Raw genomic sequence first — 115343 nt, 5'->3', positions numbered from 1 at the left:
TGAGCGCCGAATTCGCGTCGTAGCCCGCGCTCTTGTCGAGCGTGCGGTTCGCATTCGATCCCGACGCGTTCGCGTAGGCCTTCGCCATCGCGTTCATCGCGGCCATGCTGCCTTCGTTGCCGCTGACGTCACCGCCCGCCGCCGAGCCGCCCATGGCCGCGCCGCCCATCGCCAGGCCGCCTGCCGCTCCCGCCGCGCCGCCCGAACCCTGGGCGCTGCGCATCAGTTGCTTGAGCATCATGTCGGCCACGCCGATACCTTTGGTCGACATTTGCTGCGACATCTGCTGGTCGAGCATCGCGGTGAAGGACTTGCTGTCGTTCGAATCGAACGGGCTGTCCGACGGCGTCGCGTCGCGCATGCTTTTCAGCATCATTTGCGTGAACACTGCGTCGAACTGCTTCGCCGCCGCCTTCAGGTTTTCCGGCGTCGCGCCGTTCGCTGCCTGCGCTTTCAGGGCGGAGAAGCCCTGCACGTCGAGAGCGAAGCGGTTGGACAAATTGCCGAGACCACCGCTCGTGTCCGTCGATGCCAACGTGTTGCTGGCGATACCGGTTCCGTTCGAGTTCATAGCCCGTCGTCCTTAGATAATTTCGAGGTCGGCGCGCAACGCACCCGCCGCTTTCATCGACTGCAAGATCGAGATCAGGTCCGCCGGCGTCGCGCCGAGCGCGTTGAGCGCCTTGACGACATCGGCGAGATTCGCGCCTGCGCTCAGCATCTTGAGTGCGCCCGTGTCCTGCTTCAACTGGATCTGCGACTGCTTCGCCGCGACCGTGTTGCCGTTCGACAGCGCGCCCGGCTGGCTCACCGCCGTCTGCGTATTGATCACCACCGACAAATTGCCGTGCGCAACCGCGCAGCTTTGCAGCGTGACCATCTGGTTCATCACGATCGAGCCGGTGCGTGCGTTCAGGATCACCTTCGCGGCAGCCTGCGCCGGACGCACGTCGATATTCTGAAGCTGCGCCATGAACGACACTTGCTCGGACGGATCGGCGGGCGCGCGCAGCTGGATCGTGCGGCCGTCGAGCGCGAGCGCCGTGCCCATGCCGAACTGGTTGTTCACCGCCGCGACGATCTTCTGCGTCGTGTCGAAGTCCATGTCGCGCAGTTCCATTTGCATGGTCCCGCCCGCTTGCGTGATGGCGTTCGGCACGGCGCGTTCGACAATCGCGCCGCCCGAGATGCGGCCGACCGCCAGCGTGTTCACCTGAACCTTGCTGCCGTTTGCGCTCGCACCCGCGCCGCCGACCACGAGATTGCCCTGCGCCATCGCGTAGACCTGGCCGTCGGCGCCCTTGAGCGGGGCCATCAGCAGCGTGCCGCCGCGCAGGCTCTTCGCGTTACCGAGCGACGACACCGTGATGTCGATCGCCTCGCCGGGACGCGCAAACGGCGGCAGCACGGCCGTCACCATGACGGCGGCGACGTTCTTCAACTGCATGTTCGACGTGCTCGACGAGTTCAGCGTGATGCCGAGGTTGCCGAGCATGTTGGTCAGACTTTGCGTGGTGAACGGCGTCTGCATCGTCTGGTCGCCCGTGCCGTCGAGACCGACCACGAGGCCGTAGCCGATCAGCGGGTTGTCGCGTACGCCCTGGAACGACACGAGGTCTTTCAGGCGTTCGGCGTGAGCCGGTTGCGGCAGGACGACGGAGACAGCGGCCGCGGCGAGCGCGATGGCGAAAAGCTTGGTGAGGATGGTCATGGTCAGAACGGCGCCAGGTTGAGGAAGAAGCGCTGGAGCCAGCTCATGTTCTGCGCTTCGTCGATGTAGCCCTTCGCCGAGTATTCGATCTTCGCGTCCGCGATCTGCGTCGAGTAGACCGTATTGCTGCCGGAGATGGTCGTCGGGTTGACGACGCCGGAGAAGCGCACGAATTCATTGCCCTGGTTGATGAGCATCTGCTTTTCGCCGCTCACCATCAGGTTGCCGTTCGGCAGGACGCCCGTGACCGTCACGGTCAGCGTGCCGCTGAACGTGTTGGCCGCAGTCGCGCCGCCCGACGACGTGAACTTGTTCGCGCCCGTGGCGGACAGGTTCGAGTTGTTGAACAGACCGCCGAAGATACCCGGCGAGATCGGTACGCCGAACGCCGCGTTGCTCGCGCGGTTCGTATTCGCCGCCGACGACTTCGTCGCGTTGACGTTTTCCGAAATCACGATGGTCAGGATGTCGCCGACATTGCGCGGACGCTGGTCTTCGAACAGCGGCCGGCCTGCATAGCCCGCGTTATAGATCGCGCCGGCCGACTGGGAATTCATCGGCGGTGCGGGCGGGCGGGCGGTCATCGGCTGCTGGGTGATCGGCTCTTTCGGCACGAGGCCGCACGCCGCGAGCGAAGCGACGAACGTGAGCGCGAGTACACAGCGGGCGAAGGAATTGAATGGCGACATCTTTTGGGTCCGTCTCGTCTTTCTAGCCGGACTTAAACCGGCATCTGGCTCAGCGTCTGCAGCATCTGGTCGGACGTGGTCACGGCCTTGCTGTTGATTTCATACGCGCGCTGGGTCTGGATCATGTTGACCAGTTCCTGCACGACGTTCACGTTCGATGCTTCCGTGTAGCCCTGTTGCAGCGAGCCCGCGCCGTTCAGGCCCGGCTGCGTCACGTTCGGCGCGCCCGATGCGCTCGTTTCCATGAACAGGTTTTCGCCGCGTGCCTGCAGGCCCGTCGGGTTGATAAAGGTCGCGAGCTGCAGCGCGCCGACTTGCGTGCTGGCCGTGCTGCCCTGCTGCGTGATCGACACCGTGCCGTCCGAGCCGATCGTGATCGACGTGGCGTTTTGCGGGATCGTGATGGCCGGGCTGATCTGGTAGCCGCTCGACGTGACGAGCTGACCCTGCGAGTTGGTCTGGAACGAGCCGTCGCGGGTGTAGGACGTCGTGCCGTCCGGCATGGTCACCTGGAAGAAGCCGTTACCGTTGATGGCGACGTCCTTCGAGTTGCCGGTCTGCTGCAGGTTGCCCTGCGTGTAGAGGCGTTCGGTCGCGACTTGCTGCACGCCGGTGCCGAGCTGGCTGCCCGACGCGAGTTCGGTCTGCTGCGTGGAATTCGCGCCCGGCTGGCGGACGGTCTGGTAAAGCAAATCCTCGAACACCGCGCGCGAGCCCTTGAAGCCGTTCGTGGCGACGTTGGCGAGGTTGTTCGAAATCACGTCCATCTGCGCTTGCTGCGCATTCATGCCGGTTGCGGCGATGTAGAGAGAGCGGTTCATGTCTTGATTCCTGCGTAATCTTGCTTTAACTGAAGTTGAGCAGCTTGTTGGCTGACTGTTCGTTCTGGTCGGCCGATTCGAGCAACTTGGTCTGCATCTGGAACTGGCGCGCGTTCGTGATCATCGTCACCATCGCCGATACCGGGTTGACGTTGCTGCCTTCCAGCGACGCCGGCGCGACCACGACGGACGGATCGGCGTCGGCGGGGTTGCCGTCGGCGGTCCGGAAGAGGCCGTCGTCGCCGCGCGAAATCGTGCTCGGGTCCGGATTGACCAGCTTCAACTGGTCGATCGTCGCGATGGCCGTCGGCGGATCGCCTGGCGTCAGCGCGGACACCGTGCCGTCCTTGCCGATCGTGACTTGCGAACCCGGCGGAATGGACATCGGTCCGCCGTTGCCGAGCACCGGCAGGTTATTCGCGGTGACGAGCTGGCCGTTCGCGTCGACGTGAAGATTGCCGGCGCGCGTGTAAGCCTCGCTGCCGTCGGGCGCCTGCACGGAAAGCCAGCCCGAACCCTGCACCGCGACGTCGAGCGGGTTGCCGGTCTGTTCGATCGGGCCCGGCGTGTAGTCGGCGGACGGAGTTGACGAGAGAACGAACGTCCGGGTCGTCGGATCCTCGCCCACGCCGTTCTCGAAGTTCATCGGCACGGCGCGGAACGCCGACAACTGCGCGCGAAAGCCCGTGGTCGAGGCGTTGGCGAGGTTGTTGGCGGTTACGCTTTGCTGTTCCAGCGCTTGCGTCGCGCCGGTCATCGCGGTGTAGATCAGACGGTCCATAGATGTAAGTCTCTCCTGCTTTCGCTTCAGTCAATCCGTCGATTAGAGGTTAATTAAGGTCTGATCGACGGTTTGTTGCGTCTTGATCGTCTGCGCGTTCGCCTGATAGTTGCGTTGCGCGGTGATCAGATTCACCAGTTCGCTCGTCAAATCGACGTTCGAGTTTTCCACCGCGCCGCCTTGCAGCGTGCCGTGATTGGTCGAACCCGGCACGGCGATCTGCGGCGCGCCCGATGCGGCGGTCTGCTGATACATGTTGCCGCCGAGGTTCACGAGGCCGTTCTGGTTGTTGAAGTTCGCGAGCACGACCTGGCCGAGCGCCTGCGTCTGGCCGTTCGAGTAGTTGCCCGTCAGCACGCCGTCGGTGCCGACCGAGAAACCCGTCAGCTGGCCGGCCGTGAAGCCGTCCTGACCGATGTTCGTCAGGCCGCTGGTCGCGCCGTACTGCGTGGTCTTCGACAGATCGACGGTCAGCGCCTGCGTGGAAGCCGTCGTCGTCGCGCCGTTCGGGATCGTGATGTTGAACGAGCTGGTGCCCGTCAGGTTGCCCGACGAATCGAACGTCACCGTGCCGATCTTGCCGTCCGTCACCGTGCCGTCGGACGCGCCGACTGCCGTGGCCGGATCGCCGGTCGTGCCGTAGGCGTCCCACGAACCCGTCGTGTTCTTCACGAAGTAGAGCGAAACCTTGTGGGTGCCGCCGAGCGAGTCGTACACGTCGATCGAGGTGGACGTGTTGTAGGTCGTCGAATCCGTCGCCTTGAAGGTCGTGGTCGGGGCGGTGTCCTGCGAGTTCAGGTTGAACGACGCGTTGATGTTCTTCGTGGCGGTCGGCGCGAGGTTCGACGTCGGCACCGACAGCGGCACCGTGCTCGCGCTGTTGAGCACGCCCGTCGAGCTGGCGGCGTAGCCCATCAGTTGCAGACCCGCGCTGTTGACGATCTTGCCGGTGTTGTCGAGGTGGAACACGCCGTTACGCGAATACACCGACGTGCCGTTGTTCGACATCTGGAAGAAGCCGCTGCCGTTGATGGCGACGTGCAGCGCCTGGTCGTCGGTCGTGATCGTGCCCTGACCGAACTGCTGCTGAACTTCCGACAGGCGCGAGCCGATCCCGACCTGGTTGCTCACCGAGGTCGCGACCGAGTTCGCGTACATGTCGGCGAATTCTGCCTGGCCTTGCTTGAAGCCAACGGTGTTCGCGTTGGCGATGTTGTTGCCGATCACGTCGAGGTCGCTCGATGCACCCGACAAACCGCTCAATCCTTGTTGGTAACCCATGACGGTCTCCGTTTCCTAAATTCGCTAGTTAAATAGTGTGTGTGGCTTACTGGATGCTCGAAACACCCGTGAGCGCCACCGTCGATCCGTTCGCGAGCTTCAGGCCCGCGGTGCCGTCGGCTTGCTGCACAACGCTCTGGACTTGCGAAGCCGCGAGCGTCGTCGCGGTCGCGGCGACGCCGTTGACCGTGCCTTGCGCGGTGATCGTGTAGGTGCCGTCGGCGAGCTTGTTGCCGCTCGAATCCACCGGCGTCCAGCCTGCGAGCGACACGACGCCGGCCGATTGCGCGCCCTTGTCGAGCGTGTTGACGATCTGGCCCGCCGAGTTCTTGATCACGACTTGCAGGTCGCTCACGCCCGCCGCGAGCTTCACGCCGAAGCCCGACGACACGCCGTTCGACACGGAGACCGAGTTGCCCGGCGCGAGCACGGTCGAACCGATCAGCAGGGCGGCCTGCGCCGACTGGCCGGCGGACAACTGGGTCGCGAGCGAGGTGAGCGAGGTGTTCAACTGGCCGATGCCCGTCACCGTGTTGATCTGCGCGAGCTGCGAAGTCATTTGCGAGCTGTCGGCCGGGTTGGTCGGATCCTGGTTCTTCAACTGCGTAACGAGCAGCGTGAGGAACGTGTTCTGCAGGTCCGACGAAGACGTGCCGCTGGTAGAAGAAGTCGACGACGACGAGGACGCCGACGAAGTTCCGTTCATGGTATCGAGCAGCGTCTGCGACACGGTGGTGCCGTTGCTGCCGATCGTGGTGTTGGTAGTCACTATGTTTGTCCTCAGGTTCCGATCGTCAGGGTTTTCAGCATCAGCTGCTTGGCGGTGTTGAGCGTCTCGACGTTCGCCTGATACGAACGCGACGCGGAAATCATGTTGACCATTTCCTGCACGGGATCGACGTTCGGCATGGTGACGTAGCCGTCTGCATTCGCCGCCGGATTGGTCGGGTCGTAGCTGGTTTTCATCGGTGTCGGATCGTCGATCACGCCCGTCACCTGCACGCCGCCGACCTGCTGGCCGGACGCGGTTTTCGCGCCGCCGAGCGGGTCCACCGCGAACACGACCTGTTTCGCCTTGTAAGGCTGGCCGTCAGGGCCGGTCGTGCTGTCCGCGTTGGCTAGGTTCGACGCCGTCACGTTCAGGCGCTGCGCCTGAGCCGACATCGCCGATCCGGCGACGTTGAAGATGTTCATCAAAGATGGCATGGCTTCTCCTTGGTTACGTTCAGCCGTTCGACGTAATCGCCGAGAGCATGGTTTTGAGCTGCGTCGACAGAACGGTCATGCCGGACTCGAAGTGCAGTGCGTTGTCCGCGAACTGCACGCGTTCCGAGTCCAGATCGACCGTATTGCCGTCGAGCGACGGCTGCGACGGAACCCGGTACGCGAGACGGCCGTAGTCGTCGCTCGAACCGCCGCTCGCGGTCAGACTCGTCGTGCCGGACATGTGTCCCGCCGAAGTCGCCGCCATCGACATCCCGCTCGATACGCTGACCGGCTGCGCCATCGCGAGCGTGCCGGTGTTCGACGCGGCCATGCCGGTCGATCCGCCGCCGCTCTTCTTCAGCGCGCCCGCGAGCGAGGTCGAAAAGTCCACATCACGCGCTTTGTAGCCGGGCGTGTCGGCGTTTGCGATATTCGACGACAGCAGTTCCTGGCGATAAGCGCGCACATCGAGCGCCTCGCGGCCAAAAGCGAATTCCTTGTCGAGTTTGTCTAGCATCCCGGGTTCTCCTTAAGCGGTATCGGGTCCGAACGGCGCGCCTCGCGTGAGTGCGGACGCTGCAGCGGCCATAACCACGGACCTTTTTGCATGAGACGAATCTTAGAAGCGACACGCAAGATGCAATCGGACGAATAACCGGGGAAGCCGGCCTCTATTCGACGCTTGTATTCGCCGGGCGATATCTAGAATTCGTCTCGTGGCTCGATGGCTGCACGTTTTCATGGATTCCGGCCGCACCGTCAGGCCCCAACGGAGATACACGATGAGCAGGTTCGCTTCGCAACCGACGAGCGCCACGGCGCTTGGCGCCGGAAAACCGGATGCCGCACGCCGGGCGGACGCGCAGCCGAGCCGAGGCTGGCGTCGCCGGGCGATGTCGCTCGCGTTCGGATCCGCGCTGGCATTGGGTTTCGCGGCGCAGTCGCACGCTCAGAGCGACGGCCCGATCGCCATTCCGGGCAACGCCGAAACCAATCCCGCCGCGGTCGCCGCGATGGTCGAGCGGGTGGGCAAGCCGCACACCGCCGCCGTCGATACGACGCCCGCGCTGCAGGCTGTGGCACGTTCGAGCGGTTATCGGTCGGCCGCGAACGCCGCCGACGCCGCCATGCGCGCCGCCGCGATCGCGCTCGACGCGCGCGCCGAAGCCGCCGACGATTCCACGGCAAACGCGGGAATGATCGTGATTCCGGGTCCCGGCGAAGCCCGCCAGGCCGCCGCGCCCAAAGCCGCGCCAGCGTTGCCGATGACGCAATCCGCGCAATCCGCGCAGTCGGCGCCGTCCGAGTCAGGGATGATCGAAATTCCGGGGAACGGCGAGCCGAAAGCCGCCGCCAGTTCACCCAACGCTATTAATAAGAGCGCAAACGCAGGCGACCCACTGCCGCGCCTGACGCAAACGCGTGCTTCGTCGCGCGATGTGATGCCGGTCGTCGTGAGTTCCGACGCCTCGGACGCGGCCCCCGCTCGCGGCGGTATCCGGCCGATCGCCGCCGCGCCCGCCCAACCTGTCGCGGCGGGCATGATGCAGGCGTCGATGCGCACAACGCTGCCCGGCGCCGCGCTGAACGCGCCCCGGCGCATTCCCGCGCAGCCCATGCCCAATGCCGCCGCGAACGCCGCAGGCTCGCAGGACGGCGACAGCATCCGCGCCGCCGCGCTCGCGTTTTTGCAGCAACAGGCCGCCGGATTGCCAGGCAAGGTCGAAATCACCGTGATGCCCGCGTTTCCGCGCGGCCTCGCCGCCTGCGACACGCTCGAACCGTTCATGCCGACCGGCGCGCGCCTCTGGGGCCGCACGACGGTGGGTGTGCGCTGCGCGGGCGAACATCCGTGGACGCTTTATCTGCAGGCCCGCGTCGCGCTCAACGCAACCTATTTCCTGGCCGCGCGCGCCATCGCACCGGGCGAAGTGCTCACGGCCGCCGATCTGGTCGCCCGCGACGGCGATCTCGCCAGCATGCCGCAGGCCGTCGTGACCGATCCGGCGCAGGCCGTCGGCGCCACCACGCTGTCGCGCGTGCCCGCTGGACTGCCGCTGCGCACCGACATGCTGCGCAGCGCGTCGTCGGTGGCGATCGGCCAGACGGTCCACGTAGTCACGAACGGCACCGGTTTCGCCATTTCCGCCGAAGGCAGCGTAATGAACAACGCGGCGCCCGGCCAGCAAGTGCGGGTGAAAACCGCTGGAGGCCAGATCATTTCGGGCATCGTCAAGGATAGTCAGACGGTGGAAATCCGTTTGTGAGGACATCTGGCCGAAATCGGGCCAGAAGCTGTTTCATTTTGTTGCAATTGTCTTACCGCCCCTTCCAGCAAGGCTTTGAGAGCATTGGGAGAGGTTCGGGGAGATCTGAATGGCCGCATTGGTTAAAGTTTGATGCCATGCCGCCGATAAAAGGATCAACTCGTCAGGGAAGACCATCGTGAAAATCGATTCGAAAAGCACCACTCCGCTCGCAGGCGTCGATAGCCTGCAACGCGCATCGCTCGGCGATGCAAAAAGCGCCACTGGCGCAGAACAAGATTCGCAAGTGTCGGCTCCGTCCGGCCAAGCGCAATCGACGGTCAGCTTGTCGGCGTTGTCGTCCGACCTGCGCGCGTCCAATTCGTCGGATGTCGACACCGCCAAGGTGGAGTCGATCAAGGCCGCCATGCGTGACGGCTCGCTGACGATGGACTCGAGCAAGATCGCCGATGGCCTGCTCGGCACCGTGCGCGACCTGTTGAAAACCCCGTCGACCGGCGGCTGATGGTGAGCAGCCGGGCGATTTTTTTAAACCTTGATCGTGTATCGCGCGGTCTCGCGTTTTAGAGAGTTGTCATGAAAGACGCCCTGCTAGCCACCGTTATCGAAGAAAATGCCGCCGTTCTGGCGTTCGAGTCGCTCCTCGCATTCGAGGAAAAAGCGTTGACCGCGGCGTCGCCGCTGGAAGCGCTGCCGTCGCTGATCGAGCGGAAAACCGCCTTGACGGAGCAGATCGCCGCGCTGGAAAAGCGTCGCGATGTGATCCTCGGCGCGCTCGGATTGGCCGCCGGGTTCGTCGGCATGGAACAGGCGGTGATCGGCGAGGAAGCGCTTACCGAGCAGTGGTCGCTGTTGCGCGCCGCCGCCACCCGCGCCCGCGACGCCAACAACGCCAACGGCGTCCTGATCCGCACCCGCATGGACTACAACCGCCGCGCGCTGGCCGCCATGCGCGTCGCGCCGGAGAAATCCGCGTTCTACGGACCGGACGGCAAGGTGCCCGGCCTGCTCGGCGCTTAAGACAGGTAATAAATACACGACCCAACCCCGCCCGCGCGGGGTTTTCTCGTTCGAGCGCGATAGCGGACGCTAACCCAGCGCCTCGATTCCCCGAAATACCCCCGTTTCTCCGCCCTACTCGCCCGATGCTCCACGCGCCGGCGCGGCAATAATCGCTGTCATGGGAAAAGGCATTCCGCCATCCCGCCGACTTTTATTGAAGCGCCGCCGCCGTGTCCGAAGACAGCGATCTCGAAAAGACCGAATCAGCCACACCCAAACGCCTTGAAAAGGCGCGTGAGGAAGGCCAGGTCGCGCGCTCGCGCGAGCTGGCCTCGTTCGCGCTGCTCGGCGCGGGTTTCGCGGGCGTGTGGGGCATGTCCGGCCCGATCAGCGCGCACATGCAGTCGCTCATGCGCGGCGCGTTCACCTTCGATCACGCCAAGGCGTTCGACACGCACCAGATGATGATCGGCGCGGGCAACGCCAGCAAGGAAGGCCTGCTGAGCGTGCTGCCGGTGCTCGCGATGGCCGGTTTCGCCGCCCTCGCCGCGCCGATGGCGCTCGGCGGCTGGCTCATCACCACGAAACCGTTCGCGCCGAATTTCGGCCGCCTCAATCCGATCAGCGGTCTGTCCCGCCTTTTCTCGCTGCAGGGCCCGGTCATGCTCGGCATGTCGCTGCTCAAGACGATCGTAGTCGGCGGCATGGCCGGCTGGACCATGTGGCGTCACAAGGAAGAAGTGCTCGGTCTCGTCACGAAGCCGCTGAATCTGGCGCTTGCCGAGACGATGCATCTGATTATCGTGTGCTGCGGCACCGCGATCGCCGGACTGTTCCTGATCGCGGCGATCGACGTGCCGTATCAGATGTGGTCGCACCTGAAAAAGCTGCGCATGACGAAGGAAGAGGTCAAGCGCGAGCATCGCGAAGCCGAAGGCGATCCGCACGTGAAGGGCCGGATCCGCTCGCAGCAGCGCGCCGCCGCTCGCCGCCGGATGATGACCGAAGTGCCGAAAGCCGACGTGATCGTGACCAATCCGACGCACTTCGCCGTCGCGCTGAAGTACACGGACGGCGAAATGCGCGCGCCGAAGGTGGTCGCGAAGGGCGTCAACCTTGTCGCCGCGCGGATCCGCGAACTCGGGCGCGAGAACAACATTCCGCTGCTCGAAGCGCCGCCGCTCGCGCGGGCGCTGTATCACAACGTGGAACTGAACCGCGAGATTCCGGGCGCGCTCTACGGCGCGGTCGCGCAAGTGCTCGCGTGGGTGTATCAGTTGCGCCGCTTCAAGACGGAAGGCGGCGACAAGCCGGAAGAACCGGCCGATCTGGACGTACCGAAAGAACTCGACAAGGGCGGCGTCTCCGACGACGACGCCGACCAGGAAGCCGCCGACGCGCTGGCCGACGACGACAACCAAGCTAATGGAACTGCTGTATGAACGCACGCGCCGGATTTTTCTCGAAGCGCCCTGACGCGCTGGGCCCCCAGAACCTGAGAGCCCTCGCGGGTCCGGTCCTGATCTGCATGATCCTCGGCATGATGATTTTGCCGTTGCCGGCGTTCCTGCTGGATTTGCTGTTCACCTTCAACATCGCGCTTTCCGTGATGGTGCTGCTCGTCAGCATGTACACGCAAAAGCCGCTCGATTTCGCGGCGTTCCCCGCCGTGCTGCTGTTCTCCACGTTGCTGCGCCTGTCGCTGAACGTGGCGTCCACGCGGATCGTGCTGCTCGAAGGTCATACGGGGCCGGATGCCGCCGGTCAGGTGATCGAGTCGTTCGGGCACTTCCTGGTGGGCGGGAACTTCGCGGTCGGTATTGTCGTGTTCGTGATTTTGATGATCATCAACTTCATGGTGATTACGAAGGGCGCGGGGCGGATTGCCGAAGTGGGCGCGCGCTTCACGCTCGACGCGATGCCCGGCAAGCAGATGGCGATCGACGCCGACCTGAACGCCGGCCTCATCAACGAGCAGCAGGCGAAGAAACGCCGCCTGGAAGTCGCGCAGGAAGCCGAGTTTTACGGTTCGATGGACGGTGCGAGCAAGTTCGTGCGCGGCGATGCGATTGCCGGTTTGCTCATCATGGTGATCAATATCGTCGGCGGGCTGATTGTCGGGATGCTCCAGCACGACATGGATTTCAGCCACGCGGCCACGAACTACACGCTGCTCACCATCGGTGACGGCCTCGTCGCGCAGATTCCGTCGCTCATCATCTCGACGGCCGCCGGCGTGATCGTGTCGCGCGTCGCGACCGAGGAAGACATCGGCACGCAGTTGACCGGCCAGTTGTTCAACAATCCGCGCGTGCTGATGATTACCGGTGTGATTATCGGCGTCATGGGCCTGATTCCGGGCATGCCGCACTTCGCGTTCATGCTGCTCGGCGGTGGATTGATCTACGCCGCGCGCTCGATGAACCAGCGCGCCGCCGCGAAGAAAAAGCTCGGCATCGTGACCGATATCGCGCCGGTCGCCGCCGCGCCGGTGGAAAACGCGGAAGCAAGCTGGGACGACGTCGCGCTGATCGACCCGCTCGGGCTGGAAGTCGGCTACCGCCTGATTCCGCTCGTCGATCGCAACGCCGACGGCGAACTGCTCAAGCGTATCAAGGGTATCCGCAAGAAATTCGCGCAGGAAATCGGCTTCTTGCCGCCGGTCATCCATATTCGCGACAACCTCGAATTGCGTCCGAACGGTTACCGGATCGCGCTCAAGGGCGTCGAAGTGGGCGTCGGCGAAGCGTTCCCGGGCCAGTGGCTCGCGATCAATCCCGGCCAGGTTTCGGCCGCGCTGCCGGGCGCGCAGACGCAGGATCCGGCGTTCGGGCTGCCCGCCGTGTGGATCGACCAGAGCATGCGCGAACAGGCGCAGGTCTACGGTTATACGGTCGTGGACGCGAGCACGGTGGTCGCGACGCACTTGAATCACCTCGTCGTCACGCACGCAGCCGAACTGCTCGGCCGTCAGGAAGTGCAGGCGCTGCTCGACCGGATCGGCAAGGACACGCCGTCGCTCACCGACGACCTCGTGCCGAAGGTGCTGGCGCTCACGACGCTGCAGAAGGTTTTGCAGAATCTGCTGGACGAAGGCGTGCCGATCCGCGATATGCGCACGATTCTCGACGCGTTGCAGGAACACGGCCCGAAGGTATCCGATGCTCACGAACTGACCGCCGCGGTGCGCCTGGCACTTGGCCGCGCGATCACGCAGCAGTGGTTCCCGGGCAGCGGCGACTTGCAGGTGATGGGTCTCGATCCGACGCTCGAACGCGTGCTGTCGCAGGCACTGTCGACCGGCCCGAATCCGGGTCTCGAACCGGGCCTCGCGCAGACGCTCTTGAATTCGACGCAAAACGCGATCATGCGCCAGCAGAATCTCGGCTTGCCGCCCGTCCTGCTCGTGCAGCACGCGTTGCGCGCCATGCTCGCGCGCTTCCTGCGCCGCAGCCTGCCGCAGCTGAAGGTGATCTCGTATGCGGAAGTGCCGGATACGCGCAATATCAAGGTGGTGAATCAGATCGGCGGTTGAGCGCGGATTTGAATGCACACAAAGCTGCACACGGAACCGGGCCTGATGGCCCGGTTTTGTTTTATAGGGAAGGCAGGCGAAGCGTTGCGGCACGGGCTATCGAAGTTTCATCCCGACTGATCCAGCGCGTTTATCCGCAGCCCCGCGCCGCCCCATCCCCCGAATTGCCCTCAATTCCCGGCCTTTATCCCCCGATGGTCCCGAGGCGACTTTCGCAATAATGATCTCAATGGGAAACGGTCAAGGACAAAGCGTCCAGGTTGACCGTCCGCAAGATCAGAGTTGTCAAACCTCATCGGGGGCATGCTTGAACATTCGTAAATTTATTGGCGCCACTAGCCGCGACGCTCTCCGTCTCGTTCGCGAAGCGCTTGGCCCCGATGCGGTCGTCCTGTCCAACCGGACGCTCGAAGACGGCACGGTCGAAATCGTCGGCGTCGCCGACAGCGATCTCGCCGCCGCGCATTCCGGCCCCGCCGCCGCGCCTGCCGCCGCGCCCGCTTCCCGGCCCGCCGCCGCGCCATCGCCGTTCGGTTCGAACCCCGGCCGCGCCGTGCTCAAGCCGCAATCGCTCACGGCCCTGCCGACGAAAGCCGCGCCTGCGCCGGCTGCTCCCGTCGCGAATCCCGGCATGAATCCTTACGCAAGCGGCGACGTGTTCTCGTCGGTGTTCGGCGCGACGTCGGATGAATCCGACGAACACGGCGACGACAGCGACGACCACGCACCGATCGCTTCGTCCATTACCGACGAATCGCCGCGCACGATGGCCGAATCGAACCCGTGGCTGATCGAACATGCTCGCCGCGTCGCGCAGTCGGCGGCGCTCGCATCGTCGGCACCGGCGACGCGTTCGCTCACGCCGTCCGTTGCGATCGCGAAGGGTCTGGGCGTGCCGGTCGAAAAGACCGCTGCCGCGCCGGCTCAGCGTCCGATGCCGATGGCGATGCCCATGCCGATGCCCGCTTCGATGCACGCTTCGATGCACGCCCCGGCGCACGCACCGATGGACGCAGCGCCGCTGAAAGTGGAAACGCCTGACTGGGCGCGCGAAGCCGCGCAACTCGCCGCACGCCGCGCCGCGCTGAAATCGGCGCAGGCCGCAGCGCACTCCGGCAACCCGCAAGCCGCCGCGTCGATGCAGGAAGGCGCATTCGCCGGTCTGCCCGCCAGCGCCGCGCAAGCCGTGACGGACGCGATCCGCTCGCGCATGGAACAAGTCGTGAACGACACCGTGATGAACGAGTTGTCGTCGATGCGCGGCATGATGGAAGAACACTTCGCGGGCCTCTTGTGGGGCGACCGCCAGCGCCGCAGCCCGAACAACGCCGCGCTCACCAAGCGCCTGTTCGCCGCCGGATTCTCGGCGCAGCTCGTGCGCATGGTGATCGACAACATGCCGGAGATGGAAACCGCTGAATCGGCGATGGAATGGGTTCAGCAAGTGCTCGAAACCAATCTGCCGGTGATGGACAGCGAAGAAGCGATGATGGAACGCGGCGGCGTGTTCGCGCTGATGGGCCCGACGGGCGTCGGCAAGACGACGACCACCGCGAAGCTCGCCGCGCGCTGCGTGATGCGCTTCGGCGCGAGCAAGGTCGCCTTGCTTACCACCGACAGCTACCGGATCGGCGCGCATGAACAATTGCGCATCTTCGGCAAGATTCTCGGCGTTTCGGTCCACGCGGTGAAAGACGCGGCCGACCTGCAACTCGCGCTGTCCGAATTGCGCAACAAGCACATCGTGCTGATCGATACGATCGGCATGAGCCAGCGCGACCGCATGGTGTCCGACCACATTTCGATGCTGTGCGGCGCGGGTCTGCCGGTGCAGCGCCTCTTGCTGCTGAACGCGACGAGCCACGGCGACACGCTGAACGAAGTCGTGCAGGCCTATCAGAGCGCGCCGGACCAGCCGCCGCTCGCGGGCTGCATCCTGACCAAACTCGACGAAGCGACCAATCTGGGCGGCGTGATCGATACGGTGATCCGCTACAAGCTGCCGGTGCATTACGTATCGACGGGTCAGAAGGTGCCGGAAAACCTGTACGTCGCCACCAAGCGGTTCCTGATCAAGAGCGCATTCTGCATTCCGCGCGACGGCTCGCCGTTCGTGCCGCAAGACGAAGAAGTACCCGCATTGCTGTCCGCGCTGTCCGCGCGCGCCGCCACCGAACTCCATGAGGTCCACTTTGGATAAGCTCGTACTCGACCAGGCGGAGGGCCTGCGAAGGCTGCTCACGCATAGCGGGTCGCGTGTGGTGGCAGTGGCGGGCGGGCCAGCGGGAATAGGCTGCACGTCGACTGTCGTGAACCTCGCCGCCGCGCTCGCGCAGCAAGGCAAGGACGTGCTGGTGATCGACGAACGGCAGAATTCAGGCTCGATCGCGTCGCTGGTGGGTTTGAAGGACACGGGCGCGCTGGCTGCCGTGATGGCGGGCAAGCGCTTTTTACAGGACGCCGTGACGCGCACCGAACTCGGTTTTTCGCTGATCGCCGCAGCCCGCGACGAACGCGTGAGCCACGATGCCGCGCGCAGCCGCGTGCTGCTCGACGGTCCCGCCGACATCGTGCTGATCGACACGCAACTGGATCGCAACGGCGCGTTGTCGTCGCTCGCGGCTCAGGCGCAGGACTTCTTGATCGTCACGCGGGTGGCCGCGGCCGCGATCACCGAAGCCTACGCTTGCATGAAGCGCCTGCACTACGCGCACGCCATCGCACAGTTTCGCGTGCTGGTGAACCACGTTCAGAACGCGGCCGACGCATCGGTCGCCTTCGATAACCTCGCGGGCGTCGCGAGCCGGTATCTGGCGGTGTCGCTGAGCCAGGCCGGATATGTCGCCGAAGATGCCCGTGTGGCACGGGCGCGCGAACTTGGACGGTGCGCGGTCGACGCGTTCCCGGCCACCGCCGCCGCCCGCGATTACCGCTATATCGCAGCAGAACTGCAGTATTGGCCGATGCGTCCCGCGAAAGCGGCGCGCGGTCTGGACCTCACGGCCGAGCCGATGAGTGAAGTTGACATGACGGGCACGCGTGCCGGGACATCCGCGGAATTAGCCGCGAAATTTGCCCCGACACACCGCGCCGAGACCGCCTCCGCCTTTGCCATGAGCAGCGCGGTTTCGGTGTGATACAGGAACAGGGGATTACGATGTACAACGCCCAAGGAAAACTCTCTCAAGCCGACGTGCTGACGCGCTATGCGCCGCTCGTGCGACGGCTCGGCCTGCAGCTCGTCGCTAAAATGCCGGCGAGCGTCGATCTCGACGACCTGATTCAGGCCGGCATGATCGGCCTTCTTGATGCGGCTGGCCGCTACAAGGAAGATCAGGGCGCTCAGTTCGAAACCTACGCGAGCCAGCGAATCCGCGGCGCGATGCTGGACGAACTGCGCGCGAACGACTGGCTGCCGCGCAGCATGCGCAAGACCTCGCGCGAGGTGGAATCGGCGGTTCACAAGGTTGAACAGAACCTTGGCCGGTCGGCGAGCGAGACGGAAATCGCCGAGCACATGCAAATGCCGCTCGACGAATACCAGACCATGCTGCAGGACTTGCACGGCAGCCAGTTGATCTATTACGAAGACTTCGACCGCTCCGCCGACGACGAGCCGTTCCTCGACCGCTATTGCGTCGACCGTTCGGATCCGCTCTCCGCGCTGCTCGACGACAGCCTGCGCTCGGCGCTGATCGAAGCCATCGACAAGCTGCCGGAACGCGAAAAGCTGCTGATGAGCCTGTACTACGAACGCGGCCTGAACCTGCGCGAAATCGGCGCGGTGATGGAAGTGAGCGAATCGCGGGTTTGCCAGTTGCACAGCCAGGCCGTCGCGCGGCTTCGCGCGAAACTGCGCGAACAGGCGTGGTCGGGCGTCGCAGCGTAACTTCAGCGGTTTGCCGGACCCGCGTCCGGTTCGAAGCCGCGCCGCACGGCGGATTCCGTGCGGTTACGGCCGGACGTTTTAGTTTTAACGCGGTGCATCGCGCGGTTGGCGGCGCGCATTGGCGCGGCGATATCCTGTAACGGCGCGTACGCGCCATCCGGCACCGCGTGATCCTGCACCGTCAGAGGCGTCGCCAGCACGCCGTGGATATCGTCCGCGCTCGCCTGCACGTCGTTCTGCCTGGCCACGTCGCGCGCCACGACAAGTTCGTTGCCACCGTACCGCTCTTGCGCACGCGTCGCGCCGGCAGGTCCGCGAAGGCTTGCAGCAGCACGTCTGCCGGCCGCATGGCCGCAGGTGTCGGTCACGTCCTTGAAACCATCGAGGTCGATCAGCCGCAGCGCCGTCGCGCTCAGTGCCGTTTGCGTTGTTGTCGTCGGCCGCGCGGCCGATGGAATGCTCCAGCGCAAGACGGTTCGGCAGCCGCTCAGCGGATCCGTCCCCGCCTGCCGCGCCAGATTCCGGGTCGCCGTTCCCATACACGGCCTACGCCGAGCGCAGCGGGCTGATTCGCCATTCACCGCGGCTCGAAAGTCGCGATCGCCGTGGCGCGGCATGGACGAGCAGCACGCCACTCGCGAATGCGAGGCGACGCGTCGCCTGCTTTTTTTCAGCGTCGCGAGTCAGCGAATGCCCGAACACGGTCTCGATGGCTAGCCCTCCGAGCCTGCTTTAAAACCCCCCACGAAATCTCCGCCGATATGGCGCGCGTAGTTCTGCCTGCGCCCGACGTGGGCGCGATAAAACCGATATTCCGAGCCTGAGCGCGCAGATACCGAACGATCGCGAGTTTTTGGGATGAGGTGAAACGTGAGGCGCGACCGGTGCTATTGCACGGATCGGCTCCGGGAGGCGCGGCGGCATCGAATGCGTGCCACCGCAAGGGCCAAGGAAGGGAAAGCGTTGCGCCCGGGCACGCGGGCGCGAAAGAAATTGCTGGCGTTACACTGCGGCCAGACGGCGTCCCATCATCGTGCCGACGTTCGCGACGTCGGCGCGGAATTGCGGCGAATCGAAGAGGTCCGCCGTCGGCTGCGCGGTCAATTCCTGCAAGTTGTTCAGCAAGGGAACCAGTTCCGCGATGCCAAGCGTCTCGATTCCGTGCCCGTACACCTTCTTCAGGTGCCCGGCGGCTTTTACCAGCCCGTCGACCGAGAACTGGCCCGCCGACGCTTCGCCGCGCACCATCACTTCCCACTCGTAGTAGCCGGCCGCGATGATCGGACTCGATCCGCTCGACGTCTGCGCCGCGTGCTTGCGAAAGCAGCTCATGTAGCCGCCCACCAGAACCAGCGGAGCCTGCGCGGCGAGATTCATGTACATCGCGACATCGTTCAGGAAAGTCACGTTCCACGCGCGATACGCCATGAGCGACGAGAAATCGACGCGATCGCGGACCATCATCACGTTGCTCGGCTCGCCGATGAAATTGTTCGCACCGGCGATCATGTTCTGCACGAGAAACTTGCGATCGATCAGCGCCGTCTCGCCCGTGGCGATCAGTGAAGGCGGCACATGGACGATGTTGTCGCCGCCGTCGATAAACACCCGCTCGTGAAACGCCATGACCGATTCCGGATGCTGCCCGAGCGCGCCGATCAGCACCTCGACCGACTGCGGCATCAGCAGATCGTCGTCGTAAAGCCACTTGACGTACTGTCCGCTCGCTCGCTCCCAAAGCCGCCGCGAATTGGCCCGGCCGTCACGAAAGCCGTGGTGAAAGTACTGCACGCGCGGATCGTCGATACCTTCGACGATGTCGCGCAGCACACCCTCGGTCGTGTCGTCCCCGACCAGGATTTCGATATCGGCGAAGCTCTGCTCCTGGGCGCTCGCGATCGCCTTGCGCAGATAATCCGGTTTGTACGCGGGAATGAGAATGCTGACCGTCGCCATATGAAATAAACCCTGAAGAAATAAGTCTGCGCGCCTGACATCCCGGCGAGTCGCACTCGACGTAAGAACGGATGCTGCGCACTTTTGCCAGCTCACAGCATATCGGTTAGCCCTGCAACCTATCCCGCGAACAAGCCTGCGTTCTCCTGCCAATTCACCCCTATGCGCGCGCACGGGCCGATATCCATTCGTCGGAAATAGCCGGTTTTAGGGCGGTTGATTGGTCGATCGGGCGCGCTCGGCGAACGCTACCCTTCAGGTTGTGTTGCCGGTGTGCCGCATGCGGACATCCGCTATCCTGCTTCCATGGACCGTTTCGTCGCGGTCGTTCCAGCAGGGACAGGCGAATCGCCCGGCTGCGTTGTAAAGCACGTCTATTCGATTCGGGGCGCGGTCTCGCCATCACGGATCGGCTGGCCGTCCGCCCACTCAAGCGGTTCAAGATGACAAACTTACTGACGACGCCCGATATCTATCTCAATGCCATTGTTGCGGTTCCCGGCGACGTCGTCGAACAAAACGATGCGGCGACGCTCGGGATTCCAGCCGGAAACTACGAGCGGATCGTCAGGAAAATCGGCGTGCATCGCCGGCCGGTCGCGGCTCCCGGCCAATACACGAGCGACCTGGCCTACTCCGCCGCGCGCGCGTTGATCGCGCAACGCCCCGAGACGCTGGTCGGCGCGCTGGTCGTCTGTACTCAGACGCCGGACCATTTGATTCCCGGCGTTTCGTCGCGGCTTCACGGCCTGCTCGCGCTGCCCGCCGATTGCTTCGTGCTCGATATCAACCAGGGCTGCTCGGGATTCGTGCTGGGCGCGCAGACGGTCGTCGCGCTGCAGAAGGCTTTTCCCACGGAAAAGAGCGCGCTCCTGATCAACGCCGATACCTACTCGCGCCTGCTCCGGCCCGACGACCTCACCACGCGCGTGCTGTTCGGCGACGCGGCGGCGGCATCGGAATTCTCCACGCGGCCCGAGGGCTTGCGCTTCATGTACTGCCGCAGTTTTGCCGACGGCTCGGGCTACGATTCGTTCGTCGCGCGCGGGTCGGCGCTGCGGCCGAGCGACGACACGCCCGGCATCTATATGGACGGCACCGCGATCTTCAATTTCGCCATCGGCGCCGTGCCCGGGGCCGTTCGCCAGGCGCTCGATGACAACGGGCTCCAGGCGAGCCAGATCAGAAAATTCATTTTTCATCAGGCCAACAGCTTCGTCACGCGCCAGCTCACCCACAAGCTGGGCCTGAGCGCCGAGCAGGTTCCCGAGAACTGCGCGGACATGGGCAACACGGTCTCGGCCTCGATCCCCATCCTGCTGTCGGAACAGATTCCTCAACTCGTGCGCGGCGACCTCGTCATGGCGGTCGGCTTCGGCGTCGGCTTGTCGTGGGGCGTCGCGCTCTTCGAGTACGTCGGATAAGCGTCGGATAAGCGTCGGATTACCGTCGGTTCTGCAAAAACACCAACGCTCACCGGCGATGAATGTCGCCGGTGAGCGTTGGTGTTTCCGAACGCGGCATTCGCGCAGCGTTGGAGTCCGCCGCCGCGCCACGCTCATCGCGCGGCGCGGCGGCAGGTAGTCGGGAAATCAGTAGAAGTACAGGCAGGTGTCCCAACGGTCCGGCGTGTGGTGCCGCAGTCCCACGCGGTAATCCGGGTTCAACGACAGCACGTAGTCGCTCAGGTCGAGCAAATCCGTCGACCGGTGATAGGCCGAAATCGCCAGCTTGGGCTTGTGATTCTTGATGGCGTTTCGCGCGCCCTTGAGCGCGGAAAGCTCCGAGCCTTCGATGTCCATCTTGATGAACGTGGGTGCGTCGTCGATGATCTGGTCGATCGGGCGCACGTCGATCAGATCCGCGCTGACATAAGACGAGTCGGCGGGCTTGACGAAGCCTCCATGACCGCCTTCGTGATTGAACGGCACGCGCGTTTCGCTTTCGCCCACGCCGCACGGAACCAGCGAGATCCGCGATCGTAGCGGCGTACCGTCGAACCCTCGCAAGACACCTTGAAGCGTCTTGATGTTGATGCGGTCGGGTTCGATCATCCACGAGCGCTTGAAATCGCCCCTGGTCGTGCCGACCAGCCCTTGCAGCGACTCGCCGATCGACGCGCCGCAATCCACCATCTTTTCCTGGTTGCTGAATTCGAGCAGGCCGGAGCGGAAATACAAGGTGGAATAGGGCCGCTCGACTTGATGGTAATGCTCGGGATCGCACGTCAGGTGGAAATTAAGCACGGCATGCAGCGTTTCCACCGAAAAGGAATCGCCCATCCGGCGCGCCAGTTCCTGATATTTCGACACGCTGCGGGCAATGGAAGGACCCCAGTCGTCGACCCGGAAGTCGACCTGGCCTTGCAGGCCGAACGCGCGCACGGCCTGCTCGAAGTTCACATGGGCAATACCTTGCGCGCGGCAGATCTGGTCGAAGAACCGCTTCGGACCGTCGTAGCGGCACGTGTTGATCGCCACGATGTCGCGGTCATGCTTGAACCACTCGATCAGCTTGTCCGTCGAGATGATCGGCACTTCGTAGTACAGCTCACCTTTGTGGCAACGAAAATCGTCGACAGCGCCGATCACGTCGCAATTCGACGTTTTCGCGGTCAACAGGTGCGAGCCGAAACCGCGCGTACCCAGGATGACGACTTTGGTTGCCTTGCCGTGCTTCGCGACAATGTCGCGGACGTCCTGGGGAATGCCGAACAGCGGATCCGCGGCGAGGCTTTCCGACGCAGCCAGGAAAGTTTCCGCTGCCGCCTGCGGATCGAACGTACCGCCTGTTTTGAAGTTTTCAAGCATGATCGAGTTCTTCGCTTATTCAGTGTTTGTAGGGGTAAAAGTTCAACGCTTAAGCGTCGAGTCCGTTTTTTTGTCTTGTCGCTGCAAACGCATGCTGCTGATAAAACTGATGACCGGTTTCGTGCCCGCTTGCGCGAGACGCTCTTGCGGATGAAGGCCCGGTCAGGCCCCGTAGACGAAAATGGGTTCGTCGTAGCGTGTATCGAAAACCGTCCGGCTCGGCAGGTCCTTGTCGTAACGGCGCGGCCACCCCAGTTCGCAATTGCGCCCGACCTTGATTCCCGACGCGACCAGCGCACCCATCCGAAGCGTGCTGTGTGCACCGATGTCCGCGCCGTCTCCAACCACCACGCCCATTTCGAGCCAGCACGATGCGCGCAAATGAGCGCCGTTGCCGAGCCGCGCGCCCGCGTTCACGACGGCGTTGTAATCCACGCGTACCTTGGTTCCCATGCACACGCCGGCGCCAATGAAGGCATTGGGACCGATGACGGCGTCCTTCGCCACCACCGCGCTCGGGCTGACGAACGGTTCGAGCTTGAATCCGCGCGCCATGGCCGCCTGCATCAATTCCATCCGCTTGAAGTTGCCGAAACGCTCGTCGAATGCCACGAACATCGCGCCTTGGGCCGGGTCCAGTGCATTGAACACATCCAGGTCGAAGACGTAACCCGGGCCCTGCGTCACCACGATTTTTTCGACTGATTCGTCCGGCCGCGCGTCTTTCCAGCCCTCGAAGGCCTGGTCGAGATAGTCGCCGCCTCCCACGATCCATCTAGACTTCATGATCTGTTTCCATCAGGGTGGTGTACCAGCGCTCTACGATCCGGTTCATCGATTCATAGGCGCCCTGAGTCGGTAACGGTGCATCGGCGTGCAGCGTGGCCTGCACCATTTCCATGATCTCGACGTCTTCGCCCACGACTTGCTTGCTGCCGTGCATCTGCGCCAGCAACGCCTGGCTGGAGAACGCGTACGGCTGCTTCTTGCGCGTCGAAAACCAGTAGATTTCCAGATCCGTCCTGTCGGGCGAGACGGGAATGTGATGCTCCAGCGTGAACGAATATCCCCCGTTGGCGCTCGCGATATGCAGGTTCGGAAACGCCAGCCAGTTGTAGTAGCAATCCTGATCGCGCCAGCGCTCCACCATGTCGAACCACGGGAAGTGCTGCATGTCGGGAATCTCCGCATCCGCGCCGCCGAAACTAAAACGGCGCATCTCGCGGCGCATCGTGGCGGTCGTGGCATCGGTCAGCGGATGCCGGGATTCCTCGAACTGCGCCTCGTCGATCTGAGGCGTGAACGTGACCGTCTGCGCGAGACTTCTTGGATGCACGAAGCGCGGGTGATTGGCGTCCCGCAGATTCTCGTAGGCGAGCTTCCAGTTGAATTTGCCATGCCACGTGGTCTGCATGACCTCCGTGTCGTAGGTGTTCGAGCTGCTTTCCAGCAGTTCGAGGAATTCACGCGGGAATTGCTCTCCGATCGGCATGGGTTGCGGATCGAGATTGATGAAGAGAACGTTACCGACCGCCTCGAGCGCGAATTGCCTGAGCTTCAGCCCCTGCTTTTGCGATTCCTCGAAGCGATAAATCGCGTCGCAGCCAGGAATGTTCGCAACCTGCCCGTCGGCGTCGTAACGCCAGGCATGATATGCACAGACGAGCGGCCTGCAGCCCACCGGATCTTTCTGCAGCGGCGCATTGCGATGCAGGCAAACGTTTTCGAACGCGCGCAATTCACCCTGAAAATTCTGGATGACTACCGGAATGCCGGCGATCTTCTTCGCGATGAACGCATTGTTCTTGGTGAGCAAGGTCTTGAGTCCCGCAAAAAGCCAGACCTTGCGAAAAATCTTCTTCTGTTCGAGCTCGAAGATTGACTGCGAGAGGTAATACTTTGGATGCATCCGCGAGCGCATGGCCGGCATTCCTAATGCGTGTTGCTTTGAAAAATCACCCGCGCCGGATTGCCGAAGACCGTCGCGCCCGCGGGAACGTCCTTCACCACCACGGCACCCGCGCCGACGATCGCGCCTTCGCCCACCTGGATGCCGGGCAAGATCGTGGCATGGGGATGAACCGTCACGAAGTTGCCGATGCGCGCACCGCCGCCGACAAAAACCATCGCCCCGACCTGCGCATAATCGCCGATCCGCACGTCGTGGCCGATCACGGTAAGCGTATGGACGTTGGCGAAATCGCCGATCCACACATCCGGGCTGACTTGCACGCGATGACACAAGAAGCTGCCAGTGCCCAGATGCACGCGCGGATTCACAAACGCGCCCGTGCGGATCGGAATGAACTGCGCGCCCTTCGACAGCAACGGTTCGGCGTATCGCTGACGGGCGCGCGGATCGCCGACTGCACAGACGAAGGCTTCGTCCGGTTGCGGTACATGCGTCATCGGATCGCCGACGACGGACGCGTCGCAGCCCAGTCCGTCGAGCACATGCGGGCGGTTGTCCAGAAAACCTTCGACGAACCATTCCTGTCCGTTGGCCGGGTCGTCGTTCATTTGCGCGAGCACTTCGCGCCCCCAGCCGCCAGCACCGATGATGAAAGTCCGAAGCATCACAAAATCGTCCCGCCATCCATGACGAGACTCGTGCCCGTGACCCAGCGGCTCGCGTCGGACAGCAGATAGAGCGCCGCGTTCGCCACGTCCAGCGACGTGCCCAGACCGAGGGGCTGGCGCGCCGTCTGGGCGGCCAACTCAGCCGCGTTCCACATCGGCGTGGCGACGCCCGCGGGCGAAATGCCGTTGACGCGAATCTTGCGTTTCGCCTGCTCCAGCGCGAGACACCGGATGATGGCGCCAAGCCCTGCCTTCATCGCCGAATACGGTCCGACGCCGCGCGTGCCGATATGCGCGGCCGTGGAAAGCATAAAGATGATCGAACCTTGATTGGCGATTGCATTGGCGTGCAACAACCGCTGCGTCAGCATGACAGGCGCGAGAAAGTTGACGGAATACATCTCCGTCATGATCTGTTCGCTCAACTGACGTACCGGGCAAAGCCGTTGCTGGCCGGCGCAATGCACGAGGCCGTCGATCGCCGGACTGGCGCGGACGAGTTGCTCCTGATCGGCTGCGACCGAGAGGTCGGCCACCACTTGCACATGACCTTCGCCGGGGAGTTGATCGAAAGTGGCTTGCAGGCGAGCCGCGTCGCGACCCGTGACGATCACGCGCGCGCCTTGTTGAGCGCAGCTTATTGCGGTCTGCTGACCGATTCCCGATGACGCTCCGGTCACCAGAATCGTCTTGCCTTGCAGGGAAAAGGGACGTTTTGCCGGGCCGGTCATGCGTAAATATCCATGGGAATTGTCAAACCGCCATCGACGACGAAGTAATTGCGCGTGACCCAGCGGCTGGCATCCGACAGGTAATACACAGCAGCATAGGCGATGTCTTCGGGTTCACCCAAGCCGAGCGGAGCGAGTTCCAGCAGATCGCCCATATTGCCGCCGCTTTGCCCCAGGCCGTCGAGGAGCGGCGTGCGAACGTAGCCGGGCGCGATGCAGTTCGCGCGGATACCCTGCTTCGCCACTTCCTGGCCGAGCGAGCGCATCGCGCCGAGCAAAGCCGCTTTACTCGCGGCATAGGCGCTGGACGCGAGCGGGCCGACATGCGACGCGATCGAGCCGATAAACACGATCGAGCCCTTCTGCGCGATGCGCTTTTTCGCCAGGAGGCCGCGGGTCAGCAGCATCGGCGCGTAGGTGTTGCTGGCGAACATGCCTTCCAGATGCGACTCGCTGATCATCCGGAAAGGCGCGAGACGCGAAACGCCCGCCGCGTGTACGACACCGTCGAGCACGCCCGCTTCCTCGATCACGCGATCGCGGTTGGTGGATTCGGTCAGGTCGGCCACGATGAGCTTGTGGCCCTCGCCTTCGAGCGCATCGGCGGTGGACGCGAGCCGCGTCTCGTCGCGCCCGGTGATCACGACTTGCGCGCCCATCTGTGCGCAAGTCAACGCTGTTTGCCGTCCGATTCCCGATGAAGCACCTGTCACCAGGATGCGTTTCCCGCTAAGCGAAAACGGATCTTCTACGCTCATGATTTGATCAATTCCGGAAACTTGGCCGATTCGATATCCACGATCACACTGCCCCACGACAAGCCGATGCCGAAACCGCACAGCAGCAGCCGGTTCTTGCCCGCGTTCAGCGCTTCGTTCAGGCGAGCCGTCATGGTGACCGGCAACGACGCGCCGCTGGTGTTGCCAAAATCGTGCAGCGTGCTCGGTACTTTTTCCACCGGCAATGCCAGCTTCTTGCGGATCGTCTCGTTGATCATCCGGTTGGCCTGGTGGAAGACGAAGTAATCGATCGTCTCCTTGCCCATGTCCGAATACGCCAGCAGCCTTTCGACCGCGGGCGGAATACGCTGCGTCGAGAAGCTCAGGACCGCGGGGCCGTCGAGCGTCAGGTCGAGGGGCGATCGCCAGAAGCCGTTATCGTCCTTGTGCGCGGTCATGTGCTGAAAACCGATGGGCTCGCGATGACCGCCGACCGGCAGAATGATCGCCTTGTGGCCGCTGCCGTCGCTGTTCAGGTCGAAGTACATCGGCGGCGCGTCGGCGTCGAATTCGAGCGCTGTCGCCGTGCCGGCGTCGGAGAAGATCGGATCCTTGACGGTGCCCGACTTATCGCCGACCAGCACCAGCCCTTTTTTGACCGCGCCCGAGGCAATCAGGCTGCCGAGGATCTGCAAGCCAAACGGATAACCGGAGCAGCCGAGATTCACATCGAAGGCGATGGTGGTATGCGAAAGCTTGAGCCGGTCCTGCAGGATGATCGAGGTCGCCGGGATGATGTAATCCGGTGACTGCGTGACCACGATCAGCGCGTCCACCTCCTCGCGCGCCCATTGCAGATCGCCCAGCAGCTTTTCCGTGGCCTCGAACGCGAGATCCGAAAAGCACTGCCATTCAGGGCAGAGGCGACGCTGCTGAATGCCGATATTGCGCACGAGCCGCTCGCGCTCGGAGCGGATCTGCGGCGGCGCATCGTCGATGTTATGAACGATGCGCTTGGGCACGCAAGTCGCCATGCCCGCGAAGCGCACGTTGCGCAATGTCGAAAGCCCCATGGCGTCTTATCCGAGCAGGTTGCGCAAATCGCCGAGCGTGACGCACTTCTTGATGTCGTCGCCGGAGATGGTCTTGTTGTAGTCGGTGTCGAACATGACGATCACGCCGAGCGACGCGAGCGAATCCCATTCGGGCAAGCTCAGCAGTTCGGTGTCGAGCGTCGCGTCCACGGATTCCTGAAAATCGACAGCGATCAGGAATTGTTCGATGAACTGTTCGGCGGTGGGGATCTGGGTAATGGTGGACATCAAAATTCTCGGTAATTGAGCGCTTGCGTGGGCGAATGGCACTCGTTGTGAACAGGCGGCTGTCGTCGGCAGTCGCGCTCAGGTTTGTTTGAGGTTCCGTGGAGCTCACTCACCTCGTCCTGCCTACAAACCGCGCCGGGCGTTCATGGCGGCCGGCTCGCTGCCGGCTGCCGGAAACCTGACAAAACCAGATCGGAGACAGATGATGCAAATATATCGACCGGCCAGTAAATCAATTCGGCTAACAGAGGGCGATTTCCCTGCCATTTAGCTAGATGCAAGGTTGATCGGCCGGACCGGATGCCCACTTCGGCTTTCACCTATTAATCGTACGAAAAGCCGGTGCGTAAGCGCCTTTTACCGGATTTTCGACGCGCAACGCGCGTGCCGCGGAGGACGCAAACGTTTGTCTTCACGTCAGACAGGGGTTTGTGGAGGAAGGTGGCGTGGTTCTTTGCCAGACCGTTGGCGGGCACGGAGAGAACACGCATCCCGAGAACCTGACAGACGCGATAAATCCGCTCGAGCCGACGGCACACGCTCGTGAGAGGAATTCGAATAACCTGGGATTTTTGCAAGCAAGCAGTTCGCGTTGGAAAGCAACGGAGCCGGCTCGGTGATCGATTGAATCGCGACTGAAGCGCGACTGAATTTCGATTGAATCTTGGTGCGCCCGGCTGGGATCGAACCAGCAACCCCTGCCTTCGGAGGGCAGTACTCTATCCATTGAGCTACGGGCGCGTGCGGAGCAAGACCGCTGCGTTCGTCGTGGAGAAGCTGGCGAGGCAGGGCGATGCGAGTCCGAGAGAATACCCGTTTTCCCGCGATTCGTCCATCCGACGGCCTTGACCGGGCTTTCGCGCTGCCCCGGAACACGACGCGCCGATGCGGGTATACGCCCGCCAGCCAACGCCCGCCGGGCGCGCCGCCCGTTAAGTGTTCCGTCTATAATCGTCCGTGCTGGTAGGAAGTGTCGTTGCTGTCACGCTGTCGCTGTACCGCTCACACACAAAAACGGGAGACGAGACAAGCATGAGCGAAGCACCCCACGGAGCCCCGATCAAGACGCCCGGCCAACTCATCGCAGCAATCATCGCCGGATTCGCCGTCCCTATCGTCATCATCATTCTGCTCGCCGTGTACGTGAACAATAACGTGCGCACGGGAGCCGGAACCGACTCGCTCGCCGAGGCCGAAGTCACCGCCCGCATTAAACCCATCGCGCAAGTCGATATTCGCGACGCCAACGCGCCTCGCGTCTTCAAAACCGGCGAGGAAGTCTTCAAGGCCGTCTGCTCGACGTGTCACGCGGCAGGTGTCGCCGGCGCGCCGAAATTCGGCGATGCAGGCGCGTGGGCGCCGCGCGTGGCCGAAGGTTACGACACGCTGCTGCACAACGCGCTCAACGGCAAGGGCGCGATGCCCGCGCGCGGCGGCACGAGCCCCGACGACTACAGCGACTTCGAAATCGCGCGGGCGGTCGTCTATATGGCGAACAACGGCGGCGCGAAATTCGACGAACCCGCGCAACCCGCGCCCGGCGCAGCGGCTGCGGCGGCTTCGGCCGCGACTGCTCCGGCCGCTGCAAGCGACACGTCACAAGCCGCCGCTGCGGTCGCCGCGCTGGCGTCCGTGCCGCAAACGGCGGCGGCGCCCGCCGAAAGCCAGAGCGCGGATGCATCGCAGGCGGGCAAGGCGCTCTACACGCAAGTGTGTCAGGCCTGCCACGCGGCCGGCGTGCTGAACGCGCCCAAGTTCGGCGATAAAGCCGCTTGGGCCGAGCGCCTGAAAGATCCGATCGACACCGTCTACAACTACGCGCTGCACGGCAAGGGCGCGATGCCGCCGAAGGGTGGATCGACGGCATCGGATGCCGATGTGAAAGCCGCCGTCGACTACATGGTCGCCGCTGCGAAATAACGCAGCGGTTCTCAAGGTCTTATGCCGCCGGCTTCTGCAAAAGCGCCTTGAGCATCGCCATGCGGTCTTTCGGCGTCATCGGCGCTTCGTCTTCGGTGGGCGGCGGGGCGTCGTCGAGCAGCATTTCGGGGATAAACCGCGACGCCTCGCACACCACGGTTTCCCGCGCGCGCTTGCGCTTCTTGCACCAGTTCAGATGCAGGCTGCGCTGCGCGCGCGTGATCGCGACGTACATCAGCCGTCGTTCTTCCTCGATCCGCCCTTCGTCCACCGGGCCGTCGTCGGAGCCGCCACGGTGCGGCATGATGCCTTCCTCGACGCCGACCAGAAACACGTGCGGATATTCCAGTCCCTTCGATGCGTGCACGGTGGAAAGCCGCACGGCGTCGGGATTTTCGTCCTTGCCTTCGAGCATCGACATCAGCGCGACTGTCTGGATCAGGCCGAGCAGATTCTTGCCTTCATCGCCGAAACCGTCGGCGTTGTCGTAGCCGGTCGCTTCCGGGTCGCCCGCTGGCTCGGGCTTCGTGCCCTTTCGTTTCAGCCATTCGCAGAACTCCAGCACGTTCTGCCACTTCGACTGCGCCTGCCGTTCGTCGTAGGCGTCGTACAGATACGCCTCGTAATGGATCGCCTCCATCAAGTCGTCGAGCACGGACGACGCCGGATCGCGCCCCGCGCGGTCGGACAGGCGCTGCATCCACTCGCAAAACGTGCGCAGCGGCTCGACCTGGCGCGCGGACAGCCGCGCCTCGATCCCGCCCATGAACACGGCCTCGAACAACGATACCTTCGACAACCCCGCGAACGCGCCCAGCGCTTCCAGCGTGGTATTGCCGATCCCGCGTCGCGGCGTCGTGATCGCGCGGATGAACGCGGGATCGTCGTCCGGATTCGCGATCAGGCGCAGGTACGCAATGATGTCCTTGATCTCGGCCTTGTCGAAGAACGACTGACCGCCCGACAGCACGTAGGGAATGCGCTCGCGGCGCAGCACCTGCTCGAAGATCCGCGCCTGAAAATTCCCGCGATACAGGATCGCGTAATCGCGAAACGCGGCGCGGCGCTCGAATTTGTGCGCGGAAAGGCGGAACACGACGGACTCCGCCTCGTGTTCCTCGTCGTTGCAGCCGGTCACGGTGATCGTGTCGCCCATGCCGTGCTCGGACCACAGCTTCTTCTCGAACAGCTTCGGATTGTTGGCGATCACGTTGTTCGCGGCGGTCAGAATCCGCACCGTCGAACGGTAGTTCTGTTCCAGCTTAACAACGTGCAGTTTCGGGAAATCCTTGCCGAGCTGCGCCAGATTTTCGATGGTCGCGCCGCGCCAGCCGTAGATCGCCTGATCGTCGTCGCCCACGGCGGTGAACGCCGCGCGCGGCCCGGCGAGCAATTTCAGCAACTCGTACTGACAGGTGTTCGTGTCCTGATATTCGTCGATCAGCAGGTAGCGCAGCCGGTTCTGCCACTTCTCGCGGACCTGCTCGTTCTGCGCGAAAAGATGCGCGGGCTTGAGGATCAGATCGTCGAAATCGAGCGCCTGATAGGCGTGGAGCGTCGCGGCGTAGCTGCGGTAGACGATCGCCGCCTGATGCTCGTCCTCGTTCGACGCCAGCACGGACGCCTGATCCGGCGAGATCATGCCGTTTTTCCACAGCGAAATAATCGACTGCACTTTACGGATCAGGCCCTTGTCGGTCGTGCCGAGCTGCTCCTGCACCATGCCGAAGCAATCGTCGGAATCCATGATCGAGAACTGCGGCTTCAGCCCGACGTGCTCGGCCTCTTGCCGCATGATCTGGACGCCGAGCGAGTGAAACGTGCAGATGGTCAGCTGATTGACGGGCACCTTGCGCCCTTCCTTGCCGGGCGTGGTGAGCGTCTTGCCTTCGAGCAGCTTGGCCGTGCGCTCGCGCATTTCCAGCGCGGCCTTGTTGGTAAAGGTGAGCGCGGCGATATGCTTCGGCTCGAAACCCTTGCCTTCAATCAGATGCGCGATTTTTTGCGTGATCACGCGCGTTTTGCCGCTGCCCGCGCCGGCGAGCACGAGACACGGACCATCGAGATAGCGCACCGCTTCGTTTTGCGCGGCGTTGAGACCTGCGGACATCGTTTGGACTTTGAGAGCGTTGGGCGGGCGGCGCGAGGCAGCCGCCGGATGGGCGAGCGCGAAAAAACCGGGCGAAATTTCACGCGTCACGTGGACGGCGCTTTTTCGAGAGGGCGATGTTAACACGGATGAAACCCGCGCCAATCCGCCCTTTTTTTGGATCGGCGATGGCGGGTTCGCGACGGCGGATGCGGCGGATGCGCGGCGTTTGCGCGGCGGATGTGCGACGGATGCGCGGCGTTTGCACAGCGGATGCTTGCGGCGGACGCGACCTGCGCGCGAACGAAGGAACGCGTCGTCGTGCCACAATATCGGGACAGTTTCAGCGCTTCACTGCCCTTCACTTTTCCACACTGGATGCCTGGATGACCACACTACTCAACGTCGGCGTGATCGGTTACGGCCTGGCTGGCGCGACGTTCCACGCGCCTGTCATCGAACATTGCGGGCGCGCGCGCGTCGCGGGAATCGCGACGGCGCAGGCCGAACGCGCGCAGGCCGATTACCCGAACGCCGCGATCGTGTCCGATTTCGATGCGCTGATCGCACGCGACGACATCGCGTGCGTCGTCGTCGCGACGCCTAACGACACCCATTTCGACCTCGCCCGGCGTGCGCTGGAAGCGGGCAAGCACGTGGTCGTGGATAAACCGGTGACGCTTTCTTCGGCGGATGCCCGCACGCTCGCCGATCTCGCCGCGAGCCGCAAACTGCTGTTCGCGCCGTTTCACAACCGGCGCTGGGATGGCGACTTTTTGACGTTGCGCGCGCTGATCGAAAGCGGGCGGCTTGGGCGTATCACGCATTTCGAGTCGCATTTCGACCGGTTCCGTCCGAAAGTGCCGCAGCGTTGGCGCGAGGAAGCATCGCGCGGGGGCGGTCTGCTGTTCGACCTCGGACCGCATTTGATCGACCAGGCGATAACGCTGTTCGGCTTGCCGCAGACGATTTACGCGACCGTGCGCGCCCATCGCGATCACGCGCACGCGCCGGATTACGTGCATCTGCTGCTCGGTTACGGCGATAAGGAAATCGTGCTGCACGCGAGCGCACTCGCCGCGCTCGAACCGCCGCGATTTACGGTTCACGGGACGCGAGGAAGTTATGTGAAGACCGGACTGGATGTGCAGGAAGACCAGTTGAAGGCGGGTTTGCGTCCCGGCGATGCCGCTTTCGGCAAGAATCCGCCGGGGCTTTTGCGCGAGGTGGACGGCGATCACGATTTGCGGCAGGAATTCGCTACGCGGGATGGGGCTTATGCGGAGTTTTATCGGGCGTTGGCCGCGTCGGTTTTTGAGGGGAAGGCGTTTCCCGTCGCCGCGCAGGATGCGGTCGATGTGATGCGCATTATTGAGCTCGCTGTCGAGAGCAGTGAGAAGGGGATTCGAGTCGGGGTCTGATTTTGCTGGCGCCGTTTTGCTTTTGTTTGCACGTGGTTCTTGGGAACTTGCACCGGCCTTGGTTTGCTGGCGCTTCAGTTTTTGTTTGCCTGTGATTGCTGGAAACTTGTTTTCGTGTAGGTCAATTACCATGCCGCTGTGCGCGGCAGCAGTCACTTTCTTTGGCTAGCTGCAAAGAAAGTAACCAAAAGAAAGCAGCTTATCCGTCTAAGTGTCCACCACGAACCGTAACCGGGAGTGGTGCGATAAAACAGCCGTGACATCGCACCGCGAAACAGAGCGGAGCCGCTCATCCATCCCGGCAGGCACGAAGTGCCTGCCGGTAAGGCATAACCGCAGAAACCTAACCGACGGCAAACCGACGGTTCCGTTGTGCCCATCGTCCGCGCGCAGCGAGGACGGAACTGACAGGCGCTGTGCCAATACCAGCGAATGCGAGTTGACCGAGTCAGCGTGCGCGCCTATCCGCGCAGTTATTCGTGGTGGACACTTCGGCGGATAAGCTGCTTTCTTTGGTTACTTTCTTTGCAGCAGCAAAGAAAGTGACTGCTGCCGCGCATAGCGGCGTGCTAATAGACCTACACGAAAGCAAGTTCCCGAGAAGCACAAGCAGACAAAAGCACAAGCGCCAGCAAACCAGAACCCCGAGCAAGCTCCCAGAACCCGCGTCAAAATCAAACGGCGTAAACCCCCACCCCAAGCGCCAGCGCCAGCGCCCCCAAGTTTGACAAGCCCATTTCGGTCGCGTAAATTCGGCCGCACGCGTCGGGAGAGCGCGTTCGCTGAACAGCCGAACGCCGCCGAAGGGGCACACCCACAAACTCTCAGGCAAAAGGACCGGCCGCGTCGAAGTGAACCCCGCAGCATTGCGCTCGCGGAAAACGCTTCGCACTCTGGAGAGCGGCAGCGGCCACGGCAAAACGCCTAAGCCAGTTGCCCACCGAAGGGGCGCGCGCACAGCCAGTCATCCAGACCCGGCAGCGCAATCTCTCAGGTACCGAGGACAGAGGGGTCATGTACGAACTCCGCTCGCCTTCCCGCGAGCTTCGCCGGCGCACGTTTCTCGCGCGCCGTGAAGCCGCGAGGTCAGCAAGCGCATGTCCACGCATGGCCTTTTTCGTTTTCGCGCACCGCCCGAGGCCCCGATGACCGAACTTCAACACACGCCCCTCCACGCCGCTCACCTTGCGCTCAACGCGCGCATGGTCGATTTCGGCGGCTGGGACATGCCCGTCAACTACGGTTCGCAAATCGACGAGCATCGCGCCGTCCGCACCGACGCCGGCATGTTCGACGTTTCGCACATGCGCGTCGTCGATTTCACCGGCGACAGCGCCCGCGCCTTCTTCAAATTCGCCATCGCGAACAACGTCGACAAGCTCACCGCGCCCGGCCGCGCGCTCTACTCGTGCCTGCTCAACGCCGACGGCGGGGTGATCGACGATCTGATCGTGTACTACTTCGCCGACGACAACTACCGCGTCGTCGTGAATGCCGGCACCGCCGAAAAAGACATCGCGTGGTTCGGCCAGTTGAACGCGGAAGGCGGCTTCGGCCTGACCATCACGCCGCGCCGCGATCTCGCGATCGTCGCCGTGCAAGGCCCGAACGCGCGCGAAAAAGTCTGGCAAGTGCTGCCGGACACGCGCGCCGCCACGGAAGCCATCAAACCGTTCAACGCCGTGCAATTTCCCGTCACGCCCTTCGGCGACGTGATGCTCGCGCGCACCGGCTACACGGGCGAGGACGGCTTCGAGGTGATCGTCCCGGCGACGCAGGTCGAAGCGTTCTGGAACGCGCTGATCGCGCACGGCGTGAAGCCCGCCGGACTGGGCGCGCGCGACACGCTGCGCCTCGAAGCGGGCATGAATCTGTACGGCCAGGACATGGACGAAAACGTCTCGCCGCTCGACGCGGGTCTTGCCTGGACCGTCGATATGAAAGAAGAACGCGCGTTCGTCGGCCGCTCGGCGCTGGAGGCGAACGGCTCGAAATCGAGTTTCGTCGGATTGATTCTGCAGAAGGAAAACGGCCGCGCGGGCGGCGTGCTCCGCGCGCATCAGAAAGTGATTACGCCAGCGGGCGAAGGCGAGATCACGAGCGGCACTTTTTCCCCGTCGATGCAGGAATCCATCGCGTTCGCGCGCGTGCCCGCGGGCGTGCAGCCGGGCGATGTCGTGCATGTCCTGATCCGCGACAAGCAACTGCCGGCAAGCGTGGTAAAACTGCCTTTCGTGCGCAACGGCAAGGTTCTGGCGGCGCTCTGAGCGGCCCGCGCGCACTCACCCCGAATTCAACGAACCACGACAGGAGCATCCGAATGAGCATCCCGGCCGAACTTAAATACACCGAATCGCATGAATGGATCCGCACTGAAACCGACGGCACGCTCGCGATCGGCATCACCGATCACGCGCAGGAAGCGCTCGGCGACGTCGTGTTCATCGAACTGCCGGCTGTCGGCAAGACCGTCTCGGCGGGCGACGCCATCGCGGTGATCGAGTCGGTCAAGGCCGCCTCGGACATCTATGCACCGGTTTCGGGCGAGATCGTCGCGGCGAACGATGCGCTCGCCGCCGCGCCCGACCAGGTCAACGGCGCGCCGTATGAAAGCTGGCTCTTCAAGATCAAGCCGGCAGGCGACGCCAATGTCGACAAGCTGCTCGACGCCGCCGGTTACGGCACGTCCATCGGCGCCTGATTTTTTAATCGACGACGCGGTTTTCCGAAGGCTCGAAAGAGACCGCGTCCGCAGGAAACTCCCATGAAGCTCGAACATCCGGATCACCCGATGAACCGCACCTCCCTGTCCCTCGCCGCGCTCGAATGCCACGATGCCTTCGCGCAGCGGCATATCGGCCCGGATACGGCCGATGAGCGCGCTATGCTCGACGCGCTCGGCTTTGCCACGCGCGCGGCGTTCATCGACGCGGTGATTCCGGAGTCGATCCGCCGCACCGAGCCGCTGCCGCTCGGCGCGTTCACGCAGCCGAAAAGCGAGGCGGAGGCGCTCGCGTCGCTGCGCAAGCTCGCGGATCAGAACCTCGTGTTCCGAACCTATATCGGTCAGGGCTATTACGGCACGCACACGCCCGCCGTCATCCTGCGCAACGTGCTCGAAAATCCGGCGTGGTACACGGCTTACACGCCGTATCAGCCGGAAATCTCGCAAGGCCGTCTGGAAGCGCTGCTGAATTTCCAGCAGATGATCGTCGATCTGACGGGTCTCGCCATTTCCAACGCGTCGCTGCTCGACGAAGCCACGGCCGCGGCTGAAGCCATGACGCTGCTACAACGCGTCGGCAAGCCGAAATCGAACGTGTTCTATGTCGCCGACGACGTGTTGCCGCAAACCATCGAAGTCGTGCAGACGCGCGCTAAACCGGCGGGCATCGAAGTGAAAGTCGGTCCGGCGGCGGACGCGGCTTCGGCCAACGCGTTCGGCGTGCTGCTGCAATATCCGGGCGCGAACGGCGACGTGCGCGACTATCGCGCGCTCGCCGACGCGATCCACGCGGCGGGCGGTCACGTGGTCGCCGCCGCCGATCTGCTGGCGCTCACGCTCATCACGCCGCCCGGCGAATGGGGCGCGGACGTGGCGATCGGCAATACGCAGCGCTTCGGCGTGCCGATCGGCTTCGGCGGCCCGCACGCGGCCTACATGGCGGTCCGCGACGAATTCAAGCGCCAGATGCCGGGGCGCCTCGTCGGCGTGACGGTGGACGCGCAGGGCAACCCGGCGCTGCGTCTCGCGCTGCAAACGCGCGAACAGCATATCCGCCGCGAAAAGGCGACGTCGAATGTGTGCACGGCGCAGGCGCTTCTCGCGATCATGGCGAGCATGTACGCCGTGTATCACGGTCCGAAGGGACTCAAGACCATCGCGCTGCGCGTGAACCGCGTGGCGTCGATTCTCGCGGCCGGCCTGCAAAGGCTCGGCTACACGATCGCCAACGACACTTATTTCGACACGCTCACCATCGAGAGCGGCGCGAACACGACGGCGCTGCATCAGGCGGCGTCGGCAGTGCATGTGAATCTGCGTCACATCGGCGCGACGCGGCTCGGCGTGTCGGTGGACGAAACCACCACGCGCGACGATCTCGGCCGCCTCTTCGCGCTGTTCGCGGAAGTCGCGGGCAAGACGGAAACGTTCGATATCGACGCACTCGACGCCGCCGCGCAAGACGCGCTGCCGCGCGAACTCGTGCGCACGAGCGATTACCTGACGCATCCGGTCTTCAACCGTCACCACTCCGAGCACGAAATGCTGCGCTATCTGCGCAGTCTCGCGGACAAAGACCTCGCGCTCGACCGCACGATGATCCCGCTCGGCTCGTGCACGATGAAGCTGAACGCGACGTCCGAAATGCTGCCGGTCACATGGCCCGAATTCGCGCAGATCCACCCGTTCGCGCCCGCCGAGCAAACCGTCGGCTACCGGACGATGATCGACCAGCTCGAACAGATGCTCGTGGCATGTACCGGTTACGCGGCGGTGTCGCTGCAGCCGAACGCGGGATCGCAAGGCGAATATGCCGGCTTGCTCATCATCCACGCGTATCACGCGTCGCGCGGCGAAGGGCATCGCAATGTCTGCCTGATTCCGGCGTCCGCGCACGGCACCAATCCGGCGTCGGCGCAGATGGCGGGCATGCAGGTGGTCGTGGTCGCGTGCGATTCGAACGGCAACGTCGATATCGACGACCTGAAGGCGAAGGCCGAGAAGCATTCGGCCAGTCTTGCGGCAATCATGATCACGTATCCGTCGACGCACGGCGTGTTCGAGCGCAACGTGCGCGAAATCTGCGACATCGTGCATGCGCACGGCGGCCAGGTCTACGTGGACGGCGCGAACATGAACGCGATGGTCGGCCTGACCGCGCCGGGCCAGTTCGGCGGCGACGTCTCGCACCTGAACCTGCACAAGACGTTCTGCATTCCGCACGGCGGCGGCGGACCGGGCGTCGGTCCGGTCGCGGTCGGCGCGCATCTCGCCAAGTTCCTGCCGAACCAGCATTCGACCGGCTACGAGCGCGACGAAGCGGGCATCGGCGCGGTATCGTCGGCGCCTTACGGCTCGGCCGCGATCCTGCCGATCTCGTGGATGTATATCGCGATGATGGGCGCGAAAGGTCTCATTGCCGCGACCGAAAGCGCGATTCTCAACGCCAACTACGTCGCGAAGCGCCTCGCGCCGCACTATCCGGTGCTGTACAGCGGCGCGGGCGGACTGGTCGCGCACGAGTGCATTCTCGATGTGCGCGCGATCAAGGAATCGAGCGGCATTTCGGTGGAAGACGTGGCGAAGCGGCTGATCGACTTCGGCTTCCACGCGCCGACCATGAGCTTCCCGGTGCCAGGCACGTTGATGGTCGAACCGACGGAATCGGAATCGAAGGAAGAACTCGACCGGTTTATCGACGCGATGATCGCCATCCGCGAGGAAATCCGCGCAGTGGAAGAAGGCCGCGCCGATCGCGACGACAATCCGCTGCGAAACGCGCCGCACACGGCCGCTGTCGTGGTCGCCGATGAATGGCGTCACGCGTATCCGCGCGAAGCGGCGGCCTATCCGGTGAAGTCGCTGGTGGCGCGCAAGTACTGGCCGCCGGTCGGCCGCGCCGACAACGCCTATGGCGACCGCAATCTCTTCTGTTCCTGCGTGCCGCTCGCCGAGTACGAAGACTGATGCACGGCGCCCGGACGCGTCGTCCGGGCGCTTTTGCAGCGGGAGCCGAAGAACGGCTAACATCTCACCCCGAACCAAGCCAATCAAGGAGTTCTGCATGGCGCTAAAGGTGCGAGTGGTGAATGTGAAACAGCTCACGGCGTCGGCATTGCTTACGGCGTCGGCGCTTGCGGCGTCCGCGCTCGCGGTATCGCAGGCACACGCCGCGATGAACTTCTGCGCCGCGCCCGCGATGCAGACGAGCGAGCGCACGAATGCCGATCCCGGCGTCAAGGCGCTGCTGAAATCCGTGCAATCGCACGTCAACGACCAACCGAAGGCGCGCGCGCAACTGCACACCGAAGGCACGCTGCCGCACGAGGGGATCTACGACGAAAGCGTCGAGGCGGAGAAGGATCTCGGCTTGATGCGCGATGCCGCGCTCGCGTGGCGCGCGACCGGCGACGAGCGTTATTTGCGGCTCGTCGATCGCTTCCTGTTCGCGTGGACGACGACCTATCGGCCGAGCTTCAATCCGATCGACGAAACGCATTTCGAGTCGCTGATCCTCGCCTACGATTTGACCGCGAGCGCGCTGCCCGTCAAGACGCGCAATCCGGCGAACGCGTTCATCACGAAGCTCGTGACCGGCTATATCGCGGATATCGACAAACAGCCGCGTCCGCTGCAAGGCACGTATCGCAACAACTGGCAGAGCCACCGTATCAAGCTGATCGCGATGGGCGCGTTCACCACAGACGACCGCAAGCTCATCGGCGCGGCGCAGCGTCTGTTCGTCGAACATATCGGCGACAACATCGCGCCGGACGGCTCCACGGTCGATTTCGCCGAACGCGACGCGCTGCATTACGTAACCTACGATCTGCAACCGCTCGTCACCGCCGCGCTGGCCGCGCGCCGCCACAACCGCAACTGGGTTGCCGAACGCGCGTCGTCGGGCGCGACGCTCGCCGCCGCGCTGAACTGGCTCACGCCGTATGCGCTCGGCACGAAGACGCACGACGAATTCGTGAAGTCGTCGGTTCCCTTCGACGCTAAACGCCGGGAAGCCGGTTTGCCCGGCTACACCGGCCAGTGGGACCCGAAAAACGCGGCCGAACTATTCCATCTCGCGGCGCGCATGGACGGCCGCTATGCGCCGGTCGCGCTGCGCCTCGCCGCCACGCCGCCCGCGTGGCTCGCAGTCTGCCTGCCGCTCGCGGCGCGCTGACCCAAAGCAATTTCAGCAGGAGCAATTCATGGCAGTGAGCGTCTTCGACCTCTTCAAAATCGGCATCGGTCCGTCCAGCTCGCATACGGTCGGTCCGATGCGCGCGGCGCTGATGTTCGCGCAGGGGCTCGAACGCGACGGCCTGCTCGACGCCACAGCGTCGGTGAAATGCGAGTTGTACGGCTCGCTCGGCGCGACCGGCAAGGGCCACGGAACGGATCGCGGCGTGATGCTGGGCCTGATGGGCGACGCACCGGATACCGTCGATGCCGACACCATCGTGCCACGTCTCGCCGCCGTGGTTCAGTCGAAGAAGCTCGCGCTCCTCGGCACGCATGACGTGCCTTTCGTGATGAAGGAACACATCGCGTTTTATCGGCAGGCGCTGCCGGAGCATCCGAACGGCATGAAGCTGCACGCCTTCGACGCCAACGGCGCGCTGCTGCGCGAGGCCACGTATCTGTCGGTGGGCGGCGGTTTCGTCGTCACGGCGGGCGCGGCGAATACCGCCGTGCTGAACGCGCACGAGCAGTTGCCGTATCCGTTTCACACCGGCGACGAACTTCTCGCGATGTGCCGCGAATCCGGCAAGACCATCGCGCAGTTGATGTGGGAAAACGAGCGCGTCTGGCGCAGCGCCGACGACATCCGCGCCGGCTTGCTGCATATCTGGAGCGTGATGCAGGCGTGCGTCGCGCGGGGCTGCGGGATCGGCAATCCGGACGCCGACGGCAATCTCCCCGGACCGTTTCAGGTCAAGCGGCGCGCGCCGCAGTTGTATCGCGCGCTCGCGGGCAAGCCGGAACGGGCGCTGCGCGATCCGCTTTCGATGATCGACTGGATCAATCTCTACGCCATCGCGGTGAACGAGGAAAACGCGATCGGCGGTCGCGTCGTGACCGCGCCAACCAACGGCGCGGCGGGCATCATCCCGGCCGTGCTGCACTACTACGACCGCTTCATGCCGGGCGCGAACGAACAGGGCGTGATCGACTTTTTGCTGACGGCGGCGGCGATCGGCATTCTCTACAAGCTCAACGCATCGATCTCGGGCGCCGAAGTCGGCTGTCAGGGCGAAGTCGGCGTGGCCTGTTCGATGGCGGCGGGCGCGCTCGCGGCGGTCATGGGCGGCACGGCGTCCCAGGTGGAAAACGCCGCCGAGATCGGCATGGAGCACAACCTCGGGCTCACCTGCGATCCGGTCGGCGGCATGGTGCAGATTCCGTGCATCGAGCGCAACGCGATGGGCTCGGTCAAGGCCGTCAACGCGGCGCGCATGGCGATGCGCGGCGACGGCAGCCATTACGTCTCGCTCGATTCCGTCATCGAGACGATGCGTCAGACCGGCGCCGACATGAAGACGAAGTACAAGGAAACGTCGCGCGGCGGGCTGGCGGTGAATATCGTCGAATGTTGAGCGCGGGGGAGTAGGCGTTCCGCGCCATCCGGATTTTTGCGGCTGGTTGTTTCCCTGGACGCTCGCGTAAGCTATGTCCTCGGCTTTCCTCCACGGAGATATCCCTGCATGTCGTCCTCCGATTTGCCCCAGACCACGGGCGCGCGCCTTCTTGTCGATGCACTGCTCACGCATGGCGTCGAACGTGTTTTTTGCGTGCCGGGCGAGAGTTTTCTCGCCGTTCTCGATTCGCTCCACGACGAAACCGGCCAGATCGAGACGATCGTCTGCCGCCACGAAGCGGGCGCGGCGAACATGGCCGAAGCGGTGGGCAAATTGACGGGGCGGCCGGGCGTCGCCATCGTGACGCGCGGACCGGGCGCGACGCACGCGTCGATCGGCGTTCATACCGCTTTCCAGGACTCCACGCCGATGATCCTGCTGATCGGCCAATGCGCGCGCGAGCATAGGGATCGCGAAGCGTTTCAGGAGATCGACTATCGGCGGATGTTCGGCGAAATGGCGAAGTGGGTCGCGCAAATCGACGACGCCCGGCGCATTCCCGAATATCTGAGCCACGCGTTTCACACGGCAACCTCGGGGCGGCCCGGGCCGGTCGTGCTTGCGCTGCCGGAAGACATGTTGAGCGACGCCTGCGAAGCGGTGCCCGGCGCGCCGCGTTACCAGCGCGTCGCCGCCGCGCCCGCGCCTGCGCAGATCGAGTGCGTACGCCAGATGCTCGCCGACGCGCAACGGCCGTTCGTGATCGCGGGCGGCAGCGGCTGGACGCAAGAGGCGACGCAGGATTTCGCGCGTTTCGCGGAGCGGTGGCAACTGCCGGTCGGCTGCGCGTTCCGCTTTCAGGACACACTCGACAACGAGCATCCGAACTACGCGGGCGATGTCGGCCTCGGCATCAATCCAGCGCTGGCCGCGCGCATCCGCGAGGCCGATTTGCTGTTCGTGCTCGGCCCGCGGCTCGGCGAATCGACGACGGCGGGCTATACGCTCCTCGATATCCCGAAGACAAAGCAGACGCTGATCCACGTTCATCAGGGCGCAGAGGAACTCGGGCGCGTGTATTCGGCGGATCTGCCGATCGTGTCCGGCATGCCCGAAATGGCGGCGGCGCTCGCCGCGCTCACGCCGCCTGTGTCGCCAAGTTGGACCGGTTCCGCCGATGCCGCGCACCGCTCGTATCTGGAATGGCGCGAGCCGAGGCCCATGCTCGGCGATATCCAGCTCGGCGAGATCATGCGTCAACTGAGCGCGCGTTTGCCGGCCGACGCGATCGTCTCGAACGGCGCGGGCAACTATGCGACGTGGCTGCATCGGCATTACTCGTACCGGCATTTCCGCTCGCAACTCGCGCCGACCAGCGGCGCGATGGGCTACGGCGTGCCGGCGGCGATTGCGGCGAAGTCGCTGTATCCGGAGCGGATGGTGGTCGCGCTCGCGGGCGACGGCTGTTTTCTGATGGCGGCGCACGAACTCGCGACTGCGATGCAGTACGGATTGGCGGTGATTTTTATCGTCGTGAATAACGCGCAGTACGGGACGATCCGGATGCATCAGGAGCGGCATTATCCGAACCGCGCGCATGGGACGCGGCTTACGAATCCGGACTTCGCGGCTTATGCGCAGGCGTTCGGCGCCCACGGCGAACGGGTCGCTTCGACCGCCGAATTCATGCCCGCGTTCGACCGCGCGGTGGCGTCGGGACTGCCGGCGGTGATCGAGATTCGCATTCCGCAGGACCAGAGCACGCCCGCCGCGACGCTCGATCAGGTCCGCGAACAAGGTCGAAAAAGCCGATAACCGCCGCCAAAAAGCGTGAAATTTCGACCACGCGAGCGAGTCCTCCAGGGCGCGCCAATATAATCCGGCGACCCTGAACCGCTTGGAGAGAGCCGCCGTGGAGTTATCGAAATTTGCACGCTTTGCACTGCTTTCGTTTGTGTGCGGCGCTTGTGCGAACGCGCACGCCGACGAATCCGGCGATATCGCCTCCAAGTGGAAAGTATCGATCGGTCCGGGGGTCGTCGCGACTCCGAAGTATCCCGGGTCGAGCAAGCTGGAATTGATTCCGCTGCCTTCGCTCGATATCTCTTACGACGACCGGATTTTTTCGCAAGGCTTCGACGTGCTCGGCGTGAATGCGTTGCGGAGCGACGCGTATCACGCCGGCGCGGCAATCACGTTCGACTTGCAGTCGCGCAACGAATCGGACGATCCGCGGTTGCACGGTTTGGGTAATGTGCATACCGGCCCGAAGCTGAAGCTTTTCGCGGATTATTCCGCGTCGTTCCTGACCGGATCGGTTGCGGCATATCAGGATATCGCGGGGAATAATCAGGGCTTGTACGTGAGTGCCGATCTCGCGGCGAACTTGCCGATCACGCCGAATTTTCTGGTTTCGTTCGGGCCGGGGCTGACGTGGGCCAATGCGCAGTACACGCGGACGTTCTTTGGCATCTCTCCGCAGCAGAGTTCGGCTTCGGGGTTATCGGCGTATGACACCAGTTCAGGGATTCGCGATGTTCATCTGAACGCTTATACAAGCTACAACTTTACTAAGCACTGGATTGGGTCGGTTGCTGCGACCGTTGGGCGGCTGGAAGGAAATGCGGGGCACAGTCCCGTTACCGTGCAGCGCACGGAGGTTAATGTTTTTGCTGCTTTGAATTATAAGTTTTAGGTTGTGCGGTAGTTTTGTTTGCCTGCGCTTTCTGGGAACTTGCTTTCGTGTGCGTTTATTAGCGACGCCCTGTTCGGCGCGGGACTTACTTTCTTTACTGCTGCAAAGCTGGCGCAAATTTCAAAGCGGTATCGAACGACGGCGCTTTGCCGGTCGCCGGTGAACCGTGAACGGGTTGAAGAAGATCGCCCGACCGTGAGCGAAAAAAAGGCCACTCTAAAATCAGAGCGGCCTTCTTCGACAACAAAAACACGAACGCGAGACGCCAGCGCCCTTACTTCCCGCCAACGCTCTGCAACGTGGTCCACTTCCCGCCGACGACCTTGTAAAGCGTAATCCCGCCGTTCTTCAGATCGCCCTTCGCGTCATACGCCAGGTGCGTAGCCGTCACGCCCTGCATATCGGTCTTCGCCAGCAGCGGCAAGTACTTCGCCGGATCGGTGGAATTGGCCTTCTTCATGGCGTTGAACATCGCCATCGCGCCGTCGTAGGCGTACGGCGAATACGTCTGCACATCTTCGTTGAAGCGCTTCTTGTACTTCGCCGTGTAGTCCGCGCCGCCAGGCATCTGGTCGAGCGGCAAGCCAGCCAGCGACGCAACCGAGCCGTCGGCTGCATCGCCGGCGATCTTCAGGAACGTGTCGGTCTTGACCATTTCGCCCGCCATCAGCGGCGCCTTCATGCCAAGCGTCTTCATCTGCTTGACCATCGGGCCCGCTTGCGAATCCGCGCCGCCGTAGTACACGAGGTCCGGATTCATCGACTTCAGCTTGGTCAGAATCGCCTTGAAGTCGACTGCCTTGTCGTTCGTGAACTCGCGATCGACAATCGTCGCGCCCGAAGCCTTCGCCGCCTTCTCGAACTGATCGGCAAGACCCTGGCCGTAAGCCGTGCGGTCATCGACAATCGCGATCTTCTTCATCTTCAGCGTCTTCACCGCGAAGTCGCCGGCGACCGAACCCTGCTGCGTGTCGGACGTCATCATGCGGAACGTGGTCTTGTAGCCCTGCGTCGTGTATTCCGGCGCGGTCGCCATCGCGATTTCGGGAATGCCCGCGTTCGCGTAGATGCGCGAGGCCGGAATGGTCGTGCCCGAGTTGAAGTGGCCGAGCATGCCCTTCACGCCGTCATCCACCAGCTTTTGCGCGACGGTCGTACCCGTGCGCGGGTCGGCCTGGTCGTCGGCTGCGTCGAGGACGATATGCACCGCCTTGCCGCCGATCACCGGCTTCGTCGCGTTGAATTCCTCGACGGCAAGCGTGATGCCGTTCTGGAAATCCTTGCCGTAGTGCGCCTGCGCACCCGTCATCGGACCGGCGAAACCCACCTTGACTTCTTCAACCTGTTGCGCGAATGCGGTGCCCGCGAACGACAGGCCGGCGACTGCCAATGCTGCTGCCAGCTTGTTCATCGTGTACGTCATAGCTTCTCCTAGTACCAGTGTAGATGGCAGCTTGTGCCGGGGTCGCCGTGCCCGCTGCCGTTTGTTTGAATCGAGCGCTAGAGGGTTCTCAACCGATCGTCATCAAATTCGCATTGCCGCCCGCCGCCGCTGTATTGACGCTCACCGAGCGTTCCGTCAGCAGTCTTTCGAGCGCGTAACCTTCACCGTCGTGACTGCCGTCGGCGAACGCACCAGCCGCCACGCCCTGCACCGACAGGATCGGCCCCGGACGCTTCGCGGTTTCCTTCACGAGCGACAGCAATTCGTCGCTGTCACCTTCGAACAGCACGGCGTCGAACTCCGCCGTTGTATCGCCGGTCTTTCGCACCGCCGCGTGAGCCGTCAGCGTCGCGGGCAACGCCGCCACGAGTTGCTCGCCCGCCGCGCCCGAAAAGAGCGCGCGATTGCCGGTGGCGAGCACCGCCGCGAACTGGGCGCGCGCGCCGCTCGCCGTCGACGCCACGCACAACACCGTGCCGCGTGCGCCAAGCGTGTACGTGTTGCGCTCGCCGGTCGGTCCCGGCAGCACCGCCGTCGCGCCGGCCAGAACGTGTTGCAGATACCCGTCGCAACGCGCAGCGGTTTGCGGATCGCGTTCGCCGATCGACCAGTCGCGCAACGCGGTCAGCGCAGCCGACGGCGCATCTTTCGATGCCGCCTGATCCACCACAAGCGCGCTTTCCAGCGATTTCGGCAAACCGGCCGGGCGCTTCGCGAGCAAGCGCTGCAGATACAGCGCGCCGCCCGCCTTCGGGCCCGTGCCCGACAAACCTTCGCCGCCGAACGGCTGCACGCCGACCACTGCGCCGATCACGTTCCGGTTCACGTAGATATTGCCCACGTGCGCGCGGCCGACCACATGCGCGATGGTTTCGTCGATACGCGTATGGATGCCGAGCGTGAGTCCATAGCCGGTCGATTTGATCTGGTCGAGCAGTTTATCAAGCGACGCGCGGCGGTAGCGCACCACGTGCAGCACCGGTCCGAACACTTCGCGCTTCAATTCGTCGATACCGTCCAGTTCGATCAGCGTCGGCGGCACGAACGTCCCTTGCGCGCACGCGTCGGGCAGCGCGAGCTGCACGACCTTGCGGCCCTTTTCGCGCATCGCGGCGACGTGCGCGTCGATCCCGCGCTTTGCATCCGCGTCGATCACCGGGCCGACATCCACAGAAAGCCGGTCCGGATTGCCCACTGCGAGTTGCCGCATCGCGCCGGTCAGCATTTCGAGCGTGCGGTCGGCGACGTCCTCCTGCAGACAAAGAACGCGCAGCGCCGAGCAGCGTTGACCGGCGGAATCGAAAGACGACTGCAGCACGTCGGCCACGACTTGTTCAGCGAGCGCCGACGAATCGACGATCATTGCGTTCTGTCCGCCCGTTTCCGCGATCAGCGGGATCGGACGGCCTTCCGGATCGAGGCGTCCAGACAGCGTTTTGTTGATGAGGCGCGCGACTTCGGTCGAACCGGTGAACATCACGGCGCGGGTGCGCGGATCGGCCACCAGCGCGGCGCCAACGGTTTCGCCGTCGCCCGGCAGCAGTTGTACCGCGCCCGCCGGCACGCCGGCTTCGCGCAGAATGCGCACGGCTTGCGCGGCGATCAGCGGCGTTTGTTCGGCGGGTTTCGCGAGCACCGGATTGCCGGCGGCGAGCGCGGCGGCAACCTGGCCGAGGAAAATCGCGAGCGGGAAATTCCACGGGCTGATACAAACCACCGGGCCGAGCGGACGATGCGTATCGTTGGAAAACTCGCTGCGGATTTGCGCCGAGTAATAGCGCAGAAAATCGATCGCCTCGCGGATCTCCGACACCGCGTTCGCGAGCGATTTGCCCGCTTCACGCACGACGAGTCCCATCAGCGTGTGCATCTGCGCTTCGAGCAGATCGGCAGCGCGCGCGAGACAGTCGGCGCGCTCGCCGACCGGCGTGGCCTGCCAGATCGGCGCGGCGGCGACTGCGTGCGCGATGGCGGCGCTCACTTGTTCGGACGTCGCTTCCACGACCGTGCCCACGATATCGCGCAAATCGGCGGGATTGCGCACGTCGCGCGTCACGCCGCCTGCGGTATCGTCGGATTCGAGCATCGGCGCGGCGCGCCACGGCGCGTTCGCGCTTGCCAGCAACGCCGACGAAAGCGACGCCAGCCGATGCTCGTTCGACAAATCGAACCCCATCGAATTGAGGCGCTCGTTGCCGTACAACTGACGCGGCAATGCGATCTTCGCGTGCGGCAGGCCGAGCGGCACGAGCTTCGACGCTTCGTCGATCGGATCCTGCACGAGATCGCTGACCGGAATCGATTCATCGGCGATTCGGTTCACGAACGACGTATTCGCGCCGTTTTCGAGCAGGCGGCGCACGAGATACGCGAGCAGCGTTTCGTGCGTGCCGACCGGCGCATACACGCGACACGGCCGGTTCAGCTTGTCGCGGCCGGTGACTTCCTCGTAGAGCGGCTCGCCCATGCCGTGCAGACACTGGAACTCGTACTGGCCCGGATAGTAGTTCTGACCCGCGAGCTGATAGATAGCCGAGAGCGTGAATGCGTTGTGCGTGGCGAATTGCGGATACACGGCATCCGGCGCGGCCAGCAGCTTTTTCGCGCAGGCGACGTATGAAATGTCCGTATAGATCTTGCGCGTATAGACCGGGTAGCCTTCGAGACCATCCACTTGCGCGCGCTTGATTTCCGAATCCCAATACGCGCCCTTTACCAGACGGATCATCAGACGGTGACGGCTGCGGCGCGCGAGGTCGATCAAATAGTCGATCACGAACGGGCAGCGCTTCTGATATGCCTGCACCACGAAGCCGATGCCGTTCCAGCCCGCCAGTTCGGGATCGAAGCACAGCGCTTCGAGCAGATCCAGCGAGATTTCGAGACGGTCTGCTTCCTCGGCGTCGATATTCAAACCGATGTCGTAGCGGCGCGCGAGTTGCGCGAGCGAGCGCACGCGCGGCAGCAATTCGTTCATCGTGCGCTCCTGCTGCGAGCGCGAATATCGCGGATGCAGCGCGGAAAGCTTGATCGAGATGCCCGGACCTTCGTAGATGCCACGCCCGCCGGCCGCCTTGCCGATCGCGTGGATCGCCTGCTCGTAGGATGCGTAGTAGCGCAGCGCGTCTTCTTCGGTCGTCGCCGCTTCGCCGAGCATGTCGTAGGAATAACGGAAGCCGCGCGCTTCGAACTTGCGGCTGTTCGCGAGCGCTTCCGAGATCGTCTCGCCGGTGACGAACTGTTCGCCCATCAGGCGCATCGCCATATCGACGCCCTTCCTGATCAGCGGCTCGCCGCCCCGTCCGATCAACCGCGTCAACGCCGACGACAACCCCGCTTCGCTATTGGTCGTGACGAGCTTGCCGGTGATCATCAGACCCCAGGTCGCGGCGTTCACGAACAGCGACGGCGCCTGACCCATGTGCGAGCGCCAGTCGCCCTTGCTGATCTTGTCGCGGATCAGCGCGTCGCGGGTCGCGCGGTCGGGAATGCGCAGCAGCGCTTCCGCGAGACACATCAGCGCGACGCCTTCCTGGCTGGAAAGCGAAAACTCGTGGATCAACCCTTCGACGCCGCCGCCCGTATGCTTCGCGCGCAACGCCTCGACCAGCTTGGTCGCCATGCTCTGGGTTTCGGTCGCGATCGCGCCGGTGAGACGCGCCTGGCCGATCAGGAACGGCACGCATTCCGGCTCGGGACGTCGATACGCGGCCGTGATCGCCGCGCGCAGCACGGATTGCGGCTGCACGTTCTGCGCGAAATCGAGGAAAGGATGGGGAGCGTTGTCTTCGTCGTGATCGGCGTGCAGCGTCTCGCCGACTTCAGCGATGCCCGGCGCGCCCGAGAGTTCCGGCGGCAACTGGCCGTGCTCGATGCGCTCGAGGTACGCGAAGATGGCTTGCTTAATGAGCCAGTGAGGAGTGCGCTCAAGCCGCGTCGCGGCGTCTTTCAGCCGGGTGCGCAGCAGGTCGTCGACTTTAACGCCTAGGGTAGTGCTCGCCATATTTCCTTCGTTTGGCCGACGTGCCGCACCGGCCGATGACTAAAAAGTGGGCGAATCGTACTCCGCTGATAAAAAAGGTGCAACCAACATTTCGGGATAGGTTGCACCTCTATGGACGCCTTATGCACCAAGGGTTTCACGGGGTGCATCGACACCTGGCGGATGGCGATTTTTGCCTAGTATTTTCCCTAATCAAATTTTTATAGGAATGACCCTAATCAAAACCCCAATCGCCGCCGATATAACGTCAAAGCGCGAGCGAATTCACGACGCGCGGACCGCGGCCACGAACGCCGCCTGGGTTTCGGGGAGAAACGAGCATGAGCACTTGGATGGTTTTCGGCTGCGTCTGGGCGATGTGCGCGCTGTGCGTGATTCTGTTTATCCGCGGGGCACATCCGCATGTGGAACGTCCGTCGGCCTCGCCGCGCGACGATCAACGCGGTCCCGGCGATATCGCAGCGCTCGGCGCTATTCCGGTGCGCGGTCAGGAACGCAGCAACGGCTGAACGCGCCGCCTGCCACACGCCGCTCAAATATCGAGCGGATCCACTTCGACATTCCAGCGCAGCACGCCTCTCAGGCCTCGCAGCACGGGTTGCCACGCCCGTAACGCGTGCTGAAGCGCCGCGCGCGACGCGCATTCGAGCAGCAATTGCGCGCGATGGACGTTGAACACCTTCACGATAGTCAGCGGCACCGCGTCGTACACCGTCACGCGCTCGGCGCCCGGCAGCGTCGCGAACTCGGCGGCCGCCTCCTGCAAAAACGCCAGCGCGGCGTCGATCGTGCGCCCTTCCGCGCGCAACAACGCCTGATAAACGAACGGCGGCAGATGCGCGTCGCGGCGCTCGTTGAGCGTCGAATTTGCAAATCCGACGTAATCGTGACGCGACAGCGCGTGATACAGCGCGTGTCGCGGATAGCGCGTCTGGATCATCACTTCGCCCGGCAATCCGGCGCGGCCCGCTCGTCCGCTTACCTGCATCAATTGCGCGAAAAGCCGTTCGCTTGCACGGAAATCGTGGGAAAAAAGCGCGGTGTCGGCGTTCAGCACGCCCACCAGCGTGACGCGCTGAAAGTCGTGACCTTTAGCGATCATCTGCGTGCCGACCAGAATATCCACCTCGCCCGCGTGAACATTAGAGAACAGCGCCTGCGCGCTGCCCTTGCGCCGCGTGCTGTCCGCGTCGATCCGCAGCACGCGCGCGCCCGGCACCGCGCTCGCGAGCGTTTCCTCGACGCGCTGCGTGCCACGCCCCATCGGCGCGATATCGACGTTGCCGCAATCGGGACATGATTTCGGAATCCGCGATTCCCAGCCGCAATGGTGGCAGCGCAGCGCTCGCTCGGGCTTGTGGAGCACGACATACGCGCTGCATCGCGGGCAACCGGCGACCCAGCCGCACGCGTCGCACGACAAAATCGGCGCGTAGCCGCGTCGGTTCAGAAACACGAGACTTTGCTCGCCGCGCTCCAGCCGCGTTTTCATCGCCGCGATAAACGGCCCGGACAAGCCGTCCACGGACGCCCGCCCGCGCCGCCGCTCCTCTTCCAGATCGACGAGCCGCACGCTCGGCAACACGGCATCCGCAACCGCGCGGCGCGTGAGCGTCAACAGCGTGTAACGGCCCTGCTCGGCTTGCCACCAGCTTTCGAGCGAAGGGGTCGCGGAGCCGAGCACGACCGGAATCTCCAGTTGCTTCGCCCGATAAATCGCGAGATCGCGCGCGGAATAGCGCAAACCTTCCTGCTGCTTGTAGGCGGGATCGTGCTCCTCATCCACGACGATCAACGCGAGTGTCGGCATCGACGCGAGGATGGCGAGCCGCGTGCCGAGCACGAGACGCGCGCGTCCGGTGTGCGCGGCCAGCCAGTTGCGCGCGCGCTCGCCTTCCGCGAGACCGCTGTGCATCGTGACGATGCCGCCTTCCGGCAGCGCCGCGAAACGCGCGCGGAACGCGGCCTCGAATTGCGGCGTCAGGTTGATTTCCGGCACGAGGACGAGCGCTTGCGCGTCGGGACGCGCGGCGAGCAGATCGGCAAGTGCGTGGAGATAAACCTCGGTTTTGCCGCTGCCGGTCACGCCATGCAGCAGAAATGGCGCGAACGCGGTGCTCGCGCGGATTGCATCGACGGCCTGTTCCTGCTCTGCGGTCAACTGCGGCAACACGACGCCGTGGGTTAACCCCACGCGTTCGGCGGCGGGCATCCTGCTTTCCCGATCGCCCGTTTCCAGCGCGACCCAACCGTTCGTCTGCCATTGCCCGAGCGTCGCGATGGCTTTCGGATGAAGCGCGCGGGCATCGGCGGCGGCAAGCGTGGGAACGGCGGCGAGCGCGTCGGCAAGCGCGCGCAATGCGCTCGCGCGCGCCGGAAGCGCGTCGGGCAGCGCGGCGCGTCCAGTGGGCAGCAACCGGTAGTGCTCCTCGACGGCCAGGAGCCGCCCCCACCGCGACGCATCGCGCAACGCCTGCGGCAACGCAGGCAGCGCGACCTCGCCGAGGCCGCGCTGGTAATACTCGGCGGCGAAAGCGGCGAGCGCGCGCCAGGTGTCGGACAGCGGCGGGCACGCGTCGCAGATCGCTTCGACCGAGCGCAGTTTGTCGGCGGGAACGTCGCTCTGGGTCGTGACTTCGCAGATCAGGCCGACCGCGTCGCGGCGGCCGAACGGCACGCGCACGAGCAACCCGGGGACGGGTTCCGGCACGAGATCGTAGCGATAGTCGAATAGCGTCGGCAGCGGATGATCCAGCGCCACGCGGACAAAAACTTCACTCATGCGCCGCGCCGCCCGCAATCCGCCCTGCGGCAACGCCCCGACGACGGCACAAGGCTTTGCAGTCCGGACTTAAAGTGAAACATCAGAATCGGCGCTAAGTTCAGGATTATTTTTGAGATTTCGACGCTTTCCACAGCCCTGTGGATAACTTTGTTGAGAACTTTGATTGACAGTTCGAAAAAGGGCCGTTCCAGCGCGCTGCGTGCGCTAACCCACATTGTGGCCCGATTAGTGTAAATTCTTTTTAAATCAAAGACTTGATTCGAAAACGAAGCCTTTGAAGCGCTTACATCGGCGCTTTATCGAGATGGCGCGGCGCAGCGTACAAAATGTGTATAAGTCAAGACTTGACAATCGAGAGAGCGCCGGACGACGGCCTTTCGGCTTGGCGCAGCCCCCTAGAAGCAGAGCCCAGCGGCGAGCATTTCTGCTGCGACGCAGCAAATCAAGCCGCGCCCTTCGCGCGGATCGTGCGGCTGTGCCGATGCACTTCATCGACCAGTTCCGCGACGCTTTCCGGCGGCGTGAACTGCGAAATACCGTGGCCCAGATTGAAAACATGCCCCGGATGATTGCCGAAACTGTCGAGTACGGCGCGCGCCTCGGTGCGGATCACAGCCGGCGGCGCGAACAGCACGTTCGGGTCGATATTGCCTTGCAGCGCGACACGATCGCCGACCCGTTCCCGCGCCTGCCCCAGATTCACGGTCCAGTCGAGACCGACGGCATCCACGCCGATCGACGCGATCTGGTCGAGCCACAACCCGCCGCCCTTCGTGAACGTGATGACCGGCACCCGCACGCCGCCGTGCTCGCGTTTCAGACCGGCCACCACTTTCGCCGTGTAATCGAGCGAGAACTGCTGGTATTTGCCGTCGGCGAGCGCGCCGCCCCAGGTGTCGAAAATCATCACGGCCTGCGCGCCCGCTTCGATTTGCGCGTTCAGGTACGCGGTGACGGCCTGCGCGTTCACGTCGAGGATGCGGTGCATCAGGTCGGGCCGCGCGTACATCATCGATTTGACCGTGCGATGGTCGTCCGAACCGCCGCCTTCCACCATGTAACACGCGAGCGTCCACGGGCTGCCCGAAAAGCCGATCAGCGGCACTTTCTGGCGTCCTTGCGAATCGGTCAGCGCGCGGCGAATTTCGCTCACGGCATCGGTCACGTAGCGCAGCGTTGAGTCGATATCCGGCACGGCGAGCTTCGCGACGTCTTCCTCGGTGCGCACCGGCCGCTCGAAACGCGGGCCTTCGCCCTGCACGAAGTTCAGCCCGAGTCCCATGGCGTCGGGCACGGTCAGGATGTCGGAAAACAGGATGGCGGCGTCGAGCGGAAAGCGTTCGAGCGGCTGCAACGTGACTTCCGTGGCGTAGGACGGGCTTTTCGCGAGGCCGAGAAAACTGCCCGCGCGCGAACGCGTGGCGTTGTATTCGGGCAGATAGCGGCCCGCCTGACGCATCAGCCAGATCGGCGTGTAGTCGGTCGGCTCGCGCATCAGCGCGCGCAGGAAAGTGTCGTTCAGAAGGGTATGGGCCACGTCGCTCGGAACTCAAAGGCAAAAGATCATTCTACCGGACGCGCCTCGCGTTTTTGCGGCGAGCGGCTCGCCCGCCGGTGTTCAACGCGACGGGCGGTGGTTATCATCGACCGCCGGGGCGCTCACCTCGCCGATCCGATAAAAACAGGGAACATCCGATGAAATTCCACTTCCGTCCGGCCGTGGCCGGCGTTCTGGCGTCTGCGGCTGTCGTCTGTGCAGCGCTTGCGCCCATCGCGAACGCACAGACGACGCAGGCCGGCGCGGTCAGCCCGACGGTCGCGCCCGTCGCCGCCGTGGCAGTGGCCTCCGCTGCGCCCGCGTCGCGCCTCGACGAAATCCTCACGCGTCACACGCTGCGCGTCTGCACGACCGGCGACTACAAGCCATACACGTTCGCCAAGCCGGACGGCGGTTTCGAAGGTATCGACATCGATCTGGCCGAGAATCTCGCGCACTCGCTCGGCGCGAAAACCGAGTACGTAAAGACGACGTGGTCGAATCTGATGAACGATTTCGTCGCCAAGTGCGATATCGCGGTCGGCGGCGTTTCGACGACGCTCGACCGCCAGAAGCGCGCGTTCTTCACCGAGCCGTACATGGTGGACGGCAAGACGGCCATCGTGCGCTGCACCGACGTGGACAAGTACCAGACGGTCACGCAGATCGACCAGCCCGGCGTGCGGGCGATCGTCAATCCGGGCGGCACGAACGAGCGCTTCGCGAAGCAGTTCTTCACGCACGCGCAGTTGATCGAGTATCCGGACAACGTGACGATCTTCCGCCAGATTCTCGACAACCACGCCGACGTCATGGTCACCGATGCATCCGAGACGCTATTGCAGCAGAAGCTCAACCCGGGTTTGTGCTCGGTGCATCCTGACAAACCGTTCCAGTTCGGGGAGAAGGCGTATCTCGTGCCGCGCGGCGACGTGACATTCCAGCAATACGTCGACCAATGGCTGCACCTCGCGCGATCGACGGGCGAGTTTCAGGCCGTGGTCGACAAATGGCTGAAGTAAGCGGCTGGATTCAACGCAGCATTTCGCCGATCCGCCCACCGATCGTCTTCATCCAGGCAGCGGCCGCCGCCGAATGCGACTGGACGCGCCCGAAGCCGTGCGTCATATCGTCGGCCGCGATCACCTCGGCGCGCCCGCCGTTCGCCGCCAGGAAACGCTCGAGTTCGAACGCGTCGTCGTAGAGCGGATCGTAGGCCGCAGCCACGATCAGCGCCGGCGCGGGCGTGCGCTCGTAGGGTTCGGCGAGGGGAAACGCGCGGACATCGTGGGCATCGGGCGTCGTCGCGGCGAAAAACTGGGTCCAGAACCACGCCATCTCGTCGTTTGTGAGACCCGGCCCGTTTGCATTCGCAATGCAACTCGCGCTCTCGAACTGACGCCGCATCACCGGATACAACAGTAATTGCGCGCCGACCAGCCCCGCGACGCGCTCGTTCGCGCCGCGCGCCGCCACGACCGCCAGATGCGCGCCCGCGCTGTCGCCGCCAACCGCCAGCCGATCCGTCGCGAACCCCAGCCGCGAACGATGCTCGGCAAACCACAGCAGCGCGTCGAGCGCGTCGTCGCACGGCGCGGGGAACGGATGCTCGGGCGCAAGCCGGTAATCGACACACGCCACCGCGCAGTTCGCGTCGATCGCCAGGCGCTCGGACAGCGTGTCGTGCGTATCGAGATCGCCCAGTACCCAGCCGCCGCCATGAAAATAAACCAGCAGCGGTAACGCAGTTGCCCCGCCCGCAGGACGATAAACGCGCGCCGCCAGTTCCCGCCCGTCGAGCGGCACGGTCATTTCGTCCACGACGACATCATCCGAACGCGGGCGCGCAAACGCCTTCGCCACCTCGTGAAAGCGCTGGCGGATCGCCGGTGCGTCGGGATTCCCGGCGAGCGGCGGAAAGGCCTCCGCGACCATGCGGTAATAACCGAGAAGGGCTGCGTCGATCGTCATTCACGCTCCTGCGTTAAGTTTGGGAAAGCGCGCGACCAGAAAAAAATCACGCGATTAATGATTCTCTCGAAAAATCCGAAGAGATGCACTAAGCTGCAGTTAAACGTTTGCGAGGTGTTCGAGAAGCGGTGTTTTTGACCTTGCGTGCTTCGCAAAAATGACCCGCAAATTACCGAAAGCCTTGTCCGGTGAGGGTTACAACCTGAAACACTTTGTTACGGCGACACAGGATCAATTCGCCCACAATCTGTTCAAACGAGTTCAACACGGATGTGATCGAGTGCCGCGCGTGAGCGGATGCAACGCACTTGATGGTCGGCGTCAAAACCGAAGCCCTGTTTTAGGGACATCCTTGCTGGGGTCGTTCTCCGATGGAGCATTATCGGAGCTGTTCCCACCTTTGGTCTCCTCGCGCTAACCCCGTAGCGTGTGGTTTTTAGCGGGCTCCAGGCCCGCTTTTTTTTCGTCTGCTTAAACGTTTGCGGTCTTATTGAAACAAATGGCGCGATTATTCAATAACCGCGCCGATGGTTCATTTGGGTAATAATTAGCGCAACGTTAAGCTGTTTTAGCCGCGGATACGTTCAATTCGTCGATCATCCGGGCGCGCATCACGAACTTCTGCACTTTCCCCGTTACGGTCATCGGTAATTCGTCCACGAATCGAATGTGGCGAGGGATTTTATAGTGCGCGATTTGTCCCTGACAAAATTCGCGAATCTCTTCTGCGCTCGCCTGCTCGTTCGGACGCAAAACGATCCACGCGCAAACTTCTTCGCCGTATTTCGCGTCCGGCACGCCGAAGACCTGCACGGTCTGCACCTTCGGATGACGGAATAAAAATTCCTCGATTTCGCGCGGATAGATGTTTTCGCCGCCGCGGATCAACATGTCTTTCAGCCGTCCGACGATGTTGCAATAGCCTTCGGCGTCCAGCGTCGCGAGGTCGCCGGTGTGCATCCAGCCGTCCACAATCGTTTCGCGCGTTTTTTCTTCATCGTCCCAATAGCCATCCATCACCGAATACCCGCGTGTACACAGCTCGCCGGTTTCGCCGACCGGCACAATCGCGCCCAACGAATCGATCAGCTTCACCTCCAGATGCGGCTGAATCTGGCCGACGGTCGTGGTTCGCTTGTCGAGTGGATCGGTCGTCGAACTCTGAAACGACACAGGACTTGTCTCGGTCATGCCGTAGGCAATCGTGATTTCGCTCAGATTCATCTTGGCGACAACGCGCTTCATCGTTTCGATTGGACACGGCGATCCCGCCATGATCCCGGTGCGCAGGCGGCTGAGGTCGTATTTGGCGAACTCCGCCAAATCCAGTTCGCCGATAAACATCGTCGGCACGCCGTGCAGCGCGGTGCAGCGCTCTTCATCGACGGCGGCGAGCGTCGCGGCCGGATCGAATGCTTCGCCGGGAAAAACCATCGCCGTTCCCGTCGAAACACACGCGAGCACGGCCAGCACCATGCCGAAACAGTGGTAAAGCGGCACCGGAATGCACAGGGAATCGGTTTCGGAAAGGCGCATCGCCATCGCGATAAAACGGCCGTTGTTCACCACGTTATGGTGCGTCAGCGTCGCGCCCTTCGGATTCCCGGTCGTGCCGCTGGTGAACTGGATGTTGATCGGATCGCACGCGCTGAGTCGCGCTTCGAGCGCGTCGAGCCGCGCGGGATCGAGTTGTCCGCGCCCGCGCGCCATTACGTCGGGGAAGCGCAGCATGCCGGGCGTCGCGGCGTCGCCCATGCGGATCACGTTGGTCAACGCGGGCAGCCGCGCGGCCCGCAACGCGCCGGGGTCCGCGTCGGCAAGTTCCGGCGCGAGTGTCTGCAACATCTCCAGATACTTCGACGACTTGAACTGCTCCGCCGAAATCAGCGTGCGGCAGCCAACTTTGTTCAACGCATATTCGAGTTCGGCGAGCCGGTACGCCGGATTGATATTCACGAGAATCGCGCCGATCCGCGCGGTCGCGAACTGCGTCAGCAGCCATTCCGCGCGATTCGGTGACCAGATGCCGACGCGCTCGCCCGGCGTCACGCCGAGCGCGAGCAGGCCGCTCGCCAGCGTATCGACTTCATCCGCGAACTCGCGCCAGGTCCAGCGGATGCCCTGCTCGCGGAACGTCACGGCAGGCCGATCGGGAAAGCGCGCGGCCGTTTCCTGAAGAAATCGCGCGACGGTCTGGTCGCTCAGCGGGATGTCCGTCGTGCCGCGGACGTAAGAAAGCCCGTCGCGAGGCTGAATAAGAGCGCCGGGTTGCACGGATGTAGATGCCATCGAATATCTCCGTCTGAAATCCGTCTGCTGGCCGCCTCCACGCTGACGCATTGAAAGCGAATCGGAAGACTATTCTGCACGGCGACTCATCAAACTTGAATTCAGTGTTACCCGCAACCTGGCGGTCACGGCGCGCACATCGGATATGCAGATTTGCACGGCATGTTCCATCGGGACGCCCCGCGCGCCCATAAAAAAAGCAGCCCGAAGGCTGCTTTTTTCGCACTACGTTGCTGCTCGAAGCTTCAGTGCTGACCGCGCAATTTGCGCAGACGCTCGATAGCCGCGAGTTGCGCCGTCGCGTAAGCCAGTTCCGCTTGCGCGGTGGCGTACTCGAGATTCGAACCCGTGTTCTGCAGCGCTTCCTCAGCGCGCTTCTTCGCGTCCTGCGCCTTCGCTTCGTCCAGATCCGCACCGCGAATGGCGGTGTCGGCGAGCACGGTCACGACGCCCGGCTGGATTTCGAGAATCCCGCCTGCGACGAACACGAACTCTTCCGAACCGTCTTCCGCCTCGATGCGCACCGCGCCCGGACGAATACGCGTGATGAGCGGCGTGTGGCCCGGCAGAATCCCGAGTTCACCTGCTTCGCCCGGCAGCGCGACGAACTTCGCCTGGCCCGAGAAGATTTGCTCTTCCGCGCTGACGACGTCTACTTTAATGGTTGCCATATCGACTCCTGTCGCCGAGAGCCAGCGCTTTTGCGCCGCCTCTCGATCCATGCAAGGCTTTGGTTGAGCGTATTACGAAGGCGCGGATTTTACGTCCGCGCCCGCTTCGTGTACTCCCCGCCTTACTGGATCTTCTTGGCCTTTTCGAAGGCTTCGTCGATCGTGCCGACCATGTAGAACGCCTGCTCCGGCAGATGATCGCACTCGCCTTCGACGATCATCTTGAAGCCGCGGATGGTTTCCTTCAGCGGCACGTACTTGCCCGGCGAGCCCGTGAACACTTCAGCAACGTGGAACGGCTGCGACAGGAAACGCTGGATCTTACGAGCGCGCGCAACGGCGAGCTTGTCTTCCGGCGCGAGTTCGTCCATGCCCAGAATCGCGATAATGTCGCGCAATTCCTTGTAGCGCTGCAGCGTTTGCTGCACGCCGCGCGTGATGTTGTAGTGCTCTTCGCCGATCACGTTCGGGTCGATCTGACGCGAGGTCGAATCGAGCGGGTCCACTGCCGGGTAGATACCCAGCGAAGCGATGTCACGCGACAACACGACCGTTGCATCCAAGTGGCCGAACGTCGTAGCCGGCGACGGGTCGGTCAAGTCATCGGCAGGCACGTACACGGCCTGAACCGACGTGATCGAGCCGGTCTTGGTCGACGTGATGCGCTCTTGCAGCTTGCCCATTTCTTCAGCCAGAGTAGGCTGATAGCCCACTGCCGACGGCATACGGCCGAGCAGTGCCGACACTTCCGTGCCTGCCAGCGTGAAACGGTAGATGTTGTCGACGAAGAACAGCACGTCGAGACCTTCGTCGCGGAAGTGCTCGGCCATCGTCAGGCCGGTCAGCGCCACGCGCAGACGGTTGCCCGGCGGCTCGTTCATCTGGCCGTACACGAGCGCCACTTTATCGAGAACGTTCGAGTCCTTCATTTCATGATAGAAGTCGTTCCCTTCGCGGGTACGCTCGCCAACGCCGGCGAACACGGAGTAACCGCCGTGTTCCTTCGCGATGTTGTTGATCAGTTCCATCATGTTCACGGTCTTGCCCACGCCGGCGCCGCCGAACAGGCCGACCTTGCCGCCCTTCGCGAACGGGCAGATCAGGTCGATAACCTTGATGCCGGTTTCGAGCAGTTCCGTCGACGGCGACAGTTCGTCGAACGCCGGAGCCTTCTGGTGAATGCCGCGCACCACGTCCGAGTTGATCGGACCGGCTTCGTCGATCGGGCGACCCAGCACGTCCATGATCCGGCCAAGCGTCGGCTTGCCGACCGGCACGCTGATCGGCTTGCCCGTGTTCTTCACCACGGTGCCGCGACGCAGGCCGTCCGATGCACCCAGACAAATGGTACGGACCACGCCGTCGCCCAGCTGCTGCTGGACTTCGAGCGTCAGTTCCGAGCCTTCCAGAATCAGCGCGTCGTAAATCTTCGGCATGTCCGAGCGCGGGAATTCCACGTCGATCACCGCGCCGATGCACTGTACGATCTTGCCTTCTACCAAAGCAGTAGTACTCATCGCATTTCCTTTAGATACTAAATTCTTGACTCGCGCAAAGGCGCAGTTCGATTCGACAGTTCGTTTCCGCGCGTTCGATCAACCGACCGCTGCGGCGCCGCCGACGATTTCCGACAATTCCTTCGTGATCGCGGCTTGACGGCTCTTGTTGTACACGAGCTGAAGTTCGCCGATCACGGTCTTCGCATTGTCCGACGCAGCCTTCATCGCGACCATTCGCGCCGATTGCTCCGACGCCATGTTTTCCGCGACCGCCTGGTAGACGAGCGCCTCGACATAACGCACCAGCAATTCGTCGACGACGGTTTGCGCGTCCGGTTCGTAGATGTAGTCCCACGAAGTCTTCGGCGTCACGCCTTCCGCTTCGCCGTCGCGCTTGAAGTCTTCGGCCGACAACGGCAGAAGCTGCTCGATGACCGCTTCCTGCTTCATCGTGTTGACGAAGCGCGTATAGCCAAGGTACACCGCGTTGATCTTGCCTTCCGAGTACAGGTCCAGCTGAACCTTCACCGCGCCGATCAGCTTTTCCAGATGCGGCGTATCGCCCAGTTGCGTGACGTGCGACACGGTCTTGGCCTTCAGACGCGTCAGGAAGCCGAAACCCTTGCTGCCGATCGCCGATGCTTCGATCTTCACGCCCTTCTGGTCCAGCTCCTTGATCTTCAGAAGCGTGGCACGCAGGATGTTCGTGTTCATGCCGCCGCACAGACCTTTGTCGGTCGTGACGAGGATCATGCCCGCGGACTTCGCGCCGTGGTTCTCCACCATGAACGGATGGCGATACTCGGGCGTCGCCGCGCTCATGTGAGCCGCGATGTCGCGCACCTTGTCGGCATACGGGCGAGCAGCGCGCATGCGCTCCTGCGCGCGGCGCATTTTCGACGCGGCCACCATTTCCATCGCCTTCGTGATCTTGCGCGTGTTTTGCACGCTCTTGATCTTGCCGCGAATTTCCTTCATTCCAGCCATTTGCTTACTCCTTTGTCGGTCCGAGTCGGCGCTTTAGCGGTGACTCGAGGCCCATGCAAAGCTATTGAAGTGGCGCGGGTCTTCCTGTGCTGCTCGAAGCGACCCGCGCCGCTCCAAAGTCCCGATCAATGCTGAGATCAGTAAGCGCCCGACTTCTTGAAGTCCTTCAGCGCGCCATGCAGTGCGCCGTCGTCGTCCTTCGACAAGTCTTTGTTGTCTTCGATGCGCTTGATCATGTCGGCGTGGCTCGTCTTCAGGTATTCGCGCAGACCCTTTTCGAACGGCAGCACCTGGCTGACTTCGAGGTCGTCGAGATAACCGTTGTTCGCGGCGAACAGCGCCACGGCCAGTTCCCACACTTGCAGCGGCTGATACTGCGGCTGCTTCAGCAGTTCCGTCACGCGGCGGCCGCGCTCCAGTTGCTTGCGGGTGGCTTCGTCGAGGTCCGATGCGAACTGCGCGAACGCAGCCAGCTCACGATACTGCGCGAGGTCGGTACGGATACCGCCCGACAGCTTCTTCACGACCTTGGTCTGCGCTGCACCGCCGACTCGCGACACCGACACGCCCGCGTTGATAGCAGGGCGGATACCGGCGTTGAACAAGTCGGTTTCCAGGAAGATCTGGCCGTCGGTAATCGAGATCACGTTCGTCGGAACGAACGCGGTCACGTCGCCGGCTTGCGTTTCAATGACCGGCAGTGCCGTCAGCGAACCGCTCTTGCCTTTCACTTCACCGTTGGTGAACTTCTCGACGTAGTCTTCCGACACGCGAGCCGCGCGTTCCAGCAGACGCGAGTGCAGATAGAACACGTCGCCCGGATATGCTTCACGGCCCGGCGGGCGGCGCAGCAGCAGCGAAATCTGGCGATACGCCCAGGCTTGCTTGGTCAAATCGTCATAAACGATCAGCGCGTCTTGACCACGATCGCGGAAGTATTCGCCCATCGTGCAGCCGGCATACGGTGCGAGGTATTGCATCGCAGCCGATTCCGAAGCCGAAGCCGCGACGACGATCGTGTACTCCAGCGCGCCGGTTTCTTCCAGCTTGCGGACCACGTTCATGATCGACGAAGCCTTCTGGCCGATCGCGACGTAGATACAGAAGAGGTTCTTGCCCTTCTGGTTGATGATCGCGTCGATCGCAACGGCGGTCTTGCCGCACTGGCGGTCGCCGATGATCAGTTCACGCTGGCCGCGGCCAACCGGAACCATCGCGTCGATCGACTTGAGGCCGGTCTGGACCGGCTCCGACACCGACTTACGCCAAATCACGCCCGGCGCAATCTTTTCGACTGCATCGGTCATTTTCGCGTTGATCGGACCCTTGCCGTCGATCGGGTTGCCGAGTGCATCGACCACGCGGCCGAGCAGTTCCGGACCCACCGGCACTTCGAGAATGCGGCCCGTCGTCTTGACGATGTCGCCTTCCGAAATGTGTTCGTACTCACCCAGAATCACGGCGCCGACGGAGTCGCGTTCGAGGTTCAGCGCGAGGCCGAAAGTGTTGCCCGGGAATTCGAGCATTTCGCCCTGCATCACGTCCGACAGGCCGTGGATACGAACGATACCGTCGGTCACGGAGATCACGGTGCCCTGGTTGCGAACGTCTGCGCTCGCTTCAAGGCCCTGGATCCGGCTCTTGATCAGCTCGCTGATCTCAGAGGGATTGAGTTGCATTATTCGCTCCTGATAGTCAATTCTGTTGCGTGCCAGCTGCTGAACGGGCCAGACGGCGTCAGGCGGTCAGAGCCGTTTGCATGCTGGCGAGGCGCGCGCGGACCGAGGTATCGAGCACTTCGTCGCCGACCGTCACGCGAACGCCGCCGATGAGCGACGCGTCGATTTCGACGGTAGGTTTCAGCTTGCGTTGGAACTTGCGTTCGAGACTTGCGACGAGGTCGTTCAACTGTGTGCCTTCCAGCGGAAACGCGCTGACGATCAGCGCGTCGGCCGCACCTTCGCGAGCGTTCTTCAGCTCGTCGAATTGCGTGGCGATTTCCGGCATCAAAGCAAGCCGATGATTCTCGACGAGCATTTGCACAAAGTTCTTGGCTTGAGCGCTGTCTTTCGCGAGCGGCGATTTCACCGCCGACAGCAGCAGGTCGCTGATCTGTTCGCGGTTCACTTTCGGGCTCGTGGCGATCGACGTCACTTCGGGCAGACGCGCAACCTGTGCCAGCTCCTCGACGAAAGCGGACCAGGCGGCGAGCTCACCCGCTTCGGCCACGCGGAACAGCGCTTCTGCGTAAGGACGGGCGATGGTTGCAAGTTCGGCCATGATCAGAGCTCGGCTTTCAGTTGATTCAGCAGATCGGCGTGTGCCTTCTGGTCGACTTCGCGCTTCAGGATTTGCTCAGCGCCCTTCACGGCCAATGCCGCGACTTCGCCGCGCAATGTTTCACGCGCCTTCACGACTTGCTGGTCCGCGTCGGCCTTCGCCTGCGCCACGATTCGCGCTGCTTCGGCTTGTGCGTTCGCCTTGATTTCGTCGGCGACCGCCACGGCGCGCTTCTCAGCTTCCGCGATACGTTGCTGTCCGTCGTTACGGGCCTGCGCCAGTTCCTGGTCGACGCGCTTGTGCGCGGCTTCGAGTTCCGTCTTGCCCTTTTCAGCGGCGGCGAGGCCGTCAGCGATCTTCTTCGAGCGCTCGTCGAGGGCGTTGATCAACGGCGGCCACACGAACTTCATCGTGAACCACGCGAGGATCAGAAACACGACCATTTGCGCAAACAGGGTTGCGTTGAGATTCACGGTGTTTCCTTAAACGTTGCTAATCGGGAGAGTGAAACGGTAAGGCGCTCATCGACGGGTTGCATCGATTAAGCGCCATCACCCGTTCCGTCCTGCGCCGTCATGTCAGGCGAGGCGCACGCTTCCGAGGAACCTTAGCCTGCCAGCTTCGACAGGAGCGGGTTCGCGAACGCAAACAGCATTGCCACACCAACGCCAATCAGGAACGCCGCGTCGATCAGACCAGCCAAGAGGAACATCTTGGTTTGCAGCGGGTTCATCAGTTCCGGCTGGCGCGCACATGCTTCGATGTACTTGCCGCCCATCAGGCCGATACCGATACAGGCGCCGATTGCACCCAGGCCGATGATGATGCCGATACCGATGGCGGTCAGACCCTGGATGTTGGCGATGAAAGCTTGCATGATCACTCCTTTAATTAAAGACTTTGGAACTGGATTTATAAAAAACTTGAAACGCTGAAACCTGATGCGATTCCGGAACTACCGCGAACGCGCCTTAGTGGCTGTCATGCGCCTGGCCGAGATACACCAGCGTGAGCATCATGAAAATGAACGCTTGCAGCAGAACGATCAGAATGTGGAAGATCGCCCAGACCGTACCTGCCACCACGTTGCCGAGGAAGCCCAGCACCGAGGCGTCCGCGCCGAAACTCCACATGCTGCCGAGCAGGGCAATCAACAGGAACAACAGTTCACCCGCGTACATGTTGCCGAACAGCCGCATGCCGAGCGAAACCGTCTTGGCGACGAACTCGATGATGTTCAGTGCAAGGTTCGGGATCCACAGAAGCGGATGCGCGCCGAACGGAGCGGACAGCAGTTCGTGCACGAAGCCGCCGACGCCCTTGATCTTGAGGTTGTAATAGATCATCAGCACGAACACGCCGATGGCGATGCCGAGCGTGCCGTTCAGATCGGCCGTCGGGACGATGCGATGATGAGGAATGGCTTCCGACAAACCGAGCCAGCCGATCACGCGGCCCGGCAGATCGACGGGGATAAAGTCGAGCGAGTTCATCAGCGCGACCCAGACGAACACGGTCAGCGCGAGCGGAGCGATGAACTTGCGGCTGCCGTGGATCATCGACTTCGATTGATCCTCGACCATTTCAACCAGCATCTCGATTGCGCACTGGAAGCGGCCCGGCACGCCGGAACTCGCTCGACGGGCGGCAATACCCAGAATGATGATGGTCGCCAGGCCGCACATGATCGACCAGAACAAGGTGTCGAGATTCCAGACGTGGATGTCGAAAACCGCCGTCTGATGCGAGGTGGAAAGGTTCTGCAAGTGGTGCGCAATGTACTCGGACGGATCCAGAGCGCGCGTTCCTTCGCTAGCTGCCATATCGTTAAAGCCACCCAAATTGTCAAAAATCTTCCGCCGCCCTGGCGTTCCGAACTGCGCGCATCGGCGACGCAGCTTCGGGACCGGGCCCGCGCGCAGAATCCGTCTTCTGCGCGTATGTATATTCTCTGATACCGTCTGCCAAATGCTTCGCTTAACTCGTCCGCCGCGCTACTTCCACACCATCGCGATCCAGTACGTCTTCAGCGCGATCAGGTAGGTCACGAGCAGCGGAACCCACAGCACGTCATGGTATCCATATGCTATCGCGACGAACATCGCAATCGTCGCGCCCATCTTGAGCGCCTCGCCGATCACCCAGCTCGCGATGGTCTCGGCACCGAGCTTCGCCTTCAGGCGCGCCGCGAACAACGCGCTCGGCGCCCAGCAAATCGCTCCACCCAGAAATGCGGACAGCGCAGCAGCGCCCGGTGGACTGTAGAACAGCCACCACACCAACGTCGCACCCAGGGACAAAACCATTTGCGCCGCCACGACCTTGAAAGGCGTGACACGCGATGGACGACTCACTCCGGGACCAAACAGCGTTTCAGCCTGATCCCGCGTGAGCGGAACGATATTATTATCTTGCGCCTCGGTTTCCCATGAATCTTCGTCTGACTGAAGAGGCGAGCGGCGCTCGTCCTGCCCGCCTTTCGGCGCTCGATTCTGCTCTCGCACCGCCATCACACTCATCCCAACAAAGTCCGATTTCAACACATAACTTGCGCGATTTTTGGCTCTTTCGAACCTCGCGCTGGATTCTCGCTTGGATTCCTGCTTGGATTCCTGCTTGGATTCCTATTACGTGGTGCTTTCGGGGTCGCCTAGCTGATAAATCCGGGGGATTGTAAGCGATTGTTGTCGGGGATTCAATAGTTTAGGTACGTCAAAAAGCTGTCGGACGAGCCTTAAAAACGGGTCTACAAATCGAGAATTTGCTTGTCCTCGCAACGAGTTTGCCGAGAACTGTAAGGTGGCGTTCTCGAAGCGGATTTCGCGGCGTCGAAAGTTACAGCAGCCAGGCGCCTGCAAGTCCCGCGACGACATAGAACGGGATCGAAACGAGGTGAAACGGCATCCACATTCCACGCTCGCCGGAGAGCCGTACCGCGATCAGATTCGCCAGTGAACCAATCGCGATACCGAAACCGCCGACGCTTACGCCGAACGCAAGCGCCCGCCAGTCCTTCGAAAATTCAGCGAGCATGATGGCCGCCGGGACGTTGCTGATGCCCTGCGAGAGCACCGCGCCGCCTGCATACGCGCGCATCGGCGTACCGATGCCGATGCTCTGGATTGCGTGATGCACCCAGGGCAGCGCGGCGACGCTACGCAGCACGACGAACATCATCACGAAGATCAGCAGCAGCAACCAGTCGATCTTGAGAACGACCTCGCGTCGCCAGATCAGGAAGCCGAGCGCGACGGCCGCGACGCCCGGTCCCGCGTAATGCGCGTCTGCCAGCGCGACGAACGCCACGAACGCGATGGCCGCGACAACGCACAGCGCGCGATCGACCTCGTGCGCTTCGGCATCGCCGGAAAGATCGAGCGGTTTGGAACGGAACATCACGGCGGCGAGCGCGTAAAGCATCGCCATGAGGACGGCGCAGAGGGGCGCGAGCGCGACTACGAAAGCGCCGAACGAGACGCCGCTGGTCTGCCAGAGGAACAGATTCTGCGGATTGCCGAGCGGTGTGAGGATCGATCCAGCGTTGACCGCGATCGCGATGGCGATCACGAGCCGTTTGATCGGCAGCGGCGCGAGCTTGTGCAGGGACAACGTGAGCGGCACGACGGCAAACAGCGCGACGTCGTTGGTAAGGAGCGTCGAAAGCGCGGCGGCGAGGCCGATCAGCAGAAACGCGAGTGCGCGCTCACTATGAATTCGATGGACGACGCGATGCGCCAGCCACATCAGGAATCCTGAAAGTTCGACCGCTTTGGTCAGCATCAGGAGACCGGCGAGCGTCAGTACCGTCTGCCAGTCGATCAAACCCGGCAGCGCGTTCCAGGGCTTTGGATGCACGAGCTGAAGCACGACCAGCGCGGCGATCAGAATCGACAGCACCGGCTCCTTGGAAACGACTTGCCAGACGCGCGCGATCCAACCTGCGCCGCTGCGATCGACGTGCGCCGACAAGCGCTTACGCCTGCGCGACGTTTGTCGGCCCGCCGCGAAGCCGCGACAGGATACCTTCGAGCGCGTCGAGATCGCCGAAATCGATCGACAGCTTGCCGCGCCCTCGCCCGCCCATCTTGATCTTGACGTTCGCGGCAAGCAGGTCCGACAGTTCCTCTTCGAGCCTGCGCGTGTCGCGGCCGCCATCGTTCGCGAGCCGCGCCTTGGTGGCGGGCACTTCCTTGGTCGTCGATGAAACCAGCTTTTCCGTCTCGCGCACGGACATGCGCTTGTTGACGACCTGGTTCGCCAACTGGATTTGCGTAGCGGCGTCGACCGCGAGCAACGCGCGCGCGTGGCCCATGTCGAGATCGCCCGCGAGCAACATGGTCTGCACCGGCGTCGCGAGATTCAGCAGGCGCAGCAAATTCGACACCGCACTCCGCGACCGGCCGACCGACTCGGCCGCCTGCTCGTGCGTGAAATCGAATTCGTCCAGGAGCCGTTGAATGCCCTGCGCCTCTTCGAGCGGATTCAAATCCTCGCGCTGAATATTTTCGATCAGCGCCATCGCGGCGGCGGCCTGATCCGGCACGTTCTTCACGAGCACCGGCACCTCGTCGAGGCCGGCCAGTTTCGCCGCCCGAAAACGCCGCTCGCCCGCGATGATTTCGTAGCGATCTTCGCCGATCGAACGCACCAGAATCGGCTGCATCAAACCTTGCGCGCGGATACTCGCGGCAAGCTCCTGAAGCGCGCCCTCGTCCATGCGCGTGCGCGGCTGGTACTTGCCCGCCTGCATCCTGTCGAGCGTCAGCACGGTGGGCATGCCCTCGCTGCGCACGGCCTCCGTGATATCGGCGCTGCCGCCCAGCAACGCCTCGAGCCCGCGTCCCAAGCCTTTCTTTTTCAACGTCGCGTTCATCTTGCTTCCTCGGTCTGCCATCGTCCCGCCTCGAACTGGGTTCGTGTTACAGCGCGCGCACGCGCTCGATCATTTCCGTGCCGAACTGGATATATGCCTGCGCGCCACGCGATGCGCGATCGAAGACGACGCCCGGAAGCCCGTAGCTCGGCGCCTCGGCTAACCGAACATTGCGTGGGATCACGACATCGAACACTTTTCCGCCAAAATGCTGCATCAATTGTTCAGAAACTTGCTGTTGAAGCGTGATACGCGGATCGAACATTACGCGCAGCAAGCCGATCACCTTGAGGTCGCGATTCAGATTCGCGTGGACCTGCTTGATCGTATTGACGAGGTCCGATAAGCCTTCGAGCGCAAAGTACTCACATTGCATCGGGATCACCACGCCATGCGCTGCGCATAGACCGTTCAGCGTGAGCAACGACAACGCAGGCGGACAATCGATCAGAATGAAATCGTACTCGTCGGCCACTGCTTCCAGTGCTTTGCGCAGAACGCGCTCGCGGCTTTCAACGCCTACCAATTCAACTTCCGCACCGGCCAATTCCCGGTTTGCCGGCAAAACGTCGTAGCGCACCGCATCCGAACGCGTGCGCGCGTCGCTCACCAAAACCCCGTTGACCAGCACTTCATACACTGTGTTCTCGCAGGCGGCCTTGTCGATACCGCTGCCCATCGTGGCATTGCCCTGCGGATCCAGATCGACCAGTAGAACTCGTTGATCGAGCCCTGCGAGGCTCGCTGCGAGATTCACTGCTGTCGTCGTCTTTCCGACGCCGCCCTTCTGATTCGCGACGCAGAAGATTTTTGCCATCGTGTAGTGTCCCTTGTTTTTTCGCTGACAAAGGGCCAGCGTGTTTCAGGCGTGCATGAATGCCAATTGAAAAAACCCCGAACTTTGTGCGCCGTTACGACACTGCAATCTCGACGAGATGCCGCTCGGCATCGAGCATCGGCACTTTAAGACGTTCGACGCCGAGCACTCTCGCGCCTTCCGGAAGTCGCGCAATTTCCGCGTCGGGTCGAACGCCTTTCATCGCCCAGATACGACCGTCCGGGGCCACGAGATGACGCGCAAGTGTAACGAAATCCGAGAGTTCTGCGAACGCGCGCGAGACGATCACGTCGAATTTCGCCGGTACTTCGAGGCCCGGCGTCAGACTTTCGACGCGGCCCGTGACTACAGACAGATTCGTCAGACCCAATTGAAGCTTTGCTTGCGACTGGAACGCGGTTTTTTTATGAACGATGTCGTTGACCGTGACTTGCCATTCCGGGAGCACGATTGCCAGGACAATACCCGGCAAACCGCCACCCGAACCCACATCGAGCGCAAGTGAAGGACCGCGCCTCGCCAGCGTCGGAACGATCGCGAGCGAATCGAGGATGTGCTGGATCAGCATCTGACGCGGATCGCGAATCGCCGTCAGGTTGTAGACGGCGTTCCATTTCGCCAGCAACGCCACGTAGTCGAGCAACTTCGCTCGTTGTGCCGCGGGGAACGGAAGTTGTAATTCGTCGAGACCGCTATCGAGCAGACGCGCCAACGTGTCGGTTTGACTTGAGCCGGCGTTTCCGGCGACACGCCCCGTCACTGGACGCCCGGCGCGTCGCTGCTGCCGGGTCCGCCGTTGGTCGTCGTGGAAACGCCGGCACGCCGACCAAGGCCACGCTTGAGATAAACCATTAGTAGCGAGATCGACGCGGGGGTGATTCCGGAGATCCGCGACGCCTGACCGATTGTCTCTGGACGATGCTGCGTCAACTTCTGGCGCGCTTCGAAAGAAAGCCCACGCACTTCAGCGTAATCCAGCCCTTCCGGCAGACGGGTGCCTTCGTGCGATTCATTGCGCTCGATCTCCCCCGCTTGCCGCTCAATGTAGCCCTGATACTTCACAGCGATTTCAATCTGCTCCTCGATCTGGGCGCGGAGCACGGGATCGTCTGCGAGCGTAGATTCCGGGCCACATGCTCCGTCGCGCAGCTTGCAAATATCGTCGTATGAAATGCCCGGACGACGCAGCAATTCCGCGAGACTGTATTCGTGGTCGATTGGCTTGCCGAGTAGCACGGTCGCCTCAGCTGCGGGAAGCGTTTTGGGATTTACCCAAGTTGAGCGCAGCCGCTCTGTTTCACGTGAAACAGCATCGCGCTTTCGAGAGAAGGTATCCCAGCGCGCATTGTCTACAACACCGATCTCGCGTCCCATCTCCGTCAGACGCATGTCGGCATTGTCTTCACGAAGCGACAAACGATATTCGGCCCGGCTGGTGAACATGCGATACGGCTCGGAAACACCCTGAGTAACAAGATCGTCGACCAACACGCCGAGGTAAGCCTGATCGCGACGCGGCGCCCACGGCTCTTTCCCCTGCACTTGCAGCCCCGCGTTAATTCCCGCGAGCAGGCCTTGGGCGGCGGCTTCTTCGTAGCCCGTCGTTCCATTGATCTGACCCGCGAAGAACAAACCGCCAATTGCCTTCGTTTCGAGCGAGACCTTCAACGCGCGCGGATCGAAATAATCGTATTCGATCGCGTACCCAGGCCGAAGAATGTGCGCATGTTCTAACCCAACCATCGATCGAACCAGATCAAGCTGCACATCGAAAGGAAGACTTGTCGAAATCCCGTTCGGATAAAACTCGTTGGTCGTCAGCCCTTCTGGTTCCAAGAAGATCTGATGCGCATCTTTGGATGCGAAGCGATGAATTTTGTCCTCGATCGACGGGCAATAGCGCGGCCCGACGCCCTCAATTACCCCGGTGTACATCGGTGAGCGATCGAGTCCGGCGCGAATGATGTCGTGCGTACGCGCATTTGTGTGCGTGACCCAGCACGGCAGTTGACGCGGATGCTGCTCGACGCGACCAAGAAACGAAAACACGGGGATCGGATCGAAATCGCCCGGTTGCTCCTCGAGTTTTGAGTAGTCAATCGTGCGACCGTCGATACGTGGCGGCGTACCGGTCTTTAAGCGACCTTGCGGCAGCTTGAGTTCCTTCAGTCGGCTCGAAAGCGAAACCGCAGCAGGATCGCCCGCCCGTCCGCCCGTGTAATTATTCAAACCGACGTGTATTTTGCCATCGAGAAACGTTCCGGCTGTCAGCACCACGGCTCGTGAGCGGAACTGGACGCCCACTTGCGTAACGGCACCTACGACGCGATCGCCCTCAACCATCAAGTCATCGACGGCTTGCTGAAACAGCCAGAGATTTGGTTGGTTTTCCAAACGATGGCGAATCGCGGCCTTATAGAGCACACGGTCCGCTTGGGCGCGCGTGGCCCGAACGGCAGGACCTTTGGATGAATTCAGGATGCGGAACTGAATGCCCGCCTCATCCGTAGCTGCGGCCATCGCCCCGCCGAGAGCATCGACCTCTTTCACGAGATGGCCCTTGCCGATCCCGCCAATCGACGGATTGCAACTCATCTGCCCGAGCGTCTCAATATTGTGCGTCAGGAGCAGCGTTTTACAGCCCATGCGCGCCGAAGCAAGCGCGGCCTCAGTACCAGCGTGACCGCCACCAACGACGATCACATCGAATTCAGTCGGAAAAAGCATTGGAGATCTCACGAACGGACGTCGCGAGCCTTTGAAGAAGGAATATCTTGGAATTATAACGCTATAGCTTTCGGCCCGAATTTAGGCCGAACGGCTAACGATAAAAAAAGGGCGTGTTTCACGTGAAACACGCCCATGTTCAACGGTGCTTTCGTTCGTTCAGGCTGACTTCTTCGCAAGCCCGAGATACGTTTCGATGACGCGCGGATTGTGCGCGAGGTCCTGCGCATCGCCCTCCAGCGCAAACTCGCCGGTCTCCAGCACATAACCGTAGTCAGAGATTTGCAACGCTGCCCGAGCGTTTTGCTCGATCAAAAGCGTAGCGACACCCGTTTGCTTGAGCGCGCTGACGATATGGAAGATCTCCTTCACGATTAACGGCGCTAGTCCGAGGCTCGGTTCATCAAGCATCAGCAATTGCGGTTTGCCCATCAACGCCCGTCCGACGGCCAACATCTGACGCTCTCCGCCCGAGAGCGTTCCGGCCGCTTGCTTACGTCGTTCTTTCAGCCTCGGAAACAATCCAAAGACGTGCTCGAGTTGATCGAGGAAGTTTCGCTCCCCTGCCCGCTTTCGCCGATATGCGCCCAAGACCAGATTGTCCTCAACCGACATGGTGGCAAACAGTTCGCGTTTCTCCGGTACAAGGCACATTCCACGTGAAACACGTTTTTCGATGGCGAGCGCCGAGATTTCGTCGTCGAGATAGCGGATCGAGCCCTTAGCGAAACCCGTTGGCGGGAGCGCACCCATAATCGCGTTGAGGAGCGTGGATTTTCCCGCACCGTTCGGCCCAATAACCGAAACGATTTGCCCCGCGCCCACCGTTAGTTTGCCGTCGTGCAACGCCTCGACCTTGCCGTAACGCACCGACAATCCGCTCACTTCCAAAATCGGCGATACGCCGCCCTGCATCTGCGCCATCATTCCACCCCGCCTAAATATGCCTCAAGCACTGCAGGATTCTTCTGAACGTCCTCGGGTAACCCTTCGGCGATCCGCGTGCCAAACTCCATGACGACAAGCCGATCCGTCAGATTCATCACGAAATCCATATCGTGCTCAACAAGCAGCACGCTCATCCCTTCTGCCTTAAGCTTCCGGAGCAACCCGGCGAGTTGCTGTTTCTCCTGATAGCGCAATCCGGCTGCCGGTTCGTCGAGCAGTAGCAGCGTCGGATCGCAGCACAGCGCACGCGCAATCTCCAGAATGCGCTGTTGGCCGAGCGCCAGACTGCCCGCATCGTCGTAAAGATGGTCTCTCAGACCCACGCGATCGATCTGGCGTGCGGCCTCTGCCATCAACCGCGCTTCCTCGTTTCCATTGAGTTTGGCGATACTTCGCCAAACTCCCGTCCGCCCACGCAGATGCGCGCCAATGGCTACATTCTCAAGCACGGTCATACCCGGCATTAACCGGACATGCTGGAAGGTCCGCCCAATTCCCCGCTTGACGATTTCACGTGAAACCAATGCATCGATACGATTGCCCTGGAACGTAATCGCGCCGCTTGTCGGTTGCAGCACGCCTGTGACGAGGTTGAATGTTGTGGATTTCCCCGCGCCGTTCGGGCCGATCAATCCGACAATCTCGCCCGCTTTCACCTCAAAGCTCACGTCATTTACAGCGACAAGCCCACCGAATTCCTTGCGAGCCTTATCGACGACTAGAAGCGGCACGCCGACCGGCGGCTTGCTGCGTTGCGGCAAAACATCGGCATGCTCAGGAATGCGCGCGCGCGGACCGCTCGGAAAGAGCCTCGCGAAGAATGGCCACACGCCCTGGCGCGCGTACTGAAGCAGCAGCACCATCAACACGCCAAATACAATCACCTCGAAGTTTCCATTAGCGCCGAGAAGCCTCGGCAGCCACGTCTGCAGATAATCCTGAAGAACCGTGAGGATGGTTGCGCCCAGCACCGCGCCCCACACATGCGAAACACCACCGACCACAGCCATGAACAGGAATTCGATTCCGTGATTCAAGCCGAACGGCGTCGGATTCACCGCGCGCTGCAAATGCGCGTAGAGGAAACCGGAGATCGACGCCAACACCGCTGCGTACACAAAAATCACGACGCGCATCCACGCCGTGTTGACGCCCATCGCTTCGGCCATCGTGCCGCCGCCGCGCAGCGCACGGATCGCGCGGCCCGGTCGGCTATTAAGCAGATTCTGAACAGAAACCACCGCCAGCAAAACGACCACCCAGATCAGGTAGTAAATGCTGCGGCCGGATTCCAGATGCCAGCCGAATACGTTCAAGACCGGAATTCCGTTGATGCCGTCGTACTTGCCGAGAAAGTCCAGATTGCCGAACAGATAAAACAGCGAAAGCCCCCACGCGATCGTGCCGAGCGGCAGGAAATGGCCGGAAAGCCGCATCGTGATCAGGCCGAGCAACAAAGCGATTCCCGCCGTCAGCACGACACCAGCAACCAGCGCGAGCCACGGCGAAAGACCGAATTGCGTCGTCAAGTACGCCGTCGTATAAGCGCCGACGCCGACGAACGCCGCCTGGCCAAAGCTCGTCATCCCGCCGATACCGGTGAGCAGCACGAGCCCGATCGCGACAATCGAATACAAGCCGATGTAGTTCAGCAGCGTGACCCAATATTCGGGCACCCGGATCGGTTGCGGCAGCACCGGAAGCGCAAAAACGACGAATAAAAAGACCCAGAAAATCTTGTTTCGCATCAAGTGTTTCATCGGATTATTCCTCGTCCTCATCCGCGTGCGGGCTCGCCAGGCTTCGCCACAGCAGCACCGGAATGATCAGCGTGAAGACGATCACCTCTTTATAAGCGCTCGCCCAGAACGACGAATAAGACTCCAGCAGCCCGACCAGCAGCGACCCGGCCGCCGCGAGCGGATAACTCACCAGACCGCCGACAATCGCCCCGACAAAACCCTTCAGCCCGATCAGGAAGCCCGAGTCGTAGTAAATGGTGGTGATCGGCGCGACCAGGACGCCGCAGAGCGCGCCCAGGCCCGCCGCGAGCGTGAACGCAAGACGGCCCGCCTGCGTCGTGCCGATACCCACCAGCCGCGCGCCGAGCCGGTTCACCGAGGTCGCGCGCAACGCCTTGCCGGAGATCGAGCGGTCGAAGTAGAAATACAGCGCGACGATCAACACAGCCGCCGTGCCGACCACCCACACGCTCTGACCGGACACCGACATCGCGCCGATGTTGAACGTGGCATCGGAGAACGCGGCCGTGCGCGACCCTTCCGCGCCGAACATCACGAGGCCGAGGCCGACCATCGCGAAATGCACCGCGACCGCGACGATCAACAGCAACAACGTGCTCGCCTCCGCAATCGGCTCATAAGCCAGGCGATACACGAACGGTCCCATCGGAATGACGATCAAGAGCGTGAGCGCGATTTGCGCGATCATCGGCAGCGTCTGCATGAAGACGGCCTGCGTCAGCGCGTACACCGCCAGCGGAAACAGCACGTATTTGGCCGCCTGCGTGGCGAGCGTCCGTGCAATATGCCGATACCGTGACGGATGCCGAATCACGCCCGCCAACTCGGCCAGGAAACAGCCTGCGCCCATGGCGATCAGCAAGAAACACGTCGCCGGCAGCTTTTGCGATTGGAGCGCGGCCAGCGTGAGCGCGCCGTACGCGACGAACTCGCCCTGCGGAATGAAAATGACGCGCGTCACGGAGAACACGAGCACCAGCGCGAGCGCGAGGAGCGCGTAGATCGCGCCCGTGGTGATCCCGTCCTGCGCGAGAATCGCCGCAATCGATAAGTCCATACTTCCTCTTGAAAGCTACTTGATTCAGGCGGGCTGCCGAATGAGCCCGTTGAACATGATGAAGCGGCGCGTCGAAACTGACGACGCGCCGCGGCACTCGGTGAAACCTCGGAACGCTACCGCGTCAATCGTTCTGCAACTTCCACTTTCCATCGACGATCTGCACCATCACGCGCGCGCGGTCGTCGAACCCGTTGTGATCGGCGGCCGTCGTGTTCATGATGCCGTGCGCGACCGGAAGGTCCTTCATGTTTTTCAGCGCCGCGCGCAATGCTTCGCGGAACGCCGTCGTGCCCGGCTGCCCTTTCTTCAACGCTTCGGGAATCGCGCGCTGGAGCATCTGGCCCGCGTCCCACGCGTGGCCGCCGAACGTCGATACCGATCCCGCGCCGTAGGCTTTCTCGTAAGCGTTTTTATACGCCGACGACGACTTCTTCACCGGATTGCCGACGGGCAGTTGCTCTGTCACGAGAATCGGCCCCGCCGGCAGCATTTCACCTTCGCAATCCTTGCCGCAGACGCGCAGGAAGTCGTTATTCGCCACGCCGTGCGTCTGGTAGACGCGGCCCTTGTAGCCGCGCTCCTTCAACGTCTTCGCCGGCAGCGCCGCCGGCGTGCCCGCACCGGCGATCAACACCGCGTCCGGGTTCGCGGCCATCGTCTTCAACACCTGGCCCGTGACGGACGTATCCGGGCGGTTATAGCGCTCGTTCGCGACGATCTTCAGCTTGTGCGCCGACGCCGCCGCATTAAACACGCTGTACCAGCCGTCGCCATAGGCATCCGCGAAACCGATGAAGCCCACCGTCTTCACGCCGCGCCTTTCCATGTGCGCCGCGATCGCGTCGGCCATCAGGCTGTCGTTTTGCGGCGTCTTGAAAACCCAGGCGCGTTTCGCGTCCATCGGCGCGATGATCGACGCGGAAGCCGCCATCGAAATCATCGGCGTTTTGGATTGCGACGCCGCGTCGATCATCGCGAGCGAATTCGGCGTGACGGTCGATCCGATGATCGCATCGACGTGATCTTCGTCGATCAGCTTGCGCGTGTTCTGCACCGCGCGGCTGGAATCGGTGGCGTCGTCGAGCACGATGTACTCCACGGTCTTGCCGCCTATTTCCTTCGGCAGCAACGCGATCGTATTTTTCTCGGGAATCCCGAGCGATGCCGCCGGGCCGGTAGCCGACAGCGTCACGCCGATCTTGACCTGAGCAAACGCCCCGCTCGCCGCGCACATTGCGCCGCTCGCGATTGCCAGCGCGACGCTCGCGCGGGCCAACTTTTTTATCCGTTCCATTCTTGTCTCCGAACACCCGTCGTCACGCCCAAGGCGCGATGTTTCATCTAGCTCAAAGTCAGCGCACAAAAAAAGGCGCGTCGAAAGCAACGCGCCTTTGTTCAATTTCATTTCACGGGCAGCCCGTCAGTTGTTCTCGAGCTTCCACTTGCCGCCGACGATCTGCACCATCACCCGCGCGCGCTGATCGAGTCCGGAGTGGTCGTTCGCGCTCATGTTGACGATACCGTGCGAAACCGGCAGATCTTTCGTGCCTTCGATCGCCGCGCGCAACGCCTCGCGAAACGCCGGCGTGCCGGGCTGGCCCTTCTTCAGTGCGATCGGCACCGCGTGCTGTAACAGCAGGCCCGCGTCCCACGCATGACCACCGAAGGTCGAGACCGAGCCCGCGCCATAAGCGGTTTCGTAGGCTTTCTTATAGGTCAGCGCGGCCTTCTTCACCGGGTTCGAATCCGGCAACTGATCGGCGACGAGCAGCGGCCCAGCCGGCAGGAACGTCCCTTCGCAATCCTTGCCGCACACGCGCAGGAAGTCGTTGTTTGCCACGCCGTGCGTCTGGTAGATGCGGCCTTTATAACCGCGTTCCTTCAGCGTCTTTTCCGGCAGCGCAGCCGGCGTCCCCGCGCCCGCGATCAACACCGCGTCGGCGTTCTGCGACATCATCTTGAGCACCTGGCCCGTGACCGACGCGTCGTTGCGCGCGAACCGCTCGTTCGCGACCACTTTCACCTTCGCGAGATCGGCGGCCTTGGTGAACTCCTTGAACCAGCTCTCGCCGTAGGCGTCGCTGAAGCCGATGAACGCCACCGTCTTCACGCCATGATTCGACATATGCTGCGCGATCGCGGTCGCCATCAGGATGTCGTTCTGCGGCGTCTTGAAGACCCACGCGCGCTTGGCATCCATCGGTTCCACGATGCTCGCGGCGGCCGCCATCGAGATCATCGGTGTGGTGGTTTCGGCCGCGACGTCGATCATCGCGAGCGAGTTCGGCACGACGGTCGAGCCGATCAGCGCGTCGACGTGATCTTCGCTCGTCAGCTTGCGTGCGTTCTTTACGGCTTGAGTCGAATCCGTGGCGTCGTCGAGCACGATGTATTCGACCTTTTGCCCCGCGATTTCCTTCGGCAGCAATGCGATGGTGTTTTTCTCGGGAATACCGAGCGATGCCGCCGGGCCGGTCGCCGAAACGGTCACGCCAATCTTAATATCGGCAAAAGCTGCAGTGCTCGTCATTGCCGCCGCACTCGCAGCGAATATCGTCGCGGCAATCCAGCGCCGTCCAAATCGCGACTCAAAGCGCGACTCAAAACCCAATCCCAGCTTCATTGAAATAAACCCCGTGAAGTCATCAAGCAAAACTGATTTTATAAGCCAGTTTAATCACCGACCAAACAGTCGGCGAATGGCGAGTGTAGCGGACCGGCGTCGCGCGGAGCAAGCATTTTGGAGGGTTCGCCGCATCGAGAAAACGGCCCAGAATTAATTTGCTAAATGCCTTCGAAACATTCGAATACAACTTAATGCGGCGTGCCGGAATCGCGCACCGAACTCAATTAAACGCGGCCGGGGAATTCATGCGGCAATGCAGAAAACCAATTAAAAAAGCGCTGTTGGAATCATCCAACAGCGCTTTCCGTTTCGGGCACTTGGTGCCTCGTTGTCTCCTCGTTCTCCACCTCAAAAAATCGGGGTGCAACAGAACTAGGACGCATCTTAAATTGTGCAATGAAGCACGACAACCTAGCATTTACCCTGATGGTGCATGATGCACCGTAAATGGGCGCTTTTAAACGCTCTTCAGCATTAAACGGACCGAACCAAAATCGGGCGTTCATTGATTAGTTTGGATCACAAACTAATCAATCAGCCTTGCAACGGTTTTACCCGCGCCACGATCTCGCCGACAATTCCGCGCCTGAAAGCCAGCACACACGCGATAAAAATCAGCCCCGTCACGATGGTCACGGATTCGCCGAGCGAATTAAACCAGTCCACGCCAGTGATTCTCGCGAGCGCGGTGCCGATATCGCCGAGCCGGTTTTCCAGCGCGACGATAATCGCCGCGCCCAGCAACGGGCCGAACATCGTGCTCATACCGCCGACGAGCGTCATCAGGACGACTAGGCCGGACATCGTCCAGTAGGCGTCGCCGAGCGTTTCGAAGCCGAGCACGAGCGTCTTGAGCGAGCCGGCCAAACCGGCAAGTCCCGCCGACAAAACGAACGCCAGCAGTTTGAAGCGCGCCGTGTCGTACCCGAGCGAGATCGCGCGCGGCTCGTTTTCCTTGATCGCGATCAGCACTTGCCCGAACGGCGAATGCACGGTCCGCACGATCAACGCAAACGCAAACAGCGCGACCAGCAGCACGACGTAGTAGAGCGTCAAGTCCGAACTCAGATCGATTGATCCGAACAGTTTGCCGCGCGGCACGCCTTGCAAGCCGTCCTCGCCGTGCGTGAACGGCGCCTGCAGGAACACGAAATACACCATCTGCGCGAGCGCGAGCGTGACCATCGCGAAGTAAATGCCCTGCCGCCGGATCGCGAACAGGCCGACCACCAGGCCGAGCAGCGTCGCCGCCAGCGTGCCCGCGAGCACGCCGAGTTCGGGCGTGAAGCCGAGCGTCTGGATCGCGTAGCCGGTCGTGTAGCCCGCGCTCGCGAGGAACATCGCGTGGCCGAACGAGAGCAGCCCCGTGTAGCCGATCAGCAAGTTGAACGCCGCCGCGAACAGCGCGAAGCACAGCACCTTCATCATGAAAACCGGATAGACGCCGATGAACGGCGCGGCGATCAGGCCGATCAGCAACAGGCCGTAGAGCGCTTTTCTCTGCATCATTTTTCCTTGCCGAAAAGGCCTGCCGGACGCACCAGCAGCACGAGCGCCATGATGACGAAGACGACCGTCGCCGACGCTTCGGGGTAGAAGACGCGCGTCAGTCCCTCGATCACGCCAAGCAGCAGCCCGGTCAGGATCGAACCCATGATCGATCCCATGCCGCCGATCACGACGACCGCGAACACGGTGATGATCATCGACTGGCCCATCAGCGGCGAAACCTGGATCACCGGCGCGGCGAGCACGCCCGCGAACGCCGCGAGCGCGACGCCGAAGCCGTAGGTGAGCGTGACCATCAGCGGCACATTGATGCCGAACGCCTCGACCATCTTCGGGTTCTCGGTGCCCGCGCGCAGATACGCGCCGAGCCGCGTCTTCTCGATCACGAACCAGGTCGCGAAGCAGACCGCGAGCGACGCGAACACCACCCACGCGCGATAGTTCGGCAGGAACATGAAGCCGACGTTGGTCGCGCCGGAAAGCAGTGCGGGCACGTCATAAGGCTGACCGGACGAGCCGTAGATCGAGCGAAACACGCCTTCGATCACGAGCGTGAGGCCGAAGGTGAGCAGCAATCCGTAGAGGTGATCGAGCTTGTAGAGCCAGCGCAGCATCGTCCGTTCGATCAGGATGCCGAACACGCCGACAATCAGCGGTGCGAGCACGAGCATCGCCCAGTACGGCACGTTGAAGTACGAGAAGCCCATCCATGCGAGCATCGCGCCGAGCATGAACAACGCGCCGTGCGCGAAGTTGATGACGTTGAGCAGGCCGAAGATCACCGCGAGCCCGAGGCTCAGGATCGCGTAGAACGAGCCGTTCACGAGACCGAGCAGCAACTGGCTCATCATCGCGGCGAGCGGAATGCCGAATATTTCCATCGAATCTGCCGTCAGAGTGGTGATGTCGGCGCGGGCGGCCCGAAACTCCGCGCGCGCCCGAGCGTCACGAGCCTTAAGTCAGGCCGCTTATTTCCACAGCGCGCAGCGCGTCTCCGCCTTGGTGCCGAACGCCTGCTCGCCCGGAATGGTCGCGGTGATCTTGTAGTAGTCCCAAGGCTCCTTCGATTCCGACGGCTTCTTCACTTCCATCAGATACATGTCGTGAATCATGCTGCCGTCTTCGCGGATATAACCTTTCGCGTAGAAATCGTCGATCTTCGCCTTGTGAAGCTGCGCCATGACCTTGTCGCTGTCGGTCGTGCCGGCCGCTTGCACCGCCTTCAGATACGTCGTGACCGCGGAGTAATCGGCGGCGTGAAGGCTCGTCGGCATCTTCTTCATCTTGGCGAAGTAGCGCTGCGCCCACTTGCGCGTGGTTTCGTCCTTGTTCCAGTACCAGCTGTCCGTCGCCACCAGCCCTTGCGTGGTTTCGAGGCCCAGGCTGTGGATATCGGTCAGGAAGATCAGCAGCGCGGCGAGCTTCATGGTCTTCGTGACGCCGAATTCCTTCGCGGCCTTGATCGAGTTGATGGTGTCGCCGCCCGCGTTCGCGAGGCCGAGAACCTGCGCCTTCGACCCTTGCGCCTGCAACAGGAACGACGAGAAATCCGACGCCGACAACGGATGACGCACCGTGCCGAGCACCTGGCCGCCGTTCGCCTTCACCACGTCCGACGTGTTCTTCTCAAGCGCCTTGCCGAACGCGTAGTCGGCGGTGAGGAAGTACCACGTCTTGCCGCCCTGCTTCGTCACCGCCGAGCCGGTGCCTTTCGCGAGCGCCATCGTGTCGTACGCGTAGTGGACCGTGTACGGCGTGCATTGCTCGTTGGTCAGGTTATCCGCGCCCGCGCCGATGTTGATGTACGGAATCTTCTTCTCGCCCGCGACCTGGTTGGTGGAGAGCGCCGTCGCCGAATTCGTCCCGCCGATAATCACGTTCACGCCGTCACGGTCGATCCACTCGCGCGCGCGCGACGCCGCGATGTCGGCCTTGTTCTGGTGATCCGCGTAGACGAGTTCGATCGTCTTGCCATTCACCTTGCCGCCGAAATCCGCGATCGCCATGCGGATCGCCTCCAGCCCGCCCTGTCCGTCGATGTCGGCGTAAAGGCCCGAGAGATCGGTGATATAGCCGATCTTGACGGTCGCGCCGTCAGCCGCATGCGCGCTCGCGCCGATCGCGAGCGCGGCGATTGCGAGGCCAAGGCGCGAGAGGCGCGTGAACGTTTTCTTCTTCATTGCAGTCTCCATAGGTTGTTGTGTCCTGCTTCGCGCGTGCGCCGGTCCGCTCGTTTTGTGCGTCATACGCCGAGCAGATCGTGCATCACGGGCATCTTCGCTTCGAGCTCGCTCGCGTTGAAATGCTCGACGATCTTCCCGTGCTCCATGACGTAGAAGCGATCGGCGAGCGGCGCGGCAAAGCGAAAATTCTGTTCGACCATCACGATGGTGTAGCCCCGGCTTTTGAGCATCGTGATCATGCGCGCGAGGGTCTGCACGATTACCGGCGCGAGACCCTCGGAAATCTCGTCGAGCAGCAAAAGGTTCGCGCCCGTGCGCAAAATGCGCGCGACCGCGAGCATTTGCTGTTCGCCGCCGGACAGCCGCGTGCCCTGACTCACGCGCCGCTCTTTGAGATTGGGGAACATCGAATAGATTTCGTCGAGCGACATGGCCTCGCTCGCCGGTCCGACGAGCGGCGGCAGCAGCAGATTTTCCTCGCACGACAGGCTCGAAAAAATGCCGCGCTCTTCCGGGCAATAACCCACGCCGCAATGCGCGATGCGATGCGTCGAAAGTCCGATCGTCTCGCGCCCGCCGATCCGGATCGATCCCGTGCGGCGGCCCGTAAGTCCCATGATCGCGCGCAGGGTCGTGGTGCGGCCCGCGCCGTTGCGTCCGAGCAGCGTGACGACTTCGCCGCGATTCACCTTGAGATCGACGCCGTGCAGGATGTGCGATTCGCCGTACCACGCGGCGAGGCCCGCGAGTTCGAGCGCGGGTACGTCGCGCGCCGCGTTCTGCGTGCCCGAGGCGCGGCGCTCTTCCGTCACCGTGCTCATGCGTGTGCTCCGGCGAGCGCCGCGTCGGCGCTGCCCATGTAGGCTTCCATGACGAGCGGATTCTTCGATACTTCCGCGTAGCTGCCTTCCGCCAGCACCTCGCCGCGCTGAAGCACGGTGATCGTGTCCGAGATGCCCGCGATCACGTTCATGTTGTGTTCGACCATCAGAATGGTGCGCCCCGTCGATACTTTTTTGATCAGCGCCGTCACGCGGTCTACGTCTTCGTGACCCATGCCTTGCGTGGGTTCATCGAGGAGCATGAGTTCGGGTTCCATCGAAAGCGTCGTGGCGATTTCGAGCGCGCGCTTGCGTCCGTACGACAACTCGACGGTTTTGGTATCGGCGAAATCGGTGAGGCCGACTTGTGTGAGCAAGTCCATGGCGCGGTCGTTGAGTGCGTCGAGCGAACGTTCGCTCTTCCAGAACGAGAACGAAGTGCCGAGCTGGCGCTGCAAGCCGATCCGCACGTTCTGCAATACCGTCAGATGCGGAAACACCGCAGAAATCTGGAACGAGCGGATCACGCCGCGCCGCGCAATTTGCGCGGGCCGCTCACGCGTGATGTCGATACCGTTGAAGACGATTTGTCCCGCGCTCGGTTCGAGGAACTTGGTCAGCAGGTTGAAGCAGGTCGTCTTGCCCGCGCCGTTCGGGCCGATGAGCGCATGAATGGAGCCGCGCCGCACGCGCAGATTCACGCCGTTCACGGCCGTGAAGCCCTTGAATTCCTTCGTCAGGCCGCGAGTTTCCAGAATCGTGTCGCCGAGAATCATGTCCCTTCCATGCGAAGTGATTCGCTTGAGCAGAACGCTCGACGGCACGCTATTTTGCTTGATCGGCGCGCGCCGCGAGTCGCGTAGGGTTCCCGAAATCGCCGGGCATGCAAAGCTGTGACGTGCTGCACAAACGACGCGCGAGTGTTACCGCGCATCACCTGATCCGACGCCATTGTCGCGCCATTGATGCAGCGCAATCATCGGGATTTGCACTTAGTGGATTGCGTCGATTCCCAACGCTCTGAAACACGCCGAAGCGCCGCCCGGCCAGCAGCTCCGAGCGGCGTGAAAATTGCCGCGGCAACGCGGCGTCAGGCGATAGCGGTCACTATCGCTTCGTGCGTTTGCGCATGGCGGCGGTCGGTGCGGATCATCTGGCTCGCGCGCTCGGCGATCATCAGCGTCGGCGAGTTCGTGTTGCCCGAGGTGATAGTCGGCATGACCGACGCATCGACCACGCGCAAGCCCTGCACGCCGATCACCCGCAAACGGCTGTCGACCACCGCCGCCGGATCGTTGTCCGCGCCCATGCGGCACGTGCCCACCGGATGAAAAATCGTCGTGCCGATCTTGCCCGCCGCCGCGACGAGTTCCTCCTGCGTCTGGAACGCCACGCCCGGCAGAATTTCCTGCGGTGCGTAACGCGCGAGCGCGGGCGCGGCGGCAATGCGCCGCGTGAGACGGATCGCATTGGCCGCGACTTCGCGGTCGCGTTCGGTCGAAAGGTAGTTCGGCGCGATCAGCGGCGCGCGATGCGAATCCGGCGAGTCGATATGCACGCTGCCACGCGATGTCGGCCGCAGCGGACACACCGACGCCGTGAACGCATTGAACGCGTGCAGCGGCTCGCCGAATCGATCGAGCGACAGCGGCTGGACGTGATATTCGACATCGGGGCGCTTGATCGACGCGTCGTCGGGATTCGACTTCGCGAACGCACCGAGTTGCGACGGCGCCATCGACATCGGTCCGCTGCGCATCAGCGCATATTGCAGCCCGATAAAGAGCTTGCCCCACCAGTGCGCCGAAAGCGTGTTGAGCGTGCGCACGCCGTCCACCTTGTACGCCATGCGCAATTGCAGGTGATCCTGAAGATTCTCGCCGACGCCGCGCGAATCGTGCACGACGTCGATGCCAAGCCGCTGCAAACGCGCCCCGTTTCCTACGCCCGACAGTTCCAGCAGTTGCGGCGAATTGACCGCGCCCGCGCTCAGGATCACTTCGCTGCGCGCCTTCGCGATGTAGTCCGTGTCGCCGCCGCGATATTCCACGCCGACGCAGCGCATGCCTTCGAACACGACGCGCTGCGTATGCGCGCCGGTGATGATCGTGAGATTCGGGCGTTTCATCGCCGCGCGCAAAAATGCCTTCGACGCGTTCCAGCGGATTCCGCTTTTCTGGTTCACGTCGAAATAGCCGACGCCGGTGTTGTCGCCGCGATTGAAGTCGTCGGTGGCGGGAAGGCCGGTTTGCTGCGCGGCTTGCGAGAACGTTTCGAGAATCTTCCACTTGAGCCGCTGCTTCTCGACGCGCCATTCGCCGCCCGCGCCGTGCCAGGCATTTTCGCCGCCGTGGTGATCCTCGCTGCGTTTGAACACGGGCAAGACCGCGTCCCACGACCAGTTCGGGTCTCCCGTGATGTGCGCCCAGTCGTCGTAGTCTTCACGCTGCCCGCGCATGTAGATCATGCCGTTGATCGACGAACACCCGCCCAGCACGCGTCCGCGCGGATACGACAGCGCGCGGCCGCCGAGACCGGCTTCCGTTTGTGTCTTGTAAAGCCAGTCGGTGCGCGGATTGCCGATGCAATAGAGATAGCCGACCGGCACATGAATCCAGTGATAGTCGTCCTTGCCGCCTGCTTCGAGCAGCAGGACGTTCACGTCCGCGTCTTCGGTGAGGCGATTTGCCAGGACGCAACCGGCCGTGCCCGCGCCCACGATGATGTAGTCGAATTCGCCTTCGAGCTTGCGCGCGTTCTGCTTCATGGTGTGTCTCCGTGACAGGCCGTCTAACGCGGCCGTGGCCTCAAGCCTACTGCACCGGACGAGTGCAGCGCCAATGAGAGTTGTTCAATAGCAATATAAGGCGCGCTAATATCAGCGGATGGACTACACCCTGCTTCGCGCTTTCGTCGCGGTGGCGCGCGAGGGCAACTTGACGCGCGCCGCGGCGCAACTGCATCTCACGCAACCCGCTGTCAGCCTGCAGATCAAGAATCTTCAGGAGACGCTCGGCCTCGTGCTGTTCTCGCGCACATCGCATGGCCTGCTGCTGACACGCGACGGCGAGTCGCTGTTGCCGCACGCGGAACGCGCGCTTGCCGCGGCCGCCGACGTGCGGCGAGTCGCTGCTGCACTGCGGCATGAAGTAGCGGGACGGCTGCGTATCGGCACGATTCTCGATCCCGATTTCCTGCGGCTCGGCGGCTTTTTGCGTCAGCTATTGGAGACCTATCCGCGTATCGAAACTGCGTTGCGACATGGCATGTCGGGCTGGGTGCTCGAACAGGTGCGTTCGCGCGAACTCGACGTCGGTTTCTATATCGGCGATCCAGCCACCGACGGCACGCGCGACGGCGAGCGCTTTCATGTGGTGACGCTGACGCCGTATCTTTATCGCGTGCTCGCGCCAGCGGGCTGGCGGGATCGCGTGAACAAGGGCCGGCGCGACTGGGCGGCGCTCGCCGCGCTGCCGTGGATCTGGACGCCGCCGGAATCCGCGCATCACCGGCTGCTGGCACGCATTTTCGGCGATGTCGGCGCATCGCCCGTGATCGTCGCGGAAGTGGATCAGGAACCGTCGATGCTCGATCTCGTGAAGTCGGGCGTCGGGTTATCGCTCGCGCGCGATACGATCGCGCTGGCCGAAGCGCACGCGCACGCGCTGACCATCGTGGAAGACATGACGGTGCCGACGCAGCTTTCGTTCATTACGCTCGCGGATCGCGTCGATGAACCGGCCATCGCGGCGGCGTGGCGGTTGATCGTGGATCAGTGGAGCGTGTGAACGCGCGCGGCTAGCGGCGCGCGGCTAGCGGCGTGCGGCGTGCGGCGCTCCGAGCGGGTGTCACGAAAACTTTGTTAGTCTGAGGCTAGCGTTGTTCTCGTCCACCTATCCACGTCTTCCCGGAGTCTTTCATGGCACGCAACATCGAAATCAAGGCTCGCGCGCATCAGTTCGAACAGCTTCGCGAACGCGCCGCCGCGCTCGCGCCCGACGCACCGCTCATCTTTCGCCAGCAAGACTTTTTCTACGACGTGCCGACCGGGCGTCTGAAGCTGCGTCAATTCGACGACGGCACGCCGTCCGAACTGATTTTTTATCAACGCGACGACCGCGACGGCCCGAAGGTCTCCTACTATTCGCGCAGCCCGGTGACGAACCCGGAAGCCATGCACGCGCTACTCGCGCAAGCGTTGACGACGCGCGGCATCGTCTCGAAGGAGCGGCATGTCTATCTGGTCGGACGTACGCGCATTCACCTCGACCGCGTGGACGGTCTCGGCGATTTCATCGAACTGGAAGTGCTGCTCGGTCAGGACGACGATGAAGCCGGCGGCGAAAAGGAAGCGCACGACATGTTCGCGCGCCTGGGCGTCGCGCCGGGCGACCTCGTGCCGGTCGCGTATGTCGATTTGCTGAGCGAAGCGGCTTAAGGGTTATCGCCGCTATTCTTCAGATGCGCGAGCGGCAGCGGCCCGTTGCGCTTGAACGTCGTCAGCACGATGTTCGAGCGCACGCTGTCCACGCCCGGCACGCGCATCAGTTTTTTCATCACGAACTGCGACAGCGCGTTCAGATCCGGCGCGACGATCCGCAGCAAATAATCGGCGTCACCGACGGTCGCGTGACATTCGAGCACTTCCGGCAGGCTGTCGATTTGCTGCTGAAACTGTTCGATCGCGGTATCGCCGTGATGCTTGAGTTTGAGGCTCGTGAACGCGGTCACGCCGAGCCCGAGCTTTTCCGGCCGCAGCACGACCCGATAGCCATCGATCACCCCCGCCGATTCCAGCCGCTGCAAACGCCGCCCGATCTGCGACGGCGACAGCGGCACTTCCTCGCCGAGTTGCTGATGCGTCGCGCGCCCGAAGCGCTGCAGCACGTCGAGAAGCGCGAGATCGAAATGATCGAGGTCCACCATGATGATTTCCTGCAAGAAAACGATAAGCGCGCGATTTTAGCGCGCCACGTCGAACGTCCGAGCGCCTGTGCGGAGACTGAGAAAACCAGGAAAGCGCGCCGTAATGTTTACAAACGATGACACACAAAAAGGCGTGTATCGAAGGGAAATCGTCGCGATTACGTCCATTCGAAGGCGTTTTCGAAAGTTATGAAAGCCGTTCGCTTCCAAAACTTTCAGCCGCTCGACGCCGATTTAATACGCTCGTAAGATTCCCAGGCTTCGCGTGCAATGGGGTCTAAACGGCTCGCCGGGATGGATGAACGACGCTGTACAATCAGCAGCGCATAAGGCTTGGACAGCGCGCTCGCCTCCTTGCACAGACTCAGTTCGTCGCCGCTGGAAGGCGATCGGGCACGCCAGAAATTGATGGCGGCTTCGAGTTCGTGAATCGGAATGTCGTGCATGTCCGGCCAGAAGTTGTCCGCCACGGCAGTGCGGCACGAAACCCGTCCGCGCGGCTGCTCAGGCGTACCGTTTAAAGGATTGCTGAACTGGCCCTACCCGCGCCGTCGCGGCATCCATGCCCCGGCCCACGCGGGTTCGAGCCCAACCCATTGTACTTGAGCGACTTCCATGCGAATCCTTCTGATCGAAGATGACCGCCCCATTGCGCGCGGTATTCAAAGCAGCCTCGAACAATCCGGCTTCACCGTCGATATGGTCCACGACGGCATTTTTGCCGAGCAAGCGCTTGCGCAAAACCGCCATGAACTGGTGATTCTCGATCTCGGGTTGCCCGGTATCGACGGCATGACGCTGCTCTCGCGCTTCCGCCAGGGCAACCGTCACACGCCGGTGATCATCCTGACCGCGCGCGACGAACTGCACGACCGCGTTCAGGGGCTGAACAGCGGCGCCGACGACTACATGCTCAAGCCGTTCGAGCCGCAGGAACTCGAAGCGCGCATTCGCGCCGTCATGCGCCGAAGCGGGCCGCACGGCGACGTGCCGCGTCCGGAAGTCACGCTTGGCGGGCTGCGTCTGTCGGGCGTCGATCGTCGTATCTTCAACGACGAAAAACCGCTCGAGTTGTCGCCGCGCGAATTCGCCGTGCTCGAAATGCTGCTGCTCCGCCATGGCCGCGTGGTCAGCAAGGCGCAGCTTCAGGACCATCTGACGCATTTCGGCGGCGATCTCGGCGACACGGCGATCGAAGTTTATGTGCACCGTGTGCGCAAAAAACTCGAAAACTGCCGCGTCGAAATCGTCACGGTGCGCGGCTTCGGTTATTTGCTGCAGGAAATCCGGCAGGCCGCGTAAGCGGTTTTCGACGCCTTGCGATTTCCTCCCCGGCGCGCGACCGACGAGCGTTTCGCTCGTGACGACTGGCTCCATCTCGCGCGCCTGAAAGTGACCGATTCGTCTCCGCCGCCGAGCCTGCGGCGCTCGCTGCTGCTTCGGCTCGCGGCGCCGCTTTCGCTGCTCGCGCTGATGAGCGGCCTGATGGCGTACTGGCTCGCGTGGCAATACACGCAGCATGTCGTCGATCGTTCGCTCGCCGATCTCGCCACGGCCATCTCCAAACAGATCCAGCTCGCGGGCGTCGATGCGCCTGTGACCGTGCCGCCGCTCGCGCGCGCGATGTTCTCCGATCCGGTCGAACAACTGATCTACCGCATCAGCGACGGCGACACCGAGATTGCCGGTGAAGAAGATCTGCCGCTCACCGGCACGAACGTGCGCCGCATCCACTACGCCTATGTGTTCGAGACGCACTATCAGGGCATGAGCGTGCGCGCCGCGCAGGTTCGCGTGGATCAGCCGCGCGGCAATCCTATCGTCGTGGAAGTCGCGCAGCGCGTCGGGTCGCGATACCGGATCGCGGTGGAATTTTTAATCGCGATCATGATGCCGCTGCTGTTGCTGCTGCTCGCCGGCTGGGTGATCGTGTGGCGCGTGGTGAACCAGCAACTCAATCCGCTGACCGATCTCGCCGATACGCTCAATCAGCAAACGCATACGTCGCTCGAACCGGTCGACGAATCGTTTGTGCCGATTGAAATTCGTCCGCTCACGAGCGCGATGAATGCGCTGCTCGATCGTCTGAAAGCGGCGCTCGACGCGCAGCGCAAGTTCATCGCCGACGCCGCGCATCAACTGCGCACGCCGCTCACCGCCGTCAAGCTGCACGCCGAACAGGCCGCGAGCGCGCGCGATCCCGCGAAGGTGCTGGAAGCCGTAAAGGAACTGCGCGCCTCCGCCGACCGCGCGGTGCGGCTCTCGAATCAGTTGTTATCGCTTGCGCGCGCCGAGCCGGGCGAGCAGGCCGCGCGTTTCACGCAGTTCGATCTCGCGGCGCTGGCGTTCGAAACCGGCGCGGAATGGGTGCCGCGCGCGCTCTCGGCGCACGTGGACCTCGGCTTCCAGCGCCTCGACGATCCTGCCAACGATTCGCCGCTCACCGTGCGCGGCAATCTCGTGCTGGTGCGCGAGGTGATCGGCAATCTGATCGATAACGCGCTCAAGTACATTCCGCCGCATCGCTACGAAGGCGCGCGCGTGACGGTGAGCGTCACGCGCCACACCGACGCGACCGGGCGCGCGTTCGGCGAAATCGTCGTGGAAGACAATGGTCCCGGCGTCCCGGACGATCAGCAGCCCGACCTCTTCAAGCGCTTTTTCCGCGGCGACGGCCAGACGGTGGAAGGCGGCGCGGGTCTCGGTCTCGCAATCGTCCACGACATCATGGTGCTGCATGGCGGCAGCGTGCATTACGAAAATGCGCCCGAAGACGGTGCGCGTTTCGTCGTGCGGATGCCGCTCGACACTGGCGCACCGAAAAAAGCCGCGTGAAGCCGCATAAAGCAAAACGCCACGGCAAGCCGTGGCGTTTTCACATGTTCGCCGTCGCGCCGCTTACTTCTTTTTCTTCAGCGCGAGCATTGTGCCTCGGCACTTTTTCGCGCCGCATCGGCATTCGTATTCCTGCTTGAGCTTCTTGGTGATACGCCCGTCGATCACCAGCCCGTAGTCGTAATTCAACTCCTCGCCTTCGCCTATATCGCGCAGCGCGTGGATGAACACGCGCCCTTCTTTCTCCTCGGCTTCGCAATTCGGCGCGCACGAATGGTTGATATAGCGCGCGCTGTTCCCGTCGATCTTCCCGTCGATCACGCGTCCGTCGTCGAGCGCGAAATAGAACGTGTGATTCGGTTCGTCGGGATTATGCGGATGCCGGCGCAACGCCTCTTTCCACGAAATCCGCTCGCCCTTGTACTCCATCACGCGCTCGCCTTTCGCGAGCGGCACTGCGGCAAACACGCCTTTGCCATGCACGCCGGAACGGCGAACGGCGACCCTGCGTGAACTCATCGAATGAATCCTTAAACGAATCGGTGTGGATTGGGGAGCTTCGATTCGCGCCTCGGCGAATCGTTAATTAAAACGCGGCGACTTCAATGGAAAGGCGCCGCGCGTTTCGGCTCGCGCCCGTCTTCGACGCGAACAACGGCATCGTACACGCTAGGCGCGCACGAATTCAACCGTGGCAAACATCAGGCACAGACCGGCGCGAAGGCGTCTTAGCGCGCACCGGACGCGACGTCTCCGAACAGCGCCTTTTGCTCGCGCGGTTGTGAGCGCCAGTATTGCGGCGGCGCTTCGACGGTCGCGCCGAGTTCGGCGGCAGCATGCCACGGCCAGCGCGGATCGTAGAGCATCGCGCGCGCCATCGCGACGAAATCCGCCTCGCCCGACGCGATGATGTCCTCGGCCTGCTGCGGCTCGGTAATCAGCCCGACGGCGATCGTATTCACGCCGGTCGCTTCCTTCACGGCCTTGGCGAACGGCACCTGATAATTGGGCTTAAGCGGAATCTTCTGCAACGGCGAGACGCCGCCCGACGACACATCGATCCAGTCGACGCCACGCTTTTTCAACTCGCCCGCAAACACGATGGTCTGCTCGATATCCCAGCCGCCCTCCACCCAATCCGACGCCGACACGCGCACGCCGACCGGCTTGTCCGCCGGAAACACGGCGCGCACCGCATCGAAAATTTCAAGCGGATAACGCATGCGGTTTTCGAGCGAGCCGCCGTATTCGTCGGTGCGCTGGTTGGCGATCGGCGAGAGGAACTGATGCAGCAGATAGCCGTGCGCCGCGTGCAATTCCAGCGCGTCGAGGCCGAGACGCTGCGCACGCTTCGCCGTCGCGACAAACGCCTCGCGCACGCGGATCAAACCCGCCGTGTCGAGCGCGAGCGGCTCCTGTTCGCCTTCCTTGTGCGGCAACGCGGACGGCGCCGATGCCACCCAGCCGCCATCGGCCACCGGAATCTGCTGGCCGCCTTCCCACGGCACGTTGCTCGATGCCTTGCGGCCCGCGTGCGCGAGCTGCATCGTGATGGCGATGTGGGAATGTTTGCGAATGGCTTCGATCACCGGCTTGAGCGCAGCTTCGGTCACGTCGTCCCAGAGACCGAGATCGGCCGGCGTGATGCGGCCGTCCGGCTCGACCGCGGTGGCCTCGATGCACAACATGGCCGCGCCGGAAAGCGAGAGCGAGCCGAGATGCATCATGTGCCACGCGGTGGCTTCGCCGCGTTCGGCGGAATACTGGCACATCGGCGAAACGACGATGCGATTAGGCAAGTTCACGCTGCGTAGCGTGATCGGGGTGAACAGCGCGCTCATGGTGTTTTCGCCGAAGGGAAAAAGGAGCGTTCGAGAATAGCACTTCGCTTTTTTTCCCGCAGTCGCCGCGCCAGGCTTCGGATTGCTTCATGTTCCGACAGGCGCTTCAGCTCATGCAACCGCTCATGCACCAGCTCATGCGGCAGCTCATGCGCCGTCGAGCCGCAGCGACCACGATTCGACGCGTCCCGTTTCCAGCCGCTTCGCCGCGGTCTTGCGCCACGACGGCGTCAGCGCGTCGAGCGCGGCCATCTCTTCGAGCGCATTGCGGTCGTCGCGATCGACGTAGAACACACGCAAAAGCCGCGCGACGCTCCATTGCGGATGCGGCCGCGCAATCCGTTCGACTACATCGCCCGCGCCGATTTCGCCCGATTCCAGCACACGGTAATACCAGCCGGTCCGGCGCGAATCCTGCACGCGGCGCGACATGTCGTCGCGTGAAAAATGGATGTTCAGCTTCCAGCACGGCTGACGCGGCTGCGAAACCTGCACGATTACCGTGCCGATCCGAAATACATCGCCGACACACACATCCTCTTCGCCGATCCCGCGCGTCGACAAATTCTCGCCGAATGCGCCGGGCGCGTCGAAACGCGACACGCCCGCTGCCGCCTCGCGCGGCCATTCATCGCGCCATGCGGCGTAGTGATCGAATGAGTAGTGATGCAGCGCTTTTTCCGGGCCGCCGTGATGCTTGTGCTCGGCTTGCTGATCGCCATCGACGCCGGTTTCGTGAACGCGCAAACGTTCCAACGCCGGCGTCTTGTGAATTGCGCTGCGTTTGCCGAGCGTTCCGAGCGGAGCAATATCGCCGATCAACACGGCGTCGAGAAGAATAGTCATGCGCGTTACCTGGCTTGAGTCTGTTCGAAGCGGTCGAGCCACTCGCCGAACATCGCGCGCGCGGCGCGTTCGAGCGCCGGACCGTTCTGCACGGTTTCAGCGCGCAATTGATTTGCGCTCGTTCCGGCTTCCTTAATTTCGCCGGGATACGCCACCAGCCAGCTTTCGAACCGGTCGACGAGTATTTCGGGATGACATTGCAGCGCGAGGACGTGATTGCCCCAGCCGAACGCCTGATGTTTGCACGCAGGCGTCGAGGCGAGAAGGGTCGCGTTGTCGGGGAGATCGAAGGTATCGCCGTGCCAGTGGAAAACCGGCGTCGGCTGACCGTCCGCTTCGAAATGACGCAGCGCCGACGCGCGGCCGGCGTCGGTCAGCGTGAGCGGCTGCCAGCCCAGTTCCTTTTGCGCCGCCGGATACACGCGAGCGCCGAGCGCGCGCGCGATCAACTGCGCGCCGAGACAGATGCCGATGGTCGGCAGCCCCGCCGCGATCCGCGTTTCGAGCATCGCGAGTAGCGGTGTCAGATGAGGATAGCCGGCGTCGTCGTAAGCGCCGATCGGTCCGCCGAGCACGACCATCAGCGAGGCGTCGAGCGGATTCGGCGCGTCGATGCGCGCGCGGCCCACGTCCAGATAACGGACGAGATGGCCGCGGTCGCCGAGCACCAGTTCCAGACTGCCCAGATCTTCGAAATAGACGTGGCGAATTGCCAGGACTTCATGTTTCATCGGCGGGATTCCGTGGCTGCGGACGCGGGAAAATTCGGGCCGCGCCCACAACGAGGGCGCGATCCCGAGCAGTCTAACCCGATCGCTCAACCGAAGCCGAAATCCGCCGATTCCCCGATCCGCTGAAATTCGCCAAGCTCGCCGTCAGGCGATTTGCGCGAAGATCTTCCAGCTTTTCTTCTGGATCGCCAGGTCGGCTTCTTCGTATACCGAACAATCGAGACGCAGGTCCGTGTCGCCCATCGAAATCTGCAGCAGCGCGCAGTGATGCGGCGCTCGCTTCGGATTCTTGCTCGCCTCGAAATGCGAGCAGGACAGGCACATGCGGTGCGCCGGGATCTGCTCGGCCACTTCGAGTTGACGGATGGTTTTCAGCAGCGTGCGATAGAACGTCGCTTGTTCGTCGTCGCGCAGCGTGCCGACCGCCTTCGTCAGGAAGTCCGGCCATTGCAGCGCACGCTTTGCCGCGGTGCGTCCGCGTGCCGTGAGACGCACGGCCAGCGCGCGGCCATCGTCGACGGCGCGGCGCTTCTCGACCAGCCCCTTGCCTTCGAGCGTGCTCACCGCGTCGCTCGTCGTCGCGGCGGTCAGCGCCGTCTCGCGCGCGATCTCGCCGAGACGCATCGGCCCTTTGCGCTGCATGAGCAACACAAGAATTTCACCCTGGGTCGGCGTCAGCCCCGCGCCTTCCGCCCATTCCCAAGCCTGGCTGCGCATCGCTGTGCTCAACCGCAGTAGACCGTGGGTCACCCGCCCCGTGGCCTGTGCTCCGTATACGCCTTCGCTCATAATCTTTCGTTCTGTTTTCGCTTATGTATTGGCCGCGGCCGCCTGCCGGATATCGCCGGACCCTTGCGGGTTTGCCAGACAGTCGCTGCAGGCTCTTTCGCCAGCCTGGTCTGGCCGACGAAACCCAGCGTCTCAAAATTAAGGCGTACCAATCCAACTGGCTGCGCCCTAAGGGACGTTGTAACTCTCCGTCGCCTTGTTATGTGTTCGGTGGCGCTCGGTTTTTCTTGTCCGCCGCAAGCGAACCCGCGTCGGCAAAAACGACATTCTAAGCGACACAGAAGAAACGTACACCTTAGTTATCCACTGGAAACTGTGGATAACGTTTGGGAAAACACGTGTACTCGCTGTGCGCCGTTTCTTGATAAGCGAGCCGTCGCCGTAAACGCTTCGGATGTTATCCCGCGTTCCGGCGCGTCACGCAGTGCTCACGCACCCACTTATCTTGCGCGTAGTGCTTTGACTTTCCTTGGCTTTTTGCCGTTGTCCACAGAAAGGCTGGTTGCTTGTTAACTACTATTACGTATGTATACGACTTCATAACGGTAAACCTTAGAGCGCGCTCGTCGAACCGGCAAATTATCGATTCGACAGATTCAGGATAAAAAAAACCCGCTCGAAAGCGGGTGTTGTTTTATTTCGAACTCTTACCGGTCACTGTCGCCATTGCTGACATTGCTGGCGTACGGCTTCGTGAAGCGAACGCTCTTTGTCGAAAACGCCGCGCAGCCACGTTGCATCGTTCACGCCACCGCGCGCGATCTCGCCGATCTGCCGCAATGCCTCGCCCGAACCCAGCGCCGCTGCGTGAGGCGCGATGACGTCGAGCGTTTCGAGAATATCTTCCGCGATGGTCCGCCGAACGCCCGTCTGCGGGTTGATGCAGACGCCTTCCATGCCGAACCGGCACGCTTCGAAACGGTTGAACGTGTAGACCAGATAGTCGTCCTCGGCGAGTTTCAGCGGTTTATCGAGCAGCAGATAACGCGCGAGCGTCTGGATATAGCACGCGATCGCGGCCGCCCGGTCCACCGAAAGCGGCGTGTCCATTACACGCACTTCGATCGTGCCGAAACCCGGCTTCGGGCGGATATCCCAATAAAAATCTTTCATGCTGTTGACGACGCCCGTGTTCACCATCTTCGAGAAATATTCCTCGAAGCTGTCCCAGGTCAGCGCGAACGGTGCGCGGCCCGACAGCGGAAATGCGAACACGGAATTCAGCCGCGCCGAGTGAAATCCGGTGTCGACGCCCTGCACATAAGGCGACGAAGCCGACAGCGCGATGAAATGCGGAATGTAGCGCGACATCGAATGCAGCAAGAACAGCGCACTGTCCGGATCCGGACAACCGATGTGAACGTGCTGCCCGAACACCGTGAACTGCTTCGCGAGATAACCGTAGAGCTCGGAGATGTACTGGAAACGCGGGGTATCGAAAATCTGGCGGTCGCTCCATTGCTGGAACGCGTGCGTGCCGCCGCCGCACAGGCCGACGTTCAGATGATCGGCGGCCGACACCAGCGTGTCGCGAATCTTTCGCAGATCGGCGACGGCCTGCTCGTGCGTCGTGCAGATGCCGGTGGACAGCTCGATCATGCTTTCCGTGATCTCCGGCGTAATGCTGCCGGGGATCTTTTCGTCCTTGACGAGCCGCATCAGGTCGGAAGCGGCCTTCGTCAGGTCGTAGTCGTGCGTGTTCACGACCTGGATTTCCAGCTCCACGCCGAAGGTGAACGGTTCAGAGTTGATGAAAGGTTCGAGTGACATGACGCCCTTTGGTTAATCGATGCTTTTCTATGCGCGCCGCGACTGCCCGCGCTGTTACTCGCGACGCTCGCCGACAGCCGACAGGCTCCGGTACACGAGGAACGGCGCGACGATCTGCAACACGACGATCGAGCACATCACGATCGCGCGCAGCGTCGGATCGTAGTCGGGATACAGCACGTACATGTCGTCGACGAGGAGATACGCGAGCGCCGACATCGGCGACAACGCGACGCCGAGCGCCACGCCCTGCTTCCAGTCGAGCCCGCTCGGCTTCGCGAAAATCAGCACGCCCGCCAGCTTGCCGACAAACCGCGCGACGATCAGCGCAATCGCGGCCACGCCGCCGAGCACGATGTCGTGCCATTCGAACGTGGTGAGCGTCAGCGCGAACAGGATCACGGTGAGGAGCCAGCCCGCCGTGCCGAAATGCGTCGGCCAGAGTTGCGGGCGCTCGTCCGAATTCTTCACGATGATCCCGGCGGCCAGCAGCGCGAGAATCGTCGAAAGCTTGAAGACGTGCGCGATCGCGATCGCCAGCAGCACGAGTCCGAACAGCGCGACAAACGAATGTTCGTCGTCGGTATTGAGGCGGCGATACAGCAGATTGCACGCGCGCGCGAGCAGGAACGCCAGCACGAGCGAGCCGATCAGCAAATACAGCGGCTGGACGACGGTCGCGAAGGCGTTGCCGTAGATCTCCTGGTGCAGCACACCGGCTGCGAGCTTCTCGACGACCACCGCGTACATGCTGTTGAGCGCCGTGAGCGTGAGCAGGCGCTGCGTGACCTGACCCTCGGCGCGCAACTCGGTGCGAAGCTGGATCACCATCGCGGGCGACGTCGCCATCGCGATGGCCGCGATCACGACCGACGGCATGGTCGGCACGTGGCAGAGCATCAGCGCGATCAGCACGAGGCCGAAGGTCAGCGTGCTCTCGGCGATGCTCGACAGAATCAGATACGGATTACGGCGGATCCAGCGCAAATCGAGCCGGCTGCCGAGTTCGAACAGCAAAAGTCCGAGCGCGACATCGAGTAGCGGACGGGACAAACCGCCCGCGCTCGCATCGATCACGCCAAAACCCGCGTTACCGGCAATCAGCCCGATCACCGCATAGCCGGTGATACGCGGCAGACGCCACGCGCGCCACAACACTTCCCCGCACAAACCCGCGGCGATCAGGGCGAGACCGGCCCAGAAGATGGCGTCGGGCGCGAGCGGCCAGACGGGAAGAAACGAAAATGCCGAATTCATCGTAATGGCTTCTCCTTCGCAGCTACAGCGGATGGCGCACGAGACGGAAGTGAACCGCGTGTGACCGGCGCGCCTGGCTAAACGAGGCGCGGCCAAACGCCGGAAGGCGCGTCGATTCAGGATTCGAACCGGACACAGCGTCACGGACCGGCCGTGCTTTTGATTTGACGACGCGCCGGTCGCGTTGCAAGTGCGCGGCGCCACGATCTTTCGATTCAGGCGCTGGGTGAAAACCCTGCAAGGCGCGACCGGACACAGCGAACGAAGGGCGTCGGCTTAGTCTTCAGATTCTGACCGGGCGACCATCGTTCCATTGAATGCGAACGCCGTGTAGAGGGCGTGACGCGGGAAGAACGGCGATTGTGCCATAGCTCAATCGACCCTCACAGGGATTAGCTGTTTGCTTCATTCGAACGGTAGAAACGAATCGAATCAAGCGTTTAGCGGGAAGTTATGACCGATCGTGCGCTGTGACGCTTCGTCGTTTTTCGCTTTTTCAAATCCGATAGCCCTCGGTTCAGGTGTTTACATGTTTACCGTATATATACGTAGTAGTAGTTAACAAGGCCGGCGGCTTTCTGTGGATAACTACCGTAAACCTCTTTGAATCAACGGCTTGCGGTTATAACAAGCGCACCGTGAACATGTGAGCCGCCGCGCGTTAACTCGGAACAACTTTTCGGGTTTTTGACGGCATCCGAAGTTGTCCCGTTTACGCCAACAGTGAGTACACAGGCCATTCGATCGCTTTTCGCGTGCTTATCCACAGGGCGCGGTGGATAAGCGTTCAGCGCGTTTATTCCAGGTTCGCCGCCTCACCGTGACGCAACGCGCGCAGCAGAAAGCGCGCGGGATCGAGGGCTTCCGCGAGTTCACGCTCAACCGGCAATGGCTCGCCCTCGATCTGCGCGACGATTAATTCGGCCGCCAGCGTCGCCCAGATCAACCCGCGCGATCCGAACGCGAACGCCCCGTAAAGTCCATCCACGCGCGGCAAATCGAGCGGCCAAGCGCCCGAGAGACGCGCGGCGTCGGCGCGGGCGGCGGATTCGTCGGCGAGTGCGCCGATCATCGGCATGCGGTCGCTCGTCACGCAGCGAAACGCCACGCGGCCCTCGAACGGGCCGTCCGACGCGCTTTCCGCCGACGGCAACATGCCCGCCAGCCGCGCAATATTTTCGCGATGCCCGTCCGCGCGAATTTCGGGATCGGTGCTGTCGAGATCGTAGGTTGCGCCGGTCAGCGTGCGGTGCGCGGCGAGCGGCAGCGCGTAGCCTTCGCCGATCACCGGCAGGCGCAGCGCATCGAGCGCGCTGTGGCCGAGGATCGTCAACTGGCCGCGCACGCCGCGCGTCGGTTCGCCGCTGAGACCCGCAAGCCGCTCGGCATCGCCCGCGTTCGCCAGCACTGCGACCGGCGCGGAGGCAATTTCATCGCCATTCGCCGATACCGCCCGCCAGCCGCCGTGTTCGCGCCGTTCGAGCCGCGCCACTTCGGTGTTGAAGCGGCGCGTGAGTGCATCGCCTGCGCGGTCGCATTGCGCCGCGCAGACGGCTGCGGGCGATACCGAGCCGCCGCGCGGGAAGAACCAGCCGCCGCGCGCCACGCCGACGCCCGCGAGCGCGCTCGCTTCCTCACGCGATACCGCGCGCACGTAGCTCTCGGGATAGCGGAAACGGTCGATGGCGTGTGCGAGCGCGTCGGCGTCGGCGGGCGTATCGGCGATCTGAAGCAAGCCGTCGTGGCTGCGCCGAAGGTCGAAACCGGCGTTTTCGAGCGCCGCCCAGCGATCGAGCGCGAGCAGAAATCCGGCGCGGGTGAGCCGCGCGGCGACGCTGTCGTCGCGCCAGACGATCGGATGAAACACGCCGGCTGGATTACCCGACGCGTCGCGCGCAACGTCGTCGCGACGGTCGATCAGCGTGACCCGCCAGCCGCGCGACGCCAGCCGCTCGGTCACGGCGCAACCGGCGAGCCCCGCGCCGATCACCATCGCGTGGCGTTCGGGCGCGGCGGCGGCACGTGGCGGTTCGTGACGCCGCACGCGCCAGCGCGGCGCGAAGTGCGCGGTTTGAAGATGCTCCGTCGCCGCTTCGACGACAAAACCCGCGTTTTCCAGCGCGCGGGCCAACTGTGGATGCGGCGACGCGGCAACCGTCGCCTCGTCACCCGCGATCCGCGCGAACGCCTTGCACGTCGCGGCGAACGCGTCCGGCGGAACACGCAGGTCGAATGCGTCGGCGCGCAGCCAGAGCTTTTGCAGAAGCTGCGCGGAATCTCCCGCCGCCAGCGTCAAGACGACCCGTCCGCCTTCAAATTCCAGCCGATGCAAACCGCTGACGCGCATCGGCCAGACGTCCGCCAGTTCGGGCGGGGGCGGCTGATCGAGCGCGTCGGGCAACGTCTGCGCGATGAAATGAAGCTGTTCGCAGCGTTCGGGATCGGCGCGCCAGGCGGCCCAGGTTGCGAGAAAGCCGCGCGCGCGATCGAACTCGGTCGCAACGACGACAAAACTGCGCCGCCCCGCCCAGCGCGCGGGCAGGCGATGCGGCGTGAGAAAGCGCGCAGCGTCAAGCGCTGCGGGGATGTCGAGTGGATCAGTCATTCGGAATGGACGGGTGGCGCTGTGCTTTCGGCGCCTGTGCAAAATCCGCGTAAGCCAATGTGGACAAGGCTTTGCGCGATCGTTACGGAGGCCCGGCACGGCGCGCCGGCAAAAACCGGCGGCAAAGCAAGCTGGACGGGAGGCGCGCGGTGCATGAACGGCCTTCACGGAGATAACGGCCGCGAAATGCAAAAAGCGGCCGAAAAGTTAAGGGTAAATCTTTGAAACCCTTATCCTGATTGGGTTTGCGCTGCGTTATGATAGCAAGCGCCGCATAGAGAGGCGGCTGAAAGGCCAGGGTCAGGTTTTCATGCCAGATCAAGCCCCGGGGGGCCGGAACGCCGCCACCACTCGACTGCACGGCTCGCTTACGTATAATCGGCGCGTTCGCGCTGTTCGTGTCAACCTAAACTGATAAAGGAACCTTAATGAACAAACAGGAACTGATCGACGCCGTAGCCGCGCAGACCGGCGCCAGCAAGGCTCAAACCGGCGAAACGCTGGACACGTTGCTCGAGGTGATCAAGAAGGCTGTATCGAAGGGTGACGCAGTGCAGTTGATCGGCTTTGGCAGCTTCGGCTCGGGCAAGCGCGCAGCGCGCACCGGCCGCAACCCGAAGACCGGCGAATCCATCAAGATTCCGGCAGCCAAGACCGTCAAGTTCACGGCTGGCAAGGCATTCAAGGACGCAGTGAACAAGCGGTAAGCAGCAGCCGGTTGTAGGCTACTTAGAAGTAGCAAGCAGGACATGACCCGCCGACGGCGGGTTTTTTTCGTCCTAGTGATGGTGATTCGGGTGATCGTGATGATGCGCGGAGTCGCCGCAATCGCAGTCGTCACCGTGGTCGTGGTCGTGCTCATGCTCATGCTCTTCCAGTTCCCAGAGCGGGAATGGATCGGCGAACGTGGACCATTCCGCCGGCCCGAGCGCCCATTCGGCGTCGGTAAGCAGGCACGCATCGAACTTCGCGCGCCAAGCGTGCGCGTCGAGATCCGTGCCGATCAGCACCAGTTCCTGCCGCCGATCCCCGATGCTCGTGTCATCCGGCGCGCCATACCAGTCGGCGGCGATCTCCGCTTCCAGTTCGGGATCGCCGTCGGGCCACTCGCTTCGGTCTTGCGCCGCCCACCACGTTCCCGCCGGACCCGGACGGCACGCGCCTCCCGCCTGCGATAGCGATCCGCCGAAATCATTGCGCGTCGCGAGCCAGAAAAAGCCCTTGCCGCGCAAAACGCCCGGCCATTCCTCATGAAGCAGCGCCCAGAAACGTTCCGGATGGAACGGGCGGCGCGCGCGATACACCACGGTGCCGACGCCGAATTCGTCGGTGTCGTCGGTGTCGGCGGTGTGCTCTTCCTGGTTGTCCAGTGCGGCAAGCCAGCCCGGCGCGGCGGCGGTCGCGTCGAAATCGAACAGGCCGGTGTCCAGCACGGCGCCGCGCGGCACCGCGCCGAAGCTCGCCTCGATCTGAACCGCGCGCGGATTGAGCCGCTGCAAAATGCGCTTGAGCCGCTCGCCGTCGGTCGCGCCGATCCGATCCACCTTGTTCAACACGATCACATCGCAGAACTCGATCTGCTCGATCAGCACTTCGACGACCGTCCGGTCGTCGTCAGCGGCGGCTGACGCCACGCCGCGTTCCTGCAGCGCTTCCGCCAATCCGAAGTCGCGCAGGAAATTTGCGGCATCGACCACCGTCACCATCGTGTCGAGGCGCGCGAAATCCGCCAGCGACGCGCCGTCCTCGTCGACGAAAGCGAAAGCTTCGGCAAACGTCATCGGATCGGCAATCCCCGGCGCTTCGATCAGAACGGCGTCGTAACGCTCTTCCGCGGCGGCAAGTCGCTGCAACTCGGCCAAGAGCGCGTCGGACGAAGCGAGAGCGGCCGGGATCGTCGCGATCCGCAGTCCTTCGCCGTGTCCGGCCAGATGATCGAGAACGGTGGATTTACCCGCGCCGAGAAAGCCGGAGAGCACGGTGACTGGCAGTGGCGGCTGGTTCATTGCAGGAGGGCGAAGAGAATGGACTGAGCGGGACGCAGCGTGAGCGGCGTCGCTGGAATTCAAAAGCTGTAGGAGGAATTGTGCATCAAACGCGGGCGGCCCGCCGCCGCACGATGCGATGCGATGCGTGATTAGCGCGATGCCTGGAGCAATTTCCAGCGGCCGAGAATATCCATGATCTGCTTCGAATACTTGTCGCGAAGCGCGGGCGTTTCAGAGTGATACGCGCCGACCGCTTGCCAGCTATTGCCGTACTTGTTCATTTTTTGCCGCAAATGCCAGGCGGCGATATACACGCTTTTGCACGGCTCCATCAGCGTGCCTTTAGAGATGCCGTACTGCGACAGCACGCCGAGGTGGATGGAATTGATCTGCATCAGACCGTAGTCGATCGAACCATTCGCGTTCTTGTTCAGGGCATCCGGACGGTTATGCGATTCTTGCCATGCGATTGCCCGCAATATCAGCGGATTGACCTTCTGATATTTGGCGGCTTCGTCGAAGCAATCGGCGCGCGCGGACGCGCAGGCTAAAGCTGCGCCGAAACCGACCGCAGTAATCCGGAGGAATCTGTTCATTTGTATCGAAATCCTGCTTTTTTGCTTCTAACACGCCGCGAAAAAGGTCGTTTTATCGGGAAAACCCTGTCCGATAATTCAACATCGGGATCGTGGAACCGCCCGTATCATACCGTCAGACTACAGTCTTAAAAAGTTAGCCATCGGACATAGCCGCATTGCCCGCCGCCATCGCTGCGTTTCATTATGTGGAAATTCATGCCGGATCAGAAGAATGTTTCAGTATCAATTTCCTTGTTATGTTCTTAAATCAGAACATTAAACGGTAATGAAACGCATGCAAAATGGCTTCGGTCCCAAGTCCGCATGCCTGTTTGTCGGCAGGTAAATTGAAAGCTGAAGAGTGGATAGCTTTTCGGACGGATCCCATTGCGATTTACGGAATGTGACATTTTCAACACGAAAAACTGCTATGGTTCATTTTTTTAAGATAGTGACGGTTCTTTCGCGCACGTTCCGCCTCTGTTCGCGGTTTGCCCTATCCGTATTAATTGCAGGATGCAGAAAGCCTCCGGCGACCTCTGCGCCGGTCTAGACATCACACCCCATGAGAAGAAACCGTATGGCACTGCGTCGCATCGCGACGGCACTGCTGGTGGCAGGGCTTGTCACCGCACAAGCCGCCCAGGCGCAAGTGACGCTCAATTTCGTCAACGCGGATATCGATCAGGTCGCCCGCGCGATCGGTGCCGCGACCGGCAAAACCATCATTGTCGATCCGCGCGTCAAAGGGCAGCTCAATCTCGTTTCCGAGAACGCCGTACCGGAAGACCAGGCGCTGAAGACGCTTCAGGCCGCGCTGCGGATGCAAGGTTTTTCGCTCGTGCAGGATCATGGCGTGTTGAAAGTCGTGCCGGAAGCCGACGCGAAGCTCCAGGGCGTGCCGACTTACGTCGGCAATGCGCCGACGGCGCGTGGCGACCAGGTGATCACGCAGGTTTTCGAACTCCATAACGAGTCCGCGAACAACTTGCTGCCCGTGCTGCGGCCGCTGATCTCGCCGAACAACACCATCGCGGCGTATCCGAGCAACAACACGCTCGTCGTGACCGATTACGCCGACAACGTGCGGCGTCTGGGCGCGATCATCGCCGGAATCGATACGGCGGCGGCCCGTCAGGTCGATATCGTGCAGTTGAAGAACGCGAACGCCATCGACGTCGCGGAGCAGTTGAACAAGCTGCTCGATCCCGGTTCGATCGGCAATACGGACGCGACGCTCAAGGTCAACGTGACCGCCGACCCGCGCACGAACTCGCTGATGTTGCGCGCGTCGAGCGGCTCGCGGCTCGCAGCGGCCAAAGCGATCGCGCAAAAGCTCGATTCACCGACGTCGCAGCCGGGCAACATGCACGTGGTATCGCTGCGCAATGCGGACGCCGTGCGTCTCGCGAAGACGTTGCGCGGCATGCTCGGCAAGGGCGGCGACAACGGTTCGAGCTCCAGTTCGGGCAACTCCAGCAATTCCAATTCGTTCAACCAGAACAACGGTTCGAGCCTTTCCACAGGCACGTCCGGCACGCCGCCGCTTCCCGGCAGCCTGAGCGGTTCCGGCGGCGGTTCAGGTTCGAGCGCGAATCCGATGTCCGGTGGCGGCAGTTCGGGCCACGAAAGCAGCTTCGGCAGCAAGGACAGCGACAGCGGCGACAGCCAGAGCGGCGGCATGATCCAGGCCGATTCGGCGACGAATTCGCTCATCATCACCGCGCCCGAGCCGATCTATCGCAATTTGCGCACGGTGATCGACCAGCTCGACGCACGCCGCGCGCAGGTGTACATCGAGGCGCTGATCGTCGAACTGACGGCGACGACCGGCGCGAATCTCGGCATTCAGTGGCAAGGCGCGCTGCTGTCGAACGGCGGCAACAATGCGCTTTACGGCAATTCGAATTTCGGCACCGGCAACTCGAACATCGTCGATCTGACGACGCAAGGCTATGCCGTCAGCCAGAATCCCTCGCTGCTCGCGGGCGCGACGGGCGTGCTCGCGGAAGGCCTGAACGTGGGTTTGCTGCACAAGTTCGGCAACTTCTTCGGGCTCGGCGGGCTGCTGCAGGCGCTGTCCACCTCGGCCGATGCAAACGTGCTGTCCACGCCTAATTTGATTACGCTCGACAACGAGGAAGCGAAGATCATCGTCGGCCAGAACGTGCCGGTCGTGACCGGTTCCTACGCAACGCCGACGGCCAATACGACGACCTCGGTCAGCGCGTTCAACACGTTCGACCGGCGCGACGTCGGCGTGACGCTGCACGTGAAGCCGCAGATCACCGAAGGCGGCGTACTCAAGCTCCAGCTTTATCAGGAAGATTCGAGCGTCGCGCCCGGCACGAACGCGGATCCGGGCGGCGTGACGATCAACACGCGCGCCATCCAGTCCACGATTCTTGCCGACGACGGCGAAATCGTCGTGCTGGGCGGCTTGATGCAGGACAACTACAGCACGAACAACAGCAAGATTCCGTTGCTCGGCGATATTCCGTGGATCGGCAATCTGTTCCGCAGCGAAGCGAAAACGCGCACGAAAACCAATTTGATGGTGTTTCTGCGCCCGGTAATCGTGCGCGATCAGGCGACCAGCTCGCAGATCGCGAACACGCGCTACGATTATCTGCGTCAACAGCAATACGATTCGCAAACGGATAACCGCCTCGTCAAGGACAAAGCCGTGCCGATGCTGCCGCCTGCGCCGAGCGGACCGAGCCAGGGCGCGGTTCCGGCGCAGAACCTGTTCGACTGGAGCGACATGACGCGTTCGCCGCGTCCGAGCACGACGCTGCCGCAATCCAGCAACATGCCCCCGCCCGCCACCCAGAACGTCGATCCCGCCGTGAACAATTACCCGGTGCCGAACAGCAACGCGCCGGCCGCAGGCACGCCGCTCAACCTTCAGCCGGCGCAACCCGCGCAGCCGGGCCTGCCGCCGGGAGCGCAGCCGTGAACACGCTGAACGCACCGGACAGCGCGGCTGGCGGCGCTCCGTCGCCGCTGGCCGCGCGGCTCGTGCCCTACGGCTTCGCGCGCACCGGACAGATTCTGGTCGCGCATCAGCACGCCGACAGCATCGAAGTGTGGATCAGCGAAAGAACCAGCGACGCCGCACTCGCCGAAGTCGCGCGCAATTTCGGCGCGCTCACGGTCGTGCGGATGCCCGCCGCCGACCTCGCCGCCGCGATCAACTCCGCGTATGCCCGCAACGACGGCAGCGCGGCGCAGGTGGTCGGCGAAGTGGAAGGCGAAGTCGATTTGTCGCGCCTGATGCAGGACATTCCGGAAATCGAGGATCTGCTCGAATCGGAAGACGACGCGCCGATCATCCGCATGATCAACGCGCTCCTCACGCAGGCGGCGCGCGAGCAGGCGTCGGATATTCACATCGAGCCGTTCGAGAACGCGTCGGTCGTGCGTTTTCGCGTCGATGGCACGCTGCGCGACGTCGTGCGCCCGAAAAAGGCGCTGCACGGCGCGCTCATTTCGCGCATCAAGATCATGGCGCAACTCGATATCGCGGAAAAACGGCTGCCGCAGGATGGGCGGATTACGCTGCGCGTCGGCGGCCGGCCGGTGGACGTGCGCGTTTCCACTTTGCCGACCGGTCACGGCGAGCGCGCGGTGCTGCGTTTGCTCGAAAAGGACGCCGCGCGCCTGAATCTCGAAAAGCTCGGCATGGCGCCCGATACGCTGCGGACCTTCGACCGGCTGATCGGCCGGCCGCACGGTATCGTGCTCGTGACCGGTCCGACCGGTTCCGGCAAGACGACCACGCTGTACGCCGCGATGTCGCGGCTCGAAACCACCACGTCGAACATCATGACGGTGGAGGATCCGATCGAGTATGACCTGTCGGGCATCGGCCAGACGCAGGTGAACGAGCGGATCGGCATGACTTTCGCGCGCGCGCTCCGGGCGATCCTGCGGCAGGACCCGGACATCGTGATGATCGGCGAAATCCGCGATCTCGAAACCGCGCAGATTGCCGTGCAGGCGTCGCTCACGGGCCACCTCGTGCTCGCGACGCTGCACACGAACGACGCCGCTTCCGCCGTTACGCGTCTCGCCGATATGGGCGTGGAGCCGTACCTGCTGGCGTCGTCGCTGCTCGGCGTGCTCGCGCAGCGGCTGTTGCGCCAGTTGTGCCCGTTTTGCAAGGAAGAGCGCGTGGAGAACGGCCAGGTGCGCTGGCATGCGGTGGGTTGCGACAAGTGCGGGCAGTCCGGCTATACCGGGCGGCGCGGCGTGTACGAACTGCTGCTGGTGGACGATCTGATCCGTCCGCTGATTCACCGTAACGCGCCCGACGCGGAAATTCACGCCGCTGGCCGCGTGCAGGGCATGCGCACGCTGCGCGAAGACGGAAACCGCTGGCTTGAGAGCGGCACGACGTCGCTCGAAGAAGTATTGCGCGTCACCGGCGGAGACTGACGGCGATGCCCGCATTCCGTTTCGAAGCCATCGATCCCGCCGGCAAGACGCAAACCGGCGTGCTCGATGCCGACAGCGCCCGCGCCGCCCGCACGCAATTGCGCACGCAAGGACTGACGCCGCTCGTGGTCGAAGCGGCGGGCAGCCGCACGCGCGGCCAGCGCCAGCAACGGCTGAGTCTCGGACGCCGCCTGTCGCAACGCGAGCAGGCCATTCTGACGCGGCAACTGGCGAGCTTGCTGATCGCGGGGCTGCCGCTCGGCGAAACGCTTTCCGTGCTGACCGAGCAGTCCGAGCGCGATTACATCCGCGAACTGATGGCCGCGATCCGCGCTGAGGTGCTCGGCGGACATTCGTTCGCGAACGCGCTGTCGCAGCATCCGCGTGATTTTCCCGAGATTTATCGCGCGCTCGTCGCGGCGGGCGAGCACACGGGCAAGCTCGGTCTCGTGCTGTCGCGGCTCGCCGATTACATCGAGGAACGCAACGCGCTCAAGCAGAAAATCCTGCTCGCGTTCACCTACCCGGCGATCGTCACGCTGATCGCATTCGGGATCGTCACGTTTTTGCTCAGTTACGTGGTGCCGCAGGTCGTGAATGTCTTCGCTAGCACGAAGCAGGCGCTGCCGTTCCTGACGGTCGCGATGATGGCGCTCTCCGGCTTCGTCCGGAACTGGTGGTGGGCCGTGCTGCTCGGCGTGATCGTGCTGGGCTGGATGATCCAGCGGCTGCTCTCGCGCCCCGGTCCGCGCATGGCGTTCGACCGCTGGCTTCTGACCGCGCCGCTCCTCGGCAAGCTCGTGCGCGGCTACAACACCGTGCGATTCGCGAGCACGCTCGCCATTCTGACGGCGGCGGGCGTGCCGATCCTCCGCGCGCTGCAGGCCGCCGGAGAAACACTCAGTAATGCGGCAATGCGCGAGAATGTCGATGACGCGATCGTTCGCGTGCGCGAAGGCACGTCGCTCTCGCGCGCGCTCGGCAACACGAAGTCGTTTCCGCCGGTGCTCGTGCATCTGATCCGCTCCGGCGAGGCCACGGGCGACGTCACGACCATGCTCGACCGCGCGTCGGAAGGCGAATCGCGCGAACTCGAACGGCGCACCATGTTCCTGACCAGCCTGCTCGAACCGCTGCTGATTCTCGCGATGGGCGGCGTGGTGCTCGTGATCGTGCTCGCGGTGATGCTGCCTATCATCGAATTGAACAATCTGGTGCAGTGAAAGAGCACGAAACAGAGCCCAACACACAGCACAACACGCCATGAACGCCCTTCAAACTCGTCTGTTGACGCTCGCCGCGCTCGCCGTGTTCTGCGTGACGCTCACCTACTGGGTCGTCACGATGACCACGCATCAAGGCGCGCCCTTGCCGGCCGCCGCCGCCGGCCGCACGCCGTCCGGCGAGCAGGCGGCGACCATCTTCGGCGGCCAGTTGCAGCGCGAAGCGAACCAGGACGTGCATCTGTTCGGGATTCTAGCGTTGAGCCACGGCGCGGCGGCCATCGTCAGTTTCGGCGGCGAACCCGCGCGCGCGGTGTCGCTCGGCGGGCCGCTCGCGGAAGGCGTGACGATCCGCGAGGTCCGCGCGCGCTCGATCGTGATCGATCGCAAAGGCGGCCGGGCGGAGATTTTTCTGCCGCAAAACGCGCCCGGACCGACCATTTATGTCAGGTGATCTGTCCGGCGTCAAAGCGGTCCGGACAGCGCTTTCGGGACCGGCCGGGCTGGACCGATAGAATGCGGACTCGCGATAACGCCCTCGGGCGGGACCGGTCGCCACGTATCGAACGCGGGAACGCCGTTCTGTGGATAACAATTTTTTGAATGAAAGGTGGTGTCATGCAACTGTGGAACAAACGCCGCATGGAAGTTTCGACGGCAGAGGCGCGCCGTCAGAACGGCTTTACGCTGATCGAAATCATGGTCGTGATCGCGATTCTCGGCATTCTCGCCGCGCTCATCGTGCCGAAGATCATGAGCCGTCCGGACGAGGCGCGCCGCGTCGCGGCCAAGCAGGATATCGGCACGATCATGCAGGCCATGAAACTGTATCGGCTCGACAACGGCCGTTATCCGACGCAGGAGCAGGGTCTGCGCGCGCTGGTCGAAAAGCCGACCACCGAGCCGGTGCCGAACAACTGGAAGGACGGCGGCTACCTCGAACGCCTGCCGAACGATCCGTGGGGCGCGCAGTATCAGTATCTGAATCCGGGTGTTCACGGCGAAGTGGACGTGTTCAGTTACGGCGCGGACAACAAGGCGGGCGGCGAAAATAACGACGCCGACGTCGGGTCCTGGCAATAGTGTCGTTCGACAGCAGGCAACCAGTGTGAGCGTGCATGGCCGCATCGACCGCACGACCGACGCCACGTTTCGGAGTCCCGAAGCGCGGCGTCAGTCCGGCTTCACGCTGCTGGAAATGCTGGTGGTGCTGGTGATCGCCGGGTTGCTGGTGTCGCTTGCCTCGTTGCAACTGACGCGCAATCCGCGCACCGATCTCAACGAAGAAGCGCAGCGTCTCGCGCTGCTGTTCGAATCCGCCGGCGACGAAGCCCAAGTGCGCGCGCGGCCGATTTCCTGGCTGCCTGTGGAGGGCGGCTTCCGTTTCGATGTCCGCACCGACGACGGCTGGCGGCCGCTACGCGACGACCTGCTGCGCGCGCGCCGCTGGGAAGGCGGCGTGAACGCGGTAACGATCCAGTTTTCCGGCACCGATAAATCCGTTAGCCGGCTCGTGTTCGGCACCGAAGCGATCGACGCGTCGATGGAAGTCACGCTCGTCGCGCCCGCTGGCCGCGTCACCGTGTTCAGCACCGGCAATGGCCGGTATCAGGTGCGCTGATGCGAGCGCGCGCGCCTCATCTCAAATCGCAACACGGCTTCACGATGATCGAAGTGCTGGTCGCGCTCGCGATCATCGCGGTGGCGCTGGCGGCGTCGCTGCGGGCGATCGGCAGTCTCGCGAACGGCGAGGCGGATCTGCACCGGCGGCTGCTCGCAGGCTGGAGCGCGGACAACGAACTCGCGCAGTTGCATCTCGCGCACACGTGGCCGGATATCGGTTCGCGCACGTTCGACTGCTCGCAAGGCAATCTGCGGCTCACCTGTACACAGCGCGTCACGGCGACGCCGAATCCGATTTTCCGCCGCGTTGAAATGGTGGTCATGTCGCCGGGGCGGGCCGGCAATCTCGCGCAAATGGTCACGGTGGTGGGCAATGAAACCAATCGCTCGCTCTGACCGGCGGCGCGGCTTTACGCTGATCGAAATGCTCGTCGCCATCGCCATTCTCGCGGTGGTCGCGGTGCTGTCGTGGCGCGGGCTCGACCAGATCATGCGCGGACGCACCACCATCACGAACGCGATGGAAGACGAACGCGTGCTGGCGCAAGTCTTCGATCAAATGCGGATCGACGCGCGCCAGGCCACGACCGACGATCAAGCCGGGCAGCCCGCGGTATCGATGGGCGGCAATGCGCTCCAGATCGTACGCGGCGTGTATACGCCCGGCGCCGCGCCGCGTCTGCAAGTGGTGCGATACCGGCTGGTCGAAGGGCGGATCGTAAGGTTTGCTTCGCCGCCGCTCGAAAATATCGGCGAAGTGCGCCGGGCGTTGTCGTCCGCCGATAACGCCGACGGCTGGAGCGGCATCGCGCTGATGGGCGGCGTCGCGTCGATGGCGACGCGGCTTTACATATCGCAACAGGGCTGGACGCAGCAAATGCGCGATGTACAGTCGAAGATCACGGAGAACGACAACAACCTGAAAGTGCCGCAACTCGGCAACGCGCCGTTGCCGCGCGCGGTGACGGGCCTGCAGGTTGCGGTCGGCGCGCGCTCGCTCGCGCTGCCGATCACCCGCGTTTTCCTGATCGGAGAGTGACATGCGTGCTGCGTCTTTTGCCCGCACGAAACAACGCGGCGTCGCGATCATCAGCGCGCTGCTGGTGGTGGCGCTGTCGGCGATCATCGTGTCCGGCTTGCTGTGGCGGCAGGAAGTGCAGATCCGGCGGATCGAGAATCAGCGGCTGCTCGCGCAGGCGCAATGGATTTCACGCAGCGCGATCGACTGGACACGGCTGATTCTGCGTTCCGAAGCCGACACGTCGCCGACCGTGACGTATCTCGGCGGCGTCTGGGGCGTGCCGATCGCCCGGACGCGGCTGTCGGATTTTCTCGGGCAGATCGGCGAGCGCGGCGCGGCGGAAGGTGCGCAGACGTATTTGTCCGGCTCGATCGAGGATGCGCAGGCGAAATTTAATCTGCGCAATCTGGTGGCGACGCCGACGCCCGGCGTGCTGACCATCAACGTCGAGCAGATCGCGTCGTTCCAGCGGCTGCTCACGCTGCTTGGCGTCAACGGCTCGCTCGCGAAGACGACCGCCTTGCATATCCGCGCCGGGCTCGCGCAGTCGGCGACGCGTTTTCAGACGCAAACGTCGGCGACGGGCGCGAGCGAAGCCACGGCCGCCTCCACCGCGCAGGCCATCGCGCAAGGCGGCGGCACGGGCGGCGGCAATTTCACCGACGACCCCGGCCTCGCCGACGCGGACAGCAGCGCGCCCGTTGCGCCGCTGCAGATGATCAGCGTGGATTCGCTGCTGGATGTACCCGGTTTCTCGGCCGAAACCGTCGAGAAATTGCGTAAATTCGTCACCGTTCTGCCGACCACGACGTCGGTGAACATGAATACCGCGCCCGCCGAAGTGGTGGCGTCGGTCGTGCCGGGCATGAGCTTGTCGGCGGCGCAGGCGTTCGTCGCGCGTCGCGAGACCGTGTTTTTCCACGATGTCGGCAACGTGCAACTGGCGCTGAACGGCGCGGGCGTGCAGGTCACGTCCATCGATCCGAACCAGCTCGACGTGACGACGCGGTATTTCCTGATCCACGGGCGCGTCGAACACGAGCGCGCCCAGGTTGACCGGACGACCTTGCTGTACCGTGATCCGACGACGCACACCACGCGGGTCGTCTACGTTCGCGACCAGCTTTGAGCGGCCGTTTGTCCGATTGAATGCTTAACGTTTGAGAGAGAGTGGCCTTTGAGCACACTGATCGTCCTACTGCCGCCGCGCGATCCGGCGGTGCGCTCCGAAGAGTGGCAACTGCCGGAAATGCCGTTTCTGCTGCTCGACAAGCGGGGCGCGACGCAACGCGCGGGCCGCGCCGCGCTCGGCGTGCTGCCGCGCGCGAGCGCGACCGTGCTGATCGTCGCCGCACGCGACTTGCTGCTGCTCGCCGCGTCGATGCCGCCGCTCAAAGGGCCGAAATTGCGTCAGGCGCTGCCGAACGTGATCGAAGACCAGTTGATCCAGGACCCGCAGACCTGCCATATCGCTGTCGATCCGATGCCGCTCGACAAGGGCCGGCGCGTGCTCGCGGTGATCGACCGCGGCTGGTTCCGCTTCGTGCTCGACGCGTTCGCGCATGCCGGTCACCGTAGCGTCAAGGCCGTTCCCGCAATGCGCTGCCTGCCCGCCGTGCAGCCCGCGCTGGCGCTCGAAGGCGACGAAGGCGAAGCGAGCACGGCCGTGCCGCCGACGCCGTTTATCGCCGCCGTGCTCGGGCACGTCGTGTCCACGGCGCCCGCGCTGATCGGCGAGGTGATCGCGCCGCCGGTGCCCGTCCCGAGCGTGGCGCGCGTGGAAATTGCAATTGCGCGGGGCGAACACGCGGCGCTCGGCGAAGGACTCGCCATTCCCGCCGACGCTGTCGCGCCGACGCTCGACGCGCTCTCGGGCGATCATCCGGCGTCGCTCTACACCCTCACCGACCTGCCCGGCGACGAACCGCGCCTAGGCGGATTCCAGAGCGCGTTCGCGCAGCCGCTCACGTTTGAGACGATCGCGCGCAACGCCGCGGCGAGCCGCTTCGACCTGTGCCAGTTCGAGTTCGCCGCACAGCCGTGGCGGCTCGACCGCGCGACCATGCGCCGTCTCAAATTGCCGATCGCGTTGCTGGTGGGCGCGCTCGTCATCTCGCTGATCGGGATCAACGTGCAGTGGTATCAGCTCGCCCGCCAGCGCGACCTCATCAACGCGCAGATGACCGAACTGCTGCTCAACGCGTTCCCGAAGACCACGGTCGTGCTCGACGCGCCCGACCAGATGTCGCGCCAGCTGGAACGGCTTCGGGTGGCATCGGGCGAACTATCGCCGACCGATTTCCTGACGCTCGGCGACGGCCTTGCCCGCTCGCTCGGGCCGATACCGGTCACCGCCGTCGCGGCGCTCGACTATCGCGACCGCAAACTGGACGTCACGTTCAAGCCGGACACGAAGGTCGATCCCGACTTTCAGCGACGGCTCGCCTCGAACGCGCTGAGTGGCGCTATCGACAGCAACACGGGTAAATGGACGATCAGGAGCGCCCAATGAAAAAAGCACTGAGCGACACCTGGGCCGAATTCTGGGATGGACGCACGCAGCGCGAAAAGACGCTGCTGATGTGGGGCGGATTCGCGGCGGCGGTCGCGCTGGTTTATCTGGTGCTGTGGGCGCCGGCTTTCGAAGGCCGCAACCGGCTGCGCGAGAGCCTGCCCGCCATGCAGCGCCAGCTCGCGCAAATGACCGCGCAAGCTGACGAAGCGCGCAGTCTCGCCGGTAACGCACAAGGCGTCACGCCGACCGGCGGCGCGCTGCGCGACGCGCTTTCGAAATCGCTCGCCGATAACAACATGCCGCCCACGCAGGTTCAGGTCGTGGGCGCGGCGGTGCAGTTCCAGTTGAAGAACGCGTCGTTTCCGGTGTGGATCGTGTGGCTCGACGATGTCCGCAAGCAGTTCAAGGTGCAGGTGTCCGAGGCGCATATCACGGCGCTCAAGCCCGACGGTCAGGTGGACCTGACCGCGTCGCTGCAACCGGCGGCCGACAAATGAGCTACTGGACGCGCCGCGCGCGGCGCTATATTGCGCCGCTGATCGTGGTGATTTTGTCGGTTGCGGGCACGCTGCTCGCCATGATGCCCGCCGCGTGGATCATGCCGCAGTTCGCCCGGGCAACCGGCGGCCACGTGAATCTCGTCGATCCCGCGGGCTCGCTCTGGCGCGGCTCGGCCACGCTGATGCTGGCTGCGGGCAGCGACGGCGCGGGCGCGACGCTGCTGCCGGGCCGCGTCGAATGGACGACCGCGTTCTGGCCGCTGTTCACGGGGCGCGTGCGCATGACCATGCGCCAGACCGAGGCGATGCCGGACCCGGTAATCGTCGATGCGGGTCTGCAAGGCGCGACGCTCACCTCCGGCGCGATTGCCGTGCCGGCGACCTTGCTGTCCGGGCTGGGCGCGCCGTTCAACACCCTCGATCTCGAAGGGAATGTGCGGCTTGCGTGGACCGAATGGCGCGTGCTTCGGCGTAATACCTACGGACAGTTGAATATCACGCTCGACGACATGGCTTCGCGCATCTCGCGCGTGAAGCCGCTGGGTTCGTATCGCGTCGGGTTCCAGGCGCAGGGCGGGTCCGGCACGGTGGAACTGGAGACGGCCAAAGGACCGCTGAAGCTGACCGGCGCGGGCGTGATTTCGCCCGGATCGACCTCGTTCGAAGGCGTTGCCAGCGCCGACCCGGAGGCCCGCGAGAATCTGGCGGGCCTGCTGAACTTGCTAGGACGCCACACGAGCCCGGATACCGTTGCGCTCGTCTTCAACAGGTAAGCCCCGGTCAAGTTCCGGCTTTCGCGCTGTTAGCGGCTGAAGGCGCCGCCACGGCGCCGGTTTCCTGATCCATTTGCGCCGCGTCCCAGCCGCCGCCAAGCGCCTTCACCAATCCCACCGACGACACCATCCGCTGCCCGGCGATACTCGCCAGCTTTTGCTCGGCGGTGAAGGCCGTGGTCTGCGCGGTCAGCACGTTGACGAATCCGACCGTGCCCGCCTTGTATTGATTGTTCACGATCGCGAGCGCCTGCTGCGCCGAAGCGACGGCCTGCTGCTGGACGACGATCTCGTTCTCCAGAATGCGCAGCGACGCGAGATTGTCTTCGACGTCCTGGAACGCCGTCAGCACCGTTTGCCGATACGTTGCGACGTCCTGATCGTAGGTCGCCCGCGCGGCTTCGGTTTGCGCGCGGCGCAGGCCGGCGTCGAAAATGGTGGCGGCGATATCGGGGCCGAGCGTCCAGAAACGCGACGGCGCGCGCAGCAATTGCGACAGCACCGTGCTCTCGAAGCCGCCTTGCGCCGAGAGCGTGAGCGTC

Annotated in this window: 101 protein-coding genes, 1 tRNA gene and 2 riboswitches (2 of these 104 running past the window's edge); of the genes, 37 read left to right on the top strand and 65 right to left on the bottom strand. The window is 63.0% G+C overall.

The window, feature by feature from the left end; translation table 11 throughout:
* The 9 genes in view from flgJ to flgB are tightly spaced (at most 46 nt apart) and all read right to left on the bottom strand, a layout consistent with a single transcriptional unit that may run on beyond the window.
* A protein-coding gene (gene flgJ / locus AC3D25_RS16215) for a flagellar assembly peptidoglycan hydrolase FlgJ (protein WP_488889374.1) crosses the window boundary here: on the bottom strand, positions 1 to 571 show its 5' portion. The gene continues 479 nt to the left of window position 1, outside the view; 571 of the gene's 1050 nt are visible here — the first part of the coding sequence; it begins with the start codon at positions 569 to 571; the stop codon falls past the left edge of the window.
* 12 nt (positions 572 to 583) lie between these two features.
* Positions 584 to 1711, bottom strand: a complete 1128-nt coding sequence (locus AC3D25_RS16210) for a flagellar basal body P-ring protein FlgI (RefSeq protein ID WP_488889373.1) — start codon at positions 1709 to 1711, stop codon at positions 584 to 586.
* 2 nt (positions 1712 to 1713) lie between these two features.
* Positions 1714 to 2400 carry a flagellar basal body L-ring protein FlgH gene (locus tag AC3D25_RS16205; protein WP_488889372.1) on the bottom strand — a complete coding sequence of 229 codons (687 nt, stop codon included), beginning with the start codon at positions 2398 to 2400 and terminating at the stop codon, positions 1714 to 1716.
* 32 nt (positions 2401 to 2432) lie between these two features.
* On the bottom strand, positions 2433 to 3221 hold the full coding sequence (flgG, locus tag AC3D25_RS16200; protein WP_488889371.1) for a flagellar basal-body rod protein FlgG: 789 nt from the start codon (positions 3219 to 3221) through the stop codon (positions 2433 to 2435).
* A 25-nt stretch (positions 3222 to 3246) separates the two neighbouring features.
* Positions 3247 to 4002, bottom strand: coding sequence for a flagellar basal-body rod protein FlgF (gene flgF / locus AC3D25_RS16195; protein ID WP_488889370.1), 756 nt, complete (start codon positions 4000 to 4002; stop codon positions 3247 to 3249).
* Positions 4003 to 4044: 42 nt separating this feature from the next.
* Positions 4045 to 5283 carry a flagellar hook protein FlgE gene (gene flgE, locus AC3D25_RS16190; protein WP_488889369.1) on the bottom strand — a complete coding sequence of 413 codons (1239 nt, stop codon included), beginning with the start codon at positions 5281 to 5283 and terminating at the stop codon, positions 4045 to 4047.
* A 46-nt stretch (positions 5284 to 5329) separates the two neighbouring features.
* On the bottom strand, positions 5330 to 6052 hold the full coding sequence (locus AC3D25_RS16185; protein ID WP_488889368.1) for a flagellar hook assembly protein FlgD: 723 nt from the start codon (positions 6050 to 6052) through the stop codon (positions 5330 to 5332).
* Between the two features lie 11 nt (positions 6053 to 6063).
* Entirely contained in the window at positions 6064 to 6489 is a 426-nt protein-coding gene (flgC, locus tag AC3D25_RS16180) for a flagellar basal body rod protein FlgC (RefSeq protein WP_488889367.1), read from the bottom strand.
* A 19-nt stretch (positions 6490 to 6508) separates the two neighbouring features.
* Positions 6509 to 7006 carry a flagellar basal body rod protein FlgB gene (gene flgB, locus AC3D25_RS16175; RefSeq protein ID WP_488889366.1) on the bottom strand — a complete coding sequence of 166 codons (498 nt, stop codon included), beginning with the start codon at positions 7004 to 7006 and terminating at the stop codon, positions 6509 to 6511.
* 265 nt (positions 7007 to 7271) lie between these two features.
* Here flgB and flgA point away from each other — a divergent pair, with 265 nt between their 5' ends.
* From flgA to AC3D25_RS16135, 8 genes are all read left to right on the top strand, one after another.
* Entirely contained in the window at positions 7272 to 8756 is a 1485-nt protein-coding gene (flgA, locus tag AC3D25_RS16170; protein ID WP_488889365.1) for a flagellar basal body P-ring formation chaperone FlgA, read from the top strand.
* Between the two features lie 178 nt (positions 8757 to 8934).
* Positions 8935 to 9261, top strand: a complete 327-nt coding sequence (gene flgM, locus AC3D25_RS16165) for a flagellar biosynthesis anti-sigma factor FlgM (RefSeq protein WP_488889364.1) — start codon at positions 8935 to 8937, stop codon at positions 9259 to 9261.
* Between the two features lie 71 nt (positions 9262 to 9332).
* Positions 9333 to 9776, top strand: a complete 444-nt coding sequence (locus tag AC3D25_RS16160; RefSeq protein WP_488889363.1) for a flagella synthesis protein FlgN — start codon at positions 9333 to 9335, stop codon at positions 9774 to 9776.
* A gap of 212 nt (positions 9777 to 9988) precedes the next feature.
* The gene (gene flhB, locus AC3D25_RS16155) at positions 9989 to 11200 is read left to right on the top strand and encodes a flagellar biosynthesis protein FlhB (protein ID WP_488889362.1); all 1212 of its coding nucleotides are present in this window, start codon (positions 9989 to 9991) and stop codon (positions 11198 to 11200) included.
* Complete coding sequence (gene flhA / locus AC3D25_RS16150) at positions 11197 to 13293, top strand: flagellar biosynthesis protein FlhA (protein WP_488889361.1); 2097 nt, start codon at positions 11197 to 11199, stop codon at positions 13291 to 13293. Before flhB ends, flhA begins: the two co-directional genes overlap by 4 nt.
* 307 nt (positions 13294 to 13600) lie before the next feature.
* The gene (gene flhF / locus AC3D25_RS16145; protein WP_488889360.1) at positions 13601 to 15493 is read left to right on the top strand and encodes a flagellar biosynthesis GTPase FlhF; all 1893 of its coding nucleotides are present in this window, start codon (positions 13601 to 13603) and stop codon (positions 15491 to 15493) included.
* Positions 15486 to 16430 carry a MinD/ParA family ATP-binding protein gene (locus AC3D25_RS16140; RefSeq protein ID WP_488889359.1) on the top strand — a complete coding sequence of 315 codons (945 nt, stop codon included), beginning with the start codon at positions 15486 to 15488 and terminating at the stop codon, positions 16428 to 16430. The genes flhF and AC3D25_RS16140 overlap by 8 nt, the downstream gene beginning before the upstream one ends.
* 20 nt (positions 16431 to 16450) lie before the next feature.
* Positions 16451 to 17182 (top strand): RNA polymerase sigma factor FliA, encoded by a 732-nt coding sequence (locus AC3D25_RS16135; protein ID WP_488889358.1) that lies wholly within the window; start codon positions 16451 to 16453, stop codon positions 17180 to 17182.
* A gap of 2 nt (positions 17183 to 17184) precedes the next feature.
* Here AC3D25_RS16135 and AC3D25_RS16130 read toward each other — a convergent pair whose 3' ends face one another.
* Both AC3D25_RS16130 and AC3D25_RS16125 read right to left on the bottom strand, forming a co-directional pair.
* Complete coding sequence (locus tag AC3D25_RS16130; protein WP_488889357.1) at positions 17185 to 17721, bottom strand: diguanylate cyclase domain-containing protein; 537 nt, start codon at positions 17719 to 17721, stop codon at positions 17185 to 17187.
* 463 nt (positions 17722 to 18184) lie between these two features.
* Positions 18185 to 19138 carry a glycosyltransferase family 2 protein gene (locus AC3D25_RS16125; RefSeq protein WP_488889356.1) on the bottom strand — a complete coding sequence of 318 codons (954 nt, stop codon included), beginning with the start codon at positions 19136 to 19138 and terminating at the stop codon, positions 18185 to 18187.
* Positions 19139 to 19581: 443 nt separating this feature from the next.
* Between AC3D25_RS16125 and AC3D25_RS16120 the strand changes: the two genes are divergently transcribed.
* Positions 19582 to 20562, top strand: coding sequence for a 3-oxoacyl-ACP synthase III family protein (locus tag AC3D25_RS16120; RefSeq protein ID WP_488889355.1), 981 nt, complete (start codon positions 19582 to 19584; stop codon positions 20560 to 20562).
* 168 nt (positions 20563 to 20730) lie between these two features.
* Here AC3D25_RS16120 and AC3D25_RS16115 read toward each other — a convergent pair whose 3' ends face one another.
* The 9 genes from AC3D25_RS16115 to AC3D25_RS16075 form a co-directional block, all read right to left on the bottom strand.
* The gene (locus tag AC3D25_RS16115; protein WP_488889354.1) at positions 20731 to 21948 is read right to left on the bottom strand and encodes an FkbM family methyltransferase; all 1218 of its coding nucleotides are present in this window, start codon (positions 21946 to 21948) and stop codon (positions 20731 to 20733) included.
* A 162-nt stretch (positions 21949 to 22110) separates the two neighbouring features.
* Positions 22111 to 22734: an LbetaH domain-containing protein gene (locus AC3D25_RS16110; protein ID WP_488889353.1), complete on the bottom strand. Its 624-nt coding sequence runs from the start codon at positions 22732 to 22734 to the stop codon at positions 22111 to 22113.
* Positions 22724 to 23869 (bottom strand): aromatic ring-hydroxylating oxygenase subunit alpha, encoded by a 1146-nt coding sequence (locus AC3D25_RS16105; protein WP_488889352.1) that lies wholly within the window; start codon positions 23867 to 23869, stop codon positions 22724 to 22726. The genes AC3D25_RS16110 and AC3D25_RS16105 overlap by 11 nt, the downstream gene beginning before the upstream one ends.
* Positions 23870 to 23880: 11 nt before the next feature.
* The gene (locus AC3D25_RS16100) at positions 23881 to 24525 is read right to left on the bottom strand and encodes an acetyltransferase (protein ID WP_488889351.1); all 645 of its coding nucleotides are present in this window, start codon (positions 24523 to 24525) and stop codon (positions 23881 to 23883) included.
* Entirely contained in the window at positions 24525 to 25259 is a 735-nt protein-coding gene (locus tag AC3D25_RS16095; RefSeq protein WP_488889350.1) for an SDR family NAD(P)-dependent oxidoreductase, read from the bottom strand. The genes AC3D25_RS16100 and AC3D25_RS16095 overlap by 1 nt, the downstream gene beginning before the upstream one ends.
* Complete coding sequence (locus AC3D25_RS16090; protein ID WP_488889349.1) at positions 25256 to 26017, bottom strand: SDR family NAD(P)-dependent oxidoreductase; 762 nt, start codon at positions 26015 to 26017, stop codon at positions 25256 to 25258. The genes AC3D25_RS16095 and AC3D25_RS16090 overlap by 4 nt, the downstream gene beginning before the upstream one ends.
* Positions 26014 to 27051 (bottom strand): ketoacyl-ACP synthase III, encoded by a 1038-nt coding sequence (locus AC3D25_RS16085; RefSeq protein ID WP_488889348.1) that lies wholly within the window; start codon positions 27049 to 27051, stop codon positions 26014 to 26016. Before AC3D25_RS16085 ends, AC3D25_RS16090 begins: the two co-directional genes overlap by 4 nt.
* A gap of 6 nt (positions 27052 to 27057) precedes the next feature.
* Positions 27058 to 27300 carry an acyl carrier protein gene (locus AC3D25_RS16080; protein ID WP_488889347.1) on the bottom strand — a complete coding sequence of 81 codons (243 nt, stop codon included), beginning with the start codon at positions 27298 to 27300 and terminating at the stop codon, positions 27058 to 27060.
* Between the two features lie 665 nt (positions 27301 to 27965).
* Positions 27966 to 28041 (bottom strand) — tRNA-Arg (locus AC3D25_RS16075).
* A 291-nt stretch (positions 28042 to 28332) separates the two neighbouring features.
* On the opposite strand from AC3D25_RS16075, the gene AC3D25_RS16070 reads away from it, so the two are divergent.
* Complete coding sequence (locus AC3D25_RS16070; protein WP_488889346.1) at positions 28333 to 29220, top strand: c-type cytochrome; 888 nt, start codon at positions 28333 to 28335, stop codon at positions 29218 to 29220.
* Positions 29221 to 29239: 19 nt separating this feature from the next.
* On the opposite strand, the gene AC3D25_RS16065 is transcribed toward AC3D25_RS16070, so the two are convergent.
* A complete protein-coding gene (locus AC3D25_RS16065; protein ID WP_488889345.1) occupies positions 29240 to 31330 on the bottom strand; it encodes a UvrD-helicase domain-containing protein in 2091 nt (696 codons plus the stop codon).
* A gap of 365 nt (positions 31331 to 31695) precedes the next feature.
* On the opposite strand from AC3D25_RS16065, the gene AC3D25_RS16060 reads away from it, so the two are divergent.
* The 8 genes from AC3D25_RS16060 to AC3D25_RS16025 all read left to right on the top strand — a co-directional run bounded on the left by AC3D25_RS16060 (position 31696) and on the right by AC3D25_RS16025 (position 43726).
* Positions 31696 to 32730: an oxidoreductase gene (locus AC3D25_RS16060; RefSeq protein WP_488889344.1), complete on the top strand. Its 1035-nt coding sequence runs from the start codon at positions 31696 to 31698 to the stop codon at positions 32728 to 32730.
* 756 nt (positions 32731 to 33486) lie between these two features.
* A riboswitch (glycine riboswitch) is annotated at positions 33487 to 33581 on the top strand.
* A 32-nt stretch (positions 33582 to 33613) separates the two neighbouring features.
* A riboswitch (glycine riboswitch) is annotated at positions 33614 to 33747 on the top strand.
* 128 nt (positions 33748 to 33875) lie between these two features.
* Complete coding sequence (gcvT, locus tag AC3D25_RS16055) at positions 33876 to 34997, top strand: glycine cleavage system aminomethyltransferase GcvT (protein ID WP_488889343.1); 1122 nt, start codon at positions 33876 to 33878, stop codon at positions 34995 to 34997.
* 53 nt (positions 34998 to 35050) lie between these two features.
* Positions 35051 to 35431: a glycine cleavage system protein GcvH gene (gcvH, locus tag AC3D25_RS16050; protein ID WP_488889342.1), complete on the top strand. Its 381-nt coding sequence runs from the start codon at positions 35051 to 35053 to the stop codon at positions 35429 to 35431.
* A gap of 63 nt (positions 35432 to 35494) precedes the next feature.
* A complete protein-coding gene (gene gcvP / locus AC3D25_RS16045; RefSeq protein ID WP_488889341.1) occupies positions 35495 to 38422 on the top strand; it encodes an aminomethyl-transferring glycine dehydrogenase in 2928 nt (975 codons plus the stop codon).
* Positions 38423 to 38630: 208 nt separating this feature from the next.
* A complete protein-coding gene (locus AC3D25_RS16040) occupies positions 38631 to 39632 on the top strand; it encodes an alginate lyase family protein (protein ID WP_488889717.1) in 1002 nt (333 codons plus the stop codon).
* 28 nt (positions 39633 to 39660) lie between these two features.
* A complete protein-coding gene (locus AC3D25_RS16035; RefSeq protein ID WP_488889340.1) occupies positions 39661 to 41049 on the top strand; it encodes an L-serine ammonia-lyase in 1389 nt (462 codons plus the stop codon).
* Between the two features lie 108 nt (positions 41050 to 41157).
* A complete protein-coding gene (locus AC3D25_RS16030) occupies positions 41158 to 42846 on the top strand; it encodes a thiamine pyrophosphate-binding protein (protein ID WP_488889339.1) in 1689 nt (562 codons plus the stop codon).
* A 97-nt stretch (positions 42847 to 42943) separates the two neighbouring features.
* Entirely contained in the window at positions 42944 to 43726 is a 783-nt protein-coding gene (locus AC3D25_RS16025; RefSeq protein ID WP_488889338.1) for a MipA/OmpV family protein, read from the top strand.
* 274 nt (positions 43727 to 44000) lie between these two features.
* Here AC3D25_RS16025 and AC3D25_RS16020 read toward each other — a convergent pair whose 3' ends face one another.
* Both AC3D25_RS16020 and putA read right to left on the bottom strand, forming a co-directional pair.
* Entirely contained in the window at positions 44001 to 45149 is a 1149-nt protein-coding gene (locus tag AC3D25_RS16020; protein WP_488889337.1) for a branched-chain amino acid ABC transporter substrate-binding protein, read from the bottom strand.
* Between the two features lie 88 nt (positions 45150 to 45237).
* A complete protein-coding gene (gene putA / locus AC3D25_RS16015; RefSeq protein ID WP_488889336.1) occupies positions 45238 to 49173 on the bottom strand; it encodes a trifunctional transcriptional regulator/proline dehydrogenase/L-glutamate gamma-semialdehyde dehydrogenase in 3936 nt (1311 codons plus the stop codon).
* Between the two features lie 320 nt (positions 49174 to 49493).
* Here putA and AC3D25_RS16010 point away from each other — a divergent pair, with 320 nt between their 5' ends.
* Complete coding sequence (locus AC3D25_RS16010) at positions 49494 to 49682, top strand: hypothetical protein (RefSeq protein WP_488889335.1); 189 nt, start codon at positions 49494 to 49496, stop codon at positions 49680 to 49682.
* A 23-nt stretch (positions 49683 to 49705) separates the two neighbouring features.
* Here the strand turns inward: AC3D25_RS16010 and AC3D25_RS16005 are convergent, their stop codons facing one another.
* Entirely contained in the window at positions 49706 to 51955 is a 2250-nt protein-coding gene (locus tag AC3D25_RS16005; protein ID WP_488889334.1) for a primosomal protein N', read from the bottom strand.
* Between the two features lie 445 nt (positions 51956 to 52400).
* Entirely contained in the window at positions 52401 to 53495 is a 1095-nt protein-coding gene (gene hemE / locus AC3D25_RS16000; protein WP_488889333.1) for a uroporphyrinogen decarboxylase, read from the bottom strand.
* 158 nt (positions 53496 to 53653) lie between these two features.
* On the opposite strand from hemE, the gene AC3D25_RS15995 reads away from it, so the two are divergent.
* Positions 53654 to 54517 (top strand): transporter substrate-binding domain-containing protein, encoded by an 864-nt coding sequence (locus AC3D25_RS15995; RefSeq protein WP_488889332.1) that lies wholly within the window; start codon positions 53654 to 53656, stop codon positions 54515 to 54517.
* Between the two features lie 10 nt (positions 54518 to 54527).
* On the opposite strand, the gene AC3D25_RS15990 is transcribed toward AC3D25_RS15995, so the two are convergent.
* The 27 genes from AC3D25_RS15990 to AC3D25_RS15860 all read right to left on the bottom strand — a co-directional run bounded on the left by AC3D25_RS15990 (position 54528) and on the right by AC3D25_RS15860 (position 85307).
* The gene (locus AC3D25_RS15990) at positions 54528 to 55466 is read right to left on the bottom strand and encodes an alpha/beta hydrolase (protein WP_488889331.1); all 939 of its coding nucleotides are present in this window, start codon (positions 55464 to 55466) and stop codon (positions 54528 to 54530) included.
* Between the two features lie 558 nt (positions 55467 to 56024).
* Entirely contained in the window at positions 56025 to 57755 is a 1731-nt protein-coding gene (locus AC3D25_RS15985) for an AMP-binding protein (RefSeq protein ID WP_488889330.1), read from the bottom strand.
* A gap of 245 nt (positions 57756 to 58000) precedes the next feature.
* Positions 58001 to 58426: a F0F1 ATP synthase subunit epsilon gene (locus AC3D25_RS15980; protein WP_488889329.1), complete on the bottom strand. Its 426-nt coding sequence runs from the start codon at positions 58424 to 58426 to the stop codon at positions 58001 to 58003.
* Between the two features lie 122 nt (positions 58427 to 58548).
* Positions 58549 to 59943, bottom strand: a complete 1395-nt coding sequence (gene atpD / locus AC3D25_RS15975; protein WP_488889328.1) for a F0F1 ATP synthase subunit beta — start codon at positions 59941 to 59943, stop codon at positions 58549 to 58551.
* A gap of 78 nt (positions 59944 to 60021) precedes the next feature.
* A complete protein-coding gene (gene atpG / locus AC3D25_RS15970) occupies positions 60022 to 60912 on the bottom strand; it encodes a F0F1 ATP synthase subunit gamma (RefSeq protein ID WP_488889327.1) in 891 nt (296 codons plus the stop codon).
* Positions 60913 to 61049: 137 nt separating this feature from the next.
* Complete coding sequence (gene atpA, locus AC3D25_RS15965; RefSeq protein ID WP_488889326.1) at positions 61050 to 62591, bottom strand: F0F1 ATP synthase subunit alpha; 1542 nt, start codon at positions 62589 to 62591, stop codon at positions 61050 to 61052.
* Positions 62592 to 62649: 58 nt separating this feature from the next.
* On the bottom strand, positions 62650 to 63192 hold the full coding sequence (locus AC3D25_RS15960) for a F0F1 ATP synthase subunit delta (protein WP_488889325.1): 543 nt from the start codon (positions 63190 to 63192) through the stop codon (positions 62650 to 62652).
* Between the two features lie 2 nt (positions 63193 to 63194).
* Positions 63195 to 63665 carry a F0F1 ATP synthase subunit B gene (locus AC3D25_RS15955; protein ID WP_488889324.1) on the bottom strand — a complete coding sequence of 157 codons (471 nt, stop codon included), beginning with the start codon at positions 63663 to 63665 and terminating at the stop codon, positions 63195 to 63197.
* 134 nt (positions 63666 to 63799) lie between these two features.
* On the bottom strand, positions 63800 to 64069 hold the full coding sequence (gene atpE, locus AC3D25_RS15950) for a F0F1 ATP synthase subunit C (protein WP_007180033.1): 270 nt from the start codon (positions 64067 to 64069) through the stop codon (positions 63800 to 63802).
* A 94-nt stretch (positions 64070 to 64163) separates the two neighbouring features.
* Complete coding sequence (atpB, locus tag AC3D25_RS15945; protein WP_488889323.1) at positions 64164 to 65015, bottom strand: F0F1 ATP synthase subunit A; 852 nt, start codon at positions 65013 to 65015, stop codon at positions 64164 to 64166.
* Positions 65016 to 65186: 171 nt separating this feature from the next.
* Positions 65187 to 65702 (bottom strand): ATP synthase subunit I, encoded by a 516-nt coding sequence (locus AC3D25_RS15940; RefSeq protein WP_488889716.1) that lies wholly within the window; start codon positions 65700 to 65702, stop codon positions 65187 to 65189.
* Positions 65703 to 66027: 325 nt separating this feature from the next.
* The gene (locus tag AC3D25_RS15935; RefSeq protein WP_488889322.1) at positions 66028 to 67161 is read right to left on the bottom strand and encodes an SLC13 family permease; all 1134 of its coding nucleotides are present in this window, start codon (positions 67159 to 67161) and stop codon (positions 66028 to 66030) included.
* Positions 67162 to 67165: 4 nt separating this feature from the next.
* Positions 67166 to 68065 (bottom strand): ParB/RepB/Spo0J family partition protein, encoded by a 900-nt coding sequence (locus AC3D25_RS15930; protein ID WP_488889321.1) that lies wholly within the window; start codon positions 68063 to 68065, stop codon positions 67166 to 67168.
* Between the two features lie 46 nt (positions 68066 to 68111).
* Positions 68112 to 68882 carry a ParA family protein gene (locus AC3D25_RS15925; RefSeq protein ID WP_488889320.1) on the bottom strand — a complete coding sequence of 257 codons (771 nt, stop codon included), beginning with the start codon at positions 68880 to 68882 and terminating at the stop codon, positions 68112 to 68114.
* Positions 68883 to 68976: 94 nt separating this feature from the next.
* Positions 68977 to 69663, bottom strand: a complete 687-nt coding sequence (rsmG, locus tag AC3D25_RS15920; RefSeq protein ID WP_488889319.1) for a 16S rRNA (guanine(527)-N(7))-methyltransferase RsmG — start codon at positions 69661 to 69663, stop codon at positions 68977 to 68979.
* Positions 69660 to 71630 (bottom strand): tRNA uridine-5-carboxymethylaminomethyl(34) synthesis enzyme MnmG, encoded by a 1971-nt coding sequence (gene mnmG, locus AC3D25_RS15915; protein ID WP_488889318.1) that lies wholly within the window; start codon positions 71628 to 71630, stop codon positions 69660 to 69662. The genes rsmG and mnmG overlap by 4 nt, the downstream gene beginning before the upstream one ends.
* Positions 71631 to 71789: 159 nt before the next feature.
* Positions 71790 to 72554 (bottom strand): ABC transporter ATP-binding protein, encoded by a 765-nt coding sequence (locus AC3D25_RS15910; protein ID WP_488889715.1) that lies wholly within the window; start codon positions 72552 to 72554, stop codon positions 71790 to 71792.
* The gene (locus AC3D25_RS15905; protein ID WP_488889317.1) at positions 72554 to 74338 is read right to left on the bottom strand and encodes a branched-chain amino acid ABC transporter ATP-binding protein/permease; all 1785 of its coding nucleotides are present in this window, start codon (positions 74336 to 74338) and stop codon (positions 72554 to 72556) included. The genes AC3D25_RS15910 and AC3D25_RS15905 overlap by 1 nt, the downstream gene beginning before the upstream one ends.
* A gap of 4 nt (positions 74339 to 74342) precedes the next feature.
* Entirely contained in the window at positions 74343 to 75398 is a 1056-nt protein-coding gene (locus tag AC3D25_RS15900; protein ID WP_488889316.1) for a branched-chain amino acid ABC transporter permease, read from the bottom strand.
* Between the two features lie 124 nt (positions 75399 to 75522).
* Positions 75523 to 76695 (bottom strand): ABC transporter substrate-binding protein, encoded by a 1173-nt coding sequence (locus AC3D25_RS15895; RefSeq protein ID WP_488889315.1) that lies wholly within the window; start codon positions 76693 to 76695, stop codon positions 75523 to 75525.
* 126 nt (positions 76696 to 76821) lie between these two features.
* A complete protein-coding gene (locus tag AC3D25_RS15890; protein ID WP_488889314.1) occupies positions 76822 to 77931 on the bottom strand; it encodes an ABC transporter substrate-binding protein in 1110 nt (369 codons plus the stop codon).
* Positions 77932 to 78561: 630 nt separating this feature from the next.
* Positions 78562 to 79533, bottom strand: coding sequence for a branched-chain amino acid ABC transporter permease (locus AC3D25_RS15885; RefSeq protein WP_488889714.1), 972 nt, complete (start codon positions 79531 to 79533; stop codon positions 78562 to 78564).
* Positions 79533 to 80417: a branched-chain amino acid ABC transporter permease gene (locus tag AC3D25_RS15880; RefSeq protein ID WP_488889313.1), complete on the bottom strand. Its 885-nt coding sequence runs from the start codon at positions 80415 to 80417 to the stop codon at positions 79533 to 79535. Before AC3D25_RS15880 ends, AC3D25_RS15885 begins: the two co-directional genes overlap by 1 nt.
* Before the next feature lie 87 nt (positions 80418 to 80504).
* A complete protein-coding gene (locus AC3D25_RS15875) occupies positions 80505 to 81716 on the bottom strand; it encodes an ABC transporter substrate-binding protein (protein ID WP_488889312.1) in 1212 nt (403 codons plus the stop codon).
* Positions 81717 to 81778: 62 nt separating this feature from the next.
* Entirely contained in the window at positions 81779 to 82540 is a 762-nt protein-coding gene (locus AC3D25_RS15870) for an ABC transporter ATP-binding protein (protein WP_488889311.1), read from the bottom strand.
* Positions 82537 to 83316 (bottom strand): ABC transporter ATP-binding protein, encoded by a 780-nt coding sequence (locus AC3D25_RS15865; protein WP_488889310.1) that lies wholly within the window; start codon positions 83314 to 83316, stop codon positions 82537 to 82539. The genes AC3D25_RS15870 and AC3D25_RS15865 overlap by 4 nt, the downstream gene beginning before the upstream one ends.
* A 314-nt stretch (positions 83317 to 83630) precedes the next feature.
* Positions 83631 to 85307, bottom strand: coding sequence for a GMC family oxidoreductase (locus AC3D25_RS15860; protein WP_488889309.1), 1677 nt, complete (start codon positions 85305 to 85307; stop codon positions 83631 to 83633).
* Between the two features lie 118 nt (positions 85308 to 85425).
* Here AC3D25_RS15860 and AC3D25_RS15855 point away from each other — a divergent pair, with 118 nt between their 5' ends.
* Together AC3D25_RS15855 and AC3D25_RS15850 are read left to right on the top strand one after the other, a co-directional pair.
* The gene (locus AC3D25_RS15855) at positions 85426 to 86328 is read left to right on the top strand and encodes a LysR family transcriptional regulator (protein ID WP_488889308.1); all 903 of its coding nucleotides are present in this window, start codon (positions 85426 to 85428) and stop codon (positions 86326 to 86328) included.
* Positions 86329 to 86459: 131 nt separating this feature from the next.
* Entirely contained in the window at positions 86460 to 86978 is a 519-nt protein-coding gene (locus AC3D25_RS15850) for a class IV adenylate cyclase (protein ID WP_488889307.1), read from the top strand.
* Here AC3D25_RS15850 and AC3D25_RS15845 read toward each other — a convergent pair.
* Together AC3D25_RS15845 and AC3D25_RS15840 are read right to left on the bottom strand one after the other, a co-directional pair.
* Entirely contained in the window at positions 86975 to 87466 is a 492-nt protein-coding gene (locus AC3D25_RS15845; RefSeq protein WP_488889306.1) for an Lrp/AsnC family transcriptional regulator, read from the bottom strand. The genes AC3D25_RS15850 and AC3D25_RS15845 overlap by 4 nt on opposite strands.
* A gap of 215 nt (positions 87467 to 87681) precedes the next feature.
* Positions 87682 to 87912, bottom strand: a complete 231-nt coding sequence (locus tag AC3D25_RS15840) for a DUF3717 domain-containing protein (protein WP_488889305.1) — start codon at positions 87910 to 87912, stop codon at positions 87682 to 87684.
* Between the two features lie 169 nt (positions 87913 to 88081).
* On the opposite strand from AC3D25_RS15840, the gene AC3D25_RS15835 reads away from it, so the two are divergent.
* Together AC3D25_RS15835 and AC3D25_RS15830 are read left to right on the top strand one after the other, a co-directional pair.
* Positions 88082 to 88768, top strand: a complete 687-nt coding sequence (locus AC3D25_RS15835) for a response regulator transcription factor (protein ID WP_488889304.1) — start codon at positions 88082 to 88084, stop codon at positions 88766 to 88768.
* A gap of 90 nt (positions 88769 to 88858) precedes the next feature.
* Positions 88859 to 90301: a sensor histidine kinase gene (locus AC3D25_RS15830; protein ID WP_488889713.1), complete on the top strand. Its 1443-nt coding sequence runs from the start codon at positions 88859 to 88861 to the stop codon at positions 90299 to 90301.
* A gap of 63 nt (positions 90302 to 90364) precedes the next feature.
* Here the strand turns inward: AC3D25_RS15830 and AC3D25_RS15825 are convergent, their stop codons facing one another.
* The 8 genes from AC3D25_RS15825 to mnmC1 all read right to left on the bottom strand — a co-directional run bounded on the left by AC3D25_RS15825 (position 90365) and on the right by mnmC1 (position 100140).
* Positions 90365 to 90820, bottom strand: coding sequence for an SET domain-containing protein (locus tag AC3D25_RS15825; protein WP_488889303.1), 456 nt, complete (start codon positions 90818 to 90820; stop codon positions 90365 to 90367).
* 209 nt (positions 90821 to 91029) lie between these two features.
* Positions 91030 to 92142, bottom strand: coding sequence for an NADH:flavin oxidoreductase/NADH oxidase (locus tag AC3D25_RS15820; protein WP_488889302.1), 1113 nt, complete (start codon positions 92140 to 92142; stop codon positions 91030 to 91032).
* 147 nt (positions 92143 to 92289) lie between these two features.
* Complete coding sequence (locus tag AC3D25_RS15815; RefSeq protein WP_488889301.1) at positions 92290 to 92988, bottom strand: MOSC domain-containing protein; 699 nt, start codon at positions 92986 to 92988, stop codon at positions 92290 to 92292.
* A gap of 5 nt (positions 92989 to 92993) precedes the next feature.
* Entirely contained in the window at positions 92994 to 93719 is a 726-nt protein-coding gene (locus AC3D25_RS15810) for a glutamine amidotransferase (RefSeq protein WP_488889300.1), read from the bottom strand.
* A gap of 144 nt (positions 93720 to 93863) precedes the next feature.
* Positions 93864 to 94508 carry a MarR family winged helix-turn-helix transcriptional regulator gene (locus AC3D25_RS15805; protein WP_488889299.1) on the bottom strand — a complete coding sequence of 215 codons (645 nt, stop codon included), beginning with the start codon at positions 94506 to 94508 and terminating at the stop codon, positions 93864 to 93866.
* 654 nt (positions 94509 to 95162) lie between these two features.
* On the bottom strand, positions 95163 to 96278 hold the full coding sequence (locus AC3D25_RS15800) for a YbdK family carboxylate-amine ligase (RefSeq protein WP_488889298.1): 1116 nt from the start codon (positions 96276 to 96278) through the stop codon (positions 95163 to 95165).
* Positions 96279 to 96332: 54 nt separating this feature from the next.
* Entirely contained in the window at positions 96333 to 97535 is a 1203-nt protein-coding gene (locus AC3D25_RS15795) for a cation:proton antiporter (RefSeq protein WP_488889297.1), read from the bottom strand.
* A 796-nt stretch (positions 97536 to 98331) separates the two neighbouring features.
* The gene (gene mnmC1, locus AC3D25_RS15790; RefSeq protein WP_488889296.1) at positions 98332 to 100140 is read right to left on the bottom strand and encodes an FAD-dependent 5-carboxymethylaminomethyl-2-thiouridine(34) oxidoreductase MnmC1; all 1809 of its coding nucleotides are present in this window, start codon (positions 100138 to 100140) and stop codon (positions 98332 to 98334) included.
* 428 nt (positions 100141 to 100568) lie between these two features.
* Between mnmC1 and AC3D25_RS15785 the strand changes: the two genes are divergently transcribed.
* Positions 100569 to 100847 (top strand): HU family DNA-binding protein, encoded by a 279-nt coding sequence (locus AC3D25_RS15785; RefSeq protein WP_008352404.1) that lies wholly within the window; start codon positions 100569 to 100571, stop codon positions 100845 to 100847.
* A gap of 72 nt (positions 100848 to 100919) precedes the next feature.
* On the opposite strand, the gene AC3D25_RS15780 is transcribed toward AC3D25_RS15785, so the two are convergent.
* Together AC3D25_RS15780 and AC3D25_RS15775 are read right to left on the bottom strand one after the other, a co-directional pair.
* Positions 100920 to 102146, bottom strand: coding sequence for a GTP-binding protein (locus AC3D25_RS15780; RefSeq protein WP_488889295.1), 1227 nt, complete (start codon positions 102144 to 102146; stop codon positions 100920 to 100922).
* A gap of 131 nt (positions 102147 to 102277) precedes the next feature.
* The gene (locus AC3D25_RS15775) at positions 102278 to 102724 is read right to left on the bottom strand and encodes a lytic transglycosylase domain-containing protein (RefSeq protein WP_488889294.1); all 447 of its coding nucleotides are present in this window, start codon (positions 102722 to 102724) and stop codon (positions 102278 to 102280) included.
* Positions 102725 to 103286: 562 nt separating this feature from the next.
* Here AC3D25_RS15775 and gspD point away from each other — a divergent pair.
* The 12 genes from gspD (at position 103287) to AC3D25_RS15715 (ending at position 114801) form a co-directional block, all read left to right on the top strand.
* Positions 103287 to 105665 carry a type II secretion system secretin GspD gene (gene gspD / locus AC3D25_RS15770; protein ID WP_488889293.1) on the top strand — a complete coding sequence of 793 codons (2379 nt, stop codon included), beginning with the start codon at positions 103287 to 103289 and terminating at the stop codon, positions 105663 to 105665.
* Positions 105662 to 107146: a type II secretion system ATPase GspE gene (gspE, locus tag AC3D25_RS15765; protein WP_488889292.1), complete on the top strand. Its 1485-nt coding sequence runs from the start codon at positions 105662 to 105664 to the stop codon at positions 107144 to 107146. Before gspD ends, gspE begins: the two co-directional genes overlap by 4 nt.
* 5 nt (positions 107147 to 107151) lie before the next feature.
* Positions 107152 to 108369, top strand: coding sequence for a type II secretion system inner membrane protein GspF (gene gspF, locus AC3D25_RS15760; RefSeq protein ID WP_488889291.1), 1218 nt, complete (start codon positions 107152 to 107154; stop codon positions 108367 to 108369).
* Between the two features lie 40 nt (positions 108370 to 108409).
* Complete coding sequence (locus AC3D25_RS15755; RefSeq protein ID WP_488889290.1) at positions 108410 to 108823, top strand: hypothetical protein; 414 nt, start codon at positions 108410 to 108412, stop codon at positions 108821 to 108823.
* 164 nt (positions 108824 to 108987) lie between these two features.
* Positions 108988 to 109452, top strand: coding sequence for a type II secretion system major pseudopilin GspG (gene gspG / locus AC3D25_RS15750; protein ID WP_488889289.1), 465 nt, complete (start codon positions 108988 to 108990; stop codon positions 109450 to 109452).
* 31 nt (positions 109453 to 109483) lie between these two features.
* The gene (locus AC3D25_RS15745; RefSeq protein WP_488889712.1) at positions 109484 to 109990 is read left to right on the top strand and encodes a GspH/FimT family pseudopilin; all 507 of its coding nucleotides are present in this window, start codon (positions 109484 to 109486) and stop codon (positions 109988 to 109990) included.
* Entirely contained in the window at positions 109990 to 110388 is a 399-nt protein-coding gene (gene gspI, locus AC3D25_RS15740; RefSeq protein ID WP_488889288.1) for a type II secretion system minor pseudopilin GspI, read from the top strand. Before AC3D25_RS15745 ends, gspI begins: the two co-directional genes overlap by 1 nt.
* Positions 110366 to 111031: a prepilin-type N-terminal cleavage/methylation domain-containing protein gene (locus tag AC3D25_RS15735; protein WP_488889287.1), complete on the top strand. Its 666-nt coding sequence runs from the start codon at positions 110366 to 110368 to the stop codon at positions 111029 to 111031. The genes gspI and AC3D25_RS15735 overlap by 23 nt, the downstream gene beginning before the upstream one ends.
* 1 nt (position 111032) lies before the next feature.
* Positions 111033 to 112142, top strand: coding sequence for a type II secretion system minor pseudopilin GspK (gspK, locus tag AC3D25_RS15730; protein WP_488889286.1), 1110 nt, complete (start codon positions 111033 to 111035; stop codon positions 112140 to 112142).
* A gap of 48 nt (positions 112143 to 112190) precedes the next feature.
* Positions 112191 to 113525, top strand: coding sequence for a type II secretion system protein GspL (gspL, locus tag AC3D25_RS15725; protein ID WP_488889285.1), 1335 nt, complete (start codon positions 112191 to 112193; stop codon positions 113523 to 113525).
* Positions 113522 to 114025: a type II secretion system protein M gene (locus AC3D25_RS15720; protein WP_488889284.1), complete on the top strand. Its 504-nt coding sequence runs from the start codon at positions 113522 to 113524 to the stop codon at positions 114023 to 114025. Before gspL ends, AC3D25_RS15720 begins: the two co-directional genes overlap by 4 nt.
* A complete protein-coding gene (locus AC3D25_RS15715) occupies positions 114022 to 114801 on the top strand; it encodes a type II secretion system protein N (protein ID WP_488889283.1) in 780 nt (259 codons plus the stop codon). Before AC3D25_RS15720 ends, AC3D25_RS15715 begins: the two co-directional genes overlap by 4 nt.
* 7 nt (positions 114802 to 114808) lie before the next feature.
* Here the strand turns inward: AC3D25_RS15715 and AC3D25_RS15710 are convergent, their stop codons facing one another.
* Positions 114809 to 115343, bottom strand: partial view of an efflux transporter outer membrane subunit gene (locus tag AC3D25_RS15710; protein WP_488889282.1) — the final stretch only. 977 nt of this gene lie beyond the right edge of the window; only the last 535 of its 1512 coding nucleotides appear in the window; the start codon falls outside the window, past its right edge; its stop codon occupies positions 114809 to 114811.

This window comes from Caballeronia sp. SL1002 (genome assembly GCF_057814995.1).
Note: the sequence above shows the minus strand (reverse complement) of the source record. Positions and strands in the feature narration are given on the sequence as shown.

Excerpts from the sequence above, each read along its gene's own strand:
- AC3D25_RS16210 (WP_488889373.1), bottom strand. The coding sequence starts at position 1,711 with ATGACCATCCTCACCAAGCTTTTCGCCATCGCGCTCGCCGCGGCCGCT.
- AC3D25_RS16205 (WP_488889372.1), bottom strand. The coding sequence starts at position 2,400 with ATGTCGCCATTCAATTCCTTCGCCCGCTGTGTACTCGCGCTCACGTTC.
- flgG (WP_488889371.1), bottom strand. The coding sequence starts at position 3,221 with ATGAACCGCTCTCTCTACATCGCCGCAACCGGCATGAATGCGCAGCAA.
- flgF (WP_488889370.1), bottom strand. The coding sequence starts at position 4,002 with ATGGACCGTCTGATCTACACCGCGATGACCGGCGCGACGCAAGCGCTG.
- flgE (WP_488889369.1), bottom strand. The coding sequence starts at position 5,283 with ATGGGTTACCAACAAGGATTGAGCGGTTTGTCGGGTGCATCGAGCGAC.
- flgC (WP_488889367.1), bottom strand. The coding sequence starts at position 6,489 with ATGCCATCTTTGATGAACATCTTCAACGTCGCCGGATCGGCGATGTCG.
- flgB (WP_488889366.1), bottom strand. The coding sequence starts at position 7,006 with ATGCTAGACAAACTCGACAAGGAATTCGCTTTTGGCCGCGAGGCGCTC.
- flgA (WP_488889365.1), top strand. The coding sequence starts at position 7,272 with ATGAGCAGGTTCGCTTCGCAACCGACGAGCGCCACGGCGCTTGGCGCC.
- AC3D25_RS16160 (WP_488889363.1), top strand. The coding sequence starts at position 9,333 with ATGAAAGACGCCCTGCTAGCCACCGTTATCGAAGAAAATGCCGCCGTT.
- flhA (WP_488889361.1), top strand. The coding sequence starts at position 11,197 with ATGAACGCACGCGCCGGATTTTTCTCGAAGCGCCCTGACGCGCTGGGC.
- AC3D25_RS16135 (WP_488889358.1), top strand. The coding sequence starts at position 16,451 with ATGTACAACGCCCAAGGAAAACTCTCTCAAGCCGACGTGCTGACGCGC.
- AC3D25_RS16130 (WP_488889357.1), bottom strand. The coding sequence starts at position 17,721 with ATGGGAACGGCGACCCGGAATCTGGCGCGGCAGGCGGGGACGGATCCG.
- AC3D25_RS16125 (WP_488889356.1), bottom strand. The coding sequence starts at position 19,138 with ATGGCGACGGTCAGCATTCTCATTCCCGCGTACAAACCGGATTATCTG.
- AC3D25_RS16120 (WP_488889355.1), top strand. The coding sequence starts at position 19,582 with ATGACAAACTTACTGACGACGCCCGATATCTATCTCAATGCCATTGTT.
- AC3D25_RS16115 (WP_488889354.1), bottom strand. The coding sequence starts at position 21,948 with ATGCTTGAAAACTTCAAAACAGGCGGTACGTTCGATCCGCAGGCGGCA.
- AC3D25_RS16110 (WP_488889353.1), bottom strand. The coding sequence starts at position 22,734 with ATGAAGTCTAGATGGATCGTGGGAGGCGGCGACTATCTCGACCAGGCC.
- AC3D25_RS16105 (WP_488889352.1), bottom strand. The coding sequence starts at position 23,869 with ATGCGCTCGCGGATGCATCCAAAGTATTACCTCTCGCAGTCAATCTTC.
- AC3D25_RS16100 (WP_488889351.1), bottom strand. The coding sequence starts at position 24,525 with ATGCTTCGGACTTTCATCATCGGTGCTGGCGGCTGGGGGCGCGAAGTG.
- AC3D25_RS16095 (WP_488889350.1), bottom strand. The coding sequence starts at position 25,259 with ATGACCGGCCCGGCAAAACGTCCCTTTTCCCTGCAAGGCAAGACGATT.
- AC3D25_RS16090 (WP_488889349.1), bottom strand. The coding sequence starts at position 26,017 with ATGAGCGTAGAAGATCCGTTTTCGCTTAGCGGGAAACGCATCCTGGTG.
- AC3D25_RS16085 (WP_488889348.1), bottom strand. The coding sequence starts at position 27,051 with ATGGGGCTTTCGACATTGCGCAACGTGCGCTTCGCGGGCATGGCGACT.
- AC3D25_RS16080 (WP_488889347.1), bottom strand. The coding sequence starts at position 27,300 with ATGTCCACCATTACCCAGATCCCCACCGCCGAACAGTTCATCGAACAA.
- AC3D25_RS16070 (WP_488889346.1), top strand. The coding sequence starts at position 28,333 with ATGAGCGAAGCACCCCACGGAGCCCCGATCAAGACGCCCGGCCAACTC.
- AC3D25_RS16065 (WP_488889345.1), bottom strand. The coding sequence starts at position 31,330 with ATGTCCGCAGGTCTCAACGCCGCGCAAAACGAAGCGGTGCGCTATCTC.
- AC3D25_RS16060 (WP_488889344.1), top strand. The coding sequence starts at position 31,696 with ATGACCACACTACTCAACGTCGGCGTGATCGGTTACGGCCTGGCTGGC.
- gcvT (WP_488889343.1), top strand. The coding sequence starts at position 33,876 with ATGACCGAACTTCAACACACGCCCCTCCACGCCGCTCACCTTGCGCTC.
- gcvH (WP_488889342.1), top strand. The coding sequence starts at position 35,051 with ATGAGCATCCCGGCCGAACTTAAATACACCGAATCGCATGAATGGATC.
- gcvP (WP_488889341.1), top strand. The coding sequence starts at position 35,495 with ATGAAGCTCGAACATCCGGATCACCCGATGAACCGCACCTCCCTGTCC.
- AC3D25_RS16040 (WP_488889717.1), top strand. The coding sequence starts at position 38,631 with ATGAACTTCTGCGCCGCGCCCGCGATGCAGACGAGCGAGCGCACGAAT.
- AC3D25_RS16035 (WP_488889340.1), top strand. The coding sequence starts at position 39,661 with ATGGCAGTGAGCGTCTTCGACCTCTTCAAAATCGGCATCGGTCCGTCC.
- AC3D25_RS16030 (WP_488889339.1), top strand. The coding sequence starts at position 41,158 with ATGTCGTCCTCCGATTTGCCCCAGACCACGGGCGCGCGCCTTCTTGTC.
- AC3D25_RS16020 (WP_488889337.1), bottom strand. The coding sequence starts at position 45,149 with ATGACGTACACGATGAACAAGCTGGCAGCAGCATTGGCAGTCGCCGGC.
- putA (WP_488889336.1), bottom strand. The coding sequence starts at position 49,173 with ATGGCGAGCACTACCCTAGGCGTTAAAGTCGACGACCTGCTGCGCACC.
- AC3D25_RS16010 (WP_488889335.1), top strand. The coding sequence starts at position 49,494 with ATGAGCACTTGGATGGTTTTCGGCTGCGTCTGGGCGATGTGCGCGCTG.
- AC3D25_RS16005 (WP_488889334.1), bottom strand. The coding sequence starts at position 51,955 with ATGAGTGAAGTTTTTGTCCGCGTGGCGCTGGATCATCCGCTGCCGACG.
- AC3D25_RS15995 (WP_488889332.1), top strand. The coding sequence starts at position 53,654 with ATGAAATTCCACTTCCGTCCGGCCGTGGCCGGCGTTCTGGCGTCTGCG.
- AC3D25_RS15990 (WP_488889331.1), bottom strand. The coding sequence starts at position 55,466 with ATGACGATCGACGCAGCCCTTCTCGGTTATTACCGCATGGTCGCGGAG.
- AC3D25_RS15985 (WP_488889330.1), bottom strand. The coding sequence starts at position 57,755 with ATGGCATCTACATCCGTGCAACCCGGCGCTCTTATTCAGCCTCGCGAC.
- AC3D25_RS15980 (WP_488889329.1), bottom strand. The coding sequence starts at position 58,426 with ATGGCAACCATTAAAGTAGACGTCGTCAGCGCGGAAGAGCAAATCTTC.
- atpD (WP_488889328.1), bottom strand. The coding sequence starts at position 59,943 with ATGAGTACTACTGCTTTGGTAGAAGGCAAGATCGTACAGTGCATCGGC.
- atpG (WP_488889327.1), bottom strand. The coding sequence starts at position 60,912 with ATGGCTGGAATGAAGGAAATTCGCGGCAAGATCAAGAGCGTGCAAAAC.
- atpA (WP_488889326.1), bottom strand. The coding sequence starts at position 62,591 with ATGCAACTCAATCCCTCTGAGATCAGCGAGCTGATCAAGAGCCGGATC.
- AC3D25_RS15960 (WP_488889325.1), bottom strand. The coding sequence starts at position 63,192 with ATGGCCGAACTTGCAACCATCGCCCGTCCTTACGCAGAAGCGCTGTTC.
- atpE (WP_007180033.1), bottom strand. The coding sequence starts at position 64,069 with ATGCAAGCTTTCATCGCCAACATCCAGGGTCTGACCGCCATCGGTATC.
- atpB (WP_488889323.1), bottom strand. The coding sequence starts at position 65,015 with ATGGCAGCTAGCGAAGGAACGCGCGCTCTGGATCCGTCCGAGTACATT.
- AC3D25_RS15940 (WP_488889716.1), bottom strand. The coding sequence starts at position 65,702 with ATGGCGGTGCGAGAGCAGAATCGAGCGCCGAAAGGCGGGCAGGACGAG.
- AC3D25_RS15930 (WP_488889321.1), bottom strand. The coding sequence starts at position 68,065 with ATGAACGCGACGTTGAAAAAGAAAGGCTTGGGACGCGGGCTCGAGGCG.
- AC3D25_RS15925 (WP_488889320.1), bottom strand. The coding sequence starts at position 68,882 with ATGGCAAAAATCTTCTGCGTCGCGAATCAGAAGGGCGGCGTCGGAAAG.
- mnmG (WP_488889318.1), bottom strand. The coding sequence starts at position 71,630 with ATGCTTTTTCCGACTGAATTCGATGTGATCGTCGTTGGTGGCGGTCAC.
- AC3D25_RS15910 (WP_488889715.1), bottom strand. The coding sequence starts at position 72,554 with ATGGCGCAGATGCAGGGCGGCGTATCGCCGATTTTGGAAGTGAGCGGA.
- AC3D25_RS15905 (WP_488889317.1), bottom strand. The coding sequence starts at position 74,338 with ATGAAACACTTGATGCGAAACAAGATTTTCTGGGTCTTTTTATTCGTC.
- AC3D25_RS15900 (WP_488889316.1), bottom strand. The coding sequence starts at position 75,398 with ATGGACTTATCGATTGCGGCGATTCTCGCGCAGGACGGGATCACCACG.
- AC3D25_RS15895 (WP_488889315.1), bottom strand. The coding sequence starts at position 76,695 with ATGGAACGGATAAAAAAGTTGGCCCGCGCGAGCGTCGCGCTGGCAATC.
- AC3D25_RS15890 (WP_488889314.1), bottom strand. The coding sequence starts at position 77,931 with ATGACGAGCACTGCAGCTTTTGCCGATATTAAGATTGGCGTGACCGTT.
- AC3D25_RS15885 (WP_488889714.1), bottom strand. The coding sequence starts at position 79,533 with ATGCAGAGAAAAGCGCTCTACGGCCTGTTGCTGATCGGCCTGATCGCC.
- AC3D25_RS15880 (WP_488889313.1), bottom strand. The coding sequence starts at position 80,417 with ATGGAAATATTCGGCATTCCGCTCGCCGCGATGATGAGCCAGTTGCTG.
- AC3D25_RS15875 (WP_488889312.1), bottom strand. The coding sequence starts at position 81,716 with ATGAAGAAGAAAACGTTCACGCGCCTCTCGCGCCTTGGCCTCGCAATC.
- AC3D25_RS15870 (WP_488889311.1), bottom strand. The coding sequence starts at position 82,540 with ATGAGCACGGTGACGGAAGAGCGCCGCGCCTCGGGCACGCAGAACGCG.
- AC3D25_RS15865 (WP_488889310.1), bottom strand. The coding sequence starts at position 83,316 with ATGATTCTCGGCGACACGATTCTGGAAACTCGCGGCCTGACGAAGGAA.
- AC3D25_RS15860 (WP_488889309.1), bottom strand. The coding sequence starts at position 85,307 with ATGAAGCAGAACGCGCGCAAGCTCGAAGGCGAATTCGACTACATCATC.
- AC3D25_RS15855 (WP_488889308.1), top strand. The coding sequence starts at position 85,426 with ATGGACTACACCCTGCTTCGCGCTTTCGTCGCGGTGGCGCGCGAGGGC.
- AC3D25_RS15850 (WP_488889307.1), top strand. The coding sequence starts at position 86,460 with ATGGCACGCAACATCGAAATCAAGGCTCGCGCGCATCAGTTCGAACAG.
- AC3D25_RS15845 (WP_488889306.1), bottom strand. The coding sequence starts at position 87,466 with ATGGTGGACCTCGATCATTTCGATCTCGCGCTTCTCGACGTGCTGCAG.
- AC3D25_RS15840 (WP_488889305.1), bottom strand. The coding sequence starts at position 87,912 with ATGCACGACATTCCGATTCACGAACTCGAAGCCGCCATCAATTTCTGG.
- AC3D25_RS15835 (WP_488889304.1), top strand. The coding sequence starts at position 88,082 with ATGCGAATCCTTCTGATCGAAGATGACCGCCCCATTGCGCGCGGTATT.
- AC3D25_RS15825 (WP_488889303.1), bottom strand. The coding sequence starts at position 90,820 with ATGAGTTCACGCAGGGTCGCCGTTCGCCGTTCCGGCGTGCATGGCAAA.
- AC3D25_RS15820 (WP_488889302.1), bottom strand. The coding sequence starts at position 92,142 with ATGAGCGCGCTGTTCACCCCGATCACGCTACGCAGCGTGAACTTGCCT.
- AC3D25_RS15815 (WP_488889301.1), bottom strand. The coding sequence starts at position 92,988 with ATGACTATTCTTCTCGACGCCGTGTTGATCGGCGATATTGCTCCGCTC.
- AC3D25_RS15810 (WP_488889300.1), bottom strand. The coding sequence starts at position 93,719 with ATGAAACATGAAGTCCTGGCAATTCGCCACGTCTATTTCGAAGATCTG.
- AC3D25_RS15805 (WP_488889299.1), bottom strand. The coding sequence starts at position 94,508 with ATGAGCGAAGGCGTATACGGAGCACAGGCCACGGGGCGGGTGACCCAC.
- AC3D25_RS15800 (WP_488889298.1), bottom strand. The coding sequence starts at position 96,278 with ATGTCACTCGAACCTTTCATCAACTCTGAACCGTTCACCTTCGGCGTG.
- AC3D25_RS15795 (WP_488889297.1), bottom strand. The coding sequence starts at position 97,535 with ATGAATTCGGCATTTTCGTTTCTTCCCGTCTGGCCGCTCGCGCCCGAC.
- mnmC1 (WP_488889296.1), bottom strand. The coding sequence starts at position 100,140 with ATGACTGATCCACTCGACATCCCCGCAGCGCTTGACGCTGCGCGCTTT.
- AC3D25_RS15785 (WP_008352404.1), top strand. The coding sequence starts at position 100,569 with ATGAACAAACAGGAACTGATCGACGCCGTAGCCGCGCAGACCGGCGCC.
- AC3D25_RS15780 (WP_488889295.1), bottom strand. The coding sequence starts at position 102,146 with ATGAACCAGCCGCCACTGCCAGTCACCGTGCTCTCCGGCTTTCTCGGC.
- AC3D25_RS15775 (WP_488889294.1), bottom strand. The coding sequence starts at position 102,724 with ATGAACAGATTCCTCCGGATTACTGCGGTCGGTTTCGGCGCAGCTTTA.
- gspD (WP_488889293.1), top strand. The coding sequence starts at position 103,287 with ATGGCACTGCGTCGCATCGCGACGGCACTGCTGGTGGCAGGGCTTGTC.
- gspF (WP_488889291.1), top strand. The coding sequence starts at position 107,152 with ATGCCCGCATTCCGTTTCGAAGCCATCGATCCCGCCGGCAAGACGCAA.
- AC3D25_RS15755 (WP_488889290.1), top strand. The coding sequence starts at position 108,410 with ATGAACGCCCTTCAAACTCGTCTGTTGACGCTCGCCGCGCTCGCCGTG.
- gspG (WP_488889289.1), top strand. The coding sequence starts at position 108,988 with ATGCAACTGTGGAACAAACGCCGCATGGAAGTTTCGACGGCAGAGGCG.
- gspI (WP_488889288.1), top strand. The coding sequence starts at position 109,990 with ATGCGAGCGCGCGCGCCTCATCTCAAATCGCAACACGGCTTCACGATG.
- AC3D25_RS15735 (WP_488889287.1), top strand. The coding sequence starts at position 110,366 with ATGAAACCAATCGCTCGCTCTGACCGGCGGCGCGGCTTTACGCTGATC.
- gspK (WP_488889286.1), top strand. The coding sequence starts at position 111,033 with ATGCGTGCTGCGTCTTTTGCCCGCACGAAACAACGCGGCGTCGCGATC.
- AC3D25_RS15720 (WP_488889284.1), top strand. The coding sequence starts at position 113,522 with ATGAAAAAAGCACTGAGCGACACCTGGGCCGAATTCTGGGATGGACGC.
- AC3D25_RS15715 (WP_488889283.1), top strand. The coding sequence starts at position 114,022 with ATGAGCTACTGGACGCGCCGCGCGCGGCGCTATATTGCGCCGCTGATC.